Annotated in this window: 102 protein-coding genes (2 of these 102 cut by a window edge); 52 read left to right on the top strand and 50 right to left on the bottom strand. The window is 61.3% G+C overall.

From position 1 onward, the window contains the following. From IHQ71_RS22445 to IHQ71_RS22425, 4 genes are all read right to left on the bottom strand, one after another. Window positions 1–217: the beginning of an adenylate/guanylate cyclase domain-containing protein gene (locus IHQ71_RS22445; RefSeq protein ID WP_258162919.1), read on the bottom strand. 539 nt of this gene lie to the left of the window's left edge; 217 of the gene's 756 nt are visible here — the first part of the coding sequence; its start codon is at window positions 215–217; its stop codon lies beyond the left edge, outside the window. Between the two features lie 131 nt (window positions 218–348). Next, on the bottom strand, window positions 349–1,260 hold the full coding sequence (locus IHQ71_RS22440) for a LysR family transcriptional regulator (RefSeq protein WP_308737874.1): 912 nt from the start codon (window positions 1,258–1,260) through the stop codon (window positions 349–351). 58 nt (window positions 1,261–1,318) lie between these two features. Next, window positions 1,319–2,950 carry a GMC family oxidoreductase gene (locus IHQ71_RS22430; RefSeq protein WP_258158635.1) on the bottom strand — a complete coding sequence of 544 codons (1,632 nt, stop codon included), beginning with the start codon at window positions 2,948–2,950 and terminating at the stop codon, window positions 1,319–1,321. Then, the gene (locus IHQ71_RS22425; RefSeq protein ID WP_258158634.1) at window positions 2,950–3,855 is read right to left on the bottom strand and encodes an NAD(P)-dependent oxidoreductase; all 906 of its coding nucleotides are present in this window, start codon (window positions 3,853–3,855) and stop codon (window positions 2,950–2,952) included. The genes IHQ71_RS22430 and IHQ71_RS22425 overlap by 1 nt, the downstream gene beginning before the upstream one ends. Before the next feature lie 247 nt (window positions 3,856–4,102). Here IHQ71_RS22425 and IHQ71_RS22420 point away from each other — a divergent pair, with 247 nt between their 5' ends. From IHQ71_RS22420 to IHQ71_RS22400, 4 genes are all read left to right on the top strand, one after another. After that, window positions 4,103–6,550: an FAD-dependent oxidoreductase gene (locus tag IHQ71_RS22420; RefSeq protein ID WP_258158633.1), complete on the top strand. Its 2,448-nt coding sequence runs from the start codon at window positions 4,103–4,105 to the stop codon at window positions 6,548–6,550. Next, window positions 6,547–8,997, top strand: a complete 2,451-nt coding sequence (locus IHQ71_RS22415; protein WP_258158632.1) for an FAD-dependent oxidoreductase — start codon at window positions 6,547–6,549, stop codon at window positions 8,995–8,997. Before IHQ71_RS22420 ends, IHQ71_RS22415 begins: the two co-directional genes overlap by 4 nt. Before the next feature lie 290 nt (window positions 8,998–9,287). Further along, complete coding sequence (locus tag IHQ71_RS22405; RefSeq protein ID WP_258158631.1) at window positions 9,288–10,130, top strand: oxaloacetate decarboxylase; 843 nt, start codon at window positions 9,288–9,290, stop codon at window positions 10,128–10,130. Next, a complete protein-coding gene (locus IHQ71_RS22400; RefSeq protein ID WP_258158630.1) occupies window positions 10,123–11,658 on the top strand; it encodes a trimethylamine methyltransferase family protein in 1,536 nt (511 codons plus the stop codon). The genes IHQ71_RS22405 and IHQ71_RS22400 overlap by 8 nt, the downstream gene beginning before the upstream one ends. Before the next feature lie 34 nt (window positions 11,659–11,692). Here the strand turns inward: IHQ71_RS22400 and IHQ71_RS22395 are convergent, their stop codons facing one another. The 6 genes from IHQ71_RS22395 to IHQ71_RS22370 all read right to left on the bottom strand — a co-directional run bounded on the left by IHQ71_RS22395 (window position 11,693) and on the right by IHQ71_RS22370 (window position 19,556). Then, complete coding sequence (locus IHQ71_RS22395) at window positions 11,693–12,859, bottom strand: aminotransferase (RefSeq protein ID WP_258158629.1); 1,167 nt, start codon at window positions 12,857–12,859, stop codon at window positions 11,693–11,695. A gap of 208 nt (window positions 12,860–13,067) precedes the next feature. After that, on the bottom strand, window positions 13,068–14,075 hold the full coding sequence (locus IHQ71_RS22390; protein WP_258158628.1) for an ABC transporter ATP-binding protein: 1,008 nt from the start codon (window positions 14,073–14,075) through the stop codon (window positions 13,068–13,070). 26 nt (window positions 14,076–14,101) lie between these two features. Continuing rightward, on the bottom strand, window positions 14,102–15,754 hold the full coding sequence (locus IHQ71_RS22385; protein ID WP_258158627.1) for an alpha-glucosidase family protein: 1,653 nt from the start codon (window positions 15,752–15,754) through the stop codon (window positions 14,102–14,104). 28 nt (window positions 15,755–15,782) lie between these two features. Continuing rightward, window positions 15,783–16,928 (bottom strand): carbohydrate ABC transporter permease, encoded by a 1,146-nt coding sequence (locus tag IHQ71_RS22380; protein WP_258158626.1) that lies wholly within the window; start codon window positions 16,926–16,928, stop codon window positions 15,783–15,785. After that, window positions 16,928–17,938 (bottom strand): carbohydrate ABC transporter permease, encoded by a 1,011-nt coding sequence (locus tag IHQ71_RS22375; RefSeq protein WP_258158625.1) that lies wholly within the window; start codon window positions 17,936–17,938, stop codon window positions 16,928–16,930. Before IHQ71_RS22375 ends, IHQ71_RS22380 begins: the two co-directional genes overlap by 1 nt. 256 nt (window positions 17,939–18,194) lie before the next feature. Continuing rightward, window positions 18,195–19,556, bottom strand: a complete 1,362-nt coding sequence (locus IHQ71_RS22370) for an ABC transporter substrate-binding protein (RefSeq protein ID WP_258158624.1) — start codon at window positions 19,554–19,556, stop codon at window positions 18,195–18,197. 431 nt (window positions 19,557–19,987) lie between these two features. Here IHQ71_RS22370 and IHQ71_RS22365 point away from each other — a divergent pair, with 431 nt between their 5' ends. After that, window positions 19,988–21,010 (top strand): LacI family DNA-binding transcriptional regulator, encoded by a 1,023-nt coding sequence (locus IHQ71_RS22365; protein WP_258158623.1) that lies wholly within the window; start codon window positions 19,988–19,990, stop codon window positions 21,008–21,010. A gap of 2 nt (window positions 21,011–21,012) precedes the next feature. Here the strand turns inward: IHQ71_RS22365 and IHQ71_RS22360 are convergent, their stop codons facing one another. Then, complete coding sequence (locus IHQ71_RS22360) at window positions 21,013–21,780, bottom strand: SDR family oxidoreductase (protein WP_258158622.1); 768 nt, start codon at window positions 21,778–21,780, stop codon at window positions 21,013–21,015. Between the two features lie 13 nt (window positions 21,781–21,793). Continuing rightward, complete coding sequence (locus IHQ71_RS22355; protein WP_258158621.1) at window positions 21,794–22,207, bottom strand: AraC family transcriptional regulator; 414 nt, start codon at window positions 22,205–22,207, stop codon at window positions 21,794–21,796. A gap of 293 nt (window positions 22,208–22,500) precedes the next feature. On the opposite strand from IHQ71_RS22355, the gene IHQ71_RS22350 reads away from it, so the two are divergent. Beyond that, window positions 22,501–22,941, top strand: coding sequence for a glyoxalase superfamily protein (locus IHQ71_RS22350; protein WP_258158620.1), 441 nt, complete (start codon window positions 22,501–22,503; stop codon window positions 22,939–22,941). 60 nt (window positions 22,942–23,001) lie between these two features. On the opposite strand, the gene IHQ71_RS22345 is transcribed toward IHQ71_RS22350, so the two are convergent. Beyond that, window positions 23,002–25,017, bottom strand: a complete 2,016-nt coding sequence (locus tag IHQ71_RS22345) for a DEAD/DEAH box helicase (protein WP_258158619.1) — start codon at window positions 25,015–25,017, stop codon at window positions 23,002–23,004. Between the two features lie 168 nt (window positions 25,018–25,185). Further along, a complete protein-coding gene (locus IHQ71_RS22340; protein WP_258158618.1) occupies window positions 25,186–26,046 on the bottom strand; it encodes a hypothetical protein in 861 nt (286 codons plus the stop codon). 143 nt (window positions 26,047–26,189) lie between these two features. Here IHQ71_RS22340 and IHQ71_RS22335 point away from each other — a divergent pair, with 143 nt between their 5' ends. Beyond that, window positions 26,190–26,567 carry a VOC family protein gene (locus IHQ71_RS22335; RefSeq protein ID WP_258158617.1) on the top strand — a complete coding sequence of 126 codons (378 nt, stop codon included), beginning with the start codon at window positions 26,190–26,192 and terminating at the stop codon, window positions 26,565–26,567. Between the two features lie 81 nt (window positions 26,568–26,648). On the opposite strand, the gene IHQ71_RS22330 is transcribed toward IHQ71_RS22335, so the two are convergent. The 3 genes from IHQ71_RS22330 to IHQ71_RS22320 form a co-directional block, all read right to left on the bottom strand. Beyond that, on the bottom strand, window positions 26,649–27,638 hold the full coding sequence (locus IHQ71_RS22330) for a WD40 repeat domain-containing protein (RefSeq protein ID WP_258158616.1): 990 nt from the start codon (window positions 27,636–27,638) through the stop codon (window positions 26,649–26,651). 137 nt (window positions 27,639–27,775) lie between these two features. Then, entirely contained in the window at window positions 27,776–28,858 is a 1,083-nt protein-coding gene (locus IHQ71_RS22325; protein ID WP_258158615.1) for a GTP-binding protein, read from the bottom strand. 92 nt (window positions 28,859–28,950) lie between these two features. After that, window positions 28,951–29,709 carry a creatininase family protein gene (locus IHQ71_RS22320; protein WP_258158614.1) on the bottom strand — a complete coding sequence of 253 codons (759 nt, stop codon included), beginning with the start codon at window positions 29,707–29,709 and terminating at the stop codon, window positions 28,951–28,953. 79 nt (window positions 29,710–29,788) lie between these two features. On the opposite strand from IHQ71_RS22320, the gene IHQ71_RS22315 reads away from it, so the two are divergent. The 5 genes from IHQ71_RS22315 (at window position 29,789) to IHQ71_RS22295 (ending at window position 33,492) form a co-directional block, all read left to right on the top strand. Next, window positions 29,789–30,295, top strand: a complete 507-nt coding sequence (locus IHQ71_RS22315) for a MarR family winged helix-turn-helix transcriptional regulator (protein ID WP_258158613.1) — start codon at window positions 29,789–29,791, stop codon at window positions 30,293–30,295. 116 nt (window positions 30,296–30,411) lie between these two features. Beyond that, window positions 30,412–31,434, top strand: coding sequence for a LacI family DNA-binding transcriptional regulator (locus IHQ71_RS22310; RefSeq protein ID WP_258158612.1), 1,023 nt, complete (start codon window positions 30,412–30,414; stop codon window positions 31,432–31,434). Between the two features lie 12 nt (window positions 31,435–31,446). Continuing rightward, window positions 31,447–32,403, top strand: coding sequence for a 2-hydroxyacid dehydrogenase (locus tag IHQ71_RS22305; RefSeq protein WP_258158611.1), 957 nt, complete (start codon window positions 31,447–31,449; stop codon window positions 32,401–32,403). A gap of 82 nt (window positions 32,404–32,485) precedes the next feature. Then, window positions 32,486–32,974: a hypothetical protein gene (locus tag IHQ71_RS22300; protein ID WP_258158610.1), complete on the top strand. Its 489-nt coding sequence runs from the start codon at window positions 32,486–32,488 to the stop codon at window positions 32,972–32,974. Between the two features lie 107 nt (window positions 32,975–33,081). Beyond that, entirely contained in the window at window positions 33,082–33,492 is a 411-nt protein-coding gene (locus IHQ71_RS22295; RefSeq protein WP_258158609.1) for a hypothetical protein, read from the top strand. A gap of 16 nt (window positions 33,493–33,508) precedes the next feature. Here IHQ71_RS22295 and IHQ71_RS22290 read toward each other — a convergent pair whose 3' ends face one another. Both IHQ71_RS22290 and IHQ71_RS22285 read right to left on the bottom strand, forming a co-directional pair. After that, entirely contained in the window at window positions 33,509–35,128 is a 1,620-nt protein-coding gene (locus IHQ71_RS22290; protein ID WP_374989904.1) for a DHA2 family efflux MFS transporter permease subunit, read from the bottom strand. Window positions 35,129–35,173: 45 nt separating this feature from the next. After that, window positions 35,174–36,385: an HlyD family secretion protein gene (locus tag IHQ71_RS22285; protein WP_374989903.1), complete on the bottom strand. Its 1,212-nt coding sequence runs from the start codon at window positions 36,383–36,385 to the stop codon at window positions 35,174–35,176. Between the two features lie 145 nt (window positions 36,386–36,530). On the opposite strand from IHQ71_RS22285, the gene IHQ71_RS22280 reads away from it, so the two are divergent. The 3 genes from IHQ71_RS22280 to lysS all read left to right on the top strand — a co-directional run bounded on the left by IHQ71_RS22280 (window position 36,531) and on the right by lysS (window position 40,290). After that, a complete protein-coding gene (locus IHQ71_RS22280) occupies window positions 36,531–37,217 on the top strand; it encodes a TetR/AcrR family transcriptional regulator (RefSeq protein ID WP_258158608.1) in 687 nt (228 codons plus the stop codon). A 105-nt stretch (window positions 37,218–37,322) separates the two neighbouring features. Then, window positions 37,323–38,774, top strand: coding sequence for a glutamate--tRNA ligase (gltX, locus tag IHQ71_RS22275; protein ID WP_258158607.1), 1,452 nt, complete (start codon window positions 37,323–37,325; stop codon window positions 38,772–38,774). 16 nt (window positions 38,775–38,790) lie between these two features. Continuing rightward, entirely contained in the window at window positions 38,791–40,290 is a 1,500-nt protein-coding gene (lysS, locus tag IHQ71_RS22270; RefSeq protein ID WP_258158606.1) for a lysine--tRNA ligase, read from the top strand. A gap of 43 nt (window positions 40,291–40,333) precedes the next feature. On the opposite strand, the gene IHQ71_RS22265 is transcribed toward lysS, so the two are convergent. After that, on the bottom strand, window positions 40,334–41,263 hold the full coding sequence (locus IHQ71_RS22265) for a hypothetical protein (protein WP_258158605.1): 930 nt from the start codon (window positions 41,261–41,263) through the stop codon (window positions 40,334–40,336). Between the two features lie 93 nt (window positions 41,264–41,356). Then, on the bottom strand, window positions 41,357–41,548 hold the full coding sequence (locus IHQ71_RS22260; protein ID WP_258158604.1) for a hypothetical protein: 192 nt from the start codon (window positions 41,546–41,548) through the stop codon (window positions 41,357–41,359). A 162-nt stretch (window positions 41,549–41,710) separates the two neighbouring features. Here IHQ71_RS22260 and IHQ71_RS22255 point away from each other — a divergent pair, with 162 nt between their 5' ends. Next, a complete protein-coding gene (locus tag IHQ71_RS22255) occupies window positions 41,711–43,252 on the top strand; it encodes an aldehyde dehydrogenase family protein (RefSeq protein ID WP_374989902.1) in 1,542 nt (513 codons plus the stop codon). A 75-nt stretch (window positions 43,253–43,327) separates the two neighbouring features. Beyond that, window positions 43,328–43,756, top strand: coding sequence for an Imm8 family immunity protein (locus IHQ71_RS32080; protein ID WP_374989901.1), 429 nt, complete (start codon window positions 43,328–43,330; stop codon window positions 43,754–43,756). On the opposite strand, the gene IHQ71_RS22250 is transcribed toward IHQ71_RS32080, so the two are convergent. Together IHQ71_RS22250 and IHQ71_RS22245 are read right to left on the bottom strand one after the other, a co-directional pair. Further along, window positions 43,757–45,235 (bottom strand): NAD-dependent succinate-semialdehyde dehydrogenase, encoded by a 1,479-nt coding sequence (locus tag IHQ71_RS22250; RefSeq protein WP_258158603.1) that lies wholly within the window; start codon window positions 45,233–45,235, stop codon window positions 43,757–43,759. Between the two features lie 3 nt (window positions 45,236–45,238). Next, window positions 45,239–46,519: a 4-aminobutyrate--2-oxoglutarate transaminase gene (locus tag IHQ71_RS22245; RefSeq protein WP_258158602.1), complete on the bottom strand. Its 1,281-nt coding sequence runs from the start codon at window positions 46,517–46,519 to the stop codon at window positions 45,239–45,241. A gap of 143 nt (window positions 46,520–46,662) precedes the next feature. Here IHQ71_RS22245 and IHQ71_RS22240 point away from each other — a divergent pair, with 143 nt between their 5' ends. Then, window positions 46,663–47,478 carry a MerR family transcriptional regulator gene (locus IHQ71_RS22240; protein WP_258158601.1) on the top strand — a complete coding sequence of 272 codons (816 nt, stop codon included), beginning with the start codon at window positions 46,663–46,665 and terminating at the stop codon, window positions 47,476–47,478. Window positions 47,479–47,663: 185 nt separating this feature from the next. Further along, window positions 47,664–47,960, top strand: a complete 297-nt coding sequence (locus IHQ71_RS22235; protein WP_258158600.1) for a DUF982 domain-containing protein — start codon at window positions 47,664–47,666, stop codon at window positions 47,958–47,960. Here IHQ71_RS22235 and IHQ71_RS22230 read toward each other — a convergent pair whose 3' ends face one another. The 3 genes from IHQ71_RS22230 to odc2 all read right to left on the bottom strand — a co-directional run bounded on the left by IHQ71_RS22230 (window position 47,961) and on the right by odc2 (window position 51,173). Beyond that, a complete protein-coding gene (locus IHQ71_RS22230) occupies window positions 47,961–49,259 on the bottom strand; it encodes a hypothetical protein (protein WP_258158599.1) in 1,299 nt (432 codons plus the stop codon). Window positions 49,260–49,355: 96 nt separating this feature from the next. After that, window positions 49,356–49,955 carry a GNAT family N-acetyltransferase gene (locus tag IHQ71_RS22225; RefSeq protein WP_258158598.1) on the bottom strand — a complete coding sequence of 200 codons (600 nt, stop codon included), beginning with the start codon at window positions 49,953–49,955 and terminating at the stop codon, window positions 49,356–49,358. Window positions 49,956–50,042: 87 nt separating this feature from the next. Further along, window positions 50,043–51,173: an ornithine/lysine decarboxylase gene (gene odc2 / locus IHQ71_RS22220; RefSeq protein WP_258158597.1), complete on the bottom strand. Its 1,131-nt coding sequence runs from the start codon at window positions 51,171–51,173 to the stop codon at window positions 50,043–50,045. 585 nt (window positions 51,174–51,758) lie between these two features. On the opposite strand from odc2, the gene IHQ71_RS22215 reads away from it, so the two are divergent. The 7 genes from IHQ71_RS22215 to xylA all read left to right on the top strand — a co-directional run bounded on the left by IHQ71_RS22215 (window position 51,759) and on the right by xylA (window position 59,135). Continuing rightward, window positions 51,759–52,682: a LysR family transcriptional regulator gene (locus tag IHQ71_RS22215; protein ID WP_258158596.1), complete on the top strand. Its 924-nt coding sequence runs from the start codon at window positions 51,759–51,761 to the stop codon at window positions 52,680–52,682. A gap of 70 nt (window positions 52,683–52,752) precedes the next feature. Further along, window positions 52,753–53,394: a DUF1007 family protein gene (locus IHQ71_RS22210; protein WP_258162914.1), complete on the top strand. Its 642-nt coding sequence runs from the start codon at window positions 52,753–52,755 to the stop codon at window positions 53,392–53,394. 35 nt (window positions 53,395–53,429) lie between these two features. Continuing rightward, complete coding sequence (locus IHQ71_RS22205) at window positions 53,430–54,494, top strand: nickel/cobalt transporter (RefSeq protein WP_374989900.1); 1,065 nt, start codon at window positions 53,430–53,432, stop codon at window positions 54,492–54,494. A gap of 74 nt (window positions 54,495–54,568) precedes the next feature. Next, window positions 54,569–55,078, top strand: coding sequence for a DUF1993 family protein (locus tag IHQ71_RS22200; RefSeq protein WP_258158595.1), 510 nt, complete (start codon window positions 54,569–54,571; stop codon window positions 55,076–55,078). Between the two features lie 221 nt (window positions 55,079–55,299). Further along, the gene (locus IHQ71_RS22195; protein ID WP_258158594.1) at window positions 55,300–56,328 is read left to right on the top strand and encodes a LacI family DNA-binding transcriptional regulator; all 1,029 of its coding nucleotides are present in this window, start codon (window positions 55,300–55,302) and stop codon (window positions 56,326–56,328) included. A gap of 18 nt (window positions 56,329–56,346) precedes the next feature. Beyond that, the gene (gene xylB / locus IHQ71_RS22190; RefSeq protein WP_258158593.1) at window positions 56,347–57,807 is read left to right on the top strand and encodes a xylulokinase; all 1,461 of its coding nucleotides are present in this window, start codon (window positions 56,347–56,349) and stop codon (window positions 57,805–57,807) included. A 20-nt stretch (window positions 57,808–57,827) separates the two neighbouring features. Then, window positions 57,828–59,135 (top strand): xylose isomerase, encoded by a 1,308-nt coding sequence (xylA, locus tag IHQ71_RS22185; protein WP_258158592.1) that lies wholly within the window; start codon window positions 57,828–57,830, stop codon window positions 59,133–59,135. A gap of 42 nt (window positions 59,136–59,177) precedes the next feature. Here the strand turns inward: xylA and IHQ71_RS22180 are convergent, their stop codons facing one another. Next, window positions 59,178–60,209: a LacI family DNA-binding transcriptional regulator gene (locus IHQ71_RS22180; protein WP_258158591.1), complete on the bottom strand. Its 1,032-nt coding sequence runs from the start codon at window positions 60,207–60,209 to the stop codon at window positions 59,178–59,180. A 182-nt stretch (window positions 60,210–60,391) separates the two neighbouring features. Here IHQ71_RS22180 and IHQ71_RS22175 point away from each other — a divergent pair, with 182 nt between their 5' ends. From IHQ71_RS22175 to IHQ71_RS22145, 7 genes are all read left to right on the top strand, one after another. Continuing rightward, on the top strand, window positions 60,392–61,918 hold the full coding sequence (locus IHQ71_RS22175) for a sugar ABC transporter ATP-binding protein (protein ID WP_258158590.1): 1,527 nt from the start codon (window positions 60,392–60,394) through the stop codon (window positions 61,916–61,918). A gap of 64 nt (window positions 61,919–61,982) precedes the next feature. Continuing rightward, a complete protein-coding gene (locus IHQ71_RS22170) occupies window positions 61,983–62,993 on the top strand; it encodes an ABC transporter permease (protein ID WP_258158589.1) in 1,011 nt (336 codons plus the stop codon). 71 nt (window positions 62,994–63,064) lie between these two features. Continuing rightward, complete coding sequence (locus tag IHQ71_RS22165) at window positions 63,065–64,009, top strand: substrate-binding domain-containing protein (RefSeq protein ID WP_258158588.1); 945 nt, start codon at window positions 63,065–63,067, stop codon at window positions 64,007–64,009. A 142-nt stretch (window positions 64,010–64,151) separates the two neighbouring features. Then, on the top strand, window positions 64,152–65,204 hold the full coding sequence (locus IHQ71_RS22160; RefSeq protein ID WP_258158587.1) for a sugar phosphate isomerase/epimerase: 1,053 nt from the start codon (window positions 64,152–64,154) through the stop codon (window positions 65,202–65,204). A 15-nt stretch (window positions 65,205–65,219) separates the two neighbouring features. Continuing rightward, complete coding sequence (locus IHQ71_RS22155) at window positions 65,220–66,389, top strand: Gfo/Idh/MocA family protein (RefSeq protein ID WP_258158586.1); 1,170 nt, start codon at window positions 65,220–65,222, stop codon at window positions 66,387–66,389. 353 nt (window positions 66,390–66,742) lie between these two features. Continuing rightward, window positions 66,743–68,140: a GH1 family beta-glucosidase gene (locus IHQ71_RS22150; RefSeq protein ID WP_258162912.1), complete on the top strand. Its 1,398-nt coding sequence runs from the start codon at window positions 66,743–66,745 to the stop codon at window positions 68,138–68,140. Next, window positions 68,106–68,681: an NADPH-dependent FMN reductase gene (locus IHQ71_RS22145; protein ID WP_308737870.1), complete on the top strand. Its 576-nt coding sequence runs from the start codon at window positions 68,106–68,108 to the stop codon at window positions 68,679–68,681. The genes IHQ71_RS22150 and IHQ71_RS22145 overlap by 35 nt, the downstream gene beginning before the upstream one ends. Here IHQ71_RS22145 and IHQ71_RS22140 read toward each other — a convergent pair. From IHQ71_RS22140 to IHQ71_RS22130, 3 genes are all read right to left on the bottom strand, one after another. Continuing rightward, window positions 68,659–69,618, bottom strand: a complete 960-nt coding sequence (locus tag IHQ71_RS22140) for a S1C family serine protease (protein ID WP_258158585.1) — start codon at window positions 69,616–69,618, stop codon at window positions 68,659–68,661. The genes IHQ71_RS22145 and IHQ71_RS22140 overlap by 23 nt on opposite strands. A 147-nt stretch (window positions 69,619–69,765) precedes the next feature. Beyond that, the gene (locus tag IHQ71_RS22135; protein WP_258158584.1) at window positions 69,766–70,947 is read right to left on the bottom strand and encodes an amino acid aminotransferase; all 1,182 of its coding nucleotides are present in this window, start codon (window positions 70,945–70,947) and stop codon (window positions 69,766–69,768) included. Window positions 70,948–70,967: 20 nt separating this feature from the next. Beyond that, window positions 70,968–71,912 carry a rhodanese-related sulfurtransferase gene (locus IHQ71_RS22130; protein ID WP_258158583.1) on the bottom strand — a complete coding sequence of 315 codons (945 nt, stop codon included), beginning with the start codon at window positions 71,910–71,912 and terminating at the stop codon, window positions 70,968–70,970. Between the two features lie 198 nt (window positions 71,913–72,110). Between IHQ71_RS22130 and IHQ71_RS22125 the strand changes: the two genes are divergently transcribed. Then, window positions 72,111–73,268: a restriction endonuclease gene (locus tag IHQ71_RS22125; RefSeq protein WP_258158582.1), complete on the top strand. Its 1,158-nt coding sequence runs from the start codon at window positions 72,111–72,113 to the stop codon at window positions 73,266–73,268. Between the two features lie 34 nt (window positions 73,269–73,302). On the opposite strand, the gene IHQ71_RS22120 is transcribed toward IHQ71_RS22125, so the two are convergent. Next, window positions 73,303–74,010 carry a YafY family protein gene (locus IHQ71_RS22120; protein ID WP_258158581.1) on the bottom strand — a complete coding sequence of 236 codons (708 nt, stop codon included), beginning with the start codon at window positions 74,008–74,010 and terminating at the stop codon, window positions 73,303–73,305. 142 nt (window positions 74,011–74,152) lie between these two features. Between IHQ71_RS22120 and IHQ71_RS22115 the strand changes: the two genes are divergently transcribed. The 6 genes from IHQ71_RS22115 (at window position 74,153) to msrQ (ending at window position 78,286) form a co-directional block, all read left to right on the top strand. Continuing rightward, window positions 74,153–74,791, top strand: coding sequence for a 2-dehydro-3-deoxy-phosphogluconate aldolase (locus IHQ71_RS22115; protein WP_258158580.1), 639 nt, complete (start codon window positions 74,153–74,155; stop codon window positions 74,789–74,791). Between the two features lie 95 nt (window positions 74,792–74,886). After that, the gene (locus tag IHQ71_RS22110; RefSeq protein ID WP_258158579.1) at window positions 74,887–75,600 is read left to right on the top strand and encodes a tellurite resistance TerB family protein; all 714 of its coding nucleotides are present in this window, start codon (window positions 74,887–74,889) and stop codon (window positions 75,598–75,600) included. Between the two features lie 79 nt (window positions 75,601–75,679). Beyond that, window positions 75,680–76,360: a GNAT family N-acetyltransferase gene (locus IHQ71_RS22105; protein WP_258158578.1), complete on the top strand. Its 681-nt coding sequence runs from the start codon at window positions 75,680–75,682 to the stop codon at window positions 76,358–76,360. Next, the gene (locus tag IHQ71_RS22100) at window positions 76,357–76,560 is read left to right on the top strand and encodes a hypothetical protein (protein WP_258158577.1); all 204 of its coding nucleotides are present in this window, start codon (window positions 76,357–76,359) and stop codon (window positions 76,558–76,560) included. The genes IHQ71_RS22105 and IHQ71_RS22100 overlap by 4 nt, the downstream gene beginning before the upstream one ends. 108 nt (window positions 76,561–76,668) lie before the next feature. Then, the gene (gene msrP, locus IHQ71_RS22095) at window positions 76,669–77,616 is read left to right on the top strand and encodes a protein-methionine-sulfoxide reductase catalytic subunit MsrP (protein WP_258158576.1); all 948 of its coding nucleotides are present in this window, start codon (window positions 76,669–76,671) and stop codon (window positions 77,614–77,616) included. Window positions 77,617–77,626: 10 nt separating this feature from the next. Continuing rightward, complete coding sequence (gene msrQ / locus IHQ71_RS22090; RefSeq protein WP_258158575.1) at window positions 77,627–78,286, top strand: protein-methionine-sulfoxide reductase heme-binding subunit MsrQ; 660 nt, start codon at window positions 77,627–77,629, stop codon at window positions 78,284–78,286. Here msrQ and IHQ71_RS22085 read toward each other — a convergent pair. Next, window positions 78,262–79,017 carry a gamma-glutamyl-gamma-aminobutyrate hydrolase family protein gene (locus tag IHQ71_RS22085; protein WP_258162910.1) on the bottom strand — a complete coding sequence of 252 codons (756 nt, stop codon included), beginning with the start codon at window positions 79,015–79,017 and terminating at the stop codon, window positions 78,262–78,264. The two genes, msrQ and IHQ71_RS22085, sit on opposite strands and share 25 nt — an antisense overlap. A gap of 212 nt (window positions 79,018–79,229) precedes the next feature. Here IHQ71_RS22085 and IHQ71_RS22080 point away from each other — a divergent pair, with 212 nt between their 5' ends. The 6 genes from IHQ71_RS22080 (at window position 79,230) to IHQ71_RS22055 (ending at window position 84,345) form a co-directional block, all read left to right on the top strand. Further along, window positions 79,230–80,336, top strand: coding sequence for a TRAP transporter substrate-binding protein (locus IHQ71_RS22080; RefSeq protein ID WP_258158574.1), 1,107 nt, complete (start codon window positions 79,230–79,232; stop codon window positions 80,334–80,336). 236 nt (window positions 80,337–80,572) lie between these two features. Then, window positions 80,573–80,794 carry an aa3-type cytochrome c oxidase subunit IV gene (locus tag IHQ71_RS22075; RefSeq protein ID WP_258158573.1) on the top strand — a complete coding sequence of 74 codons (222 nt, stop codon included), beginning with the start codon at window positions 80,573–80,575 and terminating at the stop codon, window positions 80,792–80,794. Between the two features lie 85 nt (window positions 80,795–80,879). After that, window positions 80,880–82,037 carry a Re/Si-specific NAD(P)(+) transhydrogenase subunit alpha gene (locus IHQ71_RS22070; protein WP_258158572.1) on the top strand — a complete coding sequence of 386 codons (1,158 nt, stop codon included), beginning with the start codon at window positions 80,880–80,882 and terminating at the stop codon, window positions 82,035–82,037. Between the two features lie 4 nt (window positions 82,038–82,041). Beyond that, window positions 82,042–82,449: a proton-translocating transhydrogenase family protein gene (locus IHQ71_RS22065; protein ID WP_258158571.1), complete on the top strand. Its 408-nt coding sequence runs from the start codon at window positions 82,042–82,044 to the stop codon at window positions 82,447–82,449. Between the two features lie 11 nt (window positions 82,450–82,460). Further along, window positions 82,461–83,858: an NAD(P)(+) transhydrogenase (Re/Si-specific) subunit beta gene (locus tag IHQ71_RS22060; RefSeq protein WP_258158570.1), complete on the top strand. Its 1,398-nt coding sequence runs from the start codon at window positions 82,461–82,463 to the stop codon at window positions 83,856–83,858. A 184-nt stretch (window positions 83,859–84,042) separates the two neighbouring features. Continuing rightward, window positions 84,043–84,345, top strand: a complete 303-nt coding sequence (locus IHQ71_RS22055) for a BrnA antitoxin family protein (RefSeq protein ID WP_258158569.1) — start codon at window positions 84,043–84,045, stop codon at window positions 84,343–84,345. Window positions 84,346–84,351: 6 nt separating this feature from the next. Here IHQ71_RS22055 and IHQ71_RS22050 read toward each other — a convergent pair whose 3' ends face one another. Continuing rightward, complete coding sequence (locus IHQ71_RS22050) at window positions 84,352–85,191, bottom strand: tetratricopeptide repeat protein (protein WP_374990048.1); 840 nt, start codon at window positions 85,189–85,191, stop codon at window positions 84,352–84,354. A gap of 176 nt (window positions 85,192–85,367) precedes the next feature. Then, window positions 85,368–85,607: a 30S ribosomal protein S21 gene (gene rpsU, locus IHQ71_RS22045; RefSeq protein WP_258162908.1), complete on the bottom strand. Its 240-nt coding sequence runs from the start codon at window positions 85,605–85,607 to the stop codon at window positions 85,368–85,370. A 292-nt stretch (window positions 85,608–85,899) separates the two neighbouring features. Between rpsU and IHQ71_RS22040 the strand changes: the two genes are divergently transcribed. From IHQ71_RS22040 to IHQ71_RS22015, 6 genes are read left to right on the top strand one after another with little or no spacing between them, the layout of a single operon-like run. Next, window positions 85,900–87,153 carry a sarcosine oxidase subunit beta gene (locus IHQ71_RS22040; protein WP_258158568.1) on the top strand — a complete coding sequence of 418 codons (1,254 nt, stop codon included), beginning with the start codon at window positions 85,900–85,902 and terminating at the stop codon, window positions 87,151–87,153. Window positions 87,154–87,171: 18 nt separating this feature from the next. Continuing rightward, window positions 87,172–87,486, top strand: a complete 315-nt coding sequence (locus IHQ71_RS22035; protein WP_258158567.1) for a sarcosine oxidase subunit delta — start codon at window positions 87,172–87,174, stop codon at window positions 87,484–87,486. After that, complete coding sequence (locus tag IHQ71_RS22030) at window positions 87,483–90,479, top strand: sarcosine oxidase subunit alpha (protein WP_258158566.1); 2,997 nt, start codon at window positions 87,483–87,485, stop codon at window positions 90,477–90,479. Before IHQ71_RS22035 ends, IHQ71_RS22030 begins: the two co-directional genes overlap by 4 nt. Continuing rightward, window positions 90,472–91,023, top strand: coding sequence for a sarcosine oxidase subunit gamma (locus IHQ71_RS22025; RefSeq protein WP_258158565.1), 552 nt, complete (start codon window positions 90,472–90,474; stop codon window positions 91,021–91,023). Before IHQ71_RS22030 ends, IHQ71_RS22025 begins: the two co-directional genes overlap by 8 nt. Before the next feature lie 52 nt (window positions 91,024–91,075). After that, a complete protein-coding gene (locus tag IHQ71_RS22020; RefSeq protein WP_258158564.1) occupies window positions 91,076–91,366 on the top strand; it encodes a CopG family ribbon-helix-helix protein in 291 nt (96 codons plus the stop codon). Further along, window positions 91,363–91,653: a type II toxin-antitoxin system RelE/ParE family toxin gene (locus IHQ71_RS22015; protein ID WP_258158563.1), complete on the top strand. Its 291-nt coding sequence runs from the start codon at window positions 91,363–91,365 to the stop codon at window positions 91,651–91,653. The genes IHQ71_RS22020 and IHQ71_RS22015 overlap by 4 nt, the downstream gene beginning before the upstream one ends. Window positions 91,654–91,707: 54 nt before the next feature. Here IHQ71_RS22015 and glgX read toward each other — a convergent pair whose 3' ends face one another. The 16 genes from glgX to IHQ71_RS21935 form a co-directional block, all read right to left on the bottom strand. Next, entirely contained in the window at window positions 91,708–93,651 is a 1,944-nt protein-coding gene (gene glgX, locus IHQ71_RS22010) for a glycogen debranching protein GlgX (protein WP_258158562.1), read from the bottom strand. A gap of 818 nt (window positions 93,652–94,469) precedes the next feature. Next, a complete protein-coding gene (locus IHQ71_RS22005) occupies window positions 94,470–95,765 on the bottom strand; it encodes an MFS transporter (RefSeq protein WP_258158561.1) in 1,296 nt (431 codons plus the stop codon). Window positions 95,766–95,838: 73 nt separating this feature from the next. Next, window positions 95,839–96,237: a MarR family winged helix-turn-helix transcriptional regulator gene (locus IHQ71_RS22000; protein WP_258158560.1), complete on the bottom strand. Its 399-nt coding sequence runs from the start codon at window positions 96,235–96,237 to the stop codon at window positions 95,839–95,841. A gap of 211 nt (window positions 96,238–96,448) precedes the next feature. Further along, a complete protein-coding gene (locus tag IHQ71_RS21995; protein ID WP_258158559.1) occupies window positions 96,449–97,861 on the bottom strand; it encodes a bifunctional serine/threonine-protein kinase/universal stress protein in 1,413 nt (470 codons plus the stop codon). Continuing rightward, window positions 97,862–98,602 (bottom strand): metallophosphoesterase, encoded by a 741-nt coding sequence (locus IHQ71_RS21990; RefSeq protein ID WP_258158558.1) that lies wholly within the window; start codon window positions 98,600–98,602, stop codon window positions 97,862–97,864. It lies immediately after the preceding gene. Window positions 98,603–98,840: 238 nt separating this feature from the next. After that, entirely contained in the window at window positions 98,841–99,269 is a 429-nt protein-coding gene (locus IHQ71_RS21985; RefSeq protein WP_258158557.1) for a cyclopropane-fatty-acyl-phospholipid synthase family protein, read from the bottom strand. A gap of 9 nt (window positions 99,270–99,278) precedes the next feature. Then, window positions 99,279–100,022 carry a calcium-binding protein gene (locus IHQ71_RS21980; RefSeq protein ID WP_258158556.1) on the bottom strand — a complete coding sequence of 248 codons (744 nt, stop codon included), beginning with the start codon at window positions 100,020–100,022 and terminating at the stop codon, window positions 99,279–99,281. Between the two features lie 96 nt (window positions 100,023–100,118). Continuing rightward, on the bottom strand, window positions 100,119–101,750 hold the full coding sequence (locus IHQ71_RS21975) for an alpha-D-glucose phosphate-specific phosphoglucomutase (protein WP_258158555.1): 1,632 nt from the start codon (window positions 101,748–101,750) through the stop codon (window positions 100,119–100,121). Next, a complete protein-coding gene (gene glgA / locus IHQ71_RS21970) occupies window positions 101,747–103,198 on the bottom strand; it encodes a glycogen synthase GlgA (RefSeq protein WP_258158554.1) in 1,452 nt (483 codons plus the stop codon). The genes IHQ71_RS21975 and glgA overlap by 4 nt, the downstream gene beginning before the upstream one ends. A gap of 13 nt (window positions 103,199–103,211) precedes the next feature. After that, window positions 103,212–104,474 carry a glucose-1-phosphate adenylyltransferase gene (gene glgC / locus IHQ71_RS21965; protein WP_258158553.1) on the bottom strand — a complete coding sequence of 421 codons (1,263 nt, stop codon included), beginning with the start codon at window positions 104,472–104,474 and terminating at the stop codon, window positions 103,212–103,214. A gap of 34 nt (window positions 104,475–104,508) precedes the next feature. Next, window positions 104,509–106,785: a 1,4-alpha-glucan branching protein GlgB gene (gene glgB / locus IHQ71_RS21960; RefSeq protein WP_258158552.1), complete on the bottom strand. Its 2,277-nt coding sequence runs from the start codon at window positions 106,783–106,785 to the stop codon at window positions 104,509–104,511. Between the two features lie 73 nt (window positions 106,786–106,858). Then, complete coding sequence (locus tag IHQ71_RS21955) at window positions 106,859–109,324, bottom strand: glycogen/starch/alpha-glucan phosphorylase (protein ID WP_258158551.1); 2,466 nt, start codon at window positions 109,322–109,324, stop codon at window positions 106,859–106,861. A 226-nt stretch (window positions 109,325–109,550) separates the two neighbouring features. After that, window positions 109,551–110,720: a VWA domain-containing protein gene (locus IHQ71_RS21950; RefSeq protein ID WP_258158550.1), complete on the bottom strand. Its 1,170-nt coding sequence runs from the start codon at window positions 110,718–110,720 to the stop codon at window positions 109,551–109,553. Window positions 110,721–110,837: 117 nt separating this feature from the next. Beyond that, window positions 110,838–111,725, bottom strand: coding sequence for a transglutaminase family protein (locus tag IHQ71_RS21945; protein WP_258158549.1), 888 nt, complete (start codon window positions 111,723–111,725; stop codon window positions 110,838–110,840). Continuing rightward, window positions 111,725–114,133: a circularly permuted type 2 ATP-grasp protein gene (locus IHQ71_RS21940; protein WP_258158548.1), complete on the bottom strand. Its 2,409-nt coding sequence runs from the start codon at window positions 114,131–114,133 to the stop codon at window positions 111,725–111,727. Before IHQ71_RS21940 ends, IHQ71_RS21945 begins: the two co-directional genes overlap by 1 nt. Continuing rightward, window positions 114,134–114,480, bottom strand: the 3' end of a protein-coding gene (locus tag IHQ71_RS21935; protein WP_258158547.1) for a DUF2126 domain-containing protein. Its footprint extends 2,977 nt past the window's final position; the window shows 347 of its 3,324 coding nt (coding positions 2,978–3,324); its start codon lies off the right edge, out of view; its stop codon occupies window positions 114,134–114,136.

The following is a 114,480-nucleotide window of genomic DNA, read 5'->3' as shown; positions in this document are numbered from 1 at the left end:
CAAACAGAATCGTTGCAACGGAAGTGATGTGACGCTGCTTCTTTACGTACCGAAATGAGCGTTCGCAGATCGTGCAGATATTGGGATTCATCTTGCTGCGCGTAATGCCGAAAGCCCTGAAGGGAAGCGCCAGTGGTCCCCGAATGGGAATCGGCATATGCATCTGGTCCCAGCAACCCCGGCAAATGTGGGCATTGTTTCGTGCCGTCGATTCCATCCAACGACCTCCAGCCTTGTCCGCAGCGCATCCATCAATGTCGGTTCTGGCCGCCGAAAAGACAGAATGGCTCTTTTGGCGGCTTCTGGCAACCTGCACGCCGGCCATTCGTGACCGACGGACGGTTCGCGCTATTTCTCCGCTTCCTCGTTCAGCCATTTCATGAACAGCATGGCCTCCGCAGTCATCCGCTTGCCGCCCTGGGCCTGTACGACATAGTGGGATTCTTCAACCGGCAGCGACGCTTCGATGGGCTTCTCGAGGCGGCCATCGAGAATATAGGCCTCGGCGAGGCCATCGAGCACGATGGCCGGTCCGACGCCTGACGCGGCCATTTCCAGCGCCGAGATCGTCGTGTCGATATTCATGCCCGGTGCTGGCGGAAGCACGAAGCCTGCCGATTGCGCCAGCCGCTGCCAGAGATTTTCGTAACCTGTGACGTGGATCAGCATGCGGTTGGTGACCAGCGATTTCAGCCGCGCCGCATCGTCCTCGCCTTCCGCCATGCCTGATTTGCAGACGACGATCACATTGTGGCGCAGCAGCAGTGTCGACTTGACGCCCGACCATTTGCCGTCGCCGAAACGGATGTCGATGTCTGCGACTTCCTCGCTTGAGGCCGGCGCCCAGACGATGGTGGAAATGCGGAGCGAGATGTCCGGCCATAATTTCTGGAATTTCGGCAGTCGCGGCGCGAGCCATAGCGCCAGCAGCGAAATCGGCGCGCGGATGGTCAGCATCCGCTTACCGACAGGGCCGAACAGGCCGGCAGTTGCAGCTGCAAGCTCGTCGAAGCTGTTGCGCAGCGGCGGCAGGTAGGCAGCGCCGATATCAGTCAGGCGCAGGCTGCGCGGCAGGCGTTCGAACAGCACGACGCCGAGATGTTTTTCCAGCGACCGCACCTGATGGCTGACGGCCGCTTGGGTCAGGTTCAGCTCGGCTGCGGCCAGCGTGAAGCTCTGGTGGCGCGCGGCAGCCTCGAAGGCGCGCAGCCATGCGAGCGGCGGAAGCTGATAGCCTGCGAAGGGATTGTGATCGTTCATTCTGTCCGTGGGGCCGGGCGGTTTCGTGCCGGACTCTAACCAGAGATTCTCCATTCCGCTAGGCCTCCTCGTCTTCAAGCAGCCAGGCAGCCGCGCGGGATGCCACCATCATGGTCGGCGCATTGGTATTGCCAGAGATAATGAAAGGGAAAACCGAGGCGTCGGCGACGATCAGCCCCTCGATTCCATGCACGCGCAGGCGCTGATCGACAACCGAGGTCAGCGGATCGCTGCCCATACGAGCCGTGCCGCAGGGATGATAGACGGTGCCCGAACGGCTGCGGAAATCCTGGATCAGTTCGTCATCGCTTTGCACCGATGGGCCGGGCACCAGTTCCTCGGTGGTGATTTCGGCGAGCGCGGGCTGTGCGGCAAGGCGACGGATGAGTTTGACGCCCGACAGCATGCCCGCGAGATCGGCTTCGGTGCCATAGGCATTGGCACGGATCGCCGGATGTTCAAGAGGGTCTGCGGAGCGGATGAGGACGCTGCCACACGACTGAGGCTTGGTCGTGGATATGCCGATCGCATAGCCGGGGAAAGGGTCGGGTTCCAGCAAGGGCCGCGTGCCCGCGCGGGCGGTGGCCGTGCTGATCGCCTGGAAATAGAGCTGGATATCAGGGCGCTCGACATCCGGCCGCGATTTTACGAAGCCACCGCCCTGGTTCAAGCTGAGGCTGAGCGGACCGGAACCCGCCAGCAGGAACTGCATGCCGGTGCGCAGCTTGCCCCACCATGGCCGGAGCAACTGGTTCAGCGTGGGGACATTGGCCTTGAAGGTGTAGTTGATGCCGAGGTGATCCTGCATATGGTGGCCGACTGCTGGGCTATCGTGGAGCACGTCCACGCCGAGTGATTTGAGGTGTTCCGCCGGGCCGATGCCGGAGAGCTGCAGCAATTGCGGCGTGTTGATAGCGCCAGCGGCAAGGACGACGACGCGGTTGGCGCTCAGTACCCGCCGTGCGCCGCGATGGTCGATTTCGATTCCAGTAGCGCGCCCGCCGGCAAATATCACCTTCGTCGCCTGCGCGCCGGTGATCAGCGTCAGGTTCTTGCGCTTGAGTGCGGGCCGCAGGAAGGCCCGGGCGGCCGACACGCGCCAGCCGCTTTTCGTATTGATCTGGTAGATGCCTATGCCTTCCTGCTGCGGCCCGTTGAAGTCGGGATTGACAGGGAAACCTGCCTCGCGCCCGGCGCGGACGAAGCGTTCCGTGAGAAGCTGCGGCCTGCGGCTGGCGTCGGTGATATGGATGGGGCCACCCGTGCCACGAAGTTCGGTTTCGCCGGCTTCATTATGTTCGAGCGCCTTGAAGAATGGCAGGACATCCTCAAATCCCCAGCCCGGATTGCCCGCTGCCGCCCAGTCGTCGTAATCGCGCCGGTCGCCGCGAATCCAGACCATGGCGTTGATCGAGCCGGAGCCGCCGAGCAGCTTGCCGCGGGGCCAGAAATCGCGCTGGCCGTTCAAGCCGGGATCGGGTTCGGCGTAGTAGTTCCAGTTGATGGATTTGTCGTAGAAGGTCTTGCCGTAGCCGAGCGGCATCTGGACGAAGAATTTCCTGTCCGTGCCACCCGCCTCGACGATCGCGACCTTGTATCGGCCGTTGCGGCTCAGCGCTTCGGCCAGCACGCAGCCTGCCGAGCCTGCGCCGACGATGATATAGTCGAATGTCGCGCCATCGAGGTCCATCAAAGCTCCGCCGGAAAGCCGGGCGCGCGGAGATCGGTTCCGGTGGCATCCTCAAGCAGCTTGACCACCTGGCTGGACCATGCGCCACCGCCATAGGCCGAGCGGGCGCGGATGAAGGTCTGCATCGCCTGGCCGGCGAGATCGAGCGGCACGCCGAATTCCTTGCCGAAACCGAGCGCGAAGCCGAGATCCTTCACCGCAAGATCCATGGTGAAGTTGATGTTGTAGCTGCCGTTGAGGATCACCTGCCCCTCGGTCTCATGGACGAAGGAGTTGCCCGAGGATGCCTTGATGATGTTGAAGGCGTCGGTCAGGTCGATGCCGCCTTTCTTCGCCAGCATCAGCGCTTCGCCTGAGGCGATCAGGTGGATGAAGGCCAGCATGTTGGTAATGACCTTGATCACCGCCGCCTTGCCGAGGTCGCCGGCGTGGAAGATCTCGCCGCCCATGGCCTGGAGGGCAGGCTTGTGCAGTTCGAATAGGTCCTTGTCGCCGCCGGCGATGACCGTAATCTCGCCGGTCGCGGCCTTGTGGACGCCGCCGGTGACCGGCGATTCCATCATGCTGACACCCTTGTCGGCGGCGACTGCGGCAAGCCGCGTGACGTCATTATGGTCGAGGGTGCTCATCTCGATCCATGTGCCGCCGGATTTCAGGCCGGAGAGAATGCCACGTGGGCCCGACAGCACCGCCTCGGAAATCTTTGGCGAGGGCAGGCAGGTGATGACGCAATCGACCTTTTCAGCGAGCGCCTGCGGGTCGTCCGCCCATTTAGCGCCACTCTCAAGAAGCGTCGTCGCATTGGCCTTGTCGAGATCGTTGACGGTGAGGTCGAAACCAGCCTTCAAGAGACTGCCCGCGAGATAGCGGCCGAGATGGCCGAGCCCGATAAAACCGTAGCGCATTGTTCCCTCGCAAGCCCGTCGCAAACAAACGGAATTGTATATTCCGAGGGGCTGATATTTTTGTGCGATCGATGTTAGCCTATTTCCTTGGGCAGGTAATTCCCCGCTTCGCACAAAAATAACAGATACATTGCGCCGCAATCCTTTGTTTGCGCCAAGGCTGGGCAAAAGGGCAAATCCGGTCCAGTATCATCGCCGTCCCAAGATCGACAGGGGACGGCTGCGCATGGGTTTCTCGGAGGTCTGAATGTCAGAATTGCCATCAACGGCACGGGTGGTGATCATCGGCGGCGGCGCAGTGGGAGCATCGAGCCTCTATCACCTCGCCAAGGCCGGCTGGACAGATTGTCTCCTGCTCGAAAAGAACGAGTTGACGGCCGGTTCGACATGGCATGCGGCCGGCAATGTGCCGACCTTCTCGTCCTCCTGGTCGTTGATGAACATGCAGCGCTATTCGGCCAGCCTCTACCGCGGGCTTGGCGCCGAGGTCGATTATCCCATGAACTATCATGTGACGGGCTCGATCCGGCTCGGCCACTCGAAGGAACGCCTGCAGGAATTCAAGCGCGTTGTCGGCATGGGCCGCTACCAGGGGATGGAGCTGGATATCCTTTCGCCCGACGAGATCAAGTCGCGATACCCCTTCGCCGAGACACATGACCTGACGGGCGCGCTTTACGACCCGAATGATGGAGATATCGATCCGGCGCAATTGACACAGGCGCTCGCCAAGGGCGCGCGCGACATGGGCGCCAAGGTGATCCGCTTCTGCCCCGTCACCTCGGTCCGCCGCGAGAATGACGAATGGGTGATCGTCACGCCGAAGGGCGAGGTGCGTTGCGAATACGTCGTCAACGCCGCCGGCTATTATGCTCGCGAGGTTGGCAAGATGTTCGGTCGCGATGTGCCGATGATGGTGATGAGCCATCAATACATGCTGTTCGACACGATCCCGGAACTCGAGGCGTGGTCGAAGGAAGCCGGCCACAAGCTGCCGCTGCTGCGCGACGTGGACAGCTCCTACTATCTCCGGCAGGAGAAGTACGGCATGAATCTCGGGCCGTATGAGAAAAACTGCAAGGCGCATTGGGTGACCAAGGACGACCCGATGCCGGAGGATTTTTCCTTCCAGCTTTTCCCCGACGACCTCGAACGGCTGGAATGGTATCTCAACGACGCGATCGAGCGCGTGCCGATCCTCGGCACGGCCGGCCTTTCAAAGATGATCAATGGGCCGATCCCCTATGCGCCCGACGGCAACCCGCTGATCGGCCCGATGCCCGGCGTGCCGAATGCCTTCGAGGCCTGCGTCTTCACCTTCGGCATCTGCCAGGCCGGTGGTGCGGGCAAGGTGCTGGCGGAATGGGTGATGAACGGCGAGACGGAATGGGACATGTGGTCCTGCGATCCGCGCCGCTACACCAATTATACAGACCCGCAATATTGCATCGACAAGGGCATGGAAATCTATGGCCACGAATATGCCATGCATTTTCCCAAGCACTACTGGCCTGCCGGACGCGACCGGAAGCACTCGGTGATCCACGACCGGATTGCAGGGCTCGGCGCGCAGTTCAAACCCTATAACGGCTGGGAGCGCGCCATGTGGTACGCCAAGCCGGGCGACGATACGTCCGAAGCCGTGACCCAGACCTGGAACCGCAACGGTCCGTGGTCGCCTCGCATCGAAGCAGAATGCCTCGCCGTGCGCGATACCGCCGGCATTCTCGATCTCCCCGGCTTCTCGCGTTACCGCATCAAGGGACCGGGCGCCACGGAATGGCTCAAGGGCCTGATCACCGGCCGCGTGCCGAAGCCGGGCCGCATTGGCCTCGCGTATTTCTCCGACGACAAGGGCCGCATCGTCACGGAAATGTCGGTCATGATGCTGGACGAGGATTTCTTCTTCCTGATCACCGCCGCGACCGCGCAATGGCATGATTTCGAATGGCTGAAGAAGCATCTGCCTGGGGATGCCGCCTTCACTATCGACGACGTGACAGAACAGTTCTCCTGCCAGATCCTCTCTGGTCCGAAGGCGCGCGACGTTCTCTCTGAAGTCACCGACGCGGACTTGACCAAGCCCTGGCTGACGCATCAGTCCTGCCAGATCGCCGGCCGCTGGCTGCAACTCGTTCGTGTTTCCTTCGCCGGCGAACTCGGCTGGGAACTGCACACCAAGGTGGATGATACAGGCGCGGTGTTCGACGCCGTCTGGGCCGCCGGCCAGAAACACGGCCTGAAGCCATTCGGCATGGAGGCGCTGGATTCGCTCCGCATCGAGAAGGGTTATCGCGCCTGGAAGGGCGATCTTTCGACCGATTACACCATTCTTCAGGGTGGTATGGAGCGCTTCGTCGATTGGTCCAAGCCCAGCTTCAAGGGCAAACCGGCGCTGGAGCGCGAGAAGCAGCAGGGCGTCACCAAGCGTTTCGTGACGCTGGTGGTCGATGCCGGCGATTGCGATGCGCCATACATGTCGACGCTCTGGCATGGCGATAAGGTCGTCGGCGAGACGACCTCGGGCAACTGGGGTTACCGCATTGGCAAATCCATCGCGCTCGGCATGCTGCGCGCGGATCTGGCGGTGCCCGGCACGGAAATCGAGGTCGAGATATTCGGCGACAAGCGAAAGGCTGTGGTCCAGGAAGACAAGCCGCTGTTCGATCCCGAGAATGAAAGGCTGCGCGCATGAAGAAGCCCATCCCCTCCAAGGCCCGCGCCGTCATCATCGGCGGTGGTGTCTCGGGCTGCTCGGTGGCCTATCACCTTGCCAAGCTCGGCTGGACCGATGTTGTGCTGCTCGAACGCAAGCAGTTGACCTCGGGTACGACCTGGCATGCGGCGGGCCTGATCGGGCAAATGCGCGCCAGCCAGAACATGACCCGGCTCGCAAAATATTCGGCCGATCTTTATGTCAAGCTCGAAGCCGAGACCGGCATCGGCACCGGCATGAAGCAGAACGGCTCCATGACCATGGCGCTGACCGAGGAGCGTAAGCAGGAAATCTATCGCCAGGCCTCGCTCGCCCGTGCCTTCAATGTCGACGTGCGTGAGATTTCGCCTGGGGAAGCCAAGGAGATGTATCCGCATCTCAACATCGGCGACATCAAGGCCGCCGTGCATCTTCCGCTCGACGGCCAGTGCGACCCGGCCAATATCGCCATGGCGCTGGCCAAGGGCGCACGGCAGAACGGCGCGACTATTATCGAAGGCGTCAAGGTCACTGCGGTGAACCAACAGAATGGTCGCGTGGTGAGTGTCACCTGCGAGCAGGATGGCGAGACCTACACGATCGAGACCGAAAACGTCGTGAACGCCGCCGGCATGTGGGGGCGCACGCTCGCCAATATGTCCGGCGTCACGGTGCCGCTGCATGCCTGCGAGCATTTTTACATCGTCACCGAACCGATCCCCGGTCTCAAGCAACTCCCCGTGCTGCGCGTGCCGGATGAGTGCACCTATTACAAGGAGGATGCCGGCAAGATGCTGATCGGCGCCTTCGAGCTCAAGGCAAAGCCTTGGGGCATGGACGGCATTCGCGAGGACTTCTGCTTCGACCAGTTGCCGGAGGATTTCGACCACTTCCAGCCGATCCTGGAAATGGCGATCAACCGCATGCCGATGCTGGAAACTGCGGGTATCCATACTTTCTTCAACGGGCCGGAAAGCTTCACGCCCGATGATCGCTACTACCTTGGCGAGGCACCAGAACTGAAGGGCTACTGGGTTGCGGCCGGCTATAATTCGATCGGCATCGTCTCGTCGGGCGGTGCCGGCATGGCTCTGGCGCAATGGATGAACGATGGCGAACCGCCTTTCGATCTCTGGGAAGTCGATATCCGCCGCGCCCAGCCGTTCCAGAAGAACCGCGCCTATCTCAAGGAGCGGGTTACCGAAACGCTCGGCCTGCTCTATGCCGACCATTTCCCCTATCGCCAGATGGCAACCGCGCGCGGCGTCCGCCGCTCGCCGCTGCATGAGCATTTGAAGGCGCGGGGCGCGGTGTTCGGCGAAGTCGCCGGCAATGAGCGTGCCAATTGGTTTGCGAAAGAGGGCCAAGAGCGGGAGTATAGATATAGCTGGAACCGGCAGAACTGGTTCGAGAACCAGAAAGACGAGCATCTCTCGGTGCGCAACGGCGTCGGCCTGTTCGATATGTCGAGCTTCGGCAAGATCCGCGTCGAGGGCCGCGATGCCTGCGCCTTCCTCAACCGCCTTTGCGCCAACCAGATGGACGTTGCTGCCGGGCGCATCGTCTATACCCAGATGCTGAACCACAAGGGCGGCATCGAGAGCGATCTGACGGTTACGCGGTTGTCAGAAAATGCCTTCTTCCTCGTCGTGCCCGGCGCCACATTGCAGCGTGATCTGGCATGGCTGCGCAAGAACCTGACCTCGGATGAATTCGTCGTCATCACCGATGTCGCGGCTGGCGAGGCGGTGCTCTGCGTCATGGGCCCGAAATCGCGCGAGTTGATGCAGAAGGTCAGCCCCAACGATTTCTCCAATGCGAGCCATCCCTTTGCGACGGCGCGAGAAATCGAAGTCGGCATGGGCCTCGCCCGCGCCCACCGCGTCACCTATGTCGGCGAGCTTGGCTGGGAACTCTATGTCTCTTCGGACCAGGCCGCGCATGTATTCGAGGCGCTGGAGGAAGCAGGCGCGGATGTTGGCCTCAAGCTCTGCGGCCTGCATACGCTCGACAGCTGCCGCATCGAAAAGGCTTTCCGCCATTTCGGCCATGACATCACTGATGAGGATCATGTCCTGGAAGCTGGCCTCGGCTTTGCCGTCCGGCTCAACAAGCAGGATTTCATCGGCCGCGACGCGGTGTTGCGCAAACAGGAGGCAGGCCTCAAGCGCCGCATGCTGCAGTTCAAGCTCGATGACGCCCAGCCGCTGCTGTTCCACAACGAGGCGATCGTTCGTGACGGCAAGATCGTATCGATCGTCACCTCGGGCAATTACGGCCACCATCTCGGCGGTGCCATCGGCCTCGGCTACGTGCCTTGCGAGGGCCAGAGCGAGGGCGACGTGCTCGGCTCGAAATACGAGATCGAGATTGCGGGTACACGTGTTTCCGCCACGGCATCGATCGCGCCGATGTATGATCCGAAGTCGGAAAGGGTGAGGGCGTAAGCGTCATGTTGAGTGAAGCACCCCCCTCTGTCCTGCCGGACATCTCCCCCTCAAGGGGGGAGATTGGCAAGAGGCTCGCTCTCCGCCTCAAATTGGCGGCAGTTGCCGGGCATTCGACAGTTGAGGTGGGCAAGGCAGCGCTCCATCCGATCTCCCCCCTTGAGGGGGAGATGCCCGGTAGGGCAGAGGGGGGTGCTCGGGTCTCGGCCTTCTCGCTCGCAGCACAGCATCCTGACAGAAATTGCCAGCATCCGCTCTACACCACTCCTGTCGAAACATAGGAGGATCACATGATTATCGAACGCCACAGGAAATTTCATGCGCTTCATCAACAGGGCTGCTTCGTCATCCCGAACCCGTGGGACATGGGCTCGGCGAAAATGATGGCGGCTTCGGGCGCGGTCGCGCTCGCCACCAGTTCCGCGGCGCTTGCCTTCACGCTTGGCCGGCCGGATATGGGCCAGGTGACGCGCGAGGAAGCGCTCAGGCATGGCGAGGATATCGTGCGCGCCACGTCGCTGCCGGTGTCGGGCGATTTCGAAAATGGTTTTGCCGATGCGCCGGACGATGTCGCCGAGACGATCCGGCTTGCGGCCCAGGCTGGTCTCTCGGGCTGCTCGATCGAAGACACGCAGATGATCGACGGCAACCCGGCCTATGATTTCGAGCTTGCGGTCGATCGGATCAAGGCTGCTGCGGATGCCGCGCGTTCTCTGCCACAACCCTTCATGCTCTGCGCCCGCGCCGATGGCGTGATGAACGGCGTCTACAATCTCGACGAGGGCATCCGCCGCATCCAGGCGTTCGAGCGGGCCGGCGCCGGCCTTGTCTACATTCCGGTGCCGCCGGGGCCGGAGGAACTCAAGCGAGTCATCGCCTCGGTGAAAGCGCCGGTCAATGCGCTGGCCGCCGGCCCGCTCACCAGACTCTCGGTGAAGGAGATCGCTGCCATCGGTGCGCGACGCATCTCGCTCGGCTCGATGATCGCCCGCGTCACCCATGCGGCGATTGCCGAACAGATGGACGCCATCATGAAAGATGGCGATTTCACGAAACTTTCAGCGGCGGCCTCGGGCAAAAAAATCGATGCCATGCTTGTCGCCGGGTCGAATACGGAGAACCAGAATGAATGAGATGGTCTTGAACCGGCGCGCCGGCGGCCGCGCCGCCCGCGTTGCCGCCCGCTCCGCACCTCTGGCGGAAAACCTGCGCCCGGTTCGCCCGGGCCTGCCCGGCGGCCAATACAAGGCGCTGACCGATGCGGGTATCAAGCGCATTCATGAGGCGGCGCTGGAAGCGCTCGAGGTGATCGGCCTGTCGCAGGCGCCGCAGACCGGTATCGATGCGATGACCAAGGCTGGCGCCATTCTCGGCGAGGATGGTCGCCTGCGGTTTCCGCGCGCGCTGGTAGAGGACATGCTGGCCAAGGCTGCACGAGGCATCACGCTCTTCGGTCGCGAAACGAAATACGACCTGGACCTGAGCGGCACCAAGGTTCACTTCGGCACGGCGGGTGCGGCGGTGCATATCGTCGATGTCGAGAAGCGCGAGTATCGCGAGTCGACCTCGAAGGACCTACTCCAGGCTTCGCAGCTCGTCCATCACCTGGACAATGTGCATTTCTTCCAGCGCGCCATGGTCTGCCGCGACGTGGAAGACAATCTGCTGATGGACATGAACACGCTCTATGCCTGCTGCGCGGGCACGACAAAGCATGTCGGCACCAGCTTCTCCGATCCCAGCTTCGTCGGCGATGGCTTCGAGATGCTGCACATGATCGCGGGCGGCGAGGACAAGTGGCGGGCGCGTCCCTTCGTCTCCAATTCGAACTGCTTCGTCGTTCCGCCGATGAAATTCGCCACCGAAAGCTGCCAGACGATGGAGCATTGCATCCGTGAGGGCATGCCGATCCTGCTACTCTCCGCCGGTCAGGCAGGTGCGACTGCGCCCGCGCCACTCGCGACAGCAATCGTCCAGGCCGTGGCGGAATGCCTTGCCGGCGTCGTTTATGTCAACTCCATCGCGCCCGGCCATCCGGCGATCTTCGGCACATGGCCTTTCGTCTCCGACCTCAGGACCGGCGCGATGTCGGGCGGCTCGGGCGAACAGGGCCTGCTGACGGCGGGCTGCGCCCAGATGCATCAGTTCTACGGCTTGCCGGGTGGCGCCGCCGGCGGCATGTCCGACTCCAAGCTGCCCGATATGCAGGCCGGCTGGGAACAGGGCATTCTCAACGTGCTCGCCGGTCTCTCGGGCCTCAACATGGTCTATGAATCGGTCGGCATGCATGCCTCGCTGCTCGGCTTTTGCCTGGAATCGCTGGTGCTGGGCGACGACCTGCTCGGCCAGGTGCAGCGCTGCGTGCGCGGCATCGACGTCACCGAGGATTCGGTGTCAATCGAGACGATGAGGCAGGTCTGCCTCGAAGGTCCCGGACACTATCTCGGCCACGCCCAGACGCTGGAATTGATGCAGACGGAATATATCTACCCCGCTGTCGCCAACCGTTCGAGCCCCAAGGAGTGGAACGAACTCGGCCGGCCCGACCTGATCCAGAAGGCGATCGAGCGCAAGAACAGGATTCTGGCGGATGCCGCGCCGTCGTTGATCGATTTCGAGGCGGATGCGGCGATCAGGGCGCGGTGGCAGATTTACTGCTGATCTGTTGCGGCCGGTGTGAGCCGGCCATCTATCCCTAGACCTTGAAGTCTCTCAAACGCTCTTCCAGCAGCCTGATCGTCGGTGCATCGGCATTGGCGAAGGCGAAGCGCAGGTGATTGTTCTGGCCCTCGCCGAAATAGATGCCGGGCAGGCAGACGATGCCTGCCTCGCGGGCGAGTTTCTCTGCCACCACTTCGGATTTAACGCCGGGGAACGGGTGCCTGACATAGGCGAAATAGGCGCCGAGCGCATCCATCTTCCACGCTGGCAGTCGTGACATCACATCCTTCAACGCATCGGCGCGGCCGGAAATCTCAGCACGGTTGGCGCGGCGCCAGTCGGCGAGCGCTGGTATTGCCTTTGCCACGGCCGCCTGGGCGGCACGCGGTGCGCAGATCTGCAGGTTGTCCATGACCTTTGCCACCTGATCGACCATAACGGGACCGGCGGTGATTGCGCCGAGCCTATGGCCGGGAATGCAGTAGGATTTCGAGAAACTGTAGGTCAGCGCCAGCCCATCCTCCCAGCCCGGAATGGACAGGAGATCATGCAATGGCTGGTCGTCCATCAGGAAGTCCCGATAGGTCTCGTCTAGGATCAGCCAGGTGCCGTTCCGGCGGCAGAGTTCGAAGATCTCGCGCAGCAGTACCGAAGAATAGACCGCACCGGTCGGGTTGTTGGGCGTGACCAGCACGAAGGCTTTTACGCCCGGCTTCAGCATAGCCTTCACCGCCGCCATGTCGGGCAGGAACTGGTTCGCCGGGTCGCAGGCTACTGTCGTCACCTTGATGCCGAGCATGGCGAGCGTGGTTTCCTGATTGAAATAGAACGGATTGGTCACCGCAACCGTGTCGCCAGCGCCGGCCACTGCCATGGCGATGCACATGAAAGCCTGGTTGGCGCCCGATGTGATGTGGATGTTTGCAGCCGATATGCCTGCGCCGTATAGGCTTGAGACATGCGCGGCATAGGCCTCGCGCAGTACATCCTCGCCCTCGATCGCGCCATAGCTGGTATAGGCCTTCGACCCTGCGGTCTCTGATAGCCATGCCAGCATCTGGGGATGCGGCGGATAGCCCGGCACCGCTTGGCTGAGATCGATCTTCGGCCCGCGCGAACCGTCATACTGCCGGCCCCATGCCAGCACTGACGGCACCGGCGGCGGCGAGAGCTTTTCGATCAGGGGATTGAAGTCAGCCATGCGGGCGTTCTCTTTTCGGAATTAAGACAGGTCCATCTATGCATCTGGCTTTGGACCATGTTCCGAAGTCCGTCAATCTCTCCCCCAGGCACAATATGAAAACCCTCCCCGCCAGCGGCGGGGAGGGCGGCCCGGATGACCGGGAGGAGAAATATAGTAAGTCATCCGGACCTTTGGGGAACGCGTCCTTGGCCTGGTCGTGTGTCGATCAGGCCGTGGCCGGCCGGCCGTCCGGGCCGAAGCGGTGGACCTTGCCGTCCATCGGGATCACCGAAACCGTGTCGCCGGCGTTGTATTTCGTGGTGCCGTTCTCGCGAACGGTCATCGGCTCGTCGAGGCCCATGTCGACATAGAGGAAGGAATCCGCGCCGAGCTTCTCGGTATGGATGACCTTGCCGCTCCATGTGCCGCCGCCATCGACCACGGTCAGGTGTTCGGGGCGGACGCCGACGGTGGTGCAACTGAACGGATCAGCGTGCTTGCCGGTCAGCAGGTTCATTTTCGGCGAACCGATGAAGCCGGCAACGAACAGCGACTGCGGATGCTCGTAGAGTTCGAGCGGCGATCCGACTTGTTCGATCTTGCCGGCGGAGAGCACCACGATGCGGTCGGCGAGCGTCATGGCCTCGACCTGATCGTGGGTGACGTAGATCATGATCGCATCGTCCATGCTCTCATGCAGCTTGGCGATCTCGATGCGGGTCGCCACACGAAGCGCGGCATCGAGGTTCGAGAGCGGCTCGTCGAACAGGAAGACCTTCGGATTGCGCACGATCGAACGGCCGATGGCGACGCGCTGGCGCTGGCCGCCAGACAATGCCTTGGGCAGACGCTCCAGATAGTTCGTGAGCTGCAGGATATTGGCTGCCGAGCGCACCTTCTTGTCGATCTCGGCCTGCGGTTCCTTGGCGATGCGCATGCCGAAGGCCATGTTGTCATATACCGTCATGTGCGGGTAGAGCGCATAGGACTGGAACACCATGGCGATACCGCGCTTCGAGGGCGGCACGTCGTTGACCAGCACGCCGTCGATATGCATTTCTCCGCCGGAGATATCCTCGAGGCCCGCGATCATGCGCAGAAGCGTCGACTTGCCGCAGCCCGACGGGCCGACGAAGACGATGAACTCGCCCTTCTCGATTTCGAGATCCACGCCATGGATGACGTGCACCGCGCCGTAGGACTTTTTGACGTCCTTCAGAACAACTCCTGACATGCTCATTCCCTCCTCACCGATTTACCTCACGTCCTGCGGGCGAACCATGCGCCCCAGGCCGACAGACTTATGTTCCGTTCATTCTGCTCGGACGGAAAGCCGTGTCCGTCCAGCGCTTCCCAGCCACCCTCGGGCAGTTCCGCCACCACCGAGTGTTCCGACATGTTGAAAATGCAGAGCAATGCTTCATTGCCGTGCATCCGTGTGAAGCTCAGCACTTCGTTGCCGGCGTCGAGAAATTCGATCTCGCCCTTGGCAAAGGCGGGGTGCCGCCTGCGGAATGCGAGGAACTGCCGGTACTGGTTGAGAATGGAAGACGTCTCGACATTCTCCGCGTCCACCGCGAGTTCGAGATGGTTCGCCGGCACCGGCAGCCAGGGCTTGACCAGCGAGAAGCCGCCATTCGGCGCCGCTTTCTCCCACACCATCGGGGTGCGGCATCCGTCGCGGCCTTTGTAGTTGGGCCAGAACTGAATGCCATAGGGGTCCTGCAGGTCCTCGAAGGCGAGGTCCGCCTCGGGAAGGCCGAGTTCCTCGCCCTGGTAGATGCAGACCGAGCCGCGTAGCGTCATCAACAGCGCCGAGAGCAGTTTCGCATAGCCCGCGACATCGTGAACGTTTGAGCCCCAGCGGGAAATGTGCCGCATCACATCGTGATTGGAGAATGCCCAGCAGGCCCAGCCCTCGGGCGCCACAAGCTGGAATTTCTCCTGTGTAGCCTTCACGGAAACCGGGGTGAGCGCGTCGGGCGCCAGGAATTCGAAGGCGTAGCACATATGCACCTTGTCGCCGCCCGACGTATATTCGCCGGCGATTTCGAGGCCGCGCTGGGAATCGCCCACCTCGCCGACGGCGGTGATTGCGGGATATTCATCGAGCACGGCTCGGAAGCGCTTGAGGAATTCGAGGTTCTCCGGCTGGCTCTTGTCGTAGAGATGTTCCTGATGGTTGTACGGGTTCACGGCGGGTGCTGTCTGCGCGTTGCGCAGTTCCGGCGCCAGCGCCGGATTGTGCCGCAGGTGCTTGTCGTGGAAATAGAAGTTGATCGTGTCGAGGCGAAAGCCATCGACGCCCTTCTGCAGCCAGAAGCGGGTGACATCGAGCAGCGCGTCCTGAACTTCCGGATTGTGGAAATTGAGGTCCGGCTGCGACGTCAGGAAGTTGTGCAGGAAATATTGCAGTCGCCGCGTATCCCATTGCCAGGCCGAACCGCCGAAGATCGACAGCCAGTTGGTTGGCGGCGTGCCGTCCGGCGCGGGGTCGGCCCAGACATACCAGTCGGCCTTCGGATTGGTCAGCGACGAGCGGCTCTCGACGAACCAGGGATGCAGGTCCGATGTGTGCGAAAGCACGAGGTCGATCATCACCCTGATATTGAGGCGGTGCGCTTCGGCGATCAGCAGATCGAAATCGTCCAGCGTGCCGAAGATCGGATCGACGTCGCAATAGTCCGAGACGTCGTAGCCGAAATCCTTCATCGGCGAGGTGAAGAAGGGCGATATCCAGATTGCATCCGCCCCCAGCGAGGCGATGTGGGGCAGGCGTGCGGTGATACCCCTGAGATCCCCGATGCCATCGGCATTGGAGTCCTGGTAGCTACGCGGATAGATCTGGTAGATCACCGCACCACGCCACCAATCCTTGTCCGGCATCGGAGAGATCTGGTTTGCCTGATTCATCGCTGTCTGCCCCACATGCTGGTTCACGTCAGCCGCCCTTCACCGAGCCTGCGAGCAGGCCGCGTACGAGGAAGCGCTGCAGCGTGAAGAACACGAGGAGCGGAACCACGATGGTGATGAAGGCCGAGGCGGTGAGGATTTCCCAATTGCCGCCACGCGAGCCGAGCAGGTTCACGAGACGTCCGGTCAACACCAGCTCTTCATTGCCGGCGCCGAGGAACACCATGGCGACGAGCAAGTCGTTCCAGGTCCACAAGAACTGGAAGATCGCGAAGGAAGCAAGCGCCGGGAAGGACAAGGGCAGCACGATCTTGAGGAAGATTTCGAAATCGGTCGCGCCATCGACGCGAGCCGATTCCATGATTTCCCTCGGCAGTCCCGCCATGTAGTTGCGGAGCAGATAGATCGCCAGCGGCAGGCCGAAGCCGGTATGCGCCAGCCATATGCCGAGATAGGTCTTGGACGGCACGCCGAAGATATCGCCGACGCCGTTATATATCTTGAGCAGGGGGATCAGCGACATTTGCAACGGCACGACGAGCAGGCCGACGACCATGGCGATGATCAGGGCGCGGCCGGGAAACTTCATCCAGGCCAGTGCATAGGCGGCAAAGGCCGCGACCAGGATCGGGATAACCGTCGACGGGATCGCCACCGTCAGCGAGTTGATGAAGGACGAGCCGATGCCCTGCGCCGACAGCACTTCCCTATAGTTGTCGAGCGTGAAGCGCGGCGGGATCGAGGCGACGAAGGCGATGCGCTGGCCGCGATTGCCTTCGAGCTTGGTCGGCGACACGATTTCGAACGCGCCGTCGGTCTGGACGGTCAGCGTCGAGCCTTCACGAAGGGTGGTCGACTGGCCGGGCTGGAATTCCGATGGCTTGGTGGGCGTGGTGCCCCAGGCACTGACCTGGCCGCCGCGCGTGCCGAGCACATTGCCCGCGATCACGAACTTGCCGTCCTTTTCGACCTGGGCATCGGAGCCCGGGGCGCGGAAGACGACGTTCTGGGTCGAGGTCGACAGCGCCGTCCACCAGCCCGAACTGGCGAGCTGGTTCTTGTCGCGCAACGACGAGATCAGCAGGCCGGCGGTGGGCAGCGTCCAGAGAACGACGATCAGAAGCACGGAGAGGTGAACCACCCACATGAGGGGAGAGCTTTTGGTCCCGGTCATTAGTGTCCCTCCATCTCTTTGCGTGCGTTGCGGATGTTCCAGATCATGATTGGAATGACGAGGACCATGATGACGATGGCAATCGCGGCACCTCGGCCGAAATCACCGCCGCCGCGGAACATCCAATCGAACATCAGGTTTGCGAGCACCTGGCTTTGCCACTGGCCGTTGGTCATGGCGAGCACGACATCGAAGACCTTGAGGACGAGGATGGTGATCGTGGTCCAGACCACGGCGATCGTGCCCCAGATCTGCGGCACCATGATCTTGAAGAAGATCTGGAAGCCATTGGCGCCGTCGATGACAGCCGCCTCGATCGTTTCCTCGGGAATGCCGCGAAGGGCTGCCGACAGGATGACCATGGCAAAGCCGGTCTGGATCCAGACGAGGATCGCCATCAGGAAGAAGTTGTTCCAGAAGGGAATGGTGATCCAGGCCTGCGGATCGCCGCCGAAATAGACCACGAGCGCGTTCAATATGCCGATCTGGGCCGTGGCGGCGTCTCGGTAATCATAGACGAATTTCCAGATGACGGCCGCGCCGACAAAAGAGATCGCCATCGGCATGAAGATCAGCGATTTGGCGATATTGCCCCACCAGATGCGGTCGGTCAGCACGGCGATGAGCAGGCCGAAGAAGGTGGCGGCCGCGGGCACGACGAGCAGCCACATCAGGTTGTTCAGGATCGATTCCCGGAACTGGGCGTCGCCGAACATCCATATATAGTTCGAAAGCCCCACGAAGCTGGTGCCAGACCGGTCGCTGAACGACAGGCGAATGGAATCGAAGACCGGGTAAACGAGGTAGAGGACGAGCGCGATGAGCGCCGGGCCGAGGAAGAGCCACGGGCGGATCATGGATGCCCGGCGTATGTTGCGCCCCGCTTTGGCGGCATCGCTGCCGTTTGATGGAAAAATCATGTCCAGAATAAAGTTGCTGCCGAAGAAATAGATGGCGCAACCAATGACCCCGGCCACCATTGTGAAAATGGCGTACAGAAGCTGCTGCATCGCTGGTTCCCTCCCCTGATCCAACCGCCACCAAATGGCGGACCTCGTCCCTCGCCGGTACCCGACCGTCTCCCCTGGAGGATACGAGGCGCCGTCGCTCATGATCATGCGAATACAAGAAAAGTCTAAAACGCGTCTTTTGTCGACACACTTTCAGACGGTTGCCGTCGACGTTGGCGAAAGTCCTGGTTGGCCCAGGCCCCAGATCATCGCAGGCTCAGAGGCGGCGGGGCCGCGAGGCCCCGCCGAAGCGTGATTACTTGATGGCGTCCCAGGCCTTCTGGATGCCTGTCGCAACATCTTCGGCTGACTTGCCGCCGACATAGTCGATCATGCCGGTCCAGAAGGCACCCGCGCCGATCTTGCCCGGCATCAGGTCCGAACCGTCGAAGCGAAATGTCGTCGCGTTGGTCAGGATCTCGCCCATCTTCTTGGAAGGCGCGTCGGAATAGGCATCCGGATTGACCTTCTTGAAGGGAGTCAGGAAGCCGGTTTTCGCCATCCAGACTTCGTGGGCGATCGGGGTTTCCAGCCATTCCACGAAAGCGCGGGCGGCGGGCGTATCCTTGGTGATCGCGACCAGCGTACCGGCGCCGAGAACCGGATTGCCGAGTTCAGGCTTGGAAGCATAGGGCGGCAGGTAGAAGAAGTCGGCGTCCTGGCCGAGCTTCACGCCATCACCGAAGAAGGACGGGATGAACGAGGCCTGGCGGTGCATGAAGCACTTCGGCGGCGAGGTGAACATGCCCTTCGGGCTGTCGCGGAAGTCGGTGGAGGAAACAGCCTGCACGCCGCCATCGACGAACTTGTCGTTCTTGGCGAACCAGCCGAATTCCTCGATCGCGCCGACAACGGCCGGATCGTTGAACGGAATGGCGTCGGTCACCCATTTGTCATAGACTTCAGGTGCCTGCGTACGAAGCATCATGTCCTCGACCCAGTCGGTCGCCGGCCAGCCGGTCGCGCCGCCCGAACCGAGACCGATGCACCAGGGCTTGCCACCGTCGGCCGAGATCTTCTCGGTCAGCGCCTTGAGCTCTTCCATGGTCTTGGGCACTGTGTAGCCCGCATCCTCGAAATTGTCGGGCGAGTACCAGACGAGCGACTTCAGGTCGGCCTTATAGGGGAAGGCGAAGAACTTTTCTGCGCCGTCCTTGTCCTTGTAGGTGCCGAGCTTGACCCAGCTGTCGCCGGCGGCATAATTTTCCTTCATCCAGTCGGCATGCTTCTGGCCGAGATCGACGAGGAAGCCTTTGGATGCGAGGTCGTTGAGCAGGCCCGGCTGCGGCAGGACAGCGATGTCGGGCGGGCTGCCGGCCTGGGTGTCGATGACGATCTGCTGTTCGTAATTTTCGGACGAGGAATATTTGACGTTGATGCCGGTCGCTTCCTGGAAGTAGGCAAGCATCTTGAGCACCAGCGTCTCGTCGTCGCCGCGCCAGGGGCCGAAGATCGTCAGCGTCTGACCCTTGAGGTCGGAATGGCTGTTCTTGTATTCGTCAAAGCTTGCCCAGTTGAAGCGCTTGTCTTCGCCGGGCTTGAACTCGAGGTCTGCGGCACTGGCTGCGCCCGCGAGGAGCGCGAGGGCCGCGACGCCCATCATAAAGGTCTTCTTCATCCGGTAATCCTCCCTTGGATTTGAATATGCGTAAACGGGCCGCCCCTGCCGGCGCGACCGTTTCCTAAAAAGCGTTGTTCGAGGCTGGAGCTTTCAGTTTCGTCCTCCCCGATTTGAAAGCGCTTTAAAAACATAAAACGATTTTGTCGCGAAAATGTCAAGCCTCCCGTTGTGTTTTTTATTGGCGGCTTGAAGACAGGCGGCATTCATTGGAATTCGTTGAAAAGCAGCAGAAATGTAATAAATTCATGCACGCTAGTTCGTATAAATGTGGCTTGCCTTCGCCTAGAATAGAGCCCGGCGGAAAAAAGAATTGATGGCGCTTTCAAATTTTTCCGATTTCAACTATCCTACAATCTGAGTGCGGATCGAAATAGCCGGGGAGGAGACCGGTGTTTCCCGAGGAATCCGCAGGGAGACGGTATGTTCCGATGAATTTGAAAGAGTTCGCCAAAACCATCGGCATGAGCCAGACCACGGTGAGCCGTGCGCTTTCGGGTTACCCCGAGGTCAAGTCCGAAACACGCCAGCGGATCCTGAAACTCGCCCAGGAACATGGCTATCATCCGAACCGGTCGGCTGCCGGTCTTGCCACGGGGCGCGCGGGCGCCGTCGGCATCGTGCTGCGTGAAGGCAAGAGCTTCGACCCGAACACCACGGAATTCCTCGCCGGCCTCGGCAGCCGGCTCGAAAGCCGCCAGATCGACATCATGATCGCGGTGGTGGAGGATCGGGAAGCCGAGCTTGCCGCCTATCAGCGCCTGGCTGGCTCCAAGCGAGTCGATGCGGTGATCGTCCATACGCCCGTCATCGACGACGAGCGGATGGACTTTCTCAAGAAGCTCAATATGCCCTTCGTGGTGCATGGGCGGGGTGAGGATGATGGCGGATATCCCTGGCTCGATATCGACAACTACGATGCCGTCTATCGGGCTACGTCCTATCTCTCCGATCTCGGCCACAAGCGGATCGCCATGATCAACGGCAACAACGGCGATGTGTTTGCCGAGCATCGCGACCAAGGTTATCGCAAGGCGCTCAAGGAGCATGGGTTGCCGCTCAGGACGGAACTGATCACCTTCGGCCAGTTCACCGACGATTTCGGCTATCGCTCGATGCAGGATTTCCTCAGCCAGAGGGAGCCGCCCACGGCGGTGCTGGCGGGCTCGATGATGACGGCGCTCGGGGTCATGCGCGCGGTGCGCTCCGGGGGCTTGATGCTCGGCAAGGATATTTCGCTGATCGCGCATGACGACGTGTTCAATTACATCAATGCCGACAACATGGTTCCGACCGTCTCGACCACGCGTTCCTCCATGCGCGATGCCGGCGTCCGGATCGGCGATATCCTGCTGCAACTGCTCGCGGGCAGGGACCTGACCAACCATGCCGAGGTCTGGCCGGTTGAATTGGTGCTCCGGCAGTCAACCGCTCCGCCGCCGCACGATCACTGAGCTCAGACAGAAGCCGTGATGCCGCCATCGACATAGAGCATGTGGCCATTGACGAAGGACGACGCGTTGCTCGCCAGGAACACGGCGGCGCCAACCAATTCCTCCGCCTCGCCCCAGCGGGCGGCGGGCGTGCGCTTTCTCAGCCAGTCGGAAAATTCCTCGCTATCGACCAGCGCCTGGTTGAGCGGCGTCTTGAAATAGCCGGGTCCGATGCCGTTGACCTGCAATCCGTGCTTCGCCCAATCCGTGCACATGCCGCGCGTCAGGTTCTTCACCGCGCCCTTGGTCATCGTATAGGGCGCGATGGAGGGGCGGGCGAGTTCGCTCTGCACCGAACCGATATTGATGATCTTGCCGCGCCCACGCGGGATCATGCGGCGGGCGACCGACTGGCTGACATGGAAGATGCTGGAAATGTTGGTCCGGATTAGCTCGTCCCATTTATCGATCGGAAAGTCCTCGAGCGGCGCGCGATGCTGCATGCCGGCATTGTTGATGAGGATATCGATCGGGCCGACATGGGTCTCGATGCTTTCGATGCCATTGTCGATCTGGCGGCGGTCCGTAACATCGAACAGCGAGCCGCGCATTGCGATACCCATGCGCTGCATTGTCTCGATGACCTTGGCAAGGCGGTTCGGATTGCGGCCATTGATGATAACAGTGGCGCCGTGTACCGCGAGCCCCTCGGCCATCGCCAACCCAAGGCCCTGGGTCGATCCGGTCACCAGCGCGATACGCCCGGTCAAGTCGAACAGTTTCGAGGTCATGTCATGTCTCCGTTCACGGCCAGTCGTAATAGCTTGAAGACAGCGCGATGGTCGAGGCGCTTGTCGCGTTCGCGGCCATCGAGCGGTACCGGGTCGGCGAAACGCCGGTCTTGCGCTTGAAGAAATGGCTGAAATTGGCGGGATCGCGAAAACCCAGCCCGTCGGAGATTTCCCGCACGCTGCGGGCCGATCGTTCCAATCGCGGCTTGGCCTCCGGCACCATCCGGTCATGTACCAGCTCGATCGGCGAGCGCGACAGCGCCCGCTGGCAGATGGCGTGCAGGCGATCGGTGCTGATGCCGAGTTCGGTGGCATAGTCGCGGATATTGCGGTGGCGGCGGAAGCTGACCTCCACCGATTGTCGGAACCGCTGGAGGATAGGTCCGGCACCGGCGCGGGGTTCGTCCTGCTGATCCGTTCCCGCCAACCGCCACGCCGCCATCATTGACATAGGCGGCAAGGATCCGCACCAGCACTACCCATTCTGGGCCTCAATTGACTTTCAGAGGTTGCCGAAATATACGAGCGGCAGGGATGGGACCCCTGCCGCCCGCAGTCGCAAGACACGGTGAAGTTCCTGTTTTTGGACATTCCGTTGTTGAAGCGTCCTTTGCCCGTCTTCGACGGGCGGCGCTTCAATGTCTGATTTCTCTTTGAGGCATTTGGCCTTGGCAATGCGGGCACCCAGATAGCCGCATATGCCTGAAAAAGAGGACAGTCATGGAATCATCTCCCAAACTCCCCTCGCTTGACGTCCTGAAGGATCAGGCCAAGCGATTGCGCGATACCCTTGTCCGCCAGGGCACGGTGGTCAACCATTCCAAGGCGCTCGAACTGATCGCGGGCCAATACGGCTTCCGCGACTGGAACACGCTGATGGGTGCGATCGGCAACCGGCCGCCGGTGCGGACCTATTCGATCGGCGAGCAGGTGATCGGCCACTATCTCGGCCAGATATTCACCGGCACGATCATTGCGGTCCAGACACTCACCAATGCGCATGGCCGCTATCGCGTGACCTTCGATTTCGACGAACCGGTCGATGTCATCACCTTCGAAAGCTGGTCGGCTTTTCGCACGCGGGTGACCTGTACGCTCGACGAGGCAGGCCGCACGGTGGAAAAGACCTCCAACGGCCAGCCGCACATGGTGCTGCAATAAGAAAGCCCCTCTTCGCGTGAAGAGGGGCTGGCAACATCTCTCAATGAGAAACGCGACTATTCAGTTCGCGTTGCTCTTGGGCTTTTTCTTCTTCTTTAGTCCGTCGGCTGGGCCAGCAAAAGCAGGCTTGGAGGGCTTGGCCCAATCCTTTCCGGGACGATCCGACGGAGGCCGGTCGGCGAAGGGGCGCTCCTGGAACGGGCGCTCCGCGCCAGCAAAATCTGGCTTGCGGCCGAACTTCTTCTTGGTGTTGGTGGCGCCGAATTCCTCGGCGACGGAGTTGGACTTCTTGGCGTAGGCGGGCTTTTCACGTGCCGGCCGTTCGGCTGAGGGTGTGCGGTCCTCGTATGGCTTGCGTTCGCCTTCGAATTTGCGTTCGCCGCCATGCTTGCGCTCGGCGAAGCTCTTCTTCGGCGCGCCTGACGGCTTGGAGACATCCGGCTGGCCGTCGATCACGCTGATGCGGATGCCGCGCTCGAGCGTCTTGTTGGGTCCGACATTGTGCAGGAAGCCTTCAAGCGCATCTTGCGACAGCTGCACATAGGTCTCGTCCTGGTGCATCTTGATCGCGCCGATATCGCGCTTGGTCATGTTGCCGGCGCGGCAGAGCAGCGGGATCAGCCAGCGCGGCTCGGCATTCTGCTTGCGGCCGACCGAAAGCGACAGCCAGGTCGAAGGACCGAAATCCTCGCGGCGCGGGCGCGGCGAGTCATCGATCGGGAATTCGCGGCCTGCGCGGGCGGGCCGCGCATCCTGCACCGGGCCGATATCGATCAGTTCTTCCGGGGCGGAGCGGCCCGAGCGATAGAGCCGCACGAAAGCCGCGGCGACCTGTTCGGCGCCATGCTTGGCGATCAGGTTGTCGACGAAATCGCGCTCTTCTTCCTTCACCGTCTCGCTGAACAGCTCATCATTGAGCAGGCGCTCTTCATCGCGGCTGTTGACTTCGTCAGCCGATGGCGGGGCTGCCCATTGGACCTTCAACTGCGCCATCTGCAACAGGCGCTCGGCCTTGCGGCGGGCATTGCCCGGCACGATCAGCGCGGACACGCCCTTGCGGCCGGCGCGACCCGTGCGGCCTGAACGGTGGAGGAGCGTGTCGGGGTTGGTCGGCAGGTCGGCATGGATGACGAGTTCGAGGTTGGGCAGGTCGATGCCGCGCGCGGCAACGTCGGTGGCGATGCAGACACGGGCGCGGCCATCGCGCATCGCCTGCAGCGCATGGGTCCGCTCGTTCTGCGAAAGCTCGCCGGAGAGTGCGACGACCGTGAAGCCGCGATTGTGCAGGCGGGATGTGAGATGGTTCACCGCCGCGCGGGTGTTGCAGAAGATGATCGCGTTCGGCGCCTCATAGAAGCGCAGAACGTTGACGATCGCATTGTCACGGTCCGATGCGGCGACCGGCAGCGCGCGATATTCGATATCGATATGCTGCTTCTGTTCCGATTGCGTGGCGAGGCGCACGGCGTTGCGCTGATAGTTCTGCGCCAGCGTCGCGATCGACTTCGGCACCGTCGCCGAAAACATCAGCGTGCGACGCTCCTTGGGCGATGCATCAAGGATGAATTCGAGGTCTTCGCGGAAGCCCAGGTCGAGCATCTCGTCGGCCTCGTCGAGCACGACGGCGCGGATTTCCGTGAGATTGAGCGAATTGCGCATGATGTGGTCTTTCAGGCGCCCAGGCGTACCGACCACGATGTGGGCGCCGCGATCAAGTGCACGGCGTTCGTCGCGCATATCCATGCCACCGACGCAGGTTGCGATCGAGGCGCCGGCTTCTTGATAGAGCCAGGTCAATTCGCGGGCGACCTGCAATGCCAGTTCGCGGGTGGGCGCGATGACGAGCGCCAGCGGTGCATTCGAACGGCCGAGACGCGGCGCGCCATCGAGCAGCGTGGGTGCGATAGCGAGGCCGAAGGCGACCGTCTTGCCCGAGCCGGTCTGGGCCGAAACCAGCGCATCGGCGCCGCTCAGTTCGGGCCCGAGCACCGCCTTCTGGACCGGAGTGAGGTCGGTGTAGCCGCGCTTGGCCAAAGCAACGCCAAGCGGCGGCTCGATGCCTTCAAAATCGTTCATGTCTCGTCTTTCGGATGTCTCGCCCAGACATGGCAATACCAGACGCGGGCGGAATGAGCGGCGCTTGCGCCCGCAATGTGGCGCCTACATAGGCTGCATTCGTCACATTGTACAGTGCGCTGGCGACATAGCTTGATTGCACGGCACGCGCGCGGCGAAACCCTGAGGCTAGAAGCGTGATTCGTTATCCTTGGCGAGGCGCTCGATCGCATCGGAATCCGGCACATACTTCCCGGCTGCGGTATCCCAGATATAGGTCACCTTGATCTCCTTCTTGCCCAGTTGGGCGGGCGCGAGATCGGCACAGACCTCCTCGATCGCCGAGGTTGTGTCGTTCACGGTAACCTTGATCGGCGCATAGGGCTTGCCTTGCGAGGGATTGGCTGCATAGGCGATGGTCTGCTGACGATCGACGCCGCAATTGCGCTCGCCGAACAGCATCGCGGTGTCGATCAGTTCGAGCTTGTCGTTGCGCACCATGATCATCGATTGCGTGACATAGGCCTGGCTCGAATTGAAATGCGAGCTCATGGTCAGGATCACATCCGAGCCCTCGGCGACCGGCATCAGCGCCTGATCGAAGAAATAGGTGCTCTGGTCGAAACCGATATCGGCGGCATCGAGAAGTACGGGTTGGTGACTGATATCGTAAAGCGCCAGCACCGCGACCCCTTGCGCGGTCTGCGCCGCCTGCGCGAAATCGAAAAGCACCAGCAGGCGATCCTTGCCGTCGGCCTTCATCATGACGCGGGCGATATCGTAGAAGCCGAAGGAGGCGGCGTCCTCGTTCTCGTAGCCCGGCCCGGCAATGTGCCTGATCTTGATCCGCTTCGTGCCGGCATAGCCGTTGCCGGTGTTCTTGATATCAGGCACGAAATGGCGGGCGAGATCGAGATAGGTCGTGACGCCATGGACGGATACGGCGTTGTCGGGGGCAGGGAATTCGACATCGGCGGCCAGCGCTGGCGCCCCTGCCCAGGCGAGGAAAACCACAAGAACGACAAGTATGCGCTTGAACGATGCCCGCATGCCCCACTCCAAGATGTCTAGGGCTAGAATAGATAAGCGGCGCGGCATCGCAACCGTAAAATAGATTCCGGTTGACATTATCGTTCATGAAATGTTCTTATTGACGTGCTATCTGACATCGACCAGGCAAAAGGGAGAAGACAATGGCACACGGAACATTCGGCTGGAATGAACTCATGACGTCCAACATCGAGGCGTCCAAGGATTTCTACAAGCGTGTGGCGGGCTGGACTTACCAGGATATGCCGATGGGGGATATGGGACCCTATACGCTGGCTTTCGTCGCCGGCAACCCGGTGCCCGTCGCGGGTCTCATGCCCTGGCCGGAAAGCCAGCCGGGCAGCAATGACTGGTTCGCCTATATCAATGTCGATAGTATGGATGCGGCGACCGAGGCTGCGACTGGAGCCGGCGGCACGGTGGTTCGCGAAAAATTCTTCATTGAAAACACTGGCTGGATCGCGATCGTCAAGGATTCGGCCAACACCATGATCGGCTTTCTCGAGCCGGCACCCATGTGACGGTTGAGTGCGCTTCTTCGGCGGATGTCTTGTTGACATTCGCCGATGTCGCGGAAGGCCGCTGGGCTTAGTTCAGCAGCGTCATACCGATATATCGACCACGCCGCAATCGCCGGCTTCGGAGGCGAAGGCGAGCAGTTTGCCGTTATTCGACCAGGCCATGGAGGTGATCGCGCCCTTGCCGGGACGGCGCAGCAGCGCTTCCTTCTGGTCGGCGATGCGGACGCCGAGGATCATGCCGTCGATGAAGCCGATGGCGAGAACGTCTTCGGTGTGGTGAAACTCGACCGCCGTCACGAGAATATTCGCACGGGTTCCGAGTTCGAGCGGCGCCTTGCCCATCGGTCCGTCCTTGGCGGCAAAGGGCCAGACGATCGCAGCCGGCGCGCCGGAGGAGGCGAGCCATTTGCCCTTCGGCGCCCAGGACACGGACTTGATCTTGGCGGGATAGCCGGTCATCCGCATGTGGCGGGTTTCCTCGCCGGGTTTGCTGTCGAGCTTCCAGCCATGCAGCGCGTTTTCCTGCATCGATGTAACAAGGAACCGGCCATCGGGCGAGAAGGTCACGCCGTTATGCGCGCCCTTCCACTCCAGGTCGACGGGTGCGCCGTTGGTGCCGGCCCAGTGCAGGGTGACACCGTTATAGCGGGCAGCGGCGATCCTCAGACCTTTTGGTGCGAAGGCAACGCCTTCAACCGAGCGCTGTTCAATGAAATCTCGGCTCTTGCCATCGGAGGTGACGACCGTCGCCGTCTTGCCGGTGGCATAGCCGACCGCGCCGGAGGGGCCGGGTGCAACGGAAGTGATCCATTTGCGCGGCACTTCAGCGATCATTTTCACGCAGCCATCGGCGGACAGGCGCAGAACCTTGCCGTCTTCTCCGCCTGAAATGATGGAATTGGTCACGGCATCCGTCACGCTGGCCAGCATGCCGTGATGCGCCTCGGTGACCTGGTGGCCCATGTCAAGGCGGTGGAAAGTGCCTGACGAGGAGGCGAAGAACGGCACATCACCGAGAAAATGCGCACCCAGGACATGGCCTTCGAGATCGAGAGGGGCAACGGTGGGCATTCATTCTTCTCCAAATGGTCTTGGGTGCTTCGGCCGGCTTCCGTCCATTGCGAGCCGGCCGCCTTTTGTCAAGGCGGCCGTCACAACCGGTCCAAGGAATGTCAGCGCTGGCTACGCACCGGCAGCGGGGAGGTGCCTTAGGCCGCGCAGGCCATGAAGCTTTCCTCGATCTTCTTGCGGTCGAGATCGCGGCCGATGAAGACGAGCTTGCTCTCGCGCTTCTCGCCATCCTTCCAGGCGCGCTGATGGTTGCCCTCGATGATCATGTGGACGCCCTGCACCACATAGCGCTCGTCGTCCTGATCGAAGGCGATGATGCCCTTGAGGCGCAGGATGTTGGGGCCCTGCACCTGGGTGATTTTCTCGATCCAGGGGAAGAATTTCTTCGGGTTCATCTCGCCGCCGCGCAGCGAGATCGATTGCACGGTCACGTCATGGATGGCGGATGGCGCCGCATGGTCGTGATGATGATCATGCCCATGATGGTCGTGATCGTGGCCATGATGGTCGTGATCATGATCGTGGTCGCAATCGGGGCCGCAGACATGGTCTTCATGGCCGTGCTCGAGAAATTGCGGATCGTTTTCCAGCGCGCGCTCCAGATCGAATGCGCCGAGATCGAGGATCTTCTTGAGGTCCACGTTCGAGCGTTCAGTGTGATAGATGCGAGCCGAGGGATTGATGACCTTGATAATCTGCTCGATCTTGCTGAGCTCTTGCGGCGTCACGAGATCGGTCTTGTTGAGCAATACGACATCCGCAAACGCCAATTGGTCCTCGGCCTCGCGAGAATCCTTGAGGCGCAGCGGCAAATGCTTTGCATCGACAAGCGCGATAACGGCGTCGAGTTGCGTCTTGGCACGCACATCGTCGTCCATGAAGAAAGTCTGGGCGACCGGTACCGGGTCGGCAAGGCCCGTTGTCTCGACGATGATCGCATCGAAGCGACCCGGGCGACGCATCAGGCCCTCGACGACGCGGATCAGGTCTCCGCGCACGGTGCAGCAGATGCAGCCATTGTTCATCTCGTAGATTTCTTCGTCGGATTCGACGATCAGGTCGTTATCGATGCCGATCTCGCCGAATTCGTTGACGATGACAGCATATTTCTTGCCGTGGTTTTCGGTCAGGATGCGGTTGAGCAGCGTCGTCTTGCCAGCACCGAGATAGCCGGTGAGCACGGTGACGGGAATGGGCTTTGCAGTGGCAGCTTCGGTCATGATCGCCTCGGGGGACTGATGCGGGAAACGGGAATTGGATTGTTATATAGGAGACGTTTGCCCGCCGCGCAAATGGATGCTCGGTGCAGTTTTTAGCGAAACGACGAAACCTCGAAGCGGTCCACGTCCTCAACGAGTTCCACCAGACCCCTCACAGCATGTGCCAACAGCGCCTCACCTTTTTCAGCTGTGGCGTTGGCGGCATTTCCCGCCGCGCCATCGGCGTTGAGGTCGCGCATTGTCCAGCCGAACGCATGCGGGCCATAGGCGCGGAGATGATGGAATTCCCTCGCATAGGTAGATTGCGCCGAGGGGAAACCCTGTGCCTTCCCCATATCCACCTTGTCGGGCGCTATGGCCAACATGACGGAAGTCTCGATATCGCCGCCATGGATGTCTAGGGCCTTGGCCTCTGGCGAGATCACACCTTCCGGCACGCCGAAGCGAGTCCAGCTCGTCGCGACGCAGAGTATGTTGAAGCGGATGCGGGCCTCGGTGGCGACGATGGTCATCAGGGGCGAATTGCCGCCATGGGCATTGAGCAAGACGAGTTTCATGATGCCGCGGCTTGCGAGATCGCCTGCCGTTGCCAGCCACTTCTCGATCGCCTCCCCATAGGCCAGTGATTTCGTGCCGGCCCGGTCGAGATGTTCCGGCGAATAGCCGACCGGCTCGGCATCGAGGAAGATCACGTCGAGGTTGTCGGGCAGGGCGTTTCGAAGCCGGTCGGCGACGGCTTTGGCGATGATTGTGTCCGTGTCCAGCGGCAGGTGAGGGCCGTGATATTCGTGTGCGCCGAGTGGCAATATCGCTATGGTACGGTTGCCTTTTGTACCCCTGCCGCCGGTCATTTTCGCGTGCTGCCTCTTGCCATTGCCTTCGGCCTTACGTCATACATTCAAAGAATTTAAATTCAAAGCCGGGGCGGGGATGTCGAAGAAGGACAAGGAGCGGAAACGCGACAAGGGCGAGAAGGAGAGCGCTCCCCGCCTTGCCGGCGCGTTGCAGTCGGATATCACGCGCGCCTCCCGCCACATGCGCACATTTCTCACCAACGCATTGTCCACCAGCGGCGTCTATGCCGGACAGGATGGCGTTATCCTGGCACTGGCCGAGACCGACGGGCTGACGGCCGGCGCGATCGCCGAACGGCTGGGCGTCAAGCCGCCGACCATGACGCGGACCCTCGCGCGCATGGAGGCCCAGGGGTTCCTCAAGCGTGAACCCGACAGTGTGGATGGCCGGCAAATGCGCGCCGTGCTCACCGATGCGGGCCGCAGACACGTCCATGCGATCGAACTCGCGGTCAAGGCGACGGAGAATTTCGCCGTCGATGGCCTTAGCGACAAGGAGGTCAGGCAGTTCCTGAAGGTTCTGCGCAAGATCAACCGCAATCTCGGGGTGGTGGAGCCCGAAGAGGATGGTTTCGGTGAATAATGGGTGCAGCCGGCGCGAGGATTGTTGCAGTGGGCCGATAATGTGCTAACTCAATCGATTTAGGAGGATTGTCGGGCGGCCTTGAAGGGTCGGCCGGCAAGCGAATGGGAGGCCAGATGGCCCAGAAGATCAAACTGTCCACGATTGCTGAAACACTGGGCGTCTCCACGGCGACCGTTTCGCTCGCGCTGAGGGACAGTCCGCTGGTGGCCGCGGCGACCCGCGACAAGATCAAGGACCAGGCCCGCGCCCTGGGCTATATCTATAACCGCCGTGCGGCCAGCCTTCGCACCTCCCGTTCCGGCATTATCGGCGTCGTTGTTCACGACATCATGAACCCGTTCTACGGCGAAATCCTCAAGGCCATCGAAAGCGAGCTCGACCGCAGCCAGCACACGTTCATTCTCTCCAATCACTACGATTCCGTCGAAAAGCAGCGTAATTTCCTTGAGACCATGCTGCAGCTCGGCGGCGATGGCATCATCATCTCCCCGGCAATCGGCACGCCGCCGGAAGACATCGAGCTTGCCGAGGAAAACGGCATGCCGCTGATCCTCGTCGCGCGCACGATCGAGGGTGTCAACCTGCCGGCCTATCGCGGCGATGACAGCTACGGCATTTCGCTGGCCACCAACCATTTGATCTCGCTCGGCCACAAGGTGATCGCCATGATCGGCGGCACCGACCAGACATCGACCGGCCGCGACCGCTACCAGGGCTATGTCAACGCGCTGCAGAAGGCAGGCATGACGGTGCTGCCGGAACTGCGCATTCCTGGGCCGCGCACCCGCGAGGGCGGCTTCGAGGCCGCGGTGCATTTCCTGTCGCTGCCACAGCAGCCGACGGCCGCCGTCTGCTGGAACGATCTCGTGGCGATCGGCCTGATGAACGGCATCGCGCGTGCCGGACTGACTGCCGGCGTTGATATTGCCGTGACCGGATATGACGACCTCGAAGAGGCCGCGATCGCCACGCCGGCGCTGACCACCGTCTGGAACGGCCAGTCGGAAGTCGGTCGCATGGCGGCGCGCGCGCTGCTCGATCGCCTCGCGGGCAGCCACGAGCCCGACGGCCTCCATCTCATCAAGCCGGAAATGCGTATCCGCCAATCCACCGGCCCCATGAAACCCAGAAAATAGCGGTATCCTGACATGACAACTCTGCTCCTCATCGGCAAAGTCAATCCGCGCGTCCGCGAGCGGCTGACCGGGCCCTTCGAAATCCTCGAACTTCCGAGCGCCAAGGCGGAGGATGTGACATCGGATATGGCTGCCAGGGTGACCGGCACGGCCTCGTTCAACGCGATGCCCGCGTCGCTGATGGATGCGCTGCCGAACCTGAAAATCATCGCCAATTTCGGCGTCGGTTATGATGGTGTCGATGTCAGGCACGCGGCGTCGAAGGGCCTCATCGTCACCAATACGCCCGATGTACTCGACGACGAGGTCGCGGATACGACGATTGGCCTGCTGCTCAACACACTGCGCCAATTCCCGCGCGCCGAAAACTATCTGCGTGAAGGCCGCTGGGTGAAGGAAGGCGCCTTCCCGCTCTCACCGCTGACACTGCGCGATCGTCACATCGGCATGTATGGCATGGGCCGCATCGGCCAGCAGATCGCCAAGCGGCTCGAGGCCTTCGGCGTCCGGATCAGCTACTACACGCGCTCGCCCCGCAAGGACGTGCAATACGATTACTTCCCTTCGCTCAAGGAATTGGCAACGGCGGTCGATACACTGGTCTGCATCGTGCCGAAGACGCCTGAAACCCGGCAGACCATCAACAGCGAGATCCTGGCGGCGCTTGGCAGCAATGGCGTGCTGATCAATGTCGGTCGCGGCTGGACGGTGCATGAGGGCGATCTGATTGATGCGCTTGAACGGAATGTCATTGCTGGCGCCGGGCTCGATGTGTTCGAGGACGAACCTAACGTGCCGGCGGGCCTGCTGAAGTTCGACAATGTCTCGCTTCTGCCGCATGTCGCATCGGCATCGGTGGCAACCCGCAACGCGATGGCCGATCTCGTCGCGGACAACCTGATCTCGTGGTTCGAACAGGGCAAGCCGGTCACCCCGGTGCCGGAGACGCCGTTCAAGGAAGCTCGATGAATGAGCAATCTGGAGATGTAAGCGGTCGGTAGACAATTCCATTGGACCAATCATGTTGTCATCAGCAACGTGAGTTTGATCCATGACCGAGTGCAGCTGGTTCTGCCGTGAATTCAGGAAAAAGGTCGACGCACCAATTAGCGCTTTAAAGATTACCTCTGATATCCGTTACGAAGGGGAATGGGCCACTTTCAGAGTCGATGCAATCAAAGCAAAGGCGCGCAAGGACTTCTTTTTCGAACTTGAAGAGATATTTGCTGACTTTTTCTGGAAAAGAAACGAGCGCGCTATTCTGCCGGCCGTTTGTCGCAGCAGCCTCCCTTCGGAGGTTGCAGCCAGATGCCAAGTAATGTCACCCGGAAGTTGGGAGCTCGCGAACAAGGCGGAGAAAATTTGGTCGCACGCGGGACTCATTCATATCGATACAGACCAGCTAGTGCTGACGGAGGCTGCCGAGCAGTTTCTTCGAGAAACGCTTATCTCGCCGGGTGAGGCAAGAAAGGACTGGGAGACATGGCTGGGCAAAGGACGTAAGCCCGGCATCTTCCGATCATCCCCGTGCATGCTGTGATTTGTCGCACTCGGCCGTTGGCATTCCGTTAACCCTGCCGCAAGTTTTGCAGTGCATGATTTGAGCCGATCGGGAAATTCCTCCCGACCCCCAAAAGGGAGCGGATCATGGCAATTCGCGTGCTCATTCTTGGTGTCGCGGCAATCGGCGGACCGCTCTGGTGGTTCTCGCCGGCGCATGAAGCCGCCGCGACCGACGCCATCGTCACCGCTTCCGTCCATCGTGGCATCGGGCAGGAGGAGTTTACGGTTTCCAACATGGAGAACCGCACCGCCTGCCTTATCACCAAGGGCATGACCACCACGGCGCGATCGAACACGCTGACGGCGGGCGCCGACTGTGATGCCGTCTGGCCTGGATTGGTTCAGGTCAACAACTGGACCGACAACGGCGATGGCACCGTGGTCCTGACCGACAGCCACGGCGAGCAGGTTCTCTCGCTCGTTGTCGGCGATGGGGTCGATTTCGAGTCGCTTGAACCGTCGAATGCCGTGTTGGCGCTGACAGCCGTCAACTGACGAGGCATGGGCAGTCTTAGTGACCGCCGCCACCAGCAGCTTTCGGCACGGGCTTGGGCTTACTCAGCAACATTGTCATCAACACCAGGCTGGCAAACAGTGTCGTCAGGATCAGGAACACATCCATGAACGACAGGATGTAGGCCTGCTGCTGCACCATTCCCGAGACCTGTTTGAGGGCGATCGAACTGCCGTCCATGCCGAGCCCGTTGAACTTCGCGGTCAGGTTGGCGATCATATCCGTTGCCGCCGGGTTCGCCGGGTTCACATGTTCGGCAAGCTGCGAGTAATGCGTGCTCGTCTGGTGCGTCAGGATCGTGTTGATCAACGCTAGGCCCACCGCGCCGCCGAGATTTCGGGTGAGGTTGAACAGGCCTGAGGCGCCCCTGATCTTGTCGATCGGCAGCGTGCCGAGCGCCACGTTGTTGATCGGTACCATGGCGAGCATCATCGACGAGCCGCGCAGGATCTGCGGGATCAGCAGCTCCCAGAAATCCCAGTCAGCCGTCATGTGGCTCATCATCCACGTGCCGGTGGCAAAGCCAGTGAAACCGATCGCCATCATCGCGCGCGGATCGAGCTTCGCCGACAGGAAGCCGGCTATCGGTGCGGTGAAGAACATGGCGAGGCCCGAGACAAACATCGTCTCGCCGATCATCAGGGAGTCGTATCCCCGGATGCGGCCGAGATAGAGCGGATAGAGATAGGTCAGGCCGTAGAGGCCGATGCCCATGACGAATGAGAACAACGAGCCGAACGAGAAGTTCCGGTTGTTAAAGGCGCGGAGATCGACGATGGGAAAATCCTTCGTCAGCGCCCTGTAGAAGAAAATGACGCCGCCGATGGTCGCGGTCACCGCGCAGATCGTGATGATCTCGTCATCGAACCAGCCCTTGATATTGCCCTCTTCGAGGAAATATTCGAGCGAGCCGAGAAACACCGCCATGGCGGCGAGGCCGATCCAGTCGAACCGCTTCATCAAGCTATGTTCGGGCTTGTCGAAATCGATGAGAAACCAGGTCGCCGTTGCCACCATGACGCCGGGAATGACATTGATCAGGAACAACCAGTGCCAGGAGAAGGCGGCAGTCAGATAGCCGCCAACCGTCGGGCCGATCGTCGGTGCAAGCGTGGCGACCAGGCCGATGATCGGCGAGACGATGGCGCGCTTGGAGGGCGGGAAGATGATGAAGGCCGCGGCGAACACCGACGGGATCATGCCGCCGCCGATAAAGCCCTGGATGGCACGATAGACGATCATCTGGTCGATGTTCGTCGCCGTTGCCGCAAGCGCGCTGGCGGCCGTAAAGCCCGCAGCCGACAGCGAAAACAGGACCCGGGTAGACAGCACCCGGGCGAGCGTGCCCGAAAGGGGAATCATGATGACTTCGGCGATCAGGTAGGAGGTCTGGACCCACGCGACTTCATCATTGCTTGCGGACAAGCCCGCCTGGATATCGGCCAGCGAGGCTGAGACGATCTGGATATCGAGGATCGCCATGAACATGCCGAAGACCATGGCAAAGAAGGCCAGGACTTCGCGTGTCGTGACCTGGCGTTCGCCAGGCATGGCTGAAGGCGCGGACGCGGCCGGCTTGGGCGACACAGGAAACTGATCGACGGTTGTTGTGGCCATTGTGGCCTCCCTTTCACCGTCGTTCAGGCGGTGCAGATATGATGTTTATTCAGCCTTGGCGAGATGCGTCGCGGAGGCGTCACCCGTGCGGCTGTCGATATCGACGACAACCGAGAGGCCAGCCCTGAGATTGCCGGTATCGAGGGCCGCCTTGGGGATGGCGATGCGGACCGGCAGGCGCTGGATGACCTTGGTGAAGTTGCCTGTCGCGTTCTCCGGCGGCAGCAGCGAGAATACCGCACCCGATGCCGGCGAGATCGACTCGACGGTACCGTCGATCACATGGTCATCGATGGCATCGACATGGATCGCCACCTTGGCGCCCGGCTTGATACCTTCGACCTGCGTCTCCTTGAAGTTCGCGTCGATATAGAGCTGCTCAACCGGAACGAGGGCGGCGAGCCGCTGTCCGGGCGAGACAAGATCGCCGTCCTGGACGGCGAGATTGCCGATCACGCCGTCATAAGGCGCCTTGAGCACCGTGAAGGAAAGATCACGCTCAGCCTTGTCGCGGGTCAGCTCGAGCGAACGGATTTGGCTTTCAGCCTCGGCCTTCTGAGCAGATACCACTGATATATTGGCCTGAGCGGTCAGGATCGCCGAGTCGGCACCGGCCAGATTGGCCTTCGCCTGATCCACGGCGATCTTTGCGTTGTCGAGCTCGGCGCGAATGCCGGCCTTCTTCGTCGCCAGGTCCTGCTGGCGGCTGAGCGTGATTTCGGCACCGCGCAGCGTTGCCTGGAGCGCGGTCTGGGAGGCTTCGGCCTGCTTGACAGAAGCCTGTGCGGCCTCGATCTGGGCATCGAAGCGCTTCAGCGCAAGCCTCTGCGTGGCGATCTGGGCCTCGGCCTGTTCGGCTGCAATGCGGTAGTCGCCATTGTCCAGGGTCACGAGGACATCACCGGCCTTCACCTGCTGGTTGGCCACGACATTGACCTTGGCGACGTATCCCATGACCTTCGGCGCGATATTGGTGATGTCACCAGCGATATAGGCGTCATCGGTCGAGATCATGAAGCGGCCGTTGATCCACCATGCGTGCCCGTACCAGGAGCCGGCGCCGATAGCGGCGAGCACCAAGGCTGACAGGACGAGGCGGCGGCCAAGGCTGCTCTTTTTCTTCGGTGCGGCTTGCTGAGCGGCCACGGGTGCTGCGGCGGGCGCTTCCATCCTGATGGGCGTCTCGCTTTCGGCTGCGGCTTCCATGTTTTCATCGACCACGTGAACAGTGGCGGTTTTGCTTGCTGATCTAGCCATATGAAGGATACTCTGCCTGGCAGCGGGTGTTAGTAATCGAACCGAACGGTTCAGTTCGAGTTGACGTAGTCGCTTTGATGGCCCATATCAAGGGGCAATCGAACCGATCGGTTCGAATAATACTAATTTAGGGAAAACATCCACCATGCGCGATATCGGTCTGGTCGCCGAAATCGAAGATGCGAAGAAACTGGACGGGCTTGGCGGCCGCCCTGCAGCAGGTGAAGATCCGGTCAAGCGCGAGCAGATCCTCGATGGCGCGATGCGCGTGTTCATGCGCATGGGCTTCGATGCGTCGAGCATGAACGACATCACGCGAGAAGCGGGTGTCTCGAAGGGCACCCTCTACGTCTACTTCAAGAACAAGGAAGACCTGTTCGCGGCGATCATCCAGCGCAAGAAATCGCTGGTCTTCGAAAAGCTGCGGGAGATTGTCGAGGCTGACAAGCCAGTGGCCGAGACGCTGCACGAATTCGGCGTTACGTTCGGTAGTCATCTGCTATCCGATGATGCCATTCGCGGACAACGCATCGTGATCGGCGTTATCGATCGGATGCCGGAACTTGCCGACAGCTTTTTCAAGTTTGGCCCGAATACCGGACCTGTCCTGCTCGCCAACTATCTTGCGCGGCAAGTCGAACTAGGCCGGCTGAAGCCGATCGACGATCCCATGTACGTGTCGCGCCAGCTTGGGGACCTCTGCATGGCGGGTCTCTACCGTCCACGCCTGTTCGGCGAGATGCAGGAGCCGCCGCCTCGCGAGAAGGTAGAGCGCAATGTCGAATGGGCGGTTCGGCTATTCCTCAATACCTACGGCACCGACAAGGGTTGAAAGCCAGCTTTTCCTTGACGTGCCAAGATGAATATGGCCTAAGGCTGCCCCAACAAAAGGGCGGCCTTTCGGCTGTTCCGTGCCCCTCCGAATGGATCACTTGATATGACTGCTTCCGGCGTCCGCGTCCGCATTGCACCTTCTCCGACTGGCGAGCCGCATGTCGGCACTGCCTATATCGCGCTCTTCAACTATCTCTTCGCGCTGAAACATGGCGGCGAATTCATCCTCCGCATCGAGGATACCGACGCCACGCGCTCGACGCCGGAATTCGAGCAGAAGGTGCTGGACGCGTTGAAATGGACCGGTCTGAAATGGAGCGAAGGCCCCGACGTCGGCGGTCCCTACGGTCCTTACCGGCAGTCCAACCGCAAGCACATCTATGGCGAATATGTCGAGAAGATCGTTGCCGCAGGCCATGGATTCCGCTGCTTCTGTACGCCCGAGCGGCTGGAAGAAATGCGCGCCGGCCAGCGTGCCGCCGGCAAGCAGCCGAAATATGACGGCCGCTGCCTGACGCTTTCCGCCGAGGAAGTCACCTCCCGCATGGCGTCGGGCGAACCCTCCGTCGTGCGCATGAAAATCCCGACCGAGGGCGCCTGCAAGTTCCATGACGGCGTCTATGGCGATGTGGAAATCCCCTGGGATTCCGTCGACATGCAGGTCCTGCTCAAGGCCGACGGCATGCCGACATATCACATGGCCAATGTCGTCGACGACTACCTGATGAAGATCACCCATGTCGCGCGCGGCGAGGAGTGGCTGGCATCGGTGCCGAAGCATATTCTGATCTACCAGTATCTCGGCCTCGAGCCGCCTGTGTTCATGCATCTTTCCCTGATGCGCAATGCCGACAAGTCGAAGCTTTCCAAGCGCAAGAACCCGACCTCGATCTCCTATTATTCGGCGCTCGGCTACCTGCCGGAAGCGCTGATGAACTTCCTCGGCCTGTTCTTCATCCAGATCGCCGAAGGCGAAGAGATGATGACGATGGACGAGTTGGCTCAGAAGTTCGATCCGGACAATCTTTCCAAGGCCGGCGCAATCTTCGACGTGCAGAAGCTCGACTGGCTGAACGGCCGCTGGCTGCGCGAGAAGCTTTCGCCGGACGAGTTCATCGCTCGCGTCTTCGAATGGGCCAGCGAGAATGCGCGCCTCACCGAGGGTCTGAAGCTCGCGCAGTCGCGCATCGGCAAGCTCGGCGAACTGCCCCCGCTGACCGGTTTCCTGCTCGCTTCCGACGTCGGCCTGACGCCCGCTTCCTTCGCAGGCATCAAGGCGCCGCCGGCGGAGACGCTGGAAGTGCTGGAAGTCGTCCAGGCCGATCTCGAAAAGATCCTCGAATGGAATGTCGAGACGATCGAGGCGGAGCTGCGGGCCATCGCCGAGCGTACGGGCAAGAAACTCAAGGTGATCACCGCGCCGCTTTTCGTGGCGATGTCGGGCAGTTCACGCTCGCTGCCGCTCTTCGATTCCATGGCGCTGCTCGGCCGTTCGGTCGTACGCCAGCGCCTCAAGGTTGCCGCACAGGTCGTCAAGACCATGGCTGCCGCCTGAGACCGAAAGAACTGAGATGACTGATAATACCAAGCAAGACACCGCCCTTTCCTCCGACGCCGCGGAAGTCCGCGCCCAGAAGCTCGCGCTGTTGCGCGAGAAGGTCGGCGACGTCTATCCGGCGCATTTCCACCGCACGATCACCAATGCCGATCTTTCGAAGAAGTACGAGGACCTCGCGCCCGACACCGAGACGCAGGATATCGTCACTGTCGCCGGCCGTGTCTATTCCTCACGCAATTCAGGCATGTTCATGGATATCCATGACGCCTCGGGCAAGATCCAGATTTTTTCGCACAAGGACGTGACGCCGGAAGCGGCGCGCGACCTGCTGGCTCTGATCGATATCGGCGACATCATCGGCGTGACCGGCGCTGTCCGCCGCACCAAGCGCGGTGAGCTGTCGATCAACGCGCATGAGATCACCATGCTCACCAAGTCGCTGCTGCCGATGCCGGAGAAGTGGCATGGCGTCTCCGACATCGAGATCCGCTATCGCAAGCGCCATCTCGACATCATGACCAATGAGGAGTCCAAGCTCCGTTTCCAGCAGCGCTCCAGGATCGTCTCCGGGATCCGCCGCTTCATGGAGAAGGACGGCTTCATGGAAGTGGAGACGCCGATGCTCCATTCCGTCTATGGCGGCGCGACCGCCGAGCCGTTCAAGACGCATCACAACACGCTGAAGCTCGACATGTACCTGCGCATCGCGCCGGAGCTCTATCTCAAGCGCACGTTGGTGTCGGGCCTCACCGACAAGGTGTTCGAGATCAACCGCAACTTCCGCAACGAAGGGGTCTCGACCCGGCACAATCCAGAATTCACGATGATGGAGTGCTACTGGGCCTATGCCGATTACGAGGACATCATGGACCTCGTCGAGCGGTTGTTCGCCGAGCTTGCCATGGCGATCCACGGCACGACCGAATTCCCCTTCGGCGATAAGGACATCTCCTTCAAGGGTCCGTTCAAGCGAGTGCCGATGCCCGATGCCGTCAGGCAAGCGACCGGCATCGATTTCCTCGCCATCAAGACCGATGAGGAGGCACGGGTCGCCGCCAAGGCTGCCGGCTTTGCGGTCGAGAAGGATTGGACCTGGGGCGAATGCCTCGCCTTCATCTTCGAGGAGAAGGTCGAGCACACGCTGATCCAGCCGAGCCATGTCACGCATTTCCCCAAGGACATCTCGCCCTTCGCCAAGGAAGTGCCGGGCGAGCCGCGTCTGGTCGAGCGTTTCGAGACCTATTGCAATGCCTGGGAATTGGGCAACGCCTTCTCGGAGCTCAACGACCCGATCGAGCAGCGCGCCCGCATGGTCGAACAGCTAGAGCAGGCTCACGCCCGCGGCGAGAAGGACAAGCAGCTCGACGACGAGTTCCTCGATGCGATCGACCAGGGCATGCCCCCGGCCGGCGGCCTCGGAATCGGTGTCGATCGCCTGATCATGCTGCTGACCAACTCGCCCTCGATCCGCGACGTGATCCTGTTCCCGGCACGCCGCAGCAAGGCAGACTAAGCCTGATTTGAACGGGTGAGGTTCGCCTCACCCGATCGCCACTTTAATGCACAGCCTCTTCAGCTGGCTTTGCATCGTGGGATACGGGCTCCGCCTCGACATGCTTTTCGTCGGCGGGCTTGGCCTCTTCGCTGTGATCCTCGGCTGCAGGCTCGATCGGCTCCTCAGCCACGGCGTGGCTCATGTCTTCCTTGGCCGGTTGCACATCGTGGCCGTCCGCCTTGACCTGATCGCCATGATCCTCAGTGGGCTTCTGTTCGCCACCTCCAAGGCCGACCATGCTGAGCATACTGTCGAGTAACGATTGCTCGTTGGCGGGCTTCTCGCCATGGTCGGCCGACTTGGATTTCTTGTTCTTGCCGTGATTGTTCTTCTTGGCGTTCTCGTCCTCGGGGACTTCAGGCTGCGTGCAATCGGCCTTTTCCTCGACCGAACGCATCGCGGTCATCATCCCGCGAACTTCCTCGAAATCGATGACCACCTTGTCGCCGTAGAAGCGGCCCTCGTCGTTGACTGGGCCTTCATAGTAGCTCGCCATGGCCGGGGTCTTCATCTCGGGCAGGTTGCCTGGTTTCAACGCGATCAGCACTTCGGCACCGATCGCGCGGCCGCGCATGCCGGCGCGCTTGTCAGGCCCGTGGACATCGAGCACGCTGACATGGATGAGATCGACAGCATTCGACTTGGCCAATAGCCCGGCGATCCTGAGCGCCGTGCGCACGCGCTCGGGGCCGCTGGCATTCTCCATGCGGATATATTTGCGAAGCCAGAGATGCTCGGTCGGCGTCTTCAGAACCATTGTCTGGACGTCGGCGCAGAGCCCGCCGGCCGCGCTCTGCGACTGCTCGCCGAGCAGATTCTTGCCGCCGATGTAAAGTGCCGCGCCGCCCGTGCCGCCGAGAAGGACGGTGATGCCGAGGGTAATGAAGAGGAGTTTCCGGAAGAGCCGGACTTTCGGACCGCGGATTTTCAAACTCATACCCCTGACGACGCTGAACGAGCACGATCGTAAGAGTTAACTATATCGGGTCACGCGTTTCGGAAGCTTTAACGCGGTGTCTCGTGTCTATCTGCAGACGCGCACCTTCTTAACAACGACGCTGCCGCTGTAGCCGCTGACGGCAACCTTGCGCATCACGCAATTGGCGCCCGGGCGCTTTTGGTACCAGCCGCGCTTGTTCCGCCCGGCCTCACTGTCGGCGGTCGTCACCACGATGGCGAATGTCATGAGTAAAAGAATGGACGCAAGCTTCTTCATTTTCCCCTCGGGCTGAAATCAGGCCGGTTCGTTGTTTGATGAAATGTTTAAGTTTTCCGGCGATTTCGCGCTGTTCCCATGGATACAGAGCCGAAAGTGCTTGATCTGGCGCCCTCTCTCGGCCAAAAGAGCGCAAAATCAATCGAAATCGTGAGGAAACCCATGAGCGGCGGGATCGAAAGCCTGAAGAAGGAAACCAAGGACCTCATGAAGGCGCTCGGCGTCTCCAAGAAGAGCTATACCGACGGCACGATGCCGGCGCGTTCGGCCATTTCGGGCGAAGTGCTTGGCGAAATTCCCGAACATGACAAGAAGGACGCCAAGGCGGCCGTTGCGACCGCGCAGAAGGCGTTTGCCACCTGGCGTCTGGTGCCGGCGCCGAAGCGCGGCGAACTGATCCGCTTGCTTGGCGAGGAGCTTCGTGCTCACAAGACCGAACTCGGCCGTCTGGTCTCCATCGAAGTCGGCAAGATCGTCTCGGAAGGCTTGGGCGAAGTCCAGGAGATGATCGACATCTGCGATTTCGCCGTCGGTCTTTCGCGCCAGCTTACGGGGCTGACCATCGCCACTGAGCGTGCCGACCATCGCATGATGGAAACCTGGCATCCGCTCGGCACCGTGTTGATCATCTCGGCCTTCAACTTCCCGGTTGCCGTCTGGTCGTGGAATGCGGCGCTGGCGCTCGTCGCCGGCAATGCCATCATCTGGAAGCCGTCCGAAAAGGCCCCGCTGACCGCGCTCGCCACCCAGGCGCTCTTTGAGCGCGCCGTCGCTCGCTACAATAAGGACGGCGGTGCTGCCCCCGATGGCCTGTCGCAGGTGCTGATGGGCGACCGCAAGATCGGCGAAGTGCTGGTCGACCATCCCGATGTCGCGCTCGTCTCGGCCACCGGTTCGACTCGTATGGGCCGTGAAGTCGGCCCGCGCGTCGCCGCCCGCTTCGGCCGTTCGATCCTCGAACTCGGCGGCAACAATGCAGCCATCGTCGCGCCGTCGGCCGATCTCGACCTGACGCTGCGTGGCGTGGCATTTTCCGCCATGGGCACGGCCGGTCAGCGCTGCACCTCGCTGCGCCGCCTGTTCGTGCATGAGAGCGTCTACGACGCGCTGGTGCCACGGCTGATCAAGGCCTATGGCTCGGTCAAGGTCGGCAATCCCTTGGAAACCGGCACGCTGGTCGGCCCGCTGATCGACAAGGTCGCGTACAACAGCATGCAGTCCGCGCTCGAAGCAGCAAAGGCTGCAGGCGGCAAGGTGCATGGCGGCGAGAAGGTCGAGATCGAGGCGCCCGGCGACAGTGTCTATGTCCGCCCGGCAATCGTGGAGATGAAGAAGCAGGCCGGCCCGATGGTCGAGGAGACTTTCGCGCCGATCCTCTATGTCGTGAAGTACAGCGATTTCGACGCCGCACTGGCCGATCACAATGATGTGCCCCAGGGCCTGTCGTCCTCGATCTTCACCAACGACATGCGCGAGGCCGAGACCTTCATGTCGGCGCGTGGTTCGGATTGCGGCATCGCCAACGTCAATATCGGCCCGTCGGGTGCCGAAATCGGCGGCGCCTTCGGCGGCGAAAAGGAAACCGGCGGCGGCCGCGAATCCGGCTCGGATGCCTGGAAGGGCTACATGCGCCGTTCTACCAACACGATCAACTACGGTCGGACATTGCCGCTGGCACAGGGCGTGAAGTTCGACGTGGAGTGAGGTTTTCTAAGACTCGCTTGGTGTTGATAAACCCTCGCAGATTTACATCTGCGAGGGTTTATCTATTCTGTAAGAATGAAATCGTATCTCAAGCCGGTCAATCTCTCGGTCCACTACTTCGATTGCCTTCATATCGATGACAGATTGGAAGACTGGCGTGCCGAAGATCCACGACATGTGTCTCTTCTGGTAGAAATATGCGTTGGCTGGGCGGACTGGGATACAAGCCGCGAAATATTCAGCTTGCATGTCATAACCAATGATCTTCGTAGGCGTCCGGAAACTTCGCATGCTCCAATTATATATGTTGACGAATTTCACTGGCCGGATGCGAAGGCCGAGATTCTTCATTTGATAGCTAAGTGTGAGCGGGGAACATGGGACGAGAGCTTCGGTGAATTGCAAAAACGCTTTGACTTATTGTATTGGCTGCGTCGTCGGCCCTCACATGCAAAAGAGCCGCAGAGTTGCCCCCACGGCTCTCGTCAGACTAGATGCGGATAACTACACACTCAGGCACAAATATTTGATCTCGATATAGTCCTCAATCCCGTATTTCGAGCCTTCACGGCCCTGGCCGGATTGCTTGATGCCGCCGAAGGGGGCGACTTCGGTGGAGATCAGGCCGGTATTGATGCCGACCATGCCGTATTCCAGCGCCTCTGCCACCCGGAACACCTTGGAGAGGTCCTTCGAGTAGAAATAGGAGGCGAGACCGAACTCGGTATTGTTGGCCATCTCGATCACCTGTTCCTCGGTGTCGAACTTGAAGAGTGGTGCGACGGGGCCGAAGGTCTCTTCACGGGCCACCAGCATTTCGGGGGTGACGCCGGTCAGGATCGTCGGCTGGAAGAACAGGCCGCCCCTCGCATCCGGCTTGCCGCCAACTGCGACCTTAGCGCCTTTTCCGACAGCATCGGCAATGTGCTCCTCGACCTTGTCGACGGCAGCCTGGGTGATCAGCGGTCCGGCATTGACGCCGGCTTCGAAGCCGTCGCCGACCTTCATCGCACCGACCTTGTCGGCCAGCTTCTTGGCGAAGGCCTCATAGACGCCGGACTGCACATAGAGCCGGTTGGCGCAGACGCAGGTCTGGCCGTTGTTGCGATACTTGGAGACCATCGCGCCTTCGACCGCCGCGTCGAGATCGGCATCATCGAAGACGATGAAGGGCGCATTGCCGCCGAGTTCGAGGCCGAGCTTCATGATCTGGTCGGCGCCCTGGCGCATCAGGATCTTGCCGACATTGGTCGAGCCGGTGAAGGTGAGCTTGCGCACCTTGTCGTTCTCGGTGAATTCCTTGCCGATCGACGGCGAGTCCTTCGAGAGCACGACGTTGAACACACCGGCTGGCAGGCCGGCACGCTCGGCGAGTAGCGCCAGCGACAGCGCCGAAAGCGGGGTCTCTGCGGCAGGCTTCGAGATCATCGCGCAGCCGGCGGCGACGGCCGGTGCGAACTTGCGGGCCAGCATGGCGTTGGGGAAATTCCACGGCGTGATCGCCGCGACGACGCCGACCGGCTGCTTGATGACGATGATCCGTTTGTCCGGCTGGTGGCCGGGAATGGTGTCTCCATAAACGCGCTTGGCTTCCTCGCCGAACCATTCGACATACGATGCGCCGTAGAGCACTTCGCCCTTGGCCTCCGCCAGTGGCTTGCCCATTTCCATGGTCAGGATCGTCGCGAGGTCGTCGGCATTGGCGACCATGAGGTCATAGAGCTTGCGGAGAACGGCGGCGCGCTCCTTGCCGGTCTTCTTGGCCCATTCCTTCTGCGCCTTGTAGGCGGCGTCGATGGCGCGGCTTGCCTCGGCGCGGTTCATGTCGGGCAGAACGGCGATCACGTCGCCGTTGGCCGGATTGGTCACGTTGAAGGTCTTGCCGCTATCGCTCTTTGCGACCCATTCGCCGGCGACAAGCGCCTTGTCGATGGCGAGCGAAGGATCCTTCAGCTTGGAAAGCAGTGCATCTGATATCGTCATGGATCAGGCCTCTTTGGCGCATTCGCGCAGTGTGTCTTCCAGAATATCCATCGCCTCGGCGAAGACATTGTCCTGAATGGTGATCGGCGACAGGAAACGGATGACATTGCCGTGGATGCCGCAGGTGAGCAGGATCAGGCCCTTGTCGAGCGCCTTCTGGCGCACCTTGTTGGTGAAGTCGGCATTCGGCGTCTTGGTTCCCGGAACGTTGAATTCCACTGCGTTCATGAAGCCGGGTCCCCGGATATCGGCGATCTGCGGTACTTCTGAAATCAGCGAATGCAGGCGCTGCTTCAGCCGATTGCCGAGCGACTCGGCGCGTTCGTTGAGGCCTTCTTCCTCGATGACATCGAGCACGGCGTTGCCCGCCGCGATGCCGATCGGGTTGCCGCCATAGGTGCCGCCGAGGCCGCCGGGGCCGGGCGCATCCATGATCTCGGCACGGCCGGTCACCGCTGCGATCGGAAAGCCGCCGCCGAGGCCCTTGGCCATGGTGGTGATGTCAGCAACGACGCCGTAGTGCTCCATGGCAAACAGCTTGCCGGTACGGGCAAAGCCGGTCTGCACTTCATCGGCGATCAGCAGGATGCCATGCTTGTCGGCGATTTCGCGCAGCTTGGTCATGAAGGCGCGCGGCACTTCATAGAAGCCGCCTTCGCCCTGCACAGGCTCGACGATGAAGGCTGCGACGCGGGCCGGATCGACATCGGCCTTGAACAGCTTGTCGAGAACGGCAAGCGAGTCTTCGATCGTCTGGCCATGCATTTCGATGGGGAAGGGCACGTGGAAGACATCCGGCATCATCGCGCCGAAGCCGGTTTTATAGGGCACGACCTTGCCGGTCAGCGTCATGCCCATGAAGGTGCGCCCATGGAAGGCGCCGGTAAAGGCGATGATGGCGGAGCGGTTGGTCGCGGCGCGCGCGATCTTGACGGCATTTTCGACTGCTTCCGCGCCGGTGGTGACGAAGATCGTCTTCTTGGCGAAATTGCCCGGCACAGCCTTGTTTAGGCGTTCGGCCAGCGTCACGTAGTTCTCGTAGGGCACGACCTGATGGCAGGTATGGGTGAAGCGATCGAGTTGGTCTTTTACCGCCGCGATCACCTTCGGGTGGCGGTGGCCGGTGTTGACGACCGCGATGCCGGCCGCGAAATCGATATAGCGGCGGCCTTCGACATCCCAGAGTTCGGCATTCTCGGCCCGTTCGGCATAGACCTGGGTGGTGACGCCGACGCCGCGCGAGATCGCGTCGGTACGGCGGGCCGCGATGTCAGAATTCAACATGGAAGTCCCCTGAAAATGAGTGTGACGGATGATCTGCCTGCTGGAGCGAAGAGCGCTCCTCCAGCGGCCTCGAAAATATTCTTTGCATTTTTTCTGTAGAGTTGCAATATGGCCGGAAGAAAATTCAAGGCCGCGAATTCGCTATGGATGACCAGGTCCGCTACAAGATCGCCGAGGCCGCCCGCATGGCGGGAGTATCGCCATCGACCTTGCGGCTGTGGGAGAGCCAGGGGCTCGTCGAGCCTGTTCGTACCGCATCCGGGCAACGTCTTTATGAACCCTTCCACGTCGAACGGCTCAAGCGGATCAGCTGGCTGAGGACGGACAAGGGGCTCAATCCCGCAGCGATTCGCGAAGGTCTTTCAGTGGAAGGCCCGATGCCTGCCATGATGGACGCGAAGTCCGACGGGGCCGAGAAGACAATCGGGGCCCGTCTTCGTCATCTCAGGCGCGACATGGGCTGCACGCTGGAAAAGGTGGCGGACAGGACCGGCATCACGGTTTCGCTACTGTCGACCTTCGAGCGCACGTCGCAAGGTTTATCGGTCAAGGCACTGCACGATCTCGCCGATTTCTACGGGACGACGATGGCGGCGCTTACTGGCCAGGGCGAAAGCAGCGCAAGAGAATCTCTCGTGCGCAATGCCGAGTGGACCGCCTGGCCACCGACGTCATCCGGCGTCACCGTCCAGAATCTGACGACGGGCCGGCGCCAGATGGAGTGTCATCGTTTCCAGCTCGCGCCGGGCGCCTCGAGCGAAGGTGCCTACCGTCATGATGGCGAGGAATTCATGCATGTGCTGGCGGGCCGGATCGAGATCATCCTTGACGGCGACCAGTTCTTCGAACTCCGGGAAGGCGATTCCTTCTATTTCGAAAGCCGGCGGCCGCATTCCTGGCGCAATACGCATGAAGGCGAGACGGTGCTGATCTGGATCAACACGCCGCCGACATTTTGAATCTTTCGTTTCTATCGAGCAGACAAACTTCGGGCAAGCCAGACTTCGTAGCTCTCATGCAGGCCACAGACAGGTGACGGCATGGAAGACTGGGACAAGATCATCGTTCTGCAATTGAAGGACCCGAACCCGCAGGCGCTTCCGGTCCGGGACGTGAAGGATGCTGCCCGGATTCTCCTCGGCAAATGGCCCGCAAGCAGGGCACGGGCTATCGTCAGGCTGTACTGAGCTGTTCGGCGGCGCTCAAGGGCAGCGCGTCACAGGAAGCCGCCCAGTCGTCGTTCATGGCCGCCGCCACGGAGGCGGCGATTCCGTTCGAGGTCAAGGACCGGTTCGAGACCGAAATCGCTGCAGTGTGCGACGCCATATTCGAGGAAGAGAGCATAGCGTTCGCGCCCGCCGCGCCGCTTCCCGATCTGGATGGCGCTATGCCGCCTTTCTGGCCGACACGTCTGCCAGCTTCCGGCCAGTTGGCACGATAATCACTCCGGATCGGCGAATATGAATTGGGACGGATCGAGTCCCGAGATCTCCATATCCACGATCGACAATTCGTCATCGCCGGAAAAAATAACGACGCCAAGACGGGTTTCACGCACATGATTGGCGATCAATTCTTCGTAGTTGGCGAGGCCGGCCATTCCGGATAGATCGATCACGTCCTCACCCTCTTCGACCCACATGTCCTGACGGAAATCCAGTATTCGATCGACGCCGAACCCATCGGAAAAAACGAATGTATCGCGACCTTCGCCGCCAGTCAGTTGGTCACTACCTGTTTCGCCGTTGATGCGATTATTGCCATCGTTGCCGATGATGATGTTGTTTAACGCATTTCCTGTCGCTTCCGAGTTATAGTCCCATTTTAGAGTGAGGTTCTCGAAGCCTTCGCCGAGCGTCCAATCGTAAAAGGTAACGACAGTGTCAATTCCGCCATTGGGCTTCTCTACAAACTGGCTGGCTTCAAAAGTCGGCAGGTATTCGGGCGGTGGCGTGCCACCCGTTCTGAGCCAGTCGTTGACGACGCGTAGCGTGTCATTGCCGCTGCCACCATAAACGGTGCCTTCCAGGCTCCGACCACTCCATACGGAAAAAACATCATTGCCGCTGCCGAGCATGACATCTCCGGTCATGGTGCCGAAATTAAAACAAGAATCTCTTCCCGCGCCACCAAGAAAGGCAAATTCACCAGCGGTTACAGACCCAGAGTTTTCAAATCTGCTCCGCTCGTCTTTGCCCGTTCTCAGTTCGACAGCGTTTTCAAACGCAGTTATTGTCCCGCCCGAGCGATTGTAGACATTTACGGAATTGTCGCCGAACACCGCAGTGCCGCTCAGGGATACGATGTCGCCACCCTCGTTTCCGAACTCGGTGTCAAAGCCGCGTAGTTCGACAACATGTTGGGCTGCAGATACCGTGCCGCCATTATAGAAGTGCGAGCCTCTGCCAGCGAGGAGCAAGAAAGACTCATCGGCACTTGCTTCGCCGCTGTTGATGAACGTCGTTCTTGCGCCGAGAATCTCGACCGAGCCTGTTATCGTGGATTCCGTTCCTGCCATTATCCAATTATCGAATCCCGAGGAGCGGATGGCGACCTGGTCGGCATCCGCAAGGATGGCTCCGTCGATATCGATCCTGTTCCTTTCATAGCGGCGCGACTCCAGCAACACAACGTCATCGTCCGACGTCAGCTGAGCCTCTGCCGCCAGCGTCCATCTGGACTTCGAGTCAAAAATGTCGAAGCCTTTGATGCTGTCACTGTCATCGATTGTATATTTCATGAGTTCCCCTTGCTTTCCATGCGCACAACTAAAGGGCGACTGGCCGGGACGTCAATAGTCGATTTGGACAGACAGGATGGAGGGGGCGGCAGTCGCTCAGGCCGCGTTTCTGGCAGACACATCTGCCAGCTTCCGGCCAGTTGGCACAATAATTCCGGCAGCGCCTTCCAGCCAGCGATCCTTGAGCTCGAGGCTGAGGAAGCGGTGCCGTTCGAACGGGCCGGGCATCATCAACGTTGCGGTCTTCTCATGGGAAAAGCCGAAGCGCTCGTAATAGGGCGCGTCGCCGACGAGCAGAATGGCGCCATGGCCGCGTTTGGTGGCTTCAAGGATTGCCGCACGCATCAATGCAGCACCGACACCCTTGCCCTCATGCGCCGCGTCGACCGCCAGCGGGCCGAGCAGAAGCGCGGGAACGGCACGACCGCCGGGGGTTACGCCGGCCTGGATATCCCACAGGCGCACGGTGCCGATCACATGACCAGACGTATCGCGGGCGACGAGCGCCAGCCCTTCGGCCGGAATGCGGCCACGGCGGATCGCCTCGGAAGATTTCCGGCGGCGGTTCGGACCCATGGCGGTGTCGAGCAGGCGCTCGCGGGCCACCACGTCGCCGGGGTTTTCGCGGTCGATCGCGAAGGCATTTTCATTTTTTGGCGCGAAGAGCGCACGGACAGAATCAAGAACAGCGGCCATCTTGGCCTCCCGTACCCAATACCGAGTCTCACGGTGATGCTAAGGAATTGTGAAGTGCCGCCCCGGCTGGTTACGGGGCTGGCAGTATCAGATGACGTAGGACTTCAACGGCTCGAAGCCATTGAAGGCGACCGCCGAGTAGGTCGTCGTGTACGCGCCCGTGCCCTCGATCAGAACCTCGTCGCCGATCGTCAATGTGATCGGCAGCGGATACATGTTCTTCTCGTAGAGCACGTCGGCCGAGTCGCAGGTCGGGCCAGCGAGCACGACGGGTTCCATCTCGTCGCCGTCGCGCTCCGTGCGGATCGGATAACGGATCGCTTCGTCCATGGTCTCGGCGAGGCCGCCGAACTTGCCGATGTCGAGAAACACCCAGCGATGGGCGTCGTTGTCCGACTTCTTCGAGATCAGAACGACTTCCGACTTGATCACGCCGGCATTGCCGACCATGCCGCGGCCTGGCTCGATGATGGTCTCCGGAATGTTGTTGCCGAAGTGCTTCTTGAGCGAGGCGAAGATCGCGCGGCCATAGGCCTCGGAGGACGGGATGTCCTTGAGGTACTTGGTCGGGAAACCGCCGCCCATATTGACCATCTTCAGTTCGATGCCCTGCTTGGCAAGCGACACGAACACGCGCTTGGCATCCGACAGCGCCGAATCCCAGGCATCGACCTTGGTCATCTGCGAACCGACATGGAACGAGACGCCATAGGAGTTCAGGCCGAGCTGATGGGCATAGACGAGCACATCGACGGCCATCTGCGGCACGCAGCCGAACTTGCGCGACAACGGCCACTCGGCGCCTTCGCCATCGGTGAGCACGCGGCAGAACACGCGGGCGCCGGGAGCGGCACGGGCGATCTTCTCGACTTCCTCATGGCTATCGACGGCGAAGAGGTTGATGCCGAGTGCATGCGCACGAGCGACATCGCGCTCCTTCTTGATCGTGTTGCCGAAGGAGATGCGGGCAGGTGTCGCGCCGGCATCGAGCGCCATTTCGATTTCAGCCACGGAGGCGCAATCGAAGTTGGAACCCATGGAGGCGAGGAGCCTGAGGACTTCAGGAGCCGGGTTTGCCTTGACGGCATAATAGATCATGCTGTCGGGCAGGGCATGACGGAACGCCTTGAAATTGTCCTTGACGGCATCGAGATCGACCACGAGGCACGGACCGTCGGGACGTCGGGTGGCGAGAAAGTCACGGATGCGCTGTGTCATGGCATTACCCTTCCAAAGTCAAATCTCGGGCGTTGCGTCAGCCGGGTTCAAACGGCGTGATCGCTAGCCAATTGGCAAAACCCCGGCTAAACCGGAGAGCAAAACTGGGTGACGACATTGCGTTCCGGCGCCAGCCGGTGGAGACCCCGGCGCCAAAACGTGAAAGCCATCACGCGGCTTTTTGAACCAACGCCACGAAATGGCGGGAGTTCAGATTATGCCTTGGATTGGAGGGATGTCCCAACCGCACTTCCGGCAAAGAAGGTGTGCCTCTTCAGTAGCCCCGGCTGATGGAAAGCCGGGAGACACCAGAAAGGCCCGCACCGTCGTTGCTTCGAATGTCCTCGCATTATCCGGAAGGCCGGGTTTGCGACTGGAGCGGTTAGTTCCAGGTACCATACCGATTTCCTCACCACTTAGAGGACCGGCGGACACCCACGGGCACGTGCGACTTTGGGCTAGCCGTGAGATAGGGATATTCGTCGTCATAATCAAGATTTTTTTTGCCCACTGCCCAAAAAAATTTCCCGTGCTAAAACACTGGCGTCGCGAGGCTTTTAACGAATTTTTTATGATCGGGTTTTCATGGACACGCTGACACGGATGCGCGCCTTCATAGACGTGGTGGATGCCGAGGGTTATTCGGCCGCCGCGCGCAAGATGGGGCGCTCCAAGGCGCTGCTCTCAAAATATGTCAAAGAGCTTGAGGACGAGCTCGGCGCGCTGCTGCTCAATCGTACCACGCGGCAGTTTTCGCTCACCGAAGCCGGCCACACTTACTATCGCACCGCATCGGATATCCTGAAGGAGATCGACAATCTCGCCGATCTGGTGCGCGAAGGGGCCACCGACCTGAAGGGCCGGATCAAGGTTTCGGTGCCGCGCAGCTTCGTCGATGCCGATATCGGCCGATCGCTCATCGATTTCTCCATCGAACATCCCGATATCACGCTGGAGATCATTGCCGAGGATCGCTTCGTCGATCTGATCGAGGAGGGTTTCGATGCGGCGATCCGCATCACCAAGCTCGAGGATTCCGGCATGATCGCCCGCAAGCTCTGCGATTTCGGGCAATTTTGCTTCGTCTCGCCGGCGGTGCTGGAAAAATACGGTCCGATCGATGTGCCCGCAGATCTCGCCAATGTGCCCTGTATCGTCGATACCAACAGCCGCTACTATAACAACTGGCGCTTCGAGACGGCTGAAGGCCTGAGCCAGGCGGTAACGGTGTCCGGGCCGATCGAGGTCAATTCGCCGATCGCGTCCACTCGCGCCGCGATCGCGGGGCTAGGCGTCGCGATGATCCCGGATTTCGTCGCCAAGCCTAAAACGGAATGCGGCGAGCTCGTCACCATTCTCGACGAATTCATCCCCAAGGGCGGCGGCATCTACGCTATCTATCCGCACCGGCGCTATCTGCCGGCAAAAGTGCGGCGCTTCGTCGATTTCCTCTATGGCTGGTTCAAGAAGAACGGCGTGGGCAACAGTGTCGCAGCCCGGATAGATTGACGGCACCGTTCGGAATTTCGACTCATTCATGGTAAATCTGCGCGGGCAGGATTTCAGGGATCGTCACGACATGCTGAAGAAATTTCTGCCGCTCGCAGCCATATTGGCGGCATTGCCGATGGCGGCGAAGGCCCATCCACATGTGTTTGCGGATGCGCGGCTGGAAGTCGTAGCCGGCAGCGACGGCCATATCGCCGAACTCCACAATATCTGGCGCTTCGACGAGGTGTTTTCCTCGAGCGTGTTGATGGACTTTGACAAGAACACCAATCTGGTGCTCGACCCGCCGGAACTCGAGGAGATCGGCAAGACCGTCCTCGCCTCGCTGCAGGAGTTCAACTATTACACCTCACTCACGGTTGACGGAAAACTTGTCGGCGTCGCCAAGCCCGACGTGATCAATGTCGATTACAAGGATGGCCAGATCCTGATGTTCTTCGCTGTCAAGCCTGCGGCACCGATGCCGCTGAAGGGCAAGCTGACCTTCGGCGTCTACGATCCCACACTTTACGCCTCAATTGACTTCCCGACAGATGGTGACCTGGTGCTGATGGGAGATTTCAAGGCCTGCACCCATGCCATTGTGCGGCCCGACGCGGATACGGTGATCGCCGAGAACAAATCGACGCTGACCGATGCCTTCTTCACCGACCCGACGGGCACTGACATGACGAAGCTCTTTGCCACCCGGATGGAGGTGACGTGCAAATGATGGTTTCATTGCAGCGTGGAATTCACCCCCCTCTGATGATCATGATTGTCGCTCTGTTTGCCACCGCCACGCTCGCCCATGCACAATCCTCGCTGGGGCTCGGCAACACCGAACCCGGCGCGCAGCCTTCGGCGTTCGTGATGGCCTATATGCCGTGGCTTCAGCACGTGCTGACCTTCATCAACGCACGGCAGCAGGAATTCTACCGGGCGCTAACTGCCTCACTGAAGGCCATGCGTACCGATGTCTGGCAGCTCTGGTGGCTGGTTGGCGTCTCGTTCCTGTATGGCGTTTTCCACGCAGCCGGCCCCGGCCACGGCAAGGCGGTGATCTCCTCCTATATGATCGCCAACGAAACCGAACTGAAGCGCGGCGTGCTGATCTCGTTCATGTCGGCCTTCCTGCAGGGCGCGACCGCGGTCCTCGTCACCGGCGCCGGCTTCCTCATTCTGCGCGGCACGACGTTCACCATGACCGATGCCGCCAAATGGCTGGAAGTGCTGTCTTTCGCCGCGATCATGGCGTTCGGCCTCTATCTTCTCTATCGCAAGACGCGGGGCATGCTGCGCCGTCCGGTGCTGAATTTCGCCGGGCCGGAACTGGCGTTGGCCGGCGGCAGTCATCACGATCACCATGACCATCATCATTCCCATCACGACCATCTGCATCATCACGCGCACGATCATGGCCACGCGCAGCATTTCCATGCGCATTCCGGGGAGGTCTGCGAGGTCTGCGGCCACAGCCATGCGCCAACACCCGATCTCGTGGCTGGCGAAAAATTCTCGCTTATGGATGCCTGGAGCGCCATCGTCGCGGTCGGCCTGCGTCCCTGCACGGGTGCAATCTTCGTGCTGACCTTCTCCTTCCTCAACGGACTTTATCTCGGCGGTCTGCTTTCGGTGCTCACAATGTCGCTGGGCACCGCGATCACGGTGTCGGCCCTTGCGACGCTCTCGGTCACGGCCAAGGACTTCGCGCTGAAATTCCTCGACTCGGGTTCGGGCCGCGTACGTCTCGCGAATGCTATCGAAATCCTCGGCGCCATCTGCGTCACTCTGTTCGGTTTCACCTTCCTGATGGCGTCGCTGCAGGCCTGAACTTTATTTCGGAGGTATGCTGTAATCGGCGGTACGGCTGCGTACATAGGGGCGGCCAACTCAGGGAGATTTCCATGGCCGTTTCGCTTCATTCCGTCGCTACGCTTTCCATCCTGCCGCGCTTTGCCGGCCTCAAGTCCGCGCTCAGCCAGGCCGAAGCCTTCTGTACCGAACGCAAGGTCGATCCTTCGGTCTTCCTCAATGCCCGCCTGTTTCCGGATATGGCGAGCCTGACGGGCCAGGTCCAGCTTTCCTCGGACCATGCCAAGGGCGCCTTCTATCGTACGGCCGGGCTGGAAAACCCCTCGCTCGCCGATACCGAAAAGACCTTCGCCGAGCTTCATGCGCGCATCGACAAGACGATCGAACTCATCAACGCCGTCTCCGCCGACAAGATGGAAGGCCGCGAGAATGCCGATGTCGAGATCAAGTTCCGCACCGGCGCGCGGCACTTCACCGGTGAGGGCTATCTGATCGGTTATGCCTTGCCGAATTTCTATTTCCACGTCACCACGGCCTATGCCATCCTGCGCCACAACGGCCTGCCTCTGGGCAAGTCGCTCTATATGGGCGCAAGCGCCTAAGGTTGCCCTTTACCGCCAACGTCATCCTCGGGCTTGTCCCGAGGATCTGGTGTCGGTCCCGTAACCCACTGACGAAGCATTCTTATTGGGCGTGACCAGATCCTCGGGACAAGCCCGAGGATGACGATCGGTTGCGACTGACGCGGTGAATCATTCACGTCGCCAAATTTCTGATTTACGTACCTCAATTTCTCCTGTAAGAGTGCCGCCCGGAGGAACCGATGCGGCCGACAGTCCATGACATTGCCGAAGCGGCGGGCGTCAGCCTTGCCACCGTCGACCGGGTTCTGAACCGGCGGCCGGGCGTTAGCGCACGGACGCGGAGCCGCGTCGAGGAGGCGATCGGGCGCATCGGCTTCGTGCGCGACATGGCCGCCGCCAATCTCGCCAAGGGCCGCACCTATCCTCTCGCCTTCGTGCTGCCGGTCGGCGACAATTCCTTCATGGCTGGCGTCAAATCCGAGGTCGAGCAGGCGATTGCACGTTCTGGCCAGGAGCGCACCCGGATCGATATCGTCGAGGTGCCGCGCTTCGATGGGGTGGCTCTGGCCAATGCGCTCGATGCCATGGCAAGCGATCCGCCCGCCGGTATCGCTGTCGTGGCGGTTGATTCCCCCGTCGTCCATGATGCGCTTCATCGTCTCAAGGAACTCGGCGTGGCGATTGTCACGCTCGTGTCGGACTTGCCGGCCTCCGATCGCGACCATTTCTCCGGCATCGACAATATCGCCGCCGGCCGCACCGCAGGCAGCCTGATGGGCCGGTTCCTGGCTGGCAAAGCGGGCAAGGTGGCGGTTGTCGCGGGCTCGATGCTGGTCGGCGACCATCGCGACCGTCTGGAAGGCTTCCGCAAGCGGCTTTCCGAACTCAATGCTAATCTCGAAATCCTGCCCGTCATGGAAGGCCAGGACGATCCGGATGCTGTTTACGGGCTGGTGTCCGATCTTCTCCATCGCGAGAAACAACTCGCCGGCATCTACAGTCTCGGCGCGGGCAATCGCGGCCTCATCCGGGCACTGAAGGAACTCGGCCCTACCGCAGCCAAGCCGCAGGTGATCGCTCACGAACTCACGCCGCACACGCGCGCGGCGCTGCAATCCGATTTGATCGAGGCAGTGCTCAACCAGGATGCCGGCCACGAGGTGCGTAGCGCAATCCGAGTCCTCAAGGCCAAGGCCGATGGCCTCACGGTCATCGAGGCGCAGGAGCGCATCCGCATCGACATATTCCTGAAAGACAATCTGCCGTGAACGGCGAGGGAGGTTAACATGTATCTGGGGCTCGATCTCGGTACGTCAGGCGTCAAGGCCATGCTGATGGATGGCGATCAGAAGATCATCGGTTCAGGCCATGGTTCGCTCGATGTGTCACGGCCGCATTCCGGCTGGTCCGAACAGGCGCCGGCCGACTGGATTCGCGCGACAGAAGAAGCGATTGCAGAGCTGAAGAAGTCGCATCCGAAAGAGCTTGCAGCCGTGAAAGGCATCGGGCTTTCAGGCCAGATGCATGGCGCGACGCTGCTCGATGGCGCCGACAGTGTCCTGCGCCCCTGCATCCTGTGGAACGACACCCGTAGCTTCAGGGAAGCCGCCGCGCTCGATGCCGATCCGCGCTTCCGCGCGCTCACCGGCAATATCGTGTTTCCGGGCTTCACCGCGCCGAAGCTAGCCTGGGTGAAGAACAACGAGCCGGAGATTTTCGCCAAGGTCCGCAAGGTGCTGCTGCCGAAGGATTATCTTCGGCTCTGGCTATCCGGCGAGCATATTTCGGAAATGTCGGATTCCGCCGGCACCAGCTGGCTCGATACGGGCAAGCGCAAATGGTCTTCCGAACTTCTGGCCGCCACGGGTCTGGATGAAAGCCAGATGCCGCGCTTGGTCGAAGGCACCGACAAGGCCGGCACGCTACGCGGCGAACTGGCCTCCAAATGGGGCATGGGTTCGGATGTCGTGATCGCCGGCGGCGCCGGCGACAATGCTGCCTCGGCCTGCGGCATGGGCACCGTGGGCGAGGGCCATGCCTTCGTCTCGCTCGGCACATCGGGCGTGCTGTTTGCCGCTAACGCAAAATATCTGCCGAAGCCCGAAAGCGCCGTTCACGCCTTCTGCCACGCACTGCCCAATACATGGCACCAGATGGGCGTGATCCTCTCGGCCACCGATGCGCTGAACTGGTATTCCGGCATTGCGGGCAAGTCCGCAGCCGAACTCACCTCGGAACTCGGCGACGAACTCAAGGCGCCGACATCGGTCACCTTCCTGCCCTATCTCTCGGGCGAACGCACGCCGCATAATGACGCGAAAATCCGCGGCGTGTTCACCGGCCTCGGCCATGAATCCTCGCGTGTGGTGTTGACGCAAGCGGTGTTGGAAGGCGTGACCTTCGCCATCCGCGACAATCTCGAGGCCTTGAAAAGCGCCGGCACCAGCATTTCCCGCGTCACCGCCATCGGCGGCGGCTCGCGGTCGAAATACTGGCTGAAGTCGATCGCCACATCGCTCGGCGTGCCGGTCGAAATCCCGCAGGACGGCGATTTCGGTGCTGCCTTCGGCGCGGCACGCCTCGGCCTGATCGCCGCGACGGGCGCGGACCCCGTGCAGGTCTGCACGCCGCCTGCAACTGATGAAACCATCGAACCGGCATCGGCGCTCACCTCGGCCTACGAGGAGGCCTATATCAGCTACCGCAAGACCTATCCCGCCATTTCGGCACTTGATCAAACAGCATAATTCTAGGAAGGAGACTCCCAATGTCCACCGGCTTTTTCGGCAATATCGAGAAGATCAAATACGACCCCAATTCGACGAGCCCGCTCGCATTCCGTCACTACGACAAGGACGAAGTGGTGATGGGCAAGCGCATGGAGGATCACCTTCGTTTCGCGGTTGCCTATTGGCACACTTTCGTCTGGCCGGGCACCGACCCGTTCGGCGGCAACACGTTCGAGCGCCCGTGGTTCGAGGACTCGATAAGGGCCGCCAAGCTCAAGGCCGACGTCGCTTTCGAATTCTTCTCGCTGCTCGGCACGCCCTATTACTGCTTCCATGACGCCGATGTACGCCCGGAAGGCAGGAACTTCGCTGAGAACACCAAAAACCTCAACGAGATCGTCGACTACTTCGCCGAGAAGCAGGCGGCCACCGGCGTCAAGCTGCTCTGGGGCACGGCCAACATGTTCTCCAACCGTCGCTACATGTCGGGCGCCGCGACCAATCCGGATCCGGAAGTCTTCGCCTTCGCCGCGGCGACAGTGAAGACCTGCATCGACGCGACCCAGAAGCTCGGCGGCGAGAACTACGTGCTTTGGGGTGGCCGCGAAGGCTATGAGACGTTGCTCAACACCGACCTCGGACGCGAGATGGACCAGGCCGGTCGCTTCCTCAACATGGTGGTCGAATACAAGCACAAGATCGGCTTCAAGGGCACGATCCTGATCGAGCCGAAGCCGCAGGAGCCCTCCAAGCATCAGTACGACTACGACGTCGCCACCGTCTATGGCTTCCTCAAGAAGTACGGTCTCGAAAACGAAGTGAAGCTCAATATCGAGCAGGGCCACGCGATCCTCGCCGGCCATACGTTCGAGCATGAACTGGCGCTCGCCAATGCCCACGGCATCCTCGGTTCGATCGACATGAACCGCAACGACTATCAATCGGGCTGGGATACCGACCAGTTCCCCAACAATGTACCTGAAATGGCGCTCGCCTATTATCACGTGCTTGACGGCGGCGGCTTCACCACCGGCGGCACCAATTTCGACTCCAAGCTGCGCCGCCAGTCGATCGAGCCAGACGACCTGCTGATCGGCCATATCGGTGGTATCGATTGCTGCGCCCGTGGCCTCAAGGCCGCCGCGAAGATGATCGAGGACAAGGCGCTGTCCGGCCCGCTCGCCGAGCGCTATGCCGGCTGGGACAAGCCAGAGGGCAAGGCTTTGCTGGACAAGTCGGCGTCGCTCGAAAGCATCACGGCGATGGTCGAGGCAAAGGATATCAATCCGAAGCCGGTTTCGGGCCGCCAGGAACTGCTGGAAAACATCGTCAATCGCTACGTTTGATGATCCGCCGGCGGCGCCGCGAGGCGCCGCCGTATTCAATTCCTACCGTTTCATCCATTGCCGCGACGGCGCGGAGACGGAATTCCGAACGACGAGATCCGGCATCAGCAGGATCTCCGATTCCGGCGGTTCGCCATCGCCGAGCAGGTCGAGCAGCAGCGCCATGGCATGCTTGCCGATCGCGGTGCGCGGCTGGCGGATGGTTGTCAGCGACGGTTGCATGAACATGGCCTGCGGCACGTCGTCGAACCCGGTCACCGAGAAATCACGTGGAATGTCATAGCCGCGGGCGAAAAGGCCCAGCATCACGCCGATCGCCGTCTGGTCGTTGACGCACATGAAGGCGGTCGGCAGCGTGTCGCGGACGAAAAGCTGTTCGACCGCGAGCCGGCCGCTTTCGATCGTGCCATCGCCTTCCAGCACGATGCGCAGGTCTGGCGAAATGCCCGCCGCATCGAGGCCCGCCTCATATCCCATCCGCCGCCGGCCATAGGCGAGGCGCGTGCGGGAATCGCCGATGAAGGCGATCTTGGTGTGGCCCTCGGCGATCAGCAGGTCCACGGCCTTGCGGGCGCCCAGGATGTCATCGACGCCGACATAGGGAATGCCGCCGTTGAAGACGGGCTCGAAGACGCCGACGCTCGGCGGCAGGCGCGCGGTCATCGACTGATGGCCGAAAGGCAGGATGCCGGTGAACAGGATCAATCCGGCTGCCTGGTTGGAATTCAGGAATTTCAGATATTCGAGGCCGCGCTGCGCGTCATTTTGCGTATGGCCGATCAGGATACCGTAGCCATGCGAGCGGGCCTCGTTTTCCAGGCCTACAAGGATATTGGAGAAATTCGGGTCGCCGATATCGGGCGCCACGACGAGAATCATGTTCGACCGGCCGAGGCGCAGGCTGCGCGCCATGGCGTTGGTCGTATAGCCGGTGATCGCGATCGCCTGGTTGACCTTGAGCCGCGTCGAAGTGGCCACTTTCTCCGGATTGTGGATTGCCCGCGAGACCGTTGCGATCGACACCTCTGCGATGCGAGCGACGTCTTCAATCGTTGCGGGTGCGGAATTCGACAATGAGTTCTGCCTTGGGATTCGGCCAGGGGCTGGTCTTCGCCGCGACACTACACAGACTTGTTCCGAGGTCAAAGCTCGGTGCCAAAAAATCCGTGATAACTCCAAATGTAAACCTTTACATGATTGATGTAAAGGTTTACATGATCAGCCCAAGCGGTCAATGAACCGCAGGGAGGAAGACGATGGAAGCGGGGCAATCCGGCAACAGCGACACTGTGTTGTCCGCGAAGCGGATCAGCAAATCCTTCAGTGGCGTGCAGGTTCTTTTCAGCGTCAATTTCGACCTCAAGAAGGGCGAAGTCCATGCGTTGATGGGCGAGAACGGCGCCGGCAAATCCACCCTCGTCAAGATCCTTTCAGGTTTCGAGCAGCCGAGTTCCGGCGAGATCCTTCTCGACGGCAAGCCGATCAAGCTGCCAGCCAATGGCGCCGCCGAGGCGCTCGGCATCGTCATCATCCACCAGGAATTCAACCTCGCCGAACACCTGACCGTCACCGAGAGCCTTTTTCTCGGCCGCGAGATCACCCGCTTCGGCGTGCTTGATCGCAAGCGCATGCAGGCCGAGACGAGGGCGGTACTCGACCAGCTCGGTTCGCGTGTCGATGAGAATGCGCTGATCAGCTCGCTCGCCGTCGCCGACAAACAGATGGTTGAGATCGCCAAGGCGATAAGCCGCGATGCGCGCGTCGTGTTCATGGACGAGCCGACGGCGGTATTGTCGCGTGATGAGACGCGCATCCTGTTCGACCAAGTGCGCAAGCTGCGCGACAAGGGCACCAGTTTCGTTTTCGTCTCCCACAAGATCGACGAGGTCATGGAACTGACCGACCGCGTCACCGTGCTGCGAGACGGCCAGTGGGTGAAGACCTCGCCGACCGCCATTCTCGATGGTGAGGCGATCGCCCAGCTGATGGTCGGACGCGAATTGTCCAGCCTCTACCCCGCCAAGCATGAGCCTGATGTCGACGAGAAGGTCGTGCTTTCGGTGCACCATGTCTCGACCGGCTTCGTCAAGGATGCCAGCTTCGAAGTGCGCCGGGGCGAGATCATCGGCTTCTCGGGCCTGATCGGGTCCGGCCGTACGGAGCTCATGGAAGCTGTCGTCGGCCTGCGCCCGCGCGCGTCTGGAGAAGTCCGAGTCCACAATGAAGTGCTTGTTGCCGATGACCTTCATGCCGCCAATCGCGCCGGTCTCGGTTACATGACCAAGGATCGCAAGGCCAAGGGCCTGCTCTTGAATTCCGGCCTCATCGCCAATCTGACACTGCAATCACTCGGCCAGCATTCCCGCCATGGCTATCTCGATCCGTCGAGCGAGATAGCCGCTATGGCGCGCGCCAAGCGCCGCTTCGATATAAGGGTGCGCGATGCCGGCGTCGTGGCCGGCCGTATGTCCGGCGGCAACCAGCAGAAGCTGCTCCTCGCCAAGGTCATGGAAACCGAGCCGCAGATCATCATCATCGACGAGCCGACGCGCGGCATCGATGTCGGCACCAAGCAGCAGATCTATCATTTCATCTCGGCCTTAGCGCGCGAGGGGCGATCGATCATCGTCGTCTCGTCCGAGATGCCCGAGGTGATCGGGCTCTGCACTCGGATCGCCGTCATGCGCGAGGGCCGCATCGTCGGCGTGCTCGAAGGCGACGAGATTTCCGAACAGGAGATCATGCGCTACGCGGCGGGCCTGAAGAAAAAGCAGGCTGCCTGACGCGGCAGTCGAGGAAAATACCGGGGAGCCCTGATCGGGCAACGGGACGGAGGTTGTTTTGGCTATGAGTGCAAACGAAGAAAGCAAGGCATTGGAGAGACCGCGCCGGTCCTGGCGTGATGTCGATCTCAGGGCGATCGCGCCCTTTGCCGCGCTGATATTGCTGCTCATCCTGGGCGCGATCGTCAATCCGAATTTCATCGGCATCACCAACCTCGCCAATGTCGCGACCCGCAGCGCCTTTATCGCCATCATCGCAGTGGGCGCCACTTTCGTGATTTCGTCGGGTGACCTCGATCTGTCGGTCGGTTCGATGGTGGCCTTCGTCGCCAGCCTGATGATCCTGTTCATGAATTCGGGCGTTATTGCCGATCCGATGCTGATGCTGCTGACATCAGGCTTGCTGACGGTGCTGATCGGCGGCGCCTGCGGCCTCGCCAATGGCCTGATCACCACGCTCGGGAAGATCGAGCCCTTCATCGCCACGCTCGGCACGATGGGCATCTATCGCGGCCTGACCACATGGTTGTCGCAGGGCGGTGCCATCACGCTGCGCGAGCCGGAATTGCAGGCGCTTTACCGCCCGGCATATTTCGGCTCGATCCTTGGCGTGCCGGTCCCGATCGTCATCATCATCGCGGTCACCGCGGTTGCGGCCTTCGTCCTCTATCGCACCCGCTATGGCCGCCATGTCGTGGCGGTGGGCTCCAACCGCGATGTCGCACGCTATTCCGGCATCCATGTCGATCGCGTTCGTACCATTGCTTTCGTCATCCAGGGCCTCTGCGTCGCCATCGCCGTGCTGCTTTACGTGCCGCGTCTCGGCTCGACCTCGGCGACGACGGGCATCCTGTGGGAATTGCAGGCAATCACCGCTGTCGTGGTCGGCGGCACGGCGCTCAAGGGTGGCGCCGGCCGTGTCTGGGGCACGATCTGCGGCGCCTTCATTCTCGAACTGGTGGGCAATATCATGCTGCTCTCCAACTTCATCAGCGAATATCTGATCGGTACCATCCAGGGCTCGATCATCATCATTGCGATGCTCGTCCAGCGCACGCTGACACGAAAATCGTAAGTAAAAGGCCGGGTTACCGGGCCGCCCGGCTTGTCGAAGCCAAGGGTCCGGAATGCACCAGGGAGTGAGAAATGTTGAAGAAGATCATAGGGGTGGCTTTCATCGCCGCCGCTCTGGCCAGCACTGCTGTGGCCCAGGAAAAGAAGACCATCGGCGTGTCGATCCCGGCAGCCGACCATGGCTGGACGGCAGGCGTCGTCTACCATGCCGAACGCGTCGCCGAGCAGATCCGCAAGGAATATCCGAACGCCAACGTCATCGTGAAGACGTCGCCGGATCCGGCAAGCCAGGCCAACGCGATCCAGGATCTTGCGGTCCAGGGCCTCGATGCGCTCGTGATCCTGCCGACCGATCCGGATCCGCTCGTCAACGCGATCAAGGAAGTCAAGGCGGCCGGCACGTTCGTGACGATCGTCGACCGCGCACCATCCGTCATGGACAATTCCGTGCGTGACCTCTACGTCGCCGGCAACAACCCGGCTCTCGGCCAGACCGCCGGTGAATATATCAAGGCCACCACGCCCGACGCACAGGTCGTCGTGATCCGCGGTATGCCGATCCCGATCGACCAGCAGCGCCAGGACGGCTTCGACAAAGGCATCGAAGGCTCCAACGTCAAGGTTCTCGACCGCCAGTTCGGCAACTGGAACCGCGACGATGCCTTCAAGGTGATGCAGGACTACCTGACCAAATATCCCAAGATCGACGTGGTCTGGTGCCAGGATGACGACATGGCTGTCGGCGTGCTGCAGGCGATCGAACAGGCCGGCCGTACCGACATCCAGTATGTCGTCGCAGGCGCAGGCTCCAAGGACATGGTCAAGCGCGTCATGGACGGCGACAAGATGATCCCGGTCGACGTTCTCTATCCGCCGGCAATGGTCGGCACCGCGATGGAACTGACCGCCGCCGCGATCTTCAACCAGGTTCCGGTTCACGGTACCTACACGCTGGATGCGACCCTGATCACCAAGGAAAACGCGAAGAACTATTACTTCCCCGATTCGCCGTTCTGATCGGATAGTCTGAAAGTGAAGCGATCTGCCCGGTTCGCCGGGCAGATTTTATGTTTGGCCCCGCTTGGCCGGTTGTATGGCCAGGGGATTTTTGATTAAAACGTTTTCGGCAACGTTGCAGAAGCATCTAGGGAGGAAGCTAATGAAGACGATCAAGGGCCCAGCCCTGTTTTTGGCGCAGTTCGCGGGCGACGCTGCGCCGTTCAATTCCTGGAAATCCATCACCAAATGGGCGGCCGATATCGGCTACAAGGGCGTGCAGGTTCCCTCCTGGGACGGCAGGCTGATCGACCTCAAGAAGGCTGCAGCCTCCAAGGACTATTGCGACGAATTCGCCGGTGTCGCGCGCGAAAACGGCATCGAGATCACCGAGCTTTCCACCCATCTTCAGGGCCAGCTCGTGGCCGTGCACCCCGCCTATGACGAACCCTTCGATGGCTTCGCGGCGCCTGAAGTGCGCGGCAATCCAAAAGCGCGCGAGGCTTGGGCCGTCGATCAGGTGAAGCTGGCGCTGACTGCCTCCAAGCATCTCGGCCTCAATGCGATGGCGACCTTCTCCGGTGCTCTGGCATGGCCGTACATTTATCCCTGGCCACAGCGCCCCGCCGGTCTTGTCGAAGCCGCCTTTGACGAACTCGCCAAGCGCTGGAAGCCGATCCTCGATCATGCCGATGCCAATGGCATCGACGTTTGCTACGAGATCCATCCGGGCGAAGACCTGCATGACGGCATCACCTATGAGATGTTCCTCGAGCGCACCGGCAACCATACCCGCGCCAACATGCTCTACGATCCCTCGCACTATGTGCTGCAGTGCCTGGATTACCTCGACAACATCGACATCTACAAAGACCGGATCAAGATGTTCCACGTCAAGGATGCCGAGTTCAACCCGACCGGCCGGCAGGGCGTCTATGGCGGCTACCAGAGCTGGGTCAACCGCGCCGGCCGCTTCCGTTCGCTCGGCGATGGCCAGGTCGATTTCGGCGCAGTGTTCTCGAAGATGACCGCCAACGATTTCGACGGCTGGGCCGTGGTCGAATGGGAATGCGCGCTCAAGCATCCCGAGGATGGCGCCCGCGAAGGCGCGGAATTCGTCAAGCATCACATTATCCGCGTCACCGAGAAGGCGTTCGACGATTTCGCCGCTGGCGGCACGGACGACGCGGCAAACCGCCGCTTGCTCGGAATCTGAGAGAGGATCGAACCAATGGCAATTGAAGGTACAACGGCTTCGTTCGAGCCCCGCATCAAGCTCGGCATGGTGGGCGGTGGCTCGGGGGCGTTCATCGGCGCTGTGCATCGCATCGCGGCTCGCATCGACGATCATTACGAACTCGTCGCCGGCGCGCTGTCGTCGACGCCGGAGAAATCGCGCCAGTCGGGCACTGAGCTCGGCCTGCATCCCTCGCGCATCTATGATGACTTCAAGTCGATGGCGATCCGCGAAGCCAAGCTCAAGGACGGCATCGAGGCAGTGTCGATCGTCACGCCGAACCACATGCACTATCCGGCCGCCAAGGAATTCCTCCGCCGCGGCATCCATGTGATCTGCGACAAGCCGCTGACATCCAACCTCGCCGATGCCAAGAAGCTCTTGAAGATTGCCGAGGAATCCGACGCACTCTTCGTGCTGACGCATAACTACACCGGCTATCCGATGGTCCGGCAGGCACGCGCCATGGTCGCATCTGGCGAACTCGGCGAAATCCGGCTGGTGCAGATGGAATATCCGCAGGATTGGCTCGCCGAGCCGATTGAGCAGACCGGCCAGAAACAAGCCGAGTGGCGGACGGATCCGGCCAGGACGGGCGTTGGCGGCTCGACCGGCGATATCGGCACCCATGCCTATAATCTCGGTTGCTTCATGTCGGGTCTCGACCTCGAGGAACTCGCAGCCGACGTGCATACCTTCGTCAAGGGCCGGCGGGTCGATGACAACGCGCATGTGATGATGCGCTTTGCCGGCGGCGCCAGGGGTCTTCTCTGGTGCAGCCAGGTGGCGACCGGTCACGAGAATGGCCTCAAGGTCCGCGTTTATGGCACTAAGGGTGGTCTTGAATGGGTGCAGGCCGATCCGAACTACCTGTGGTTCACGCCCCTCGGCAAGCAGCGCCAGCTGATCACCCGCAACGGCGCCGGCGCCGGTCCGGAAGCGGGCCGCGTCAGCCGTGTTCCCTCCGGGCACCCGGAAGGCTATCTCGAGGGCTTTGCGACCATCTACAGCGAAGCCGCCAAGGCCATCATCGCCAAGCGCAAGGGCAGACCCGTCGATAAGGATGTGCTCTACCCGACCGTGCAGGATGGCGTGAAGGGCGTCGCCTTCGTCGAAGCCTGCATCGCGTCCTCCAAGCGCAACGGGGCTTGGGTCAAGGTCTGATATGGAGCGTCACCGCCGCATCCTGGCGGGCTCATCGAGTGACGGCTTCGCCCCACCCTCGGCGTCTTCCTCGGGCTTGACCCGAGGATCTGGTGCCGTCGCCAATCGCTCGACGATGATGTTCACGTCGCAAGACAGTTGACGTCACCAGATGCTCGGCACAAGCCCGAGCATGACGGCGGAGCGTGTGAGCGCCGCCGCCAAGTTCCCATCGGTCGGGACCTCATCACTTTAAACTGTAACGTTACAGGTTTAAAAATTCAGGTCTGTACATCGGGTTTTACGTTGGTTAAACCCGCAGCCGAGTTCAGGCGCGCTCGCGCCATTCCAATGCCAGAAGCCCGGGATATTTCATTATGGATCCGAAGAAACTCGCCGCCCGTTTTCCGGGCGATTTCGTGTTCGGCGTTGCCACCGCCGCCTTCCAGATCGAGGGCGCGACAAAGGCCGATGGCCGCAAGCCGTCGATCTGGGATGCCTTTTCCAACATGCCTGGTCGCGTCCACAATCGCGACAATGGCGATGTCGCCTGCGATCACTACAACAGGCTTGATGAAGACCTCGACCTGATCAAGGAGATGGGCGTCGAGGCCTATCGCTTCTCGATCGCCTGGCCGCGTATCTATCCCGACGGTACCGGTCCGCTGAATGAGACGGGCCTCGATTTCTACGATCGCCTCGTTGATGGCTGCAAGCAGCGCGGCATCAAGACCTTCGCCACGCTTTACCACTGGGACCTGCCGTTGGCGCTGATGGGCGATGGTGGCTGGACCGCGCGTTCGACGGCGCAGGCATTCCAGCGCTATGCCCAGACGGTGATACGCCGTCTGGGCGACCGGTTGGATGCGGTGGCGACCTTCAACGAGCCCTGGTGCTCGGTCATCCTTTCGCATCTCTACGGCATCCACGCGCCGGGCGAGCGCAACATGCAGGCGATGCTGCATGCCGCCCACTACACCAACCTCGCCCACGGCCTTGGCATCGAGGCGATCCGCGCCGAGGCGCCAAAGCTGCCGGCCGGTATCGTCTATAATGCGATGTCGGTGATCCCGGCCACCGACAGCGCCGAGGACAAGGCGGCCGCCGTGCGTGCCGAGGATTTCCACAACGGCCTGTTCTTCGGTCCGGTCTTCAAGGGCCAATATCCCGAAGCAGTGCTCGGCGCCTTCGAGCCGATCATGCCTGACATCGAGGACGGCGACCTCAAGATCATCTCGCAGAAGATCGACTGGTGGGGCCTGAACTATTACACACCGATGCGTGTAGCGCATGATCCGAGCCCCGAAGCCGTGTTTCCGGCAACCGTCCAGGCGCCGTTCGTGCATCCAGAGAAGACCGACATCGGCTGGGAGATCGATTCCTCCGGCCTCAGCCATGTCGTCCGCGATCTCTACGGCAAGTACGACCTGCCGGATTGCTACATCACCGAGAATGGTGCCGCCTACAATATGGGCGTCGGCGCCGATGGCGAGGTCGATGACCAGCCGCGCCTCGATTACTATGCCGACCATCTTTCGGTGACAGCCGACCTCATCAAGGAGGGCTTTCCGATGCGGGGCTATTTCGCCTGGTCGCTGATGGACAATTTCGAATGGGCGGAGGGCTACAGGATGCGCTTCGGCCTCGTCCATGTCGATTACGAAACCCAGGTCCGCACGATGAAAAAAAGCGGCAAGTGGTACAGTAAGCTGGCGCAGGAATTCCCCAAGGGCAATCATGCCAGCAGCGATCGCGCGGAAGCCGCCGAGTGAGATGAAGCTCCTCGGGATTTCAGGAAGCCTGCGCCGGGTTTCGACCAATTCGGCGCTGCTCCGGGCGCTGGCTGATAATGCCCCGGATGACGTCACCATTGAGATCAGCGAGTTGATCGGCGAACTGCCGATCTTCAATTCCGATCGCGAGGGCGATCTCACCCCTTGCGCCGTCGAGGCGTTCGGCCGCCAAATCCACGAGGCGGATGGATTGATCTTCGCCTGTCCGGAATATGCCCATGGCATTCCGGGCGGCCTGAAGAACGCGCTCGACTGGATGGTCTCGCGCGATGAAATCCCCAACAAGCCGGCCATGCTGGTTCGCGCCTCGACCCGCAGCGATCATGCTCTCAGCGCACTGCAGGAAGTGCTGCGCACAATGTCGCTCAGGCTTATGCCGGAGGTCGGTTTCGCGGTTCATTTATTGGGGAAGGCGGCGGAAAGGATGGAGGAAATCCTTTCCGCCGCAGAGGCCCGTGACGGCATGCGGCAAGCGCTTGCGCGCTTCGACCGCTTCATCAGGGCCGAACGCTCGGCGTAACCATCCGCTTCGCGATGACGTTGCCCACCGGCAGGACCAGGAATTCCGTCGGCTTGTTAATGCGATCACCATTCATCAGGCGGATCAGGTCATCGACGCCTTCCACTGGCTGGCCATCGATCGAAAGCACCAGGTCGCCTTCCCGCAGGCCCGCGCGCTCGGCCGGTCCGTCCGGCTCCAGCCGCCGTATGCGCACGGACGTCGGGGCGATGACGCCCGCCCGCACGGCGATATGCCTCGGCAGCGCCACGGTGTCCGCCGCAACGCCGATATAGGCGCGTCGGACATGGCCGAACCGCAGGATCTCGGAGATCACGTAGTTGGCGGTATTCGAGGCCACCGCAAAGGCGATGCCCTGTGCGCCCCGGATCACGGCGGTGTTGACGCCGATCACCTCGCCGGCCGATGAGATCAGCGGCCCGCCGGAATTGCCGGGGTTCAGCGCCGCATCCGTCTGAATTACGTCATCGATCAACCGGCCGTTCTGGGCGCGCATCGAGCGGCCGAGCGCGGAGATCACGCCGGCGGTCACGGTCCACTCGAAGCCGAGCGGATTGCCGATGGCGATGGCGATCTGGCCGCGTTTCAGGTTCTTCGAATTGCCGAGCGGTGCGGCGACGCCAAGGCTGGTATCGGTGCGGATCAGCGCGATATCGGTATCCAGATCGCGGCCGAGCACGCGGGCTTCGCTGGCGACGCCATCCTGCATCCGCACGCGGACGCTCTTGGCATCGGCCACGACATGATTGTTGGTGACGATCAACCCATCCGGCGAGATGACGAAGCCCGAGCCCTGTCCGCCGCGACCATTGGCGCCCACGGTGATCTGGGCCACCGAAGGGCCGATCAGTTCGACGGCGCGGGAAATGGTTTGCGAATAGGTGTCGAGCAGTTCGCCGTCGGGCGCGGCGTGGAATTCCCGGTCAATTTGGCCCATCGAGATGTCCTCGGCGACAACGGGCCAGCATCAGGCGGCGGACATCATCCACCGGCCCCATTCCGGCGCGTCCGCGTTTGAATGAAACTTGATGAGACTGAAATATGGATGCGATGCGGCTGTTTCAAGCTGCGCCCGAATGGGAGCTCAAAGCACCGAGACGACGGCCTTTGCCAGCTCTTCCAGCCGGTCTTCCTTGAGACCAGCCACATTGAAGCGGCTGTCGCCAACCATGTAGATTCCATACTCGTCGCGCAGCCGATCGACCTGTGCTTCGGTGAGGCCCAGCCGCGAGAACATGCCGCGATGATCGGCGATGAAATCGAAGCGGTCCGAATTGGATTGCCGGCGTAACGCATCGGCAAAGCCCTTGCGCAGATTCAGCATCCTCAGCCGCATGTCCTCGAGTTCCGCCTTCCAGTTGGCGTGCAGTGCGTCATCTTCAAGAATAATACGCACGGCGGCGGCGGCATGGTCCGGAGGCATGGAATAGAGCACGCGGGTGACCGTCAGCGCCTGGCTGCCGGCAATCTTGACGCTCTCGGCATCCTTGCCGAGCAGGATCACGGCGCCAACGCGGTCGCGATAGACGGAGAAGTTCTTCGAGCAAGAGGTGGCGATCGCCATTTCCGGCACTTTCGTCGCGAGCAGTCGCACGGGCGCGCAATCCTCTTCAAGCCCATCGCCAAAACCCTGATAGGCGAGGTCGATGAAGGGGAAGAGGTTCCGCTCGACCAGCAGCGCGGCGACCTTTTCCCACTGTGCCAGCCTCAGATTGGCGCCGGTCGGGTTGTGGCAGCAACCGTGGAGCAGGATCACATCACCCGGCTTGGCGGCCTTCAGGCCTTCCAGCATGGCATCGAATTTCACGGCCCCTGACGCCGCGTCGAAATAGGGATAGGTCGCGGTCGGCAGGTTCGCGGCCTTCAGGATTGGCGCATGGTTCGCCCAGGTCGGATCGGACAGCCACACGGTGGCATCCGGCTTGGCCCGCTTGAGCAGGTCGGCGATGGTGCGGAGCGCACCCGAACCGCCCGCCGTCTGGCAGGCGAACATGCGGCTGAGATCGGCATTGTCGCCGAACACCATTTTCAGTATGCCCTTGTTGAAGCCTTCATCGCCGCCCATGCCGACATAGGTCTTGGTCGACTGGCTGTCATAGAGCCGCTTCTCGGCCTCGCGCACCGCCTTCATGATCACCGTCGCGCCCGACGCATCCTTGTAGACGCCAACGCCGAGATCCATTTTCTCCGGCCTGGGATCGGCCTTGTAGAGAACCGAGAGGTTCAGGATCTTGTCTGGTGGTGCGGCAGTCAGCGTTTCGAACATCGGTTTCCCCTTATGTGAATTCAAGTGCCCATATGCCGCTGGCCGCGCTCGCGGGCGAGACGCGCCTGTTTTTCGCGTTCGCGGAAGCGCATGCGGTCGTCCTCGGAGCGGACCTCGTAGCAAGCCGGGCAGGAAACGCCGGCCTCGTATTGCGGCGATGACATAGCTTCGGACGTCAACGGATTTCGGCAGGCGCGGCAGAGCTTGTGGTCGCCTTCCCGGAGATCGTGGACGACGGAGACGCGTTCATCAAAGACGAAGCAGGCGCCCTCCCAAAGGCTCTCTTCTTCCGGCACGTCCTCGAGATATTTCAGGATGCCGCCCTTGAGGTGATAGACCTCGTCAAAGCCTTCCTGCTTCATGAAGGCCGTCGCCTTCTCGCAGCGTATGCCGCCGGTGCAGAACATCGCGATCTTCGGCTTGGATTTCAATTCGCCATGCTCGCGCACCCATTCGGGAAAGTCGCGGAATGTCTTGATGTTTGGGTCGAGCGCGCCCTTGAAGGTGCCGATCGCGGTCTCGTAGTCGTTGCGGGTATCGATCACAATCGTATCGGGGTCGCTGATCAGCGCGTTCCAGTTCTTCGGCGTCACATAGGTACCAACCACGCGCAAGGGGTCGATCGTCTCGACGCCCATGGTGACGATCTCTTTCTTGAGCTTCACCTTCATGCGCAGGAAGGGCCGCTTCGTGGCGCGGCTTTCCTTGTGTTCGAGAGTGGTGAATGCGGGCAATGAGCGCAGATAGGTGAGCACCGCATGAACGCCGGCATCCGGCCCGGCGATCGTGCCATTGATACCCTCGTGCGCCAGCAGCAAGGTTCCGCGCACGTCGTTGGCCTCGCACAACGCCTGCAAAGGGTCGCGAAGGCTCTCGTGATCCGCAACCCGAACGAAATGATAGAGCGCCGCCACCAGGTATGGGCCGGTCGTTTCGGGTGCTGAAAGGGTCGTCTCGTCGCTCATGGCGGCGGGAATAACGCCTTTGGCCAAAAAGCGCAACGGGACTGCCCGTCGCAGATACTTAGCAACACATCGCCGCGAGGGCGGTGCCACGATCGGCCTCCGTCTACGGAAAGTAATTGTCGGCGTGATAGGTCCATCTGGCGATAGCTCGTGATAATGTCATACTATCCATAATATTTTTAGTTTCTGGAAGACAGCATGACTTCATTTCACGGCAAGATGCTCCCTCCCATCTCAGACGATAAGATGTTTGAGAAATTCGTCGCAACCTTATGGGAGAGGCGAAACCCGGAAAGTTCAGTGGTCTTTATGGGGAGGCCCGGCCAGGCCCAATACGGGCTGGATGTTATAGTGACAACACGCTCAGGGACGGTCATCGGTATCCAATGCAAAGCAACCCATAGGCTGAGCGAAAAGACAGTCATTGATGAAGCATCGAAGGCTGCTCAGCATAAGCCATCAATCGATAAGTTCATCCTGGCAACCACCGCGCCGCATGATGCGGCGATAGTTACGGTTGCCCAACGGCTATCGGAAGAAAACAGCGACAAGAATCTTTTTTCAATAGCGGTCTTCGGATGGGGAGAAATATTGCGCTTTGCTGAGCCTTACCCAGAGATCGTCCGCCAATTTTTTCCTGAGTTTACATCTTCTGACCAAGCGGGTGCGAATTACATTTCCCTGAAACTTGACCAAGATCTAACGATTCCGATGAGCGACATCGAACTTGCCTTGTTCTGCTCGGAAACAGCCTCAAGCTTGAAGAAAAGCCCTAACACAAGGGTGATTGTCTCATATCCGGTCGAACAAAGCCTTTTGCAGGACATCGGCAAGATCAATGACCTGGAAATACCTTCGATTGAAGAACGTACACAGAGGTCTTATCTGGAGGCGATGTTATCGAGGATAGCGCCACGGCTACGTCGCCTCGAGATAGCAATACCGCTTTTGTTGATAAATGAAACTATTCGCTCGCCTTGGCTTATCGGCGCGGATTGGCAGGGAACAGCGGCCGTTTTGCGTCGGCTGTGCATAAGCGTGTTGCGGCCGGCGTTCACCCGGCCACAGGATGCGTTGACTCTAAAAATGCGTTCACCCACCAATTCAAGCATTCTTGCCTACCTGGATATAGAGGAGGACGACAAAGCTGCATTCCTTACAAGTAACCCCACGTTTTCGCCGAGTTTCTTTCTCGGCTTCGTTCCGGATCTTGGGCACGAGATTGGAATGAAGTACGCTCTCCCATCTGGAATTGAAGCCCTTCTCCGATACTCAGCAAATTTTGACGTCGCACTCGACGAATTGCGCAAAGCCGGTGAGTTTTCAATCTACGGATGGAGAGTTGAACCGGCCTGACGGTAGCCTCGCCGCGGCAATCACGGCTGCTCTGTCAAATATTGTCAGGATTCTGCAAATCCGCGACGCCCTCGGCAATCCGCCAGGCTTTCAGCAGTTCCGCCTTGCGGCGCGGATAGCGTTTGCCCTGGCCTTCCATGCGTTGGATGCGATCGGTGCGGAAGTTGCGGAAGTCGTTGCGCATCTCGCACCAGGCGGCGATCACCCGCACCCGGTCGTAATAACCGAGTGCGAAGGGCCAGATGCGGCGCTGGGTCTCGGCGCCCGCTGCATCGACATAGCCGATATCGACCATATGTTCGTTGCGGATCGCCTTGCGGACCAGCGACAGGTCCACGGCATCCTTGACCTCATTATAGGCCGGCGGGATCAGCAGGTTGGAGCTTTCGAGCTTGGGCTTGAGGTCGTCGGGCAGAACAGCGGCGATCTTGGCGAGGACATTCGCCGCGGCACGCGACAATTCGCTGTCCGTGCGGTTCGCCACCCAGCGCGATCCCAGCACCAGGGCTTCGATTTCATCCTCTGAAAACATCAGTGGCGGCAAGAGAAACCCCGGCTTCAAAATGTAGCCCATTCCGGGCTCACCTTCGATATCGGCTCCCTGCGCCTGCAATGTCGCGACATCGCGATAGAGCGTGCGCAAGCTCACTCCAGTCTCCTCGGCGAGCCGCTGGCCGCTGACCGGCCGGCGATGGCGCCTGAGCGTCTGGATGAGTTCGAGTAACCGTTCGGAGCGTGACATATGTTGCAACCTGTTTCCGGCAGTAATCTAGCCCGCAATGCTGTCATATTATGGCAGTATTGAACAGGCAGTTTTGGCTCGACACATCACGGCCGCCGCGATATGAGGGCGGCGTTTTCAATCGTTTGAAGAGGATGATCCGATGAACGCCAAGACCGAGCAACTGCTTTCGACCCTCCGCTTGCAGCCGGTCGTGCCGGTCATCATCATCGAAGACATCAAGTCGGCGGTGCCGCTTGCCAGGGCGCTGGTCGCGGGGGGCTTGAAGGCACTGGAAATCACGCTGCGTACAGCTGCCGGCCTCGATGCGATCAAGGCGATCGCCGAGGAGGTCGAAGGCGGCGTCGTCGGTGCTGGCACGGTGCTCGATGGCAAGCAATGGGACCTCGCGGTCAAGGCTGGTTCGAAGTTCATCGTCTCGCCGGGCGCCGGCACATCCGTGCTCGATGCCGCCGACCAGAGCGACATTCCGCTGCTTCCGGGCACCGCGACGGCAACCGAAGTCATGCAGGTCCGCGATCGCGGCTACACGGTGATGAAGTTCTTCCCTGCCGAACAGGCCGGCGGCGCGCCCTATGTCAACGCGCTCGCGTCGCCGCTCGCCGGCATCCAGTTCTGCCCCACCGGCGGCATCTCGCTGAAGAACGCAATGGATTACCTGTCGCTATCCAACGTCGTCTGCGTCGGCGGCTCCTGGGTGGCGCCGAAGGCCATGGTCGCGGCCGGCGATTGGGCCGGCATCACCAAGCTCGCGGCTGAGGCGGCAGCGCTGACGGGCTGATCCGCCCGCTCGCAAAAACGTCCTGGGCCTTTGTAATACTCCCGCCTTGATCCTATGTTCTCCTCCGACCCAAAGAGGCCAAACAGGAGGAATTCATGTTCGATGCGAAGAAGTTGCTGGACCAGTTCCTGGGTTCGCAGGTGCCGGGTGCCGGCGGTTCGGTAAGAGACCGCGCGGGGCAGCTCGGCCAGATGGCAAAGGACAATCCGCTCGCAACGGGTGCCATCGCCGCGGTCCTGCTCGGCACCAGCACGGGCCGGCAACTGGGCGGTTCGGCGCTGAAGCTCGGCGGCCTCGCTGCTATCGCGGGCCTCGGCTACCAGGCGTACAAGAACTGGCAGGCTGGAAAAGAGCCGCAGCCCGCCGACGCATCGACCGCCGCGACCGCTGAGCCGCAATTGCTTCCGGCGCCCGAAGGCACTGGTTTCCATGTCGATGATGCCGCCAACAGCGCGGATTTCGCCGTCATCCTCGTCCGCGCGATGATCGCAGCAGCGCGCGCCGACGGCCATATCGACGATGCCGAGCGCGAGGCCATCCTCGGCAAGGTGCGGCTCGCCGGCCTCGGTGCCGATGCCGAAGCTTTCCTCGAAGGCGAGCTTTCCAATCCCGTCGATCTCGATGCGATTATCGCAGCCGCCAAGAGCGAAAGCCAGAAGGTGGAACTCTACACAGCATCCCGCATCGCCATCGAGCCGGACGGCCGCGCGGAACGGGGCTATCTCGATATGCTGGCCGGCCGGCTGGGCCTTGCCGATGCCCTCATCGATCACATCGAGGCAACTGTCGCCAGCGCCAAGGTGGTATGATACCCATCAATTGATTTCATTTGCCTATCAGGTTGCGCGGTGATGAAAATCGCCGCGCAACCCACACCCGCGAGTATCCATGGAAGACCTCAAGAACTGGAAGCCCCGCCCGGCCCCCGAGCCTGTCACGCTCAAGGGCCGTTTCGTCACCATCATTCCCTATGTCAGGTCGGAGCACGCGGAAGCGCTCTGGAACGCGCTGGGTGGCATCGGCACCAATGAGCGGCTGAAGTACTTCGCGGCGCCCGATTTCGCCAATGCGGAAGATTTTGCCAATTGGCTCGACGGCGTCAAGAAGGCCGGCTGGCTGACGGAGCTTTTCATCGATAACAAGACCGGCGCGGTCGTCGGCATGGCGCATTACATGCGCGCCGATCCGGCCAATGGCGTCGTCGAGGTGGGCGGCGTGGCACACGGGCTCGCGATGGCGCGATCACCGATCTCCACCGAGGTCCACTATCTCATGGCCAAGCACGTCTTCGACGATCTGGGCTACCGTCGCTATGAATGGAAATGTGACAATGCCAACGAGCCCAGCAAGGTGACGGCCGACCGCCTCGGCTTCAGCTTCGAGGGTGTTTTTCGCAAGCACATGCTGTCGCGCGGCAAAAACCGTGATACTGCATGGTATTCGATGATCGATGACGAATGGCCAGCCCTGAAGGCGGCGTTCGAAGCCTGGCTCGACCCGTCCAATTTCGATGCCGACGGCCACCAGAAGCGCAAGTTGACGGATATCAGGAGCAGCCAGTCGACATGACCGAAAACGGCAACCAGACGCGCAGCAATGCCATAGCGGCCGCGATCATCCTCGCGGCTGCGGCCGTTCTCCTGTATTTCATGCCGAATATCGTGCTCGGTATCGGCAAGTTTTCGCCGGTTCTCGGCTTTGCCGTGGGTGCGTTGATCATCCTCGCCTTTTTCGGGATCTTCTGGCTTCGCAGCCGCTATCGGAAATAGCGTTTCGCGCGTTCACGCACATTTTCACAGGGGCGTGAGAATTGTTGTGAAACAACTGCGTGCGAAGACGCGTATAGAATGGCGGAAGCAATTTGCGAGGATCATTCCATGCCCGCCTATAAAGTACCGCATATCCCGTCGCTAGAGATCACACCCAAATCGCTCTATCTGAAGCGCCGGCAATTTCTTGCGGGTGCCGTGGCATCCGGCCTTGTAGGCCTGACGGGTGCGGATGCATCCGCCGCGCTCAACGCCAAGCAATCAAGCTACATCGTCAACGACAAGATTACGCCGAAGAAAGACGCGACCACCTACAACAATTATTACGAGTTCGGCACCGGCAAGGAGGATCCGGCGCAATATTCCGGCAACTTCAAGCCGATGCCCTGGAAGATCAAGATCGACGGCATGGTCGGCAAGCCGATGGAAGTCGATGTCGCCGATCTGATCGCCAAGATGCCGCTCGAGGAACGCATCTACCGGTTCCGCTGCGTCGAGGCGTGGTCGATGGTCATTCCGTGGACCGGCTTCATGCTCTCCGACCTGCTCAAGCAGGCCGAACCACTCGGCAGCGCCAAATACGTCGCCTTCCAGACGGCGCTGAGGCCCGAGGAAATGCCGGGCGTCGCCTATGCCGTGCTCGACTGGCCCTACAAGGAAGGCCTCAGGCTCGATGAGGCCATGCACCCGCTGACGATAATGGCCGTGGGGATGTATGGCGATCTGCTACCCAACCAGAACGGTGCGCCGATCCGGCTCGTCGTGCCGTGGAAGTACGGCTTCAAGAACGTCAAGTCGATCGACAGGATCACGCTGACCGACCAGCAGCCGGTGACGGCCTGGAACATGGCGGCGCCGGATGAATATGGCTTCTATTCCAACGTCAATCCTGAGCGTGATCATCCGCGCTGGAGCCAGGCGAGCGAGCGGGTGCTTGGGCAGGGCGGCGGCGGCTTCTTCGGTGGTGCCACGCGGCGCGATACCGAGAAATTCAACGGCTATGGCGAAGAGGTCGCGTCGCTCTATACGGGCATGGACCTGATCGCGAACTATTGAGGCCGCAAATATGTCGACGACAAGCACCGCAGCGGCGAAGCCGAAAAAGACCGATTATCCGAAACAGATCAACAAGACCCTGGCGAAGGTCTCGTCATGGTGGATCTATGGTTTCGGCCTCATTCCGGCGGCGTATTACTTCTATCTCGGCGCGGTCAACGATCTCGGCGCCAATCCGATCCAGACATTCGAGCATCTGTTGGGAGAATGGGCGCTCAGGTTCCTTATCGTCACGCTGCTGGTCACGCCACTGCGTGATCTGACTCGCGTCAATCTCTTCCGGTTCCGGCGGGCATTCGGCCTGCTCACCTTCTACTACGTGCTCTTCCACTTCCTGACCTATTTCATCCTCGATCGGGCGATGAATCTGCCGGTGATTTTCGTGGATGTCTTCAAGCGGCCTTACATCATCGTGGGGATGATGGCCTTTCTCTGTCTGATCGCGCTGGCGGTGACCTCGAACAACCGGGCGATCCGGGCGATGGGCAGTGCCTGGGGCAAGCTGCACAGGCTCGTCTATGTGATCGCTACGCTCGGCGTCATCCACTTCTTCATGGCGGTCAAGAGCTGGCCGCCGCGGCCCTTCGTCTATGCGACGATCATTACGCTGCTGCTGGGCTACCGGCTGGTGAGGCTGATCATGGATCAGCGGCGGACGGTTGCCGCATAGGCTTTCACTGCCTCGCCGAAGGCCTTGAAGAGCTTGCCCGAAGCCACGTCGCTTTCCACCCAGTATTCCGGGTGCCATTGGACGCCGACGGCGAAGTTCTTGGCGTCGATCACCGAGACGGCTTCGACCGTACCATCGTCGGCCACCGCTTCGACGGCAAGCCGGGGTGCGGTCTCACTGATCGCCTGGCGGTGCAGCGAATTGACCTGGATTTCCCCAGTGCCGAGAACGCTGGCGATGCAGGTGCCTTCCTTGACCCTCACCGGCTGACGGATCACGTACATTTCATCACGCGTGGGGACGTCAGGCCGGCGGTGATCCCATATGCCCGGCTGGTCCTGGATCTCGGTTGCCAGCGTGCCGCCGAGCGCGACGTTCAGTTCCTGGATGCCGCGGCAGATCGCCAACAGCGGAATGCCGCGGTCAATGGTGCGGCGGATCAGTTCCATCGAGGTTGCATCACGGGCCGGATCGTAGGGACCGTCGGCTTCGGTGGCTTCCTTGCCGTAGAGCGAGGGATGCACATTGCTGCGAGAGCCGGACAACATCACGCCGTCGACGCGATCAAGGATCGAATCGATGTCGTTGCCCTCCATGAGGGCGGGTATGATGATCGCCGTCGCGCCCGTACCCTTGACGACGGCATTGACATACTGGTTCGGCGTCGCGTGCCAGTAATAGCCCTCGATCTCGCGCGTATCGGCGGGAATGGCTATGATCGGGGTCGGCATCATTCAGCTCCAAAGTCTTCTCTGCCTCTTCTTTGTGCAGACGAAACAGCCTGTCAACCCATTCGACGAAAAGACTATTCCGGGCGGCAAGAAAATCGCCGCTTGCGCTTGAAAGGCCGGATTTTAAATGTTTAACCTCTCGGTGTGCTGCGGGGAGGCGAAGCACGAATGAGGAGACTTCCCCGCTTATGAATCCAAACGGGAGGAATTTCATGGATCGTCGTTCATTCTTCAAGAAGGCGGGTACAGCCGCCGTTGGCGCTGCTGCCGCAACCACGCTCGCTGCCCCGGCAATCGCCCAGGAAAACCCCAAGATTTCCTGGCGCCTGACGTCGTCATTCCCCAAGGGCCTCGACACGATCTATGGCGGCGGCGTCGATGTCGCCGACCAGGTCCGCGCCATGACCGATGGTGCTTTCGATATTCAGGTCTTCGCGGCCGGCGAGTTGGTTCCGGGTCTCGAAGCTGCCAATGCCTGCGGCGCCGGCACGGTCGAAATGGCCCATACCGTGGCCTATTACTATTACGGCAAGAATGCCGCTTATGCGCTCGCTTCGGCCATTCCTTTCGGCCTCAATGCGCGCATGCAGAACGCCTGGTACACGGCTGGCAACGGCAATACGCTCGTCAACGAGTTCATGGCGACACAGAACCTCATCTCCTTCCCCGCCGGCAATACCGGCGTGCAGATGGGCGGCTGGTTTCGCAAGGAAATCAACACCGTCGCCGACCTGCAGGGCTTGAAGATGCGCATCGGAGGCCTGGCGGGCAAGGTGATGGAAAAGCTCGGCGTCGTGCCGCAGCAGCTTCCGGGCGGCGATATCTATCCGGCGCTCGAGAAGGGCACTATCGATGCGGCCGAATGGGTCGGTCCCTATGACGACAATAAGCTCGGCTTCAACAAGGTCGCCAAATACTATTACTATCCCGGCTTCTGGGAAGGCGGCCCGGTCGTCCACGCGATGGTCAACCTCGAGAAATGGAACAGCCTGCCTAAGCACTACCAGGCGATTATCTCCGCGGCCTGCGCCTCGGCAAACTCCAACATGCTGGGCAAATATGACGCCCGCAACGCTAAGGCACTCAAGGAACTGGTCGCCGGTGGCGCGGTGCTGAAGCCCTACAGCCAGGAAATTCTGGCCGCAGCTTATGACGCGGCAATCCAGACTTATTCGGAAATCTCGGCCACCAACCCGGCCTGGACGAAGATCTACGACGACCAGTTGGCGTTCAAGAAGGACTCCTATCTCTGGGCGCAGATCGGCGAATACACCTACGATACGTTCATGATGATCCAGCAGCGGTCCGGAAAGTTCTGATTCCGCCATCTGCCCCGTCGAACAAGGGCCCGGGTGCATATGCCCGGGCTTTTTCGTTTGAATTGTTTTTTAAAATCGATTTGATCGAACGAAAGCGCCCTTGGGTCGCATTGCGATTTTTTTTCGGCTGTGTAATGCCAATCCCCGGATAGGCTTCAATTTCCGCCGCATCCGGGATATTGCATGCAAGAGAGTGGCGGACGGCACGGATGGCTGCCGCCTTTGGAGAGAACTAGATGGCCGAACATCATTCCGGGCCCGTGGAAGTGGGCGCTTCCATGGATTATCCAGAACACCACAAGACCTACAAATTCTTCATCAACGCCGCGAAATACGGCGCGATGATGATCGGAGCACTGATGATCGCCATGGCGGTCGGCTTCTTCTCGAGTGCCGGCTTCGTGTTCTCGACGCTGCTTTTCGTCGTGCTGTCGGTCGTCGGCTTCTACGTACTCTGAATATCCTGATGGAGGATTGATCTTCTCCCTGCCGCCTTGATGGGCGGCAGCGAAAGCGTATGCTGATTTTTGCCGGGAGGGCATGGTGGCAGCAACAGTTTATATTTCGCGTGAAACCGTTGGAGGCGAGCCGCGCGTTGCGTGTTCGCCGGAAACGGTGAAGAAGATGAAGGCGCTTGGGCTCGATATCGTGGTCGAGACAGGCGCCGGCACGCTTTCCCGTATTCCCGATGGCGAATATGAGAAGCTGGGCGCCCGGATCGGCTCGGCCACCGATGCCAAGAGAGCCGACGTCGTACTCAAGGTACGTCGGCCGGCGCCGAAGGAAATCAAGACTTACAAGTCAGGCGCGATCGTCATTGCGATCATGGATCCCTATGGCAATGAAAAGGCCATCGCCGAGATGGCGACCGCCGGTCTTTCGACCTTTGCCATGGAACTGATGCCGCGCATCACCCGCGCCCAATCCATGGACGTACTGTCCTCGCAGGCCAATCTCGCCGGCTACCAGGCCGTGATCGATGCAGCCTCGGTCTATGACCGCGCCATGCCGATGATGATGACGGCCGCCGGCACCGTGCCCGCCGCCAAGGTCTTCGTGATGGGCGCCGGCGTTGCAGGCTTGCAGGCCATCGCCACCGCCCGCCGCCTCGGTGCCGTCGTCTCGGCCACCGACGTGCGCCCCGCCGCCAAGGAACAGGTCGCATCGCTTGGCGGCAAGTTCATCGCTATCGAGGACGATGAATTCAAGGCGGCCGAGACTGCGGCCGGTTACGCCAAGCCGATGTCGGCCGAATACCAGGCCAAGCAGGCGGCACTCGTTGCCGAGCACATTGCCAAGCAGGATATCGTCATCACCACGGCCTTGATCCCCGGCCGGCCGGCACCGCGTCTTGTCACCCGCGACATGCTGAAGGCGATGAAGCCGGGCTCTGTCGCTGTCGATCTTGCCATCGAGCGCGGCGGCAATATCGAAGGCGCCGTCGCCGATCAGGTCGCCGATGTCGAGGGCGTGCGTGTCATCGCCTATGCCAATGTGCCCGGCAGGATCGCGGCATCGGCCTCGCTGCTTTATGCCAAGAACCTCGTCACCTTCCTCGAGACGCTGATCTCGAAGGAGACCAAGGAATTGACGATCAATCTCGACGACGAACTGGTCAAGGCGACCATGCTGACCCATGGCGGCCAGGTCGTGCATCCGAATTTCGGCGGCGCTGTGCCTGCCGCAGTCAAGGAGGGCTGAGAAAATGGCATCCGAAACCGTCAACCAGGCCCTCGACAATCTCGACAAGGCGGTCACATCAGTCCGCGACGCCGTCGCGACCCAGCCGTCGATATCAGACGCCGTACACACGCTATCCGGTGGTGCGATCGATCCCTTCGTCTTCCAGATGGCGATCTTCGTGCTTGCCATCTTCGTTGGCTACTATGTCGTCTGGTCGGTGACGCCGGCGCTGCACACGCCACTCATGGCCGTCACCAACGCGATCTCGTCGGTCATCGTGGTCGGCGCACTGCTCGCGGTCGGCCTGTCGGTCAGCGGCATCGCCACCGGCATGGGCTTCGTGGCGCTGATCCTCGCCTCGATCAACATCTTCGGCGGCTTCCTCGTCACCCAGCGCATGCTCGCCATGTACAAGAAAAAAGACAAGTGAGGGCGGCCTAGATGTCAGTCAATATCGCAGCCTTCCTCTATCTCGTCTCCGGCGTGCTGTTCATCATGGCGCTGCGGGGCCTGTCGCATCCCTCGACCTCACGCCAGGGCAACCGCTTCGGCATGGTCGGCATGGGGATCGCCATCCTCACGACCCTAGCGTTGACAACCCCGACGCTGACCGGCTGGGTGCTGATCATCCTCGGCCTTGGCATCGGTGGCTCGATCGGTGCGGTCATTGCGCGCCGCATCGCCATGACATCCATGCCGCAGCTGGTCGCCGGCTTCCACAGCCTTGTCGGCCTGGCCGCCGTGCTGGTCGCCGCCGCGGCACTCTATGCGCCGTCCTCCTTCGGCATTGGCGAAGTGGGTCATATCCACGGCCAGGCGCTGGTGGAAATGTCGCTCGGTGTCGCCATCGGCGCCATCACCTTCACCGGCTCAATCATTGCCTTCCTCAAGCTCGATGGCCGGATGTCGGGCCGGCCGATCATGCTGCCGATGCGGCATGCGATCAACCTCGCGATCTTTGTCGGCATCGTGGTTCTGGTCGGCGTGCTGGTCGTCACCGAAAGCCATGTCGTCTTCTGGCTGATCGTGGCGCTGGCGCTGGCCTTCGGCGTGCTGCTGATCATCCCGATCGGCGGCGCGGATATGCCCGTCGTCGTCTCGATGCTGAATTCCTATTCCGGCTGGGCTGCCGCCGGCATCGGCTTCACGCTCGGCAATCTGGCGCTGATCATCACCGGCGCGCTGGTCGGCTCGTCGGGCGCGATCCTCAGCTACATCATGTGCAAAGGCATGAACCGGTCCTTCATATCGGTCATTCTCGGCGGCTTCGGCGGCGAGAACGGTGTTGCGGCACAGGATAATTCCGACAAGCAGGTCAAGCTCGGCTCGGCCGAGGATGCGGCCTATCTGATGGCAAACGCCTCCAAGGTCATCATCGTGCCGGGCTACGGCATGGCTGTAGCCCAGGCCCAGCACGCGCTGAGGGAAATGGGCGACAAGCTCAAGGAGGCCGGCGTCGAGGTCAAATACGCCATCCATCCGGTCGCCGGCCGCATGCCGGGGCACATGAACGTGCTGCTCGCCGAGGCCAACGTGCCGTATGACGACGTGTTCGAACTCGAGGACATCAATTCCGATTTCGGCCAGGCCGATGTCGCCTATGTCATCGGCGCCAACGACGTCACCAATCCGGCAGCCCGCGACGACAAGACCTCACCGATCTACGGCATGCCGATCCTCGATGTCGACAAGGCCAAGACCTGCCTCTTCGTTAAGCGCTCGCTTGGTTCGGGATATGCGGGCATCGACAACACGCTGTTCTACAAGGATGGCACGATGATGCTGCTCGGCGATGCCAAGAAGGTCACCGAGGATATCGTCAAGGCGATGGCGCATTAAGCGACGTCGCACGGTTGAAGTCTCGAACCCGCCGCAACCCGGCGGGTTTTCTTTGGGCTTGGGTTCGATACTATGGTTCTTGCATTGACGGCGTGATCGCAGTCATCTTCGCCCGTCTGGGTATCGAAGGTCTTTCTGTAATCTCGATGCGTCCCGCCATTTCCAGGGAGAGAAAGGAACTCTTATGAACAAGCCCGAGACATTTGACGAGTTCCAGCCCGGTCGTGGCTACACCAAAGAGGACTGGGATGAGGTCAGCGACAATCCGGAATGGACGGAGGAGGACTTCAAACTCGCCCGGCCTTTCGCAGAGGTCTTTCCGGAGCTTGCTGCCAGCGTCGCGCGCAGCCGTGGACGGCCGAGTCGAAAGCCCAAAAAACAGGTCACGCTTCGGCTCGATGCCGATCTCATCGCCCGCTACAAGGCGTCGGGCAAGGGCTGGCAAAGCCGGATCAACGACGATCTCAGGAAGGTCTCGGGGCTCTAACGAAAATCAGTTCGCGGCCGTGGTGCCGCGTGTCCGGGCCACGCCATCCATGGCCGGCTGATACTTCGGATCCAGCTTGAGCGCCTGGGCGTATGATCGATAGGCCTTCTGGCGGTTGCCCTGGCGCTCATAGATCAGAGCCTGGTTCGCCCAGGATTCGGCCAGGTTGCCATCCAGCGTGATGGCGGTGTTGAAATCGGCGAACGCATTGTCGTTGTCGTTCAGCGCGGCATAGGAGATGCCGCGGCCGTTATACGGCTCGGCGGAGTTCGGCGACAGTGAGATGGCGGTCGAGAAGTCCTCGATCGCTTTCGCGTGATTGCCGCGCCGCTGATAGATCAGGCCGCGATTGTGGTAGGCGCGGGGGTCGGTCGTATCGAGGCCGATGGCGCGGTTATAGTCGTTCATCGCCGCATCGAACTGTCCGGCCTGGCGATAAATGTTACCGCGGCCGATGAAGGCCACGTCGTAGCGTGGGCTGAGCTGCAGGGCGGTGTTGTAGTCGGCAAGCGCGAGTTCGGCCTTGCCCTGGTTGCGGTAGATCAGGCCGCGATTGGCGTAAGCCTGATAGAAGCGCGGATTGAGTTCGATGGCGCGGTTGAAGTCGTCGAGCGCATCGCCGAAATGGCCGGCCCGGCCATAAGCGGAGCCGCGCGTATTGTAGCCTTCGGGATCGGACGGGTTGGAGTTGATGACCGCGGTCAGGGATGCGATGTTCTGCTCGGAGCCCTGTTCCTTGTTGATGCGGATCGTATCGGTCGTATCGGTCGTTCCACAGGCGGCAACGCCGGCAGCGAGCATCGCGGTCATGACCATGGTTCGCAGGACGCGCGCCGGTGCCCGCATACGCTGCGCCAAGGTCTCTTCGCTCACGCAAACGGCAGTGCTGTCGGTCATGATGTCTTCAACTTCCGGGGAACCGTTGCAGTTCCAGGCAATCACAGGCCGCTGCAACAAAAAGGCGGCGGCGAATTGATCGCCCCCGCCACTCATACATTAGATTTCGTCAAAACGACGACAAATCACCGGGTCGGCGTCGGACGCGCCGGAGGACCAGCAATCAGGCCTTCGCGCTGCATGCGCTTGCGCGCGAGCTTGCGGACGCGGCGAACGGCTTCTGCCTTTTCACGAGCGCGCTTCTGAGAAGGCTTCTCGTAATAGTCGCGCATCTTCATTTCGCGGAAAATGCCTTCGCGCTGCATTTTCTTCTTGAGAGCGCGGAGCGCCTGATCAACATTGTTATCGCGAACCAGTACCTGCACGTGAATCCCGTTCCTTATCTCGAGTTGAAACTGCCGGAGGACTGTGTGTCCGGAAGCAAACAAAATTGTTCCGCCCGACCAGGAGCCGTGCGATTGACGGATGCGATAGCAGAAGAGGTGACCCAAGTCCAGTACCCGCGCCGGGCTTTTGTCGAAATAGCCCATTCTAATGTTCAATTCGTCGCTGGCGGTAGCGCGCTGTCAGGCGTCGCAAAAGAAACGTTGTCTCGTCACTAATTTTGCGATTTCCTGCGGCAAGAAAATTCGGCTGCAAGGTCATGGAGTTCCCCGGATGCGCAAATACTCGGTTTTCGCCGTCGCCCGCGAGGCTTTGAGAGGCCATAGCGGCTGGGAAAAACAATGGACCTCGCCCGAGCCCAAGTCTGAATACGACGTCGTTATCATCGGCGCCGGCGGCCACGGTCTTGGTACGGCTTACTATCTCGCCAAGGAACATGGCATCACCAATATCGCGGTGATCGAAAAGGGCTGGCTGGGTGGCGGCAATACCGGACGCAATACCACTATCATCCGCTCGAACTATCTCTATGACGAAAGCGCCGGCATCTATAATCATGCGCTGAAAATGTGGGACAATCTCTCCCAGGATTTCAACTACAATGTCATGTACTCGCCGCGCGGCGTGATGATGCTGGCGCATAACGTGCATGACGTGCAGGTGCTCAAGCGGCATATCCACGCCAACCGCCTCAACGGCGTCGAGAACGAATGGCTCACCCCCGAGGAAGCCAAGGAATATTGTCCGCCGCTCAATATCTCCAAAGGCGCGCGCTACCCGGTTGTCGGCGCGACCTTGCAGCGCAAGGGCGGCACGGCCCGCCACGATGCGGTGGCCTGGGGCTATGCGCGCGGCGCATCCGATCGCGGCGTCGACATCATCCAGAATTGCGAAGTCACCGGCATCCGCCGCGGCCCCGATGGCTCGGTCCAGGGCGTCGAGACGTCGCGCGGCTATATCGGCGCCAAGAAGGTGGGTGTCGTGGCGGCCGGCCACACCTCGGTCGTCATGGAAATGGCCGGCGTCAAGTTGCCGTTGGTGTCCTATCCGCTGCAGGCGCTGGTGTCCGAGCCGATCAAGCCGATCGTTCCCTGCGTGATCATGTCCAACACGGTGCATGCCTATATCTCGCAGTCCGACAAGGGCGAGCTGGTGATCGGTGCCGGCACCGACCAGTATGCGTCCTATTCGCAGACCGGCGGGCTGCACATCATCAACCACACGCTCGATGCGATCTGCGAAATGTTCCCGATCTTCACGCGCATGAAGATGATGCGCTCGTGGGGCGGCATCGTCGACGTGACGCCGGATCGCTCGCCGATCCTGGCCAAGACACCGGTCAAGGGCCTCTATGTGAACTGCGGCTGGGGCACCGGCGGCTTCAAGGCGACGCCGGGCTCGGCGCATGTCTTCGCCCATACAATCGCCCGCGACGAACCGCACCCGATCAATGCGCCGTTCACGCTCGAACGCTTCCGCAATGGCCGCCTGATCGACGAAGCGGCTGCCGCCGCTGTCGCGCACTAACACCAGTAGGGATCCATCATGCTGCTTATCCACTGCCCCTATTGTCAGGAAGACCGTGCGGAACTCGAATTCCGCAACGGTGACGAGGCGCATATCCTGCGCCCGGAAAACATCACCGAGATCTCGGACGAAGAGTTCGAGAACTATTTCTTCCTGCGCGACAATCCCAAGGGCCTCGTCTTCGAGCGCTGGCGGCATGTCTCCGGTTGCGGCAAGTTCTTCCGCGCGGTCCGTCATACCGTCACCGACAAGTTCGTGATGACATACCGGCAGGATGAGCCGAAGCCCGACCAGGCGACGATCGACGCGCGCATGGCAGGAGGCGTAAAATGAGTGCAGCCAACCGTATATCGGGCAAGGGCCGCCTGACGCCCGCCAAGACCGCGCGCTTCACCTTCGACGGCCGCGTGCTCAATGCGCTGGAAGGCGATAGCGTCGCTTCGGCGCTGCTCGCCAACGGCATCCATCTCGCTGGGCGTTCGTTCAAGTATCACCGGGCGCGCGGTATCCTCACCGCAGGTCCGGAAGAACCCAACGCGCTGTTCGACATTTCGCGCGACGCCGGCAGGGCGACGCCGAACGTGCGCGGCACGATGCAGGAAGTCTATGACGGACTGACCGTGAAGTCGCAGAACCGCTGGCCGTCGCTCGCCTTCGATGTCAGTGGCTTCAACAATCTTCTGTCGCCCTTTTTCGCGGCCGGCTTCTACTACAAGACCTTCATGTGGCCGAAAGCTGCCTGGAAGGCGATCTATGAACCCTTCATTCGCAATGCCGCCGGTCTCGGCGTGGCACCGAAGGAGGCCGACCCGGATCACTATTCCAATCGCTTTGCCCATTGCGACGTGCTGGTGGCGGGCGGTGGTGCAGCGGGCATCGCTGCGGCGCTTGCTGCGGCCGAAACCGGCGCCAGCGTCATCATCGCGGATGAACGCGCCGCATTCGGTGGCTCGCTGCATTTCGACACTGGCGTGACCATCGACGGACAGGAAGGCTTTGCCTGGGCGCAGGCGATGACGGCGAAGCTCGCCGCCATGCCGAATGTCACGGTGCTGACCCGCACGACGGTGTTCGGCTATTACGCGCAGAATTTCATCGGCCTGGTCGAGCGGGTTTCCGAACATCTCGCCAGCCCCGACAGGTCGCTGCCGCGCGAACGAATGTGGCAGGTCCGCGCCAAGCGGGTGATCCTGGCGACCGGCGCCATCGAGCGCCACATGGTGTTCGACGGCAACGATCGGCCGGGCGTCATGCTCGCCTCCGCCGCGCGCACCTATCTCAATCATTTCGGCGTCGCGGTGGGTGCCAAGGTCGGCGTCTATACCTCGCACGACTCGGCCTATGAAGCCGCCTTCGACCTCAAGTCCGCCGGGGTACAGATTCCTGTGATCGTCGATATCAGAGACAAGCCGGGCGAGGCAGTGCTGGCCAAGGCCCGCGAACTCGGCATTAATGTCCAGGCGGGTTCCTCCGTGCTGAAGACCGGCGGCAAGCTGCGCGTTTCCTCGATGACCGTTGCGCGTTGCGGCATGCGGAGCGGCGAAAAGATCAATGTCGATGCGCTGCTGGTGTCGTCGGGCTGGACGCCGTCGGTGCACCTCTTCTCGCAGTCGCGCGGCAAGGTCGCCTTCGATGCCGAGCTCCAGCGCTTCGTGCCGGGCACTTATGCGCAGGATTGTCTGTCGGTTGGCGCCTGCAACGGCACCAATTCGCTGGAAGCCTCGATCGAGGAAGCGCTGGGCGCCGGCCAGTTGATGGCGCAGGCGACCGGTGCGAGCGGCTCCTCGAGCCTCTCGATCAACGCGACCCAGGCCTTCGACTGGACCGGCGGCATGACCGGTGCGGCCGATGGTGCTGGGCCCGAGAATTCCTCCGCAAAGGCCTTCGTCGATTTCCAGCACGATGTCTGCGCCAAGGATATCCGCCTCGCGGTGCGCGAAGGCATGCATTCGATCGAGCACATCAAGCGCTACACCACCAACGGCATGGCCACCGATCAGGGCAAGACGTCCAATATCCATGGTCTCGCCATCGCCGCCGAAGCGCTCGGCAAGCCGATTCCTGAAGTGGGCCTCACCACGTTCCGCGCGCCTTATACGCCGGTGACCTTCGGCGCGATCGTCAACCATGCGCGCGGTCCGCTGTTCGACCCGGCGCGCAAGACGCCGATGCACAAATGGGAAGAGGACCACGGCGCCGTCTTCGAAGACGTCGGCATCTGGAAGCGCGCCTGGTTCTATCCGAAGGCCGGCGAGAGCATGCACCAGGCGGTCGATCGCGAATGCAAGACGGTTCGCACCGTGGCGGGCGTCTTCGATGCGTCGACGCTCGGCAAGATCGAGGTCGTCGGCCCCGACGCCGCCAAGTTCATGAACATCATGTACACCAATAGCTGGGATACGCTGAAGCCGGGTCGTTGCCGCTACGGCATTATGCTGCGCGAGGACGGCTTCGTCTATGACGACGGCGTCGTCGGACGGCTTGCCGAGGATCGCTTCCATGTGACGACCACGACGGGCGGCGCGCCGCGCGTCATGCAGCATATGGAAGACTATCTGCAGACCGAGTTCCCTGACCTCAAGGTGTTTCTCACCTCGACCACCGAACAGTGGGCGGTCATCGCGGTGCAGGGTCCGAAGGCGCGCGAGATCATCGAGCCGCTGCTCGAGGGTATCGACATGTCGAACGAGGCCTTCCCGCATATGAGCGTGGTCGAAGGCAAGATCGCAGGCGTTCCGACGCGTCTCTTCCGCATGACCTTTGCCGGCGAGCTCGGCTTCGAAGTGAATGTCCCGGCCGATTACGGCCATGCCGTGTGGGAAGCGATCTGGGCACGCGCCGAACCGCTCGGCGCCTGCGCCTATGGCACCGAGGCGATGCATATCCTGCGCGCCGAGAAGGGCTACATCATCGTCGGCCAGGACACCGATGGCACCGTGACGCCCGACGATGCCGGCCTCGGCTGGGCCGTTGGCAAGAAGAAAGCCGATTTCGTCGGCATCCGTGGCCTCAAGCGGCCGGACCTCGTGGCCGAGGGCCGCAAGCAGCTTGTGGGCTTGCGCACCAAGGATCCGAAGGAAGTGCTGGAGGAGGGGGCGCAGGTGGTCGCCGATCCCAACCAGCCGGTGCCGATGAAGATGCTCGGCCATGTCACGTCTTCGTACTGGTCGGAGAATTGCGGCCATTCGATCGCCATGGCGCTGGTCGCCGGCGGCCGGTCGAAGATGGGCCAGACGCTCTACGTGCCGATGGCCGATCGCGTGATCCCGGTCGAGGTCTGTGACGCCGTGTTCTATGACAAGGAAGGAGGCCGGATCAATGTCTGAGCTTGAAACCATGCGCCGCTCCGCGCTTGCCGGCTTCCACGGCGGCTCCTCCGCCGTCAGCCTGACCACCGCGCCGAACGCGGCCCGCGCCTCGCTGCGCGCCTATCCCGATGCGGTCGCCGCGCTCTCGTCGGCGCTCGGCGTGTCCCTGCCGACCAAGCCGAAGGCCTCGGCGACGGGCAGCGGTATCACCGCGCTCTGGCTCGGGCCGGAGGAGTGGCTGCTGATCGGCCCGGAAAGCACCGATTTCGTGGCGCTCGCCGCGAAGGCGAACGTCTTTCATGCGGCGGTCGATATTTCCCATCGCAATATCGCGATCATGGTCTCGGGACCGGGCGCCAAGGTAGCTGTGAATTCGGCCTGCCCGCACGACCTGACCGAAGCGAGCTTTCCGGTCGGCGCCTGCAGCCGCACGGTGTTCGGCAAGATGGAGATCGTGCTCCATCGCGAAAGCGAGGACACATATCGTGTCGAGTGCTGGCGCTCGTTCGCGGATTATTGCTTCGGCATGCTGGCGGAAGGGGCTGCGGACGCGGCGCTTTGAGAATTCGTTACGCTGTGCTACATTGTAGTGAGATGTAGCACAGGAGGCGCTCGTGGCTAACAGCCCATTTTCACTGAGATTGTCGCCAGACCTCAAGGAACGGCTTGATGCCGTCGCCGAGAGTGAGGACCGTTCTGCGTCATATGTCGCGACCAAGGCGATCGAGGCATTTCTGGACTCTAGAGATTCGATGCACGCCGCCGTAAAGGCCGCGATCGAGGAAGCAGACAAGGGGGTCTTTGTATCATCCGAAGCGGTAGACAGGTGGATGGAATCTTGGGGCACCGACAATGAGTTGCCCATGCCCGAACCGGATGTCTTCCTTGATCCGTCGCGCAAATGAGGGTCATCTACCTCCCAAGCGCGCTGCCCGATCTTGTTTGGTTCAGGGCGTACTATTCGGATATCTTTCCGGAAGGTGAGAAGCACGCTCTTCTCCAGCGTCGGGCTGTGGAACGGCTCATTCGGGAAAATCCGTTCATTGGTAAGTCGCTCGATGCCGACTCTGAAGCAAGGGCATTTCCAATTTTGCGCACGCCATTCAGATTCGTCTATCTTGTGAAGGAAGACCGGATTGAGGTTCTGCGAGTCTGGGACAATCGCCGCGATCCATCCGGTTTCCAGTTCTGACGAATTGGATACACTTATGTAGTGGCCCGAGAAATCAGGCATGGCCATTTGCGCTCAATCCCCCGACCCGAGAAAAACCGCCACCGACCTCCCATCTACCGTCAGGCCGCTGCCGAGCAGGGTCTTCCACTTCTTGGCGCCACCCGGAAGCGCGAAGCGGCGGGATTCCTCGGTGCGGTTGAAGGCAATGGCGAGGCGGCAGGGCGCGCCGTTCTCGCGGTCGGTGGTGCCAAGAAGCATTGCCAGGAAGCCGTTGGACGTGTCTTCCCAATCGGGGATTTCCATTGGCTCGCCGCGTGGGCTGAGCCATGTCACCTCGTCGCCTTCGCCGAAGAAATGGGTCTCGGAAAACACCGCGAAGCGGTTGCGGATGGCTGACAGTGCCGCGACATGGGCGATCAGGTCTTCATCGGCATGCGGCCAGTCGAGCCAGGTCAGTTCGTTGTCCTGCGCATAGGCGTTGTTGTTGCCCTGCTGGGTGCGGCCGAATTCGTCGCCGGCCATCAGCATGACGGTGCCGCGCGTGGCAAACAGCGTTGCGAGCAGCGCCTTCACATCGGCGAAGCGGCGCTTCTGCGTGACGAGATCTTCCGACTCGCCCTCGACACCATTGTTCCAGGAATAATTCTCGTTATGGCCGTCGCGATTATGTTCGCCGTTGAGATCGTTGTGCTTGTGCTCGAAGGAGACGAGGTCCCGGAGCGTGAAACCATCGTGTGCCGCGACGAAATTGACCGTGCGGGTGCGGGTCGATCCATTCTTCTGGAAGATCTGCGACGAACCGGCCAGCACGGTGGCGAGGTCGCCGATCTTGCGGCCATCGCCGCGCCAGAACATCCGCAGCGTGTCGCGCGCCCAGTCGTTCCATTCGAGGAAACGATCGGGGAAATTGCCGAGCTGGTAGCCGCCATAACCGATGTCCCAGGGTTCGGCGATCAGGATGCGATCGGCGAGAACCGGGTCCTCGATCATGTCGGTGATGAGTTGCGCATTCGCCGAGAAGCCACGGATATCGCGGCCCATGATCGGGGCGAGATCGAAGCGGAAGCCGTCGATTCCGGCGAAGGTCGCGAAATGGCGAAGCGTATCGAGCACCAGTTCGCGAACAACGGGGTTGTCGCAGGCGAGCGTATTGCCGGTGCCGGTGTCGTTGACCAGCAGGCCGGGATGGCCCTCCGGCGCGCGGTAGTAGGTAAGGCTGTCGAGGCCACGCATCGAGACGGTCGCTCCGAGCTGGTCACTTTCGCCGGTGTGGTTGAAGACGAGATCGAGGATGACGCCGATATTCTCGGCATGAAGTGCGGCGACCGTCTCGGCCAGTTCAGTGATGCCGCCGGGGCAAAGGCGCGGCTCGAGAGCCATCATGGCGATCGGGTTGTAGCCCCAGCTGTTACGGAGCCCGAGCGGCGGCAGGTGGCGCTCGTCGATCCAGGCAGTAATCGGCATCAACTCGACCGCAGTCACGCCGATGCGCTTGAGATGGGCGATGATGGCGGGATGGGCGAGCGCCTTGATCGTGCCGCGTTCGGCCTCGGGGATTGCCGGATGACGCATGGTGAGCGCGCGGACATTGACCTCGTAGACCAGGCCGCCTTCCTGAAAACGCGCCGGCTGATGGGCGATCGGTTCGAGCGTCGTGATGACCGATTTGGGTACCAGGTCCTCGGTCTCGGTGCCGTAGGTCGAGAGATCGGGCGAATAGGTGAAGGGTCGATCGAGGACCACCGCATAGGGATCGACCAGCAGTTTCGACGGATCGTACCATTGGCCATGCTCGGGCGCGTAGATGCCGTGCGCCCGATAGCCGTAATGCATGCCGGCATGGGCGCCCTTCACGTTGATCCGCCAGGTATGGTCGTCCTGGCGGTCCATCGGGAGGCGGCAGATTTCATGACCGCCGCGATCGGCGAAAAGGCAGAGTTCGACCTTGCTGGCGTTGCGGGAGAAGATCGTGAAATCCACACCTTGCGGTGTGATGGCTACGCCGGGTTTGGGCATGGACGGGTACTCGCGGACTGGTCAAAGGCTTGGGTGGGTAGAATGTTAATGAAATCGCGGTGAGAGGGAAGCGAATAGTTTGTGACAGGTGGGTGGCGCTATCTCGACTTCCTATCAACACACACCTCTCCGTTCACGCGAGCTATTCCACCCCGTGGCATGACCATGCATGTTCCCGATCCCCTGCACTTCGCATGAAGGATCGGCCGGGGCACGTCTCCGTGCCGAGGTAATAGGCCGCTTTCGCGGCCGTTAAGACACGTTGCCGTGCCCCGTCAAACGGTGTCTCCATCCCCGAACTCGCCAGCACTGCCCCCGTATCTCCATCCTTGTCGAGGACTGGAGGCGGATATGTGTGCGCTACAGCGCACGTCCGGGGCGAAACTCAGCCTTTCGGCCGCCGTCCCCAGAGGACTGGCCCTTCTCGCGGACGCCCTGCATGGAGACTTACGTCGCTTCTCCATGAAGGTCACCGGTCCCGCCTCGCCCTGGCGCCCCAGGGTGTAGCCGATACGGAACGGGAGGGATCATGGCATGGAGTTGGGGATTTGGGAAGATGGATGAGGATTATTTTCCTATGTTGTGACGTAAACGATTGATTTGGTTTGAAAGAAAATACACCGATAGCACCGGCTCTGGTTCAAGGAAGACCCCGCCCCGAACCCCTCCCCACCAGGGGGAGGGGCCAACCCGGAGTACTCCTGCTGCCCAAAGCAACGTCGATGCATGTTGAAGCGGTTCGGTTCAAGCGAAGAGGGTGCGCCGGGTTAAGCCCCTCCCCCTTGTGGGGAGGGGTTGGGGCGGGGTCTTTCTTAGACTTAAGCAGCCTGGGGTGCCGGCGTGGCAGTCTTAGGCTTGGTGAGGAACAGCACCGACATCGCTGCAACGACACAAGCGATGCCGGCGATGTAGAGGGCGGGCATGTAGGTCAGCGTGTCGGTGCGGAGCATGCCGGCGCCGAGGGCTGCGGTGCCCGCACCCAGCTGGTGGCCGGCGAAGACCCAGCCGAAGACCAGACCCGCACGTTCGCGGCCGAAGCGTTCGGCGGCGAGCTTGACGGTCGGCGGCACGGTCGCGACCCAATCGAGGCCGTAGAAGACGGCGAAGACCGAAAGTTCGACGACCGAGAAGCCGGACAGCGACAGATAGACCAGCGACAGGCCGCGCAGGCCATAGAACCAGAACAGCAGCCAGCGATTGTCATAGCGATCCGACAGCCAGCCGGCGAAGACCGTGCCGATGAAATCGAAGATGCCGATCACCGCGAGCGTGCCGGCGGCGCTGACCGGCGCGATGCCGAAATCGCCACAGATGGAAATCCAGTGGGTCTGGATCAGGCCATTGGTGGAGAGGCCGCAGACGAAGAAGGTGCCGAACAGGACCCAGAAGGTCGCGGTCTTCGAGGCATCGCGGAGGGCTGCGAGCGGCGAGAGCGCCAGTTGCGCGAAGGATGTGTTGCGGGCCGGGGGCGGCGTGACGTTGTTGTCGCCATAGGCGGGCAGGCCGACATCGGCGGGGTAGTCGCGCATCAGCAGCAGGACGAGCAGCATGGCCGCAACGATGACAACCGTGACGAAGGTGAGCGCGGTGCGCCAGCCATAGACTTCGGTGAGGCTGGCGAGCAGCGGCAGGAAGACCAGCTGGCCGGTGGCGTTGCTCGCGGTCATCAGGCCGATGACCAAGCCGCGACGGGCGGAGAACCAGCGGGTGGCGACGGTGGCGCCGAGCACCAGCGCCGTCATGCCGGTGCCGACGCCGAGCACCACGCCCCATAGAGCCATCAATTGCCAGAGCTCGGTCATGAACAGCGAGGCGACGATGCCGCCGCCGATCATGACCAGCGCGGTCGAGACCACCTGGCGGATGCCGAACGTGTTCATGAAGGCGGCGGCGAAAGGGCCAAGCAGCCCGAAGAGCACGAGGCGGATCGCCATGGCCGACGAGATCTCGGCGGTCGACCAGCCGAACTCGGTGCGCAGCGGCTCGATCATGACGCCGGCCGAACCCATGGCGCCGGCGGTTGCCAGCATGGTGAGGAAGGTGGTGGCCGCGACGACCCAGCCGTAATGGATGCGGCGGCGGTCGAGCGTGGCGGCAAGCCGTGTGGAAATCATGTCAGTTACCTCATGCTCGCCGCGTCGCGGCTGTTGAAATTTGCGGGTATATACCCGCATTGAAGTCAAAAAATCAGATGGCTTCGAGCAGTTCGCTCAATTGCCGGGAATGTTCGGGGCCGAGGCGGTCCTCGATCTGGACCTGGACATCATGCCAGATGGGCTCGGTCTTCACGAGCAGTGCCTTGCCCTCAGCCGTGAGCGACAGCGCCGCTTCGCGCTGGTCGGCGCCGGTGGCGGTGGCGACGATGCCCAAGCGCTCCAGCACCTTCATGTTGCGGCCGACCGTCGAGCGATCGAGATCGAGCTTGTCGGCGAGATCGGTGAGCGAGATGGGTTCGTGGCGGATGATGTTGCGCATCGCCGAGAACTGGGCGATGTTGATGCCATGCGGCGCCAACGCCTCGTCATAGACGGCGGAGATGCGGCGCGAGGCCTTGCGCAGGACGATGCAGTAACAGGCGTTTGACATGCTGCGGGTATATACCCGCATATGATGGATTTGGCAAGAGGGGTTTTTTGGGGTGGCTTGCTCCCACTTCTCCCTTTGGGGAGAAGGTGGCGCGAAGCGCCGGATGAGGGGTTGCGCGACGCGCGGAATTTGTCTCGAGAGAACCCCTCATCTGCCGTTCGGGCATCTTCTCCCCAGGGGGAGAAGTGGGAACCGAACCGATGGGTGGCGCCTACTCGCTTGCCGCAACCGAATACCGCCTCCGCACCACAGTCACCGTACACGGCGCCTCGGCCGCGACTTCGCCCGCAACGCTACCGATCAGCGAGCGCAGTGCCGATGTATCGCGCGCACCCATGACGATGTGGTCGACCTTGTTGGCGCGGGCGAAATCGAGGATGGCGGATGCCGGGCTGACGGCTTCGATGACGTGGTAGGTGATGGCGCCTTCCGGTGCTTTTATAGGTTGCGCCCAGCCCTTGAGCTGGACGAGGCGGGCGACGTGCTTGTTGTGGCCGGCGTCATCCAGTGACGTGTCGAGATTGATGCGGTTGATGCGCTGGATGTTGAGGCAAGCGATGCGGGCCTGCGGCGATTTTTCGATGATGCGCTGGGTGGTCAGCCGCAGCATGGCGTGGCGTTCCGGCGTGGCATTGTCGAGGTCGATGGCGACGAGCACGATGGGCGCATCTGCATATTGGCCGGCGACGACGGTGGGCTTGTGGAGGCCGAGCGGTTCGGGATTGAAGCGGCGGCGGATGACTTCTGTCCACGGATCGCGCCTGAGCTTTTCGGCGCGGGCGGTGAGTTTGACCCGGGAGAGGTCGCGGAGATCGTTGGCGATCTGGGCCGCGGTCTGGTAGCGCCGGTCGGGTTTGACCTCGAGACAGCGGAGGATGACTTCCTGCAGGGCGGGCGAGATTTCAGGCCTGAGCGCGCGCGGCGGCCAGGGATCGCGCCAGAGCCGCCTGCGCAATCCACGCAAGCTTTCCGGATCGCCGAAGGGCTGCTCGCCCGTGGCGAAGAAATACATCACGACGCCGAGCGCGAAGAGATCGGAGCGGAAATCGGTGCGGCGGCCGATCACCTGCTCGGGCGCCAAGTAGGGCGCAGTGCCATAGGGCAGGTGGAATTCCTCGGCCATCAGGTCGGGCATGTGGATGTGGCAGGCGAGGCCATAATCGATCAGTACCGCTTCGCCGGTGTCGCGGAAGACGATATTGGAGGGATTGAGATCGAGATGGACGACGCTCTGGCGGTGGATCGCATCAAGCGCATCGGCGATCTTGGCGCCAAGGGTCGCGACCTCCTCGTCGGTGCGGGGTAGCGCTTCGAGCCAGGGGTAGAGCGACGGGCCTGATATGCGCTCCATGACGATATAGGGCTGGATGGCGAAATCGCCATTGGCGACGAACTGGGGAACGTGCTGGCCTGAGAGCTTGGGCAGGATCATCTGCTCCATCTCGAAGCTGACGATTGCCGCGGGGTCGTCGCCCTCTCCGATGCGGGGCACTTTCATCAGGAGCGGCATATCGATGTCAGCCTTGCTAACGCTCCACAGACGCGCCATGCCGCCATTGTGGACGAGGTCGCCGATGACGAAGCCGTCGATGATGTCGCCCTTGGTGAGTGCGGATTTCGCCATTCAGTGCCCCGCGAAGAGGCGTTCGGCGAGCGCTTCGGGCAGGCCGGCGGCGAGGATTTTTCGCGCGGCGGCCTCGATGTCGTAGGCGGTGCGCTGGAAACGGAGGGTGCGGGTTTCGGTGTCGTAGAGCGCAAAGGCGGCGGCCGGATTGCCGTCGCGGGGCTGGCCGACCGATCCCATCACGGCGAGCCATTGACGCTGGGGGCCAAGGGGGATCGGCTCGGCGGCGCCCGGCGTGAATGTCGTGATCTTGCCGGCCGGCGAGGCCGAAAACAGTGCCGGCTGGTGGGTATGGCCGCAAAAGCTGACGGCGGCATCGCAGTGCAGGAAATGGCCGCGAGCATCGTCGGCATCGAGCATATAGTGCCAGGCTTCCGGGGCATTGGCGCTGGCATGGACATAGAGGCGGTCATCCTCGGCGACCTGCATGGGCAGGCTGCCCAAGAAAGTGCGGTCCTCGGCGGAGAGCTGGTTGCGGGTCCATTCGATCGCCAGCCGCGCATAGAGGTTCATCGACTGGGTGGATTTCGCGACGGCGTCGTCATGATTGCCGCGCAGGACGATGGCGCCGGTAGCGAGCAGTTCACGTGTCTTGTCGAGGCACCAGACGGGATCGGCGCCATAGCCGACAATGTCACCAAGGATGACGAGGCGATCGGCATGCGCGGCTTCGATGGCGGCGAGGCAGGCGGTGAGGGCCTCCTGATTGGCGTGGATGTCGGACAGGATGGCGATGCGCACGGTGGTTCTCCTCCGGATTGAGGTTTAGCATCGGTGGGGGATGAGGGCTATTGGACGGAGGGATGAGAATTGGTTCAAGAGCCCGCCCCAACCCTCCCACAAGGGGGAGGGGCTTAACGCGTTGCGCCGTCTGTTGGGAGACGGCGCAACGAGTGGAAACGGTGATGGGAAATAAGGAGGCGGGGCGATGTAAGCCCTCCCCCTTGTCGGGAGGGGTTGGGGCGGGGTTTTTCTAACCTTAAAGAACGACTTCCCGCACCGGATCGCCGCCGTCGATGAACAGCTTCCCGCCGGGCACCAGCGCGGCCTTGATTGCGGCACGGGCGAGGATGCCGGCTTCGGGATGGCGGCCGTCGAGCGCGCCAACGCGGACGGCGACAGCGAGGTCGTAGGGTTGTTCGCCGGGCCTGAGCGTAAAAGTCTCGGCGGTGCTCTTGCGGAATTCGAGTGTGCCGGGGGAGATTTCGGCGTCAGAACCGGCGATCGCCAGCGCGATGGCCTTGGCCGAACGGTCGATCGCCAGGACGTGGCCGTTGCCGATGCGGGCCGCGATCTCGCGGGCCATGGCGCCTGGGCCGCAGCCGATTTCCAGTACGCGGATGCCAGGCCGAAGCGGCAGGGCATCGACGATGGCGAGAAGGCGGGGAGAGATAACTGTCGCCGCCATGGCCCGTCGTCAGACGATTTCGCCGACGATGAAATCGTCGGAGAACTGCCATGCCTTCACGTTCAGAAGCCGCATCGTGTCGTCGGCGCCGAAGTGGATCAGGATATCGTCACCGTCCTTCGCCCAGGTCGCCTCGACGCCGGATGCATTCTCGATCCAGTCGTGGCCGGCGCCTTGCCAGTTGAAGTCCTTGACGACATCGTGACCCATGGATGCGCTGCCGACGAATGTATCCGCGCCGCCGCCGCCAACAAGGGTGTCGGCGCCCACTCCGCCGTCGAACGTGTCGAGGCCGCGACCGCCGTTGAGCAGATCCGCTCCCCCACCGCCCCTGATTTGGTCGTCGCCGTTGTTACCCTTGATATCGTCGTTTCCGCCGTAGCCGTGCAGCATGTCGTTGCCGGCCGAGCCGAAGATGAAGTCGTCGCCCTTGAAGAGAAACGGCAGGAGATCGACATCGGCCTGATTGGCGATGACGTCGTATATGGAAAACGCGGAGAAACCCTTGAGATCGGTCGCGGAGGCTATGGTATTGCCCTGCGGGTCGCGGAGGACGATTGTATCGAGTTTGCCGCTGGTGATCGCGAGGCCTTCATAGGCCATGCGCTCGCCAACTAGGTCGATCTCGTAGCCATTGGCGAATTCCAGCACGGCTCTCTTGCCGGAATGGGTCGTGAGGCTAACGTCGGTTTCGTCGTAAAGGGACGACAGCAGGGCATCCTGCAGGCCATAGGCGTGAACCAGTTTCACCATGCGTCAAAGCCCTTTCGGCGTGCCGCCGCCGGACTTTTGGGCGGGCCGGAATGGGATTCCGGCCGTGGCCCGGCGAAGCAGGGATAAAAATCCCGCTCAGGTAATCACGCTAGGCTTGTCCCGGCCTGTGCGGGATTTGATGCCGGCGATCTGCTCCGCTACCGCGATGAGGTCGGCGAGGGCTTCCTGCGTGTCCATGTCATGACGGGAGGCGTCGGGTTCGTAGCGCTCGATATAGACGCGGAGCGTGGCGCCTGATGTGCCGGTGCCGGAGAGGCGGAAGACGACGCGGGAGCCGCCTTCGAAGAGGATGCGGATGCCCTGGTTCCTGGAGATCGAGCCATCGACCGGGTCGTGATAGGCAAAGTCGTCGGCTTCACGGACCTTGAGGTCGCCGAAGCTCTTGCCGGGCAGGGTGGCGAGTTGGGCGCGGAGATTGTCGACCAGGCCATTGGCGGCGTCGGTGGCGACCTCCTCGTAGTCGTGGCGGGAATAGTAGTTGCGGCCGAAGGCGGCCCAATGCTTGGTGACGATGTCCTTGGTGCTCTCGTTGCGAACGGCGAGAATGTTGAGCCAGAGCAGGACCGCCCAGAGCCCGTCCTTCTCGCGGACGTGGTTGGAGCCGGTGCCGGCGCTTTCTTCGCCGCAGATCGTCGCCATGCCTTCGTCGAGCAGGTTGCCGAAGAATTTCCAGCCGGTGGGGGTCTCGTAGATGCTGATACCGAGTTTTTCGGCGACGCGGTCGGCGGCGCCCGAGGTCGGCATGGAACGGGCGATGCCGGCAAGGCCCTGCGCATAGCCGGGCGCCAGATGAGCATTGGCGGCGAGCATCGCGACACTGTCGGACGGGGTGACGAAGATGCCCTTGCCGATGATCAGGTTGCGGTCGCCGTCACCATCGGAGGCGGCGCCGAAATCGGGTGCCGTGTCGCCTGACATCATCAGGTCGTAGAGTTCCTTGGCGTGGACGAGGTTGGGGTCGGGATGGTGGCCGCCGAAATCCGGCAGCGGGATGAAGTTGAGGACGGAGCCCTTGGGTGCCCCGAGGCGGTTTTCGAGGATTTCCTTGGCATAGGGGCCGGTCACGGCGCTCATCGCATCGAAGACGACGCGGAAGCCGCCTTCGATCTTGGCCTTGATCGCAGGAAAGTCGAAGAGGGTCTCCATCAGCGCCGCGTAATCCTCGACCGGGTCGACGATGGCGACTTCCATATCCTCGACCTGCTTGCTGCCGGGTAAGTCGAGATCGATGTCATCGGCGTCAGAGATCAGGTATTTGTCGATGATCTTGGAGCGCTCGAAGATCGCATCGGTGATCTTTTCCGGCGCCGGGCCGCCGTTGGAGGCATTGTACTTGATGCCGAAATCCTCGGTCGGGCCGCCGGGATTGTGCGAGGCCGAGAGGATGATGCCGCCGAAGGCGCGGTATTTGCGGATGAGATTGGAGGCGGCCGGCGTCGACAGAATGCCGCCTCGTCCGACCATGACCTTGCCGAAGCCGTTGGCGGCGGCCATCCTGATGGCGATCTGGATGACTTCGCGGTTGTAGTAGCGGCCGTCGCCGCCGATCACCAGGGTCTGGCCGACAAAGCCTTCGAGCGAATCGAAGATCGATTGGATGAAGTTCTCGGCATAATTCGTCTGCTGGAAATGCGGCACCTTCTTGCGCAAGCCCGATGTACCGGGCTTCTGGTCGGAATAGGGGGTGGTCGAGACGGTTTTGATCATGGAACGGCAACCCTGTTTATAAGCGTCTTGTAGAGGTTGGCATATTGGCTGGCGCTGGTCTGCCAGGAAACGTCGGATTTCATAGCCGCCTTCTGCAGCGCGTTCCAGGCCGCGTCGTCCTCGAACAGCCGGAAGGTGCGGCGGAGCGCCTGCGAAAGGCCGTGCCGGTCAATCGGCGAGAACTGGATGCCGGTGGCGACCTTGGCGGTGAGTGCCGCGCCATTGGCATCGATGATCGTATCGGCGAGGCCGCCGGTCTTGCCGACGACGGGTACGCAACCGTAGCGCAGCCCGTAGAGCTGGGTCAATCCGCAGGGCTCGAAGCGCGACGGAATGAGGATCACGTCGGAACCGGCCTGCATGAGATGCGACAGCGGCTCGTCATAGCCGAAGACCACGCCGATGCTGCCGGGATGGCGGGCGGCTGCCGCCAGCATGCCTTCCTCGAGCACCGGATCGCCCGAACCGAGGACCGCCAGCTTGCCGCCATGCGCGACGATCTCGTCGGCGGCTTCGATGATGAGATCGATGCCCTTCTGCCAGGTGAGGCGGGAGACGACGCAGAAGATCGGGCCGTCATTGGCGATCAGGCCGAAGCGATGGATCAGTGCAAGCCGGTTTTCCCGCCGGCGCTTGAGGCTGACGCCGTTATATGTGGCTGCGATATGCTTGTCGGTCTCGGGGTTCCAGACATCGTCGTCGATGCCATTGACGATGCCGACGAGGTCTGCGACGCGCTCGCCGATCAGGCCTTCAAGGCCCATGCCGAACTGCGGCTCGAGAATTTCCTCGGCATAGGTCGGGCTGACGGTGGTCAATGCCCAGGCGGTGCGCAAGCCGCCCTTGAGATAGCCGATATTGCTGTAATACTCGACGCCGTCCACCGTATAGGCCGCGAGCGGCAGGTCGAGTGCGGGGAAGATCTGGGCGGAGAACTGGCCCTGGAAGGCGATGTTGTGGATGGTGAGCACCGAAGGCGTGTGTGGGCCGACCTCTGAATATTTGAGATAGACCGGGGCGAGCCCCGCCTGCCAGTCATGGCCATGCACGATATCCGGCGCCCAATCCGGATCGATGCCGTTGGCGAGATCGGAGGCAACACGCGACAGCGCCGCGAAGCGCTGCCAGTTGTCGATATAGTCCTTGCCATCGGTATCGACATAGGGTCCGCCGTCCCGGTCATAGAACTCCGGGCAATCGATGACGTAGAGCGGAAGCCCGGCATGCTCGGCGAAGAGCAGCGTCGCGGGCTGGCCCAAGAGATCGGGGATCTCGCAGACGATGCGCGTGGTGCCGAGCTTGGCAAGCACGCTGGTATAGCCCGGCAGCAGGGTGCGCATGTCGATGCCCAGCGGCGCGAGCGCGATTGGCAGCGCGCCCGCGACATCCGCAAGACCGCCGGTCTTGATCAGCGGGAAGACTTCCGAGGCGACGGAGAGAACTTTCATCGTGGCGCGGGCCTCACATGCCCAGTTTGTCGATCATGGTCTGGGTGATCAGGCATATGCCGCTTTCGGTCCGGCGGAAGCGCTTGGCATCGAGTTCGGGATCCTCGCCGACGATCAAGCCTTCGGGAATGATGACGCCGCGATCGACGACAACATTCTTCAGCCGGGCATGGCGCTGGACGGTGACCTCGGGCAGGACCACGGCATGGTCGAGCGCGGAGTACGAGTTCACCCGGCAGCCGGTGAAGAGCAGCGTGCGATTGAGCGCGGCACCCGAGACAATGCAATTGCCCGAGACGAGCGAGGAGACGGCAGAGCCGCGGCGTTTTTCTTCGTCATGGACGAACTTGGCCGGTGGCGTGAGTTCGGAATAGGTCCAGATCGGCCATTCGCTGTCGTAGAGATCGAGTTCCGGCACGATGTCGGTGAGGTCGATATTGGCCTGCCAATAGGCATCGACGGTTCCGACGTCGCGCCAATAGGCCTGGGTTTCTATTTCTGCGCGGACGCAGCTCTCGTTGAAGCGGTGGGCGACGGCCTTGCCGTTCTTGACGATATGCGGGATCAGGTCCTTGCCGAAGTCCTTCGACGAATTGGGATCGGCGGCATCGGCCCGGAGCAGGTCGAGCAGGAACTTGGTGTGAAAGACGTAGATGCCCATGGAAGCGAGCGCCATCGACTCGTTGCCGGGAATGCCGGGCGGATCGGCGGGCTTTTCCACGAAATCGATAATCGTGTCGGTCTTGTCGACATGCATGACGCCGAAGCCCACGGCTTCCATGCGCGGCACTTCCAGGCAGCCGATGGTGACGTCGGCGCCGGAATTGACATGCTGGCGGAGCATCAGCTCGTAGTCCATCTTGTAGATGTGGTCGCCGGCCAGGATGACCATGTATTGCGGGTTATAGGGCTCGATGATGTCGATGTTCTGGTAGACCGCGTCGGCGGTGCCTTCATACCATTGGGTCTCGGAAACGCGCTGGGAGGCGGGCAGGATATCGAAGCTCTCGTTACGCTCGGGGCGGAAGAAGTCCCAGCCGCGCTGCAGGTGACGGATCAACGAATGCGCCTTGTACTGCGTGGCGACGCCGATGCGGCGAATGCCGGAGTTCAGCGCATTGGACAGCGCGAAATCGATGATGCGCGTCTTGCCGCCGAAATAAACCGCGGGCTTGGCGCGGCGATCCGTCAGTTCCTTGAGGCGGCTGCCACGTCCGCCGGCGAGAACATAGGCCATCGCATCGCGGGCCAGCGGCTGGATTCTCTTTTCAGTCATGGTTTGTCCTCCCTCTAGATACTCTGGTTACCTATCAATCCGCGAGCTCGAGCCAGATGGTGCCAAGCGGCGGCAGCACGCAGACGGCCGAGATGCGGCCGCTGTCTTCGCGGCGCGCGGTCACTTCCCCGGCATTGCCCTTGCCCGAGCCTCCATAGTGATGCGCATCCGTGTTCATGATCTCGCGCCATTTACCCTCGGCGGGCAAAGGCACCGAGTAGTTATCGCGGTAGACGGGTGTGAAATTCGAGATGACCGCAACCGGTCTTTCGCCCGGCGCCTTGCGGATCCAGGCATAGACCGAGTTCTCGTGGTCGTCGGCGATCGACCATTCGAAGCCCTCACCCTCGCAATCCCTGGCATGTAGCGCGGGCTTGTCGCGGTAGAGATGGTTGAGGTCCTTGACCAGCTTCTTCATGCCGGCATGGTTTGGGAAATCGAGCAGGTGCCAGTCGAGCGATTTCGCTTCCGACCACTCGTTCCACTGGGCGAATTCCTGGCCCATGAACAAGAGCTTCTTGCCGGGATAGCCCCACATGAAGCCGTAATAGGCGCGGAGATTGGCGAATTTCTGCCAGTCGTCGCCGGCCATCTTTGATATCAGCGAGCCTTTGCCGTGCACCACTTCGTCATGGCTGAGCGGCAGGACGAAATTCTCCGAAAAGGCATAGAGCAGGCCGAAGGTCAGCTCATGGTGGTGATGCTTGCGGTGGATGGGCTCGCGCGCCAGATAGGTCAGCGTGTCGTGCATGAAGCCCATGTTCCACTTGAAGCCGAAGCCAAGGCCGCCGTCATGGACGGGCGCGGAGACCTTGGGCCAGGAGGTGGATTCCTCGGCGATGGTCATGATGCCGGGATGCGAGCCATAGAGATGGCGGTTCATATCCTGCAGGAACTCGACCGCCTCGAGGTTTTCGCGGCCGCCATATTTGTTCGGCACCCACTCGCCTTCCTTGCGGGAATAATCGAGGTAGAGCATCGAGGCGACGGCATCGACGCGGATGCCGTCGGCGTGGAACTTCTCCGCCCAGTAGAGGGCGGAATTGATGATGAAGCTTTTGACCTCGCCGCGGCCGAAATTGTAGATCGCGGTGTTCCAGTCGGGGTGGAAGCCCTGGCGCGGATCGGCATGTTCATAGAGCGATGTGCCGTCGAAACGGCGCAGGCCGTGCTGGTCGGTCGGGAAATGCGCCGGCACCCAATCGAGGATGATCGAGATGCCCGCCTTGTGGGCGCCGTTGACGAAACGCGAGAAGCCTTCGGGCTCGCCGAAGCGCGCACTGGGCGAAAACAGCCCCGTGGTCTGGTAGCCCCAGGATGGGTCATAGGGATATTCGGTGATCGGCATGAATTCGACATGGGTGAAACCCATTTCGACGACGTAAGGGATGAGGCGTTCGCCGAGTTCATCCCAGGACAGCATCTCGTTGCCCTCGCCGCGCATCCACGAGGCCGCATGGACCTCGTAGGTGGAGATCGGCACGCGGCGGGCATCGGTCTTGCACCAGGAATCGCGATGGGCTTTGTCTTCCCAGACTTGCTCGATCTCCGGCGTCGTCATTGACGCGGTCTTCGGACGGAGTTCCGAGCGGCGGGCGAAGGGGTCCGCCTTCAGTGGTTGCAGCGTGCCGTCGCGGGAGAGGATTTCGTATTTGTAGGTCTCGCCGCCACCGATACCGGGCAGGAAGATTTCCCAGACGCCGGTATCGGCCCTGAGCCGCATGACGTGGCGGCGGCCGTCCCAGTTGTTGAAGCCGCCGACGACGGAGACGCGCGCCGCGTTCGGCGCCCAGACCGCGAAATGGAAGCCATCGGCGCCTTCGTGATGGATCGGATGGGCGCCCATCTTGTCGAACATCCGGAGATGCGAGCCCTCGCGGAGGTAATAGTCGTCCATGGGGCCAAGCACGGGGCCGAAGGAATAGGGATCGACGAGTTCCCAGCTGCCGGCGGCGTTCCTCGCCTTGTATTTGAGCGGCTGGCGCTTCCTGACGCTGACGGCGCCCTCGAAGAAACCGGCATCGTGACGGCGGGGCAGGTTTCCGACTTCTTCGCCAGAGAGCGCACAGGCCACGACCTCCTCGGCGCCGGGGATGAAGGTGCGGGCGACGAACTCCTTGCCGAATTCGTGGATGCCGAGGACGGAAAATGGATTGGCGTGCACGCCTTCGACGATTGCCGCGATCTCTTCGTTGAAGATGCGGAAATCCTTGACCTCTTTCGGCTTCTTCGCCTTCTTGTCAGGTTCTGTCGTCACCGTCTCGACCGGTTCCTCAACTTTCCCCTTCGTCTTGCTTGCCGGCTTGTCCATCGCATCCCCTCCCGTCCCGGTTTTTCTAAGTGCGTGGATATTCCTTGCTCAACGCGTCTGGCGCCTCCCGCGTTCAGCCCGCTTTCCAGATTTCCTTCGCATATTGGCGGATCGTGCGATCCGACGAGAACCAGCCCATGCGGGCGGTGTTGCGGACCGCCTTGGAGAACCAGCTTTGTTCGTCCATCCAGATCTGGTCGATTTCGCGCTGGGCCTGGGCATAGGCATCGAAATCGCCCGCGACCATGAACCAGTCGTGCTGATAAAGTCCGTCGACGAGGCTCGTGAAACGGCCGGGATCGTCGGGCGAGAAGACGCCGGTGCCGATGGCGTGAAGCGCCTGTTGCAGTTCGCGCGAGGCTTCGATGATCGCCCGGGGATTGTGGCCCTCGGCGCGCGCCTTGCCGACTTCGTCCGTGGTCATGCCGAAGATCTTGATATTCTCGGCGCCGACATTTTCCAGCATCTCGACATTGGCACCGTCGAGCGTGCCGATGGTGAGCGCGCCATTGAGCGCGAATTTCATGTTGCCGGTGCCGGATGCTTCCATGCCGGCGGTGGAAATCTGTTCCGAAAGGTCGGCGGCCGGGACCAATACCTCGGCGAGCGAGACATTGTAGTTCGGCACGAAGACGACCTTGAGCAGGCCGCGGACGGCGGGATCGGAATTAATCACCTTGGCGACATCGTTGGCGAGCTTGATGATCAATTTGGCATTGTGGTAGCTCGGCGCCGCCTTGCCGGCGAAGATTTTCACGCGCGGCACCCAGTCGCGTTCGGGATGGGAGCGCATCTGGTCGTAGAGTGAGACCGCCTCGATGATGTTGAGAAGCTGGCGCTTGTATTCGTGGATGCGCTTGACCTGGATGTCGAACATCGCCGACGGATCGAGCTTGAGGCCCATGCGGCTCTGGATGAGCTGGGCGAGCTTGACCTTGTTCTCGCGCTTGACGGCCGCGAACTTCTTCTGGAAACCGGTATCGTCGGCGAAGGCGTCGAGCGCCTTGAGCTGATCGGTGTCGTCGAGGAACCTGTCGCCGATCGCCTCGCGGATCAGGTTGGTCAGAGGTTGATTGCACTGCATGAGCCAGCGGCGCGGTGTGATGCCGTTGGTCTTGTTGTTGATCCGGTCCGGATAGAGTTTGTGCAGGTCGGCGAAGACCGTGACCTTCATCAGTTCGGTATGCAGCGCCGAGACGCCGTTGATCGAATGCGAGCCGATAAAGGCGAGGTTGCCCATGCGCACCCGGCGGCCGCCGGCTTCGTCGATCAGCGAGATCGAGCGGATCTGGGCGTCGCTGAAGTTCTTCTGCTTGCGCGCATCGATCAGGACCTGGGCATTGATGCCGTAGATGATCTGCATGTGGCGCGGCAGCAGGCGTTCGAAGAGCGGCACGGGCCAGGTTTCGAGCGCCTCGGGCAGCAGCGTGTGGTTGGTGTAGGAAATGGTCTTCCGGGTCATCTCGAACGCGGTCTCGAAATCGAAGCCATGCACGTCGCAGAGCAGGCGCATCAGTTCGGATACGGAGACGGCCGGATGGGTGTCGTTGAGCTGGATCGCCACCTTGTCAGGCAGGTTTTCCAGCGTGTTGTACTGCTGGAGGTGACGGCGGAGAATATCCTGCAGCGAGGCCGAGGAGAAAAAGAACTCCTGCCGCAGCCGCAATTCCTGGCCGGCGGCTGTCGCATCGGCGGGGTATAGGACGCGGGCGAGGGATTCGGCCTTGTTGCTCTCCTTCAGCGCGCCGATATGGTCACCGGCATTGAAGGCGTCGAGCAGGATCGGGTCGATCGGCTGGGCGGTCCAGAGACGGAGCGTGTTGACGCGATGGGCACGCCAGCCGACGATCGGCGTGTCGTAGGCAACGGCGATGACGCGTTCAGCGGGTTTCCAGACGTAGCGGGCTTCGCCATCGGGGGCGAGAACGGAATCGACCGCACCGCCGAAGCCGACTTCATAGGCGCTTTCGCGGCGCTCGAATTCCCAAGGGTTACCATGTGCCAGCCACGTCTCGGGCAGTTCGACCTGCCAGCCCTCGGCGATCTGCTGCCGGAACAGGCCATGGACATAGCGGATGCCGTAGCCATAGGCCGGGATATCCACCGTGGCCATGGATTCCATGAAGCAGGCGGCGAGACGGCCGAGACCACCGTTGCCGAGCGCGGCATCGGGCTCAAGGCCCGCCACGACATCGAGATCGACGCCGAGCGTCTTCAGCGCTTCGCGCAGTTCTTCCATCAGGCCGAGATTGGAGACGGCGTCGCGGGTCAACCGTCCGATCAGGAATTCCAGCGAGAGGTAATAGACGCGTTTTCCGCCGCTCTCATAGGTCCTGCGGGTCGATTCCATCCACTGGTCGATGATGCGGTCGCGGATGACGAGTATCGCGGCGGTCAGCCAGTCATGCGGCTTGGCAACCTTGGCATCCTTGCCGATGCGGTAGATCAGGCGTTCGACGATGTCCGCCGCCAGTTGTGTAGGATCGGATTTGCGAGCTTTGGGGACGGGGATTTCCTTGATGGCGGAAGTTTGGTTCATGGCCTGTCCGTATCGTGTCTGTTGGGCCGAAAGTATTTCCTGGGAGTGGAAATACCCGGCAGCAAGGTCAAGTTTGCATCGATCAAAACCGCATGCAACGGTTTATTTGATTCACGCTCCGCCTCATCGGGATTTAGACATTTAATCGATTTAGATGCAAGCGCCACGAACAGAAAAACCGCCGGCGAGGGTGCGCCGGCGATTTTTTGAAAATTCGTTATTCGCGTTACTGCGTCAGGCGGGTGCTGGTCGCGGTGGCGCGTTCGCCGATATATTCGAAGGCCGCGTTGAGGTCCTCGGCATTCTCGGCGGCGAAGTAGTGTGCCGAGGTCGTCGCGCAGTAGCTGAGCAAGGCCTGACCCCGATCCGGAGCCATGAAAGCGACCGAGTAAACCTCGATGCCGGACAGTTTGGCTGCGTCGCACCACTTCTTGGTTTCGACATCGGCCGAGGTGTAGTTGTTGTCGCCGTCGGTCATGAAGACGATGTATTTCGACGGGACCTGGCCGTTCGTATTCATATGCGCCGTGTCCTCGGTCGTCGCCTTGATGGCGTTGTACGCCGTCTTGAAGGCGAGCCCCGAGTCGGTGCCGCCATCGGCCTGGAGGCCGGAAATATACGTCTTGGCGGCTGCAACACCCCATTTCAGGGTGCCAGGCGTCTGCATGACATTGTTATAGGACACGGCGGCGGTGCGGACCAATGTGCTGTCCGGATCGGCGGCGGCAAGCTGGTTCATGAGATTTGTCGCCGCCATGCGCAGCGCGGTGATCTTGTCGTAATAGGTGTAGCAGGTATAGGTCTTGCGACCGTATTTGCAGGTATAGCTGCCGGACACGGTGTTGGTATATTCCGCCATCGAGCCGGAGCGGTCGAGGACCAGATACATGGACAGCGCGTTCTTGCTCTCCGTGCTCGATTGCGTGGTGCTCGATACACTGACACGGCCGCTGCTCCGGCCCATGAAGGCCGAGAGCGCCGAATACTGCACGTCATAGCAGGCATCGACCTTGACCGTGTATTTCTTCGCCGTGCCGACCGTGGTCTCCTGGGTGACATCGACATTGGTGCAGCTCGAGAAATCGAACGGCTGCTCGTTTGCGTCTTTCGGCGCTTCGATGTGGTTGGCCATCTGGCCCTTGACGAAATCCGTGGCCAGCGTTTCGGCCGCCTCGGTCGTTATATCCTTGTTGGCGAGCGCCGAGGCGGCTGCCAGAGCGGCGGCATCCGCCGCGTTCTGAAGAGCCGCCTTCGAAGCGATCATCTTCGACGTGTCGATCGCCATGCCGGCTGCCGCGAGGCCCACGGGCAGCACGATCGCCGCGATGATCGAAAGGTTGCCTTTCCTGTTTTTCAGGAAATCGCGCAAGACATGCGAAGAAAAGTTGAAAGGCATGGACGCTCCCCACCAGCGAGTTGGATGTGAAGCGAAAGTTAACAGGGATTTATTTTGTTCAGGTTTACTGACGTATTAGGACTTTACTAAAGGTAGAACGAAATTGTTTGATAATAATCAAACTCTTACAGGGATGACGTCGACCGCTTGGTCGGTCGTGTGGCCGCCGTAGATCTTGAGGATTCCGATCACCGGTGCGACGTCGGAATAGTCCCGTCCGTAGGCTACCCTTATGTGGTCGGTGCCGGCCATCATGTTGTTCGTGGGGTCCCATTCCATCCAGCCGGTCGCCCGGCCGCACCAGACGCGAACCCAGGCATGCATGGCGTCGGCGCCTTCCAGGCGTTCCTTGCCGGCAGGCGGTATGGTGCGCAGGAAGCCGGAGACATAGCCCGCCGGAATATCAAGCGACCTGAGCGCCACGATCATGATGTGGGTGAAATCCTGGCAGACGCCCTTTTTCAGCTTGAAGGCCTCGCCCACGGGCGTGTTCACCTTGGTCGCGCCGGGCACATAGGTGAACTGGGAATGGATGGCCGAACAGATCTTGTTCGCGGCTTCCCACACGCTCATTTTAGGCTTGACGAGGCTGCGCGCCCATTTGGCGATATCCGCACTGTAAGGCAGGCGCGGACTGACGCCCAGGAAATGATGCGGCGATTCCGGTTCCAGCGTCCAGCAGTCGAAGGTCTCTTCCGTGATCTTGCTGACAACGGGCGAGATGTCGGCGAGCGCCGGCTGGGCCTCCACCTGCACCCGGGCCTGCATGCGGATTTCGAGTTCCTGATGCGAGTTACGAAAGCTGATCGAGGACGCGGCATTGCCGAAGAAATCCACGAAGTCGGTCCGCTCCTCGGGCTGCGGGTCGACGCTCACGGTTCCGGCGATCAGCCGCTGGCCCTTCGGCAATGTCAGCGGCAGCACGCGCACCACATGGCGGGCGCCGCTGGCGCCAACCTCGTATTCATAGGTGATCTTCATGGTGATGTCGTAGAGTGTCGCCATCAGATACTGATATAGGTTTTGGCCAGGAGGTTGGAAAGATTTTCCATGTCCTCCTCCAGCTGCGCATAGACTTCGGTCGTCATCGCCTCGGGCGTCATCAGCGACAGCTGATTATAGATCTTGAGCACTTCGCGGTAGAATGGCGAATACTGGCCATTGATCGTGGCATTGGGGAGAAGTTCGACTTCGGTCTTGATCTCGTTGAGCTGGTAGAAGATCGAGCGCGGATTGAGCTGGTCGAGTGCCAGCAGGTCGGTCACCGTCAGCCGGGCGGTTGCGACATTATAGCGGCGGCGGTGGGTCATGACGCTGTCGCCGATCTCGATCAGCATGTCGAGGGCGCCGTCGGGTGCGTCCGGGCCGGAGAGATGGCGGAGCAGGCGGGCCATGTGCAGGCCGCGTTCGAGGTGGCGGCCGATCGACAGGAAGCGCCAGCCGGTGAAGCGGTACATGTTTTCGTGCACGAGACCGGCAAAGCCCGCGAGCTTGCGGAGCAGGATGGTCATGGCGCGGGTGGCGTCGTCGCCGGGCAGCACCTTCTCGCTGAAATCGCGGGCGGTCTTGGCTAGGTCGTTTAGCGCCAGCCAGCCATCGGGCGAGAACCGGTCGCGGATGTTGGAGGCCGAATAGAGAGCGCTCGAAATGTTCATCACCAGAGTTTCCGGCACGACCTCTTCGGTATCGACATCAAGTGCCGCGAGATATTCGGAGACATCGGCAAGAAGCGGCTGCTCGCGATCGGCATATTCGGCGAAGCGACCGTGCCAGGAGCGCAGGATGCGAAGCGCGCCTTCCGCGCGCTCGATATAGCGGCCGAGCCAGAACAGGTTGTCGGCGGCGCGCGACGGCAGGCTGCCCGGCATGTTGCGTGTGAAGCTTTCCTCCGGCGGCAGAAGCGTCGACCATTTGACCGGACTATCCGAGACGATCCAGACATCGGCGACCGAGCCGCCCTTCTGCATGGCGATGGCCGAGACGTCGTCGCTGCCGCCGATGCGGGCGAAACCGCCCGGCATGATCTGCCAGCCCTCCTTGGTGCGGGCGGCAAAGACGCGCAGGCTCATGGGTCGCGGCGACAGCTTGCCGTTGACAAAGGCCGGCGTGGTGGAGAGCTTGACGACCTCCTGGCCGACCAGCCTGTGGCCTTCCTCCTGGAGGCGGGGCAGCATGGCGGCGTTCTTTTCCCTCAGCGCCGAGCCGGAGAGCGACTCGTTGCCATCATCGAAGAACGACAGCCGCGAATAGGCCGGGCCGATCATCATCCTGTCGAGATTGGCGATGACGTGGTCGCGTTCGGACTGTTGGCCGCACCACCAAGTCGCGATGGAGGGCAGCTTGAGTTCCTGATTGAGCAGGCGGCGACAGATGGCCGGCATGAAGGCGAGGAGGGCGCGTGTTTCCAAGAGGCCCGAACCCAGCGCGTTGACGATGGCGACGCTTTCCGACCGCAGCGCCTGTACAAGGCCGGGCGTGCCGATCTGCGAGGTCTGGTTGAGTTCGAGCGGATCGGCATAGTTGGCGTCGAGACGGCGCCAGAGCACGCTGACCGGCTTGAGACCGGCGACGGTGCGGACCATGACCTGGTTGTTGACGACGGTAAGGTCTTCGCCTTCGAGCAGCATGAAGCCGAGATAGCGGGCGATGTAGGAATGTTCGAAATAGGTTTCGTTGGCCGGGCCCGGGGTGAGAACGGCGATGCGGTCTTCGGGGTGCTTCTTGTAACCCTGCAGCGTGTCGCGGAAGGCGCCGAAGAAGGAGGCGAGCCGGTGGACATGGGTTTCAGCATAGATGTCCGAGAAGGCGCGCGTGGTGGCAACACGGTTTTCAAGCGCGAAGCCTGCACCCGAGGGCGCCTGGGTGCGGTCGGCCAGCACCCACCAGTCGCCATCCGGACCGCGGCCGATCTCGAAGGCGACGAAATGCAGGAAGTGTCCGCCGGCGGGCTTGAGGCCGACAAGCGGGCGGAGATATTCGGGATTGCCGGCGATCAGGGCAGGCGGCAGGAAGCCTTCCTGCACCAGACGATTCTCGGAATAGATATCCTCGGCTATCTGTTCGAGGAGTTCGGCGCGCTGGATCAGCCCTTCGGAGAGTTTCTCCCATTCCTGTTCGTTGATCAGGACGGGGACGTGGCTGAGCGGCCAAGACCGCTCGGCATTCGGCGCGCCGCCATAGACGCGGTAGAAGACGCCGGCATCGCGCAGATAGCGGTCGGCCTTGTCGGTGCGGGTCTCGAGTTCGTCCTCGGTCATCGCAGAGAGGCGGTCGAGGAAATGCCGCCAGACCGGACGTACTTCGCCATCCGGACCCAGCATCTCGTCCGGCGCGCCTGCCAGCGGACGATAATCCAGCTTCTTCTTCGGCGTTTCGGCTTTCACCTGCGCGCTCGTTGCCCCCGCACTTACCATTTACACTCCCGGCGGCCTCCTGAGGTCCAATGTCAGCGGGAAATCCGGATGGGGTTCTTCCCGTGCCAGCTGATAGCGGCCGGATGTGTAGCCCCATGGCTCGAAGCGCGCGAGCCGTCTCGCCTGCGCTTCATTGCCATTGACCGGAAACGTCTCGTAGTTCCGGCCACCCGGATGAGCGACGTGATAGATGCAGCCGCCCACCGCCTTGCCTGTCCATGTATCATAGATGTCGAAGGTGAGCGGTGTGTTAACCGGCAAAGCCGGGTGGAAACCCGACGCGGGCTGCCAGGCCTTGTAGCGCACGCCGGCGACCGCCACGCCACGCGTCTGGGTGTTCTTGAGCG

Source organism: Rhizobium sp. TH2, from assembly GCF_024707525.1.
GTDB lineage: Bacteria > Pseudomonadota > Alphaproteobacteria > Rhizobiales > Rhizobiaceae > Rhizobium_E.
Note: the sequence above shows the minus strand (reverse complement) of the source record. Positions and strands in the feature narration are given on the sequence as shown.

What these genes read in the sequence shown, in the direction of transcription:
- IHQ71_RS22390 (WP_258158628.1), bottom strand. Translation starts at nt 14,075, where the DNA reads ATGTCAGGAGTTGTTCTGAAGGACGTCAAAAAGTCCTACGGCGCGGTG.
- msrQ (WP_258158575.1), top strand. Translation starts at nt 77,627, where the DNA reads ATGTCGACGACAAGCACCGCAGCGGCGAAGCCGAAAAAGACCGATTAT.
- IHQ71_RS22375 (WP_258158625.1), bottom strand. Translation starts at nt 17,938, where the DNA reads ATGCAGCAGCTTCTGTACGCCATTTTCACAATGGTGGCCGGGGTCATT.
- msrP (WP_258158576.1), top strand. Translation starts at nt 76,669, where the DNA reads ATGCCCGCCTATAAAGTACCGCATATCCCGTCGCTAGAGATCACACCC.
- xylA (WP_258158592.1), top strand. Translation starts at nt 57,828, where the DNA reads ATGTCCACCGGCTTTTTCGGCAATATCGAGAAGATCAAATACGACCCC.
- IHQ71_RS22325 (WP_258158615.1), bottom strand. Translation starts at nt 28,858, where the DNA reads ATGACCGAAGCTGCCACTGCAAAGCCCATTCCCGTCACCGTGCTCACC.
- IHQ71_RS22370 (WP_258158624.1), bottom strand. Translation starts at nt 19,556, where the DNA reads ATGAAGAAGACCTTTATGATGGGCGTCGCGGCCCTCGCGCTCCTCGCG.
- IHQ71_RS22205 (WP_374989900.1), top strand. Translation starts at nt 53,430, where the DNA reads ATGATCATGATTGTCGCTCTGTTTGCCACCGCCACGCTCGCCCATGCA.
- IHQ71_RS22305 (WP_258158611.1), top strand. Translation starts at nt 31,447, where the DNA reads ATGACAACTCTGCTCCTCATCGGCAAAGTCAATCCGCGCGTCCGCGAG.
- IHQ71_RS21995 (WP_258158559.1), bottom strand. Translation starts at nt 97,861, where the DNA reads ATGGCGAAATCCGCACTCACCAAGGGCGACATCATCGACGGCTTCGTC.
- IHQ71_RS22395 (WP_258158629.1), bottom strand. Translation starts at nt 12,859, where the DNA reads ATGGCTGACTTCAATCCCCTGATCGAAAAGCTCTCGCCGCCGCCGGTG.
- IHQ71_RS21955 (WP_258158551.1), bottom strand. Translation starts at nt 109,324, where the DNA reads ATGAACCAAACTTCCGCCATCAAGGAAATCCCCGTCCCCAAAGCTCGC.
- IHQ71_RS22130 (WP_258158583.1), bottom strand. Translation starts at nt 71,912, where the DNA reads ATGAGCGACGAGACGACCCTTTCAGCACCCGAAACGACCGGCCCATAC.
- glgB (WP_258158552.1), bottom strand. Translation starts at nt 106,785, where the DNA reads ATGGACAAGCCGGCAAGCAAGACGAAGGGGAAAGTTGAGGAACCGGTC.
- IHQ71_RS22140 (WP_258158585.1), bottom strand. Translation starts at nt 69,618, where the DNA reads ATGGGCCAAATTGACCGGGAATTCCACGCCGCGCCCGACGGCGAACTG.
- IHQ71_RS22060 (WP_258158570.1), top strand. Translation starts at nt 82,461, where the DNA reads ATGTCAGTCAATATCGCAGCCTTCCTCTATCTCGTCTCCGGCGTGCTG.
- IHQ71_RS22345 (WP_258158619.1), bottom strand. Translation starts at nt 25,017, where the DNA reads ATGAACGATTTTGAAGGCATCGAGCCGCCGCTTGGCGTTGCTTTGGCC.
- IHQ71_RS22250 (WP_258158603.1), bottom strand. Translation starts at nt 45,235, where the DNA reads ATGACGATATCAGATGCACTGCTTTCCAAGCTGAAGGATCCTTCGCTC.
- IHQ71_RS21950 (WP_258158550.1), bottom strand. Translation starts at nt 110,720, where the DNA reads ATGCCTTTCAACTTTTCTTCGCATGTCTTGCGCGATTTCCTGAAAAAC.
- IHQ71_RS22195 (WP_258158594.1), top strand. Translation starts at nt 55,300, where the DNA reads ATGCGGCCGACAGTCCATGACATTGCCGAAGCGGCGGGCGTCAGCCTT.
- IHQ71_RS22035 (WP_258158567.1), top strand. Translation starts at nt 87,172, where the DNA reads ATGCTGCTTATCCACTGCCCCTATTGTCAGGAAGACCGTGCGGAACTC.
- IHQ71_RS22120 (WP_258158581.1), bottom strand. Translation starts at nt 74,010, where the DNA reads ATGTCACGCTCCGAACGGTTACTCGAACTCATCCAGACGCTCAGGCGC.
- IHQ71_RS22000 (WP_258158560.1), bottom strand. Translation starts at nt 96,237, where the DNA reads ATGTCAAACGCCTGTTACTGCATCGTCCTGCGCAAGGCCTCGCGCCGC.
- IHQ71_RS22115 (WP_258158580.1), top strand. Translation starts at nt 74,153, where the DNA reads ATGAACGCCAAGACCGAGCAACTGCTTTCGACCCTCCGCTTGCAGCCG.
- IHQ71_RS22285 (WP_374989903.1), bottom strand. Translation starts at nt 36,385, where the DNA reads ATGGCTAGATCAGCAAGCAAAACCGCCACTGTTCACGTGGTCGATGAA.
- IHQ71_RS32080 (WP_374989901.1), top strand. Translation starts at nt 43,328, where the DNA reads ATGAAATCGTATCTCAAGCCGGTCAATCTCTCGGTCCACTACTTCGAT.
- lysS (WP_258158606.1), top strand. Translation starts at nt 38,791, where the DNA reads ATGACTGATAATACCAAGCAAGACACCGCCCTTTCCTCCGACGCCGCG.
- IHQ71_RS22080 (WP_258158574.1), top strand. Translation starts at nt 79,230, where the DNA reads ATGGATCGTCGTTCATTCTTCAAGAAGGCGGGTACAGCCGCCGTTGGC.
- IHQ71_RS21975 (WP_258158555.1), bottom strand. Translation starts at nt 101,750, where the DNA reads ATGATCAAAACCGTCTCGACCACCCCCTATTCCGACCAGAAGCCCGGT.
- IHQ71_RS22025 (WP_258158565.1), top strand. Translation starts at nt 90,472, where the DNA reads ATGTCTGAGCTTGAAACCATGCGCCGCTCCGCGCTTGCCGGCTTCCAC.
- IHQ71_RS22360 (WP_258158622.1), bottom strand. Translation starts at nt 21,780, where the DNA reads ATGACCTCGAAACTGTTCGACTTGACCGGGCGTATCGCGCTGGTGACC.
- IHQ71_RS22085 (WP_258162910.1), bottom strand. Translation starts at nt 79,017, where the DNA reads ATGCCGACCCCGATCATAGCCATTCCCGCCGATACGCGCGAGATCGAG.
- IHQ71_RS22260 (WP_258158604.1), bottom strand. Translation starts at nt 41,548, where the DNA reads ATGAAGAAGCTTGCGTCCATTCTTTTACTCATGACATTCGCCATCGTG.
- IHQ71_RS22210 (WP_258162914.1), top strand. Translation starts at nt 52,753, where the DNA reads ATGCTGAAGAAATTTCTGCCGCTCGCAGCCATATTGGCGGCATTGCCG.
- xylB (WP_258158593.1), top strand. Translation starts at nt 56,347, where the DNA reads ATGTATCTGGGGCTCGATCTCGGTACGTCAGGCGTCAAGGCCATGCTG.
- IHQ71_RS22050 (WP_374990048.1), bottom strand. Translation starts at nt 85,191, where the DNA reads ATGCGGGCACCGGCGCGCGTCCTGCGAACCATGGTCATGACCGCGATG.
- IHQ71_RS22145 (WP_308737870.1), top strand. Translation starts at nt 68,106, where the DNA reads ATGCCAGCAGCGATCGCGCGGAAGCCGCCGAGTGAGATGAAGCTCCTC.
- IHQ71_RS22315 (WP_258158613.1), top strand. Translation starts at nt 29,789, where the DNA reads ATGTCGAAGAAGGACAAGGAGCGGAAACGCGACAAGGGCGAGAAGGAG.
- IHQ71_RS22415 (WP_258158632.1), top strand. Translation starts at nt 6,547, where the DNA reads ATGAAGAAGCCCATCCCCTCCAAGGCCCGCGCCGTCATCATCGGCGGT.
- IHQ71_RS22300 (WP_258158610.1), top strand. Translation starts at nt 32,486, where the DNA reads ATGACCGAGTGCAGCTGGTTCTGCCGTGAATTCAGGAAAAAGGTCGAC.
- IHQ71_RS22015 (WP_258158563.1), top strand. Translation starts at nt 91,363, where the DNA reads ATGAGGGTCATCTACCTCCCAAGCGCGCTGCCCGATCTTGTTTGGTTC.
- IHQ71_RS22125 (WP_258158582.1), top strand. Translation starts at nt 72,111, where the DNA reads ATGACTTCATTTCACGGCAAGATGCTCCCTCCCATCTCAGACGATAAG.
- IHQ71_RS22055 (WP_258158569.1), top strand. Translation starts at nt 84,043, where the DNA reads ATGAACAAGCCCGAGACATTTGACGAGTTCCAGCCCGGTCGTGGCTAC.
- IHQ71_RS22400 (WP_258158630.1), top strand. Translation starts at nt 10,123, where the DNA reads ATGAATGAGATGGTCTTGAACCGGCGCGCCGGCGGCCGCGCCGCCCGC.
- IHQ71_RS22245 (WP_258158602.1), bottom strand. Translation starts at nt 46,519, where the DNA reads ATGTTGAATTCTGACATCGCGGCCCGCCGTACCGACGCGATCTCGCGC.
- IHQ71_RS21985 (WP_258158557.1), bottom strand. Translation starts at nt 99,269, where the DNA reads ATGGCGGCGACAGTTATCTCTCCCCGCCTTCTCGCCATCGTCGATGCC.
- IHQ71_RS21980 (WP_258158556.1), bottom strand. Translation starts at nt 100,022, where the DNA reads ATGGTGAAACTGGTTCACGCCTATGGCCTGCAGGATGCCCTGCTGTCG.
- IHQ71_RS22170 (WP_258158589.1), top strand. Translation starts at nt 61,983, where the DNA reads ATGAGTGCAAACGAAGAAAGCAAGGCATTGGAGAGACCGCGCCGGTCC.
- IHQ71_RS22100 (WP_258158577.1), top strand. Translation starts at nt 76,357, where the DNA reads ATGACCGAAAACGGCAACCAGACGCGCAGCAATGCCATAGCGGCCGCG.
- IHQ71_RS22385 (WP_258158627.1), bottom strand. Translation starts at nt 15,754, where the DNA reads ATGAATCAGGCAAACCAGATCTCTCCGATGCCGGACAAGGATTGGTGG.
- IHQ71_RS22255 (WP_374989902.1), top strand. Translation starts at nt 41,711, where the DNA reads ATGAGCGGCGGGATCGAAAGCCTGAAGAAGGAAACCAAGGACCTCATG.
- gltX (WP_258158607.1), top strand. Translation starts at nt 37,323, where the DNA reads ATGACTGCTTCCGGCGTCCGCGTCCGCATTGCACCTTCTCCGACTGGC.
- IHQ71_RS22165 (WP_258158588.1), top strand. Translation starts at nt 63,065, where the DNA reads ATGTTGAAGAAGATCATAGGGGTGGCTTTCATCGCCGCCGCTCTGGCC.
- IHQ71_RS22240 (WP_258158601.1), top strand. Translation starts at nt 46,663, where the DNA reads ATGGATGACCAGGTCCGCTACAAGATCGCCGAGGCCGCCCGCATGGCG.
- IHQ71_RS22105 (WP_258158578.1), top strand. Translation starts at nt 75,680, where the DNA reads ATGGAAGACCTCAAGAACTGGAAGCCCCGCCCGGCCCCCGAGCCTGTC.
- odc2 (WP_258158597.1), bottom strand. Translation starts at nt 51,173, where the DNA reads ATGACACAGCGCATCCGTGACTTTCTCGCCACCCGACGTCCCGACGGT.
- IHQ71_RS22405 (WP_258158631.1), top strand. Translation starts at nt 9,288, where the DNA reads ATGATTATCGAACGCCACAGGAAATTTCATGCGCTTCATCAACAGGGC.
- IHQ71_RS22030 (WP_258158566.1), top strand. Translation starts at nt 87,483, where the DNA reads ATGAGTGCAGCCAACCGTATATCGGGCAAGGGCCGCCTGACGCCCGCC.
- IHQ71_RS22420 (WP_258158633.1), top strand. Translation starts at nt 4,103, where the DNA reads ATGTCAGAATTGCCATCAACGGCACGGGTGGTGATCATCGGCGGCGGC.
- IHQ71_RS21940 (WP_258158548.1), bottom strand. Translation starts at nt 114,133, where the DNA reads ATGGTAAGTGCGGGGGCAACGAGCGCGCAGGTGAAAGCCGAAACGCCG.
- IHQ71_RS22135 (WP_258158584.1), bottom strand. Translation starts at nt 70,947, where the DNA reads ATGTTCGAAACGCTGACTGCCGCACCACCAGACAAGATCCTGAACCTC.
- IHQ71_RS22075 (WP_258158573.1), top strand. Translation starts at nt 80,573, where the DNA reads ATGGCCGAACATCATTCCGGGCCCGTGGAAGTGGGCGCTTCCATGGAT.
- IHQ71_RS22280 (WP_258158608.1), top strand. Translation starts at nt 36,531, where the DNA reads ATGCGCGATATCGGTCTGGTCGCCGAAATCGAAGATGCGAAGAAACTG.
- IHQ71_RS22230 (WP_258158599.1), bottom strand. Translation starts at nt 49,259, where the DNA reads ATGAAATATACAATCGATGACAGTGACAGCATCAAAGGCTTCGACATT.
- IHQ71_RS22320 (WP_258158614.1), bottom strand. Translation starts at nt 29,709, where the DNA reads ATGACCGGCGGCAGGGGTACAAAAGGCAACCGTACCATAGCGATATTG.
- glgC (WP_258158553.1), bottom strand. Translation starts at nt 104,474, where the DNA reads ATGACTGAAAAGAGAATCCAGCCGCTGGCCCGCGATGCGATGGCCTAT.
- IHQ71_RS22175 (WP_258158590.1), top strand. Translation starts at nt 60,392, where the DNA reads ATGGAAGCGGGGCAATCCGGCAACAGCGACACTGTGTTGTCCGCGAAG.
- IHQ71_RS22380 (WP_258158626.1), bottom strand. Translation starts at nt 16,928, where the DNA reads ATGACCGGGACCAAAAGCTCTCCCCTCATGTGGGTGGTTCACCTCTCC.
- IHQ71_RS22040 (WP_258158568.1), top strand. Translation starts at nt 85,900, where the DNA reads ATGCGCAAATACTCGGTTTTCGCCGTCGCCCGCGAGGCTTTGAGAGGC.
- IHQ71_RS22225 (WP_258158598.1), bottom strand. Translation starts at nt 49,955, where the DNA reads ATGGCCGCTGTTCTTGATTCTGTCCGTGCGCTCTTCGCGCCAAAAAAT.
- IHQ71_RS22200 (WP_258158595.1), top strand. Translation starts at nt 54,569, where the DNA reads ATGGCCGTTTCGCTTCATTCCGTCGCTACGCTTTCCATCCTGCCGCGC.
- IHQ71_RS22340 (WP_258158618.1), bottom strand. Translation starts at nt 26,046, where the DNA reads ATGCGGGCATCGTTCAAGCGCATACTTGTCGTTCTTGTGGTTTTCCTC.
- glgX (WP_258158562.1), bottom strand. Translation starts at nt 93,651, where the DNA reads ATGCCCAAACCCGGCGTAGCCATCACACCGCAAGGTGTGGATTTCACG.
- IHQ71_RS22215 (WP_258158596.1), top strand. Translation starts at nt 51,759, where the DNA reads ATGGACACGCTGACACGGATGCGCGCCTTCATAGACGTGGTGGATGCC.
- IHQ71_RS22335 (WP_258158617.1), top strand. Translation starts at nt 26,190, where the DNA reads ATGGCACACGGAACATTCGGCTGGAATGAACTCATGACGTCCAACATC.
- IHQ71_RS22430 (WP_258158635.1), bottom strand. Translation starts at nt 2,950, where the DNA reads ATGGACCTCGATGGCGCGACATTCGACTATATCATCGTCGGCGCAGGC.
- IHQ71_RS22005 (WP_258158561.1), bottom strand. Translation starts at nt 95,765, where the DNA reads ATGATTTCCACACGGCTTGCCGCCACGCTCGACCGCCGCCGCATCCAT.
- IHQ71_RS22290 (WP_374989904.1), bottom strand. Translation starts at nt 35,128, where the DNA reads ATGGCCACAACAACCGTCGATCAGTTTCCTGTGTCGCCCAAGCCGGCC.
- IHQ71_RS22155 (WP_258158586.1), top strand. Translation starts at nt 65,220, where the DNA reads ATGGCAATTGAAGGTACAACGGCTTCGTTCGAGCCCCGCATCAAGCTC.
- IHQ71_RS22365 (WP_258158623.1), top strand. Translation starts at nt 19,988, where the DNA reads ATGAATTTGAAAGAGTTCGCCAAAACCATCGGCATGAGCCAGACCACG.
- IHQ71_RS22310 (WP_258158612.1), top strand. Translation starts at nt 30,412, where the DNA reads ATGGCCCAGAAGATCAAACTGTCCACGATTGCTGAAACACTGGGCGTC.
- IHQ71_RS22425 (WP_258158634.1), bottom strand. Translation starts at nt 3,855, where the DNA reads ATGCGCTACGGTTTTATCGGGCTCGGCCATCTCGGCCGCTATCTCGCG.
- IHQ71_RS21945 (WP_258158549.1), bottom strand. Translation starts at nt 111,725, where the DNA reads ATGGCGACACTCTACGACATCACCATGAAGATCACCTATGAATACGAG.
- IHQ71_RS22235 (WP_258158600.1), top strand. Translation starts at nt 47,664, where the DNA reads ATGGCCCGCAAGCAGGGCACGGGCTATCGTCAGGCTGTACTGAGCTGT.
- IHQ71_RS22440 (WP_308737874.1), bottom strand. Translation starts at nt 1,260, where the DNA reads ATGAACGATCACAATCCCTTCGCAGGCTATCAGCTTCCGCCGCTCGCA.
- IHQ71_RS22330 (WP_258158616.1), bottom strand. Translation starts at nt 27,638, where the DNA reads ATGCCCACCGTTGCCCCTCTCGATCTCGAAGGCCATGTCCTGGGTGCG.
- glgA (WP_258158554.1), bottom strand. Translation starts at nt 103,198, where the DNA reads ATGAAAGTTCTCTCCGTCGCCTCGGAAGTCTTCCCGCTGATCAAGACC.
- IHQ71_RS22110 (WP_258158579.1), top strand. Translation starts at nt 74,887, where the DNA reads ATGTTCGATGCGAAGAAGTTGCTGGACCAGTTCCTGGGTTCGCAGGTG.
- IHQ71_RS22065 (WP_258158571.1), top strand. Translation starts at nt 82,042, where the DNA reads ATGGCATCCGAAACCGTCAACCAGGCCCTCGACAATCTCGACAAGGCG.
- IHQ71_RS22350 (WP_258158620.1), top strand. Translation starts at nt 22,501, where the DNA reads ATGGAATCATCTCCCAAACTCCCCTCGCTTGACGTCCTGAAGGATCAG.
- IHQ71_RS22160 (WP_258158587.1), top strand. Translation starts at nt 64,152, where the DNA reads ATGAAGACGATCAAGGGCCCAGCCCTGTTTTTGGCGCAGTTCGCGGGC.
- IHQ71_RS22295 (WP_258158609.1), top strand. Translation starts at nt 33,082, where the DNA reads ATGGCAATTCGCGTGCTCATTCTTGGTGTCGCGGCAATCGGCGGACCG.